General features: G+C 64.9%; 48 protein-coding genes, 1 tRNA gene and 1 pseudogene (1 of these 50 cut by a window edge). 27 read left to right on the top strand and 23 right to left on the bottom strand.

The features are described 5' to 3' along the window. The first annotated feature begins 18 nt into the window (after positions 1–18). From BMY68_RS24540 to peaD, 8 genes are all read left to right on the top strand, one after another. Positions 19–91: transfer RNA gene (locus BMY68_RS24540), tRNA-Lys, on the top strand. A gap of 107 nt (positions 92–198) precedes the next feature. Continuing rightward, positions 199–1581: an MATE family efflux transporter gene (locus tag BMY68_RS24535; protein WP_085533841.1), complete on the top strand. Its 1383-nt coding sequence runs from the start codon at positions 199–201 to the stop codon at positions 1579–1581. A gap of 90 nt (positions 1582–1671) precedes the next feature. Further along, a complete protein-coding gene (locus BMY68_RS24530; RefSeq protein ID WP_085533842.1) occupies positions 1672–3501 on the top strand; it encodes a hypothetical protein in 1830 nt (609 codons plus the stop codon). A 25-nt stretch (positions 3502–3526) separates the two neighbouring features. Continuing rightward, positions 3527–4699 carry a pyridoxal phosphate-dependent aminotransferase gene (locus tag BMY68_RS24525; protein ID WP_085533844.1) on the top strand — a complete coding sequence of 391 codons (1173 nt, stop codon included), beginning with the start codon at positions 3527–3529 and terminating at the stop codon, positions 4697–4699. Positions 4700–5267: 568 nt separating this feature from the next. Continuing rightward, complete coding sequence (gene peaA, locus BMY68_RS24520; RefSeq protein WP_085534398.1) at positions 5268–6848, top strand: quinohemoprotein amine dehydrogenase subunit alpha; 1581 nt, start codon at positions 5268–5270, stop codon at positions 6846–6848. A gap of 79 nt (positions 6849–6927) precedes the next feature. Beyond that, on the top strand, positions 6928–8361 hold the full coding sequence (gene peaB / locus BMY68_RS24515) for a quinohemoprotein amine dehydrogenase maturation protein (RefSeq protein ID WP_085533846.1): 1434 nt from the start codon (positions 6928–6930) through the stop codon (positions 8359–8361). A 1-nt stretch (position 8362) separates the two neighbouring features. Next, positions 8363–8686, top strand: a complete 324-nt coding sequence (qhpC, locus tag BMY68_RS24510) for a quinohemoprotein amine dehydrogenase subunit gamma (protein ID WP_007921889.1) — start codon at positions 8363–8365, stop codon at positions 8684–8686. A 38-nt stretch (positions 8687–8724) separates the two neighbouring features. Then, positions 8725–9849, top strand: coding sequence for a quinohemoprotein amine dehydrogenase subunit beta (gene peaD, locus BMY68_RS24505; RefSeq protein ID WP_085533848.1), 1125 nt, complete (start codon positions 8725–8727; stop codon positions 9847–9849). Positions 9850–9936: 87 nt separating this feature from the next. On the opposite strand, the gene BMY68_RS24500 is transcribed toward peaD, so the two are convergent. Together BMY68_RS24500 and BMY68_RS24495 are read right to left on the bottom strand one after the other, a co-directional pair. Beyond that, complete coding sequence (locus BMY68_RS24500; protein WP_085533850.1) at positions 9937–10338, bottom strand: lysozyme inhibitor LprI family protein; 402 nt, start codon at positions 10336–10338, stop codon at positions 9937–9939. Positions 10339–10416: 78 nt separating this feature from the next. Further along, positions 10417–11064 carry a hypothetical protein gene (locus BMY68_RS24495; RefSeq protein ID WP_085533851.1) on the bottom strand — a complete coding sequence of 216 codons (648 nt, stop codon included), beginning with the start codon at positions 11062–11064 and terminating at the stop codon, positions 10417–10419. A gap of 208 nt (positions 11065–11272) precedes the next feature. Here BMY68_RS24495 and BMY68_RS24490 point away from each other — a divergent pair, with 208 nt between their 5' ends. From BMY68_RS24490 to BMY68_RS24480, 3 genes are read left to right on the top strand one after another with little or no spacing between them, the layout of a single operon-like run. Then, complete coding sequence (locus BMY68_RS24490) at positions 11273–11728, top strand: SRPBCC family protein (protein ID WP_009044834.1); 456 nt, start codon at positions 11273–11275, stop codon at positions 11726–11728. Continuing rightward, positions 11718–12077 carry an ArsR/SmtB family transcription factor gene (locus tag BMY68_RS24485; protein WP_085533853.1) on the top strand — a complete coding sequence of 120 codons (360 nt, stop codon included), beginning with the start codon at positions 11718–11720 and terminating at the stop codon, positions 12075–12077. The genes BMY68_RS24490 and BMY68_RS24485 overlap by 11 nt, the downstream gene beginning before the upstream one ends. A 15-nt stretch (positions 12078–12092) precedes the next feature. Continuing rightward, on the top strand, positions 12093–12899 hold the full coding sequence (locus tag BMY68_RS24480; RefSeq protein ID WP_009044832.1) for an aminoglycoside phosphotransferase family protein: 807 nt from the start codon (positions 12093–12095) through the stop codon (positions 12897–12899). Positions 12900–13121: 222 nt separating this feature from the next. Here BMY68_RS24480 and BMY68_RS24475 read toward each other — a convergent pair whose 3' ends face one another. Then, on the bottom strand, positions 13122–13526 hold the full coding sequence (locus tag BMY68_RS24475) for a GFA family protein (protein WP_009044831.1): 405 nt from the start codon (positions 13524–13526) through the stop codon (positions 13122–13124). A 508-nt stretch (positions 13527–14034) separates the two neighbouring features. Here BMY68_RS24475 and darA point away from each other — a divergent pair. From darA to darC, 3 genes are all read left to right on the top strand, one after another. Next, complete coding sequence (gene darA, locus BMY68_RS24470) at positions 14035–14976, top strand: 2-hexyl, 5-propylresorcinol biosynthesis aromatase DarA (RefSeq protein ID WP_085533855.1); 942 nt, start codon at positions 14035–14037, stop codon at positions 14974–14976. Between the two features lie 7 nt (positions 14977–14983). Next, complete coding sequence (gene darB, locus BMY68_RS24465) at positions 14984–16135, top strand: beta-ketoacyl synthase DarB (RefSeq protein ID WP_085533857.1); 1152 nt, start codon at positions 14984–14986, stop codon at positions 16133–16135. Between the two features lie 80 nt (positions 16136–16215). Then, positions 16216–16473 (top strand): 2-hexyl-5-propylresorcinol biosynthesis acyl carrier protein DarC, encoded by a 258-nt coding sequence (darC, locus tag BMY68_RS24460; RefSeq protein ID WP_114762148.1) that lies wholly within the window; start codon positions 16216–16218, stop codon positions 16471–16473. Positions 16474–16562: 89 nt separating this feature from the next. Here darC and inhA read toward each other — a convergent pair whose 3' ends face one another. Beyond that, positions 16563–17249: an isonitrile hydratase gene (gene inhA / locus BMY68_RS24455; RefSeq protein ID WP_062825166.1), complete on the bottom strand. Its 687-nt coding sequence runs from the start codon at positions 17247–17249 to the stop codon at positions 16563–16565. Positions 17250–17363: 114 nt separating this feature from the next. On the opposite strand from inhA, the gene BMY68_RS24450 reads away from it, so the two are divergent. Beyond that, on the top strand, positions 17364–18356 hold the full coding sequence (locus BMY68_RS24450; RefSeq protein WP_085533861.1) for a GlxA family transcriptional regulator: 993 nt from the start codon (positions 17364–17366) through the stop codon (positions 18354–18356). Here BMY68_RS24450 and BMY68_RS24445 read toward each other — a convergent pair. The 6 genes and pseudogenes from BMY68_RS24445 to BMY68_RS24420 form a co-directional block, all read right to left on the bottom strand. Beyond that, positions 18342–19244, bottom strand: coding sequence for an alpha/beta fold hydrolase (locus BMY68_RS24445; protein ID WP_085533863.1), 903 nt, complete (start codon positions 19242–19244; stop codon positions 18342–18344). The genes BMY68_RS24450 and BMY68_RS24445 overlap by 15 nt on opposite strands. Before the next feature lie 37 nt (positions 19245–19281). Continuing rightward, entirely contained in the window at positions 19282–20046 is a 765-nt protein-coding gene (locus tag BMY68_RS24440; protein WP_085533865.1) for a hypothetical protein, read from the bottom strand. Between the two features lie 105 nt (positions 20047–20151). Beyond that, a pseudogene (locus BMY68_RS24435) lies at positions 20152–20430 on the bottom strand (cysteine hydrolase family protein); the annotation flags it as partial. Between the two features lie 110 nt (positions 20431–20540). Further along, entirely contained in the window at positions 20541–22361 is a 1821-nt protein-coding gene (locus BMY68_RS24430; protein ID WP_085533867.1) for a glycoside hydrolase family 15 protein, read from the bottom strand. Beyond that, positions 22354–23154, bottom strand: coding sequence for a glucose 1-dehydrogenase (locus tag BMY68_RS24425; protein ID WP_085533868.1), 801 nt, complete (start codon positions 23152–23154; stop codon positions 22354–22356). The genes BMY68_RS24430 and BMY68_RS24425 overlap by 8 nt, the downstream gene beginning before the upstream one ends. Positions 23155–23273: 119 nt before the next feature. Continuing rightward, positions 23274–23861, bottom strand: coding sequence for a TetR/AcrR family transcriptional regulator (locus tag BMY68_RS24420; RefSeq protein WP_009044820.1), 588 nt, complete (start codon positions 23859–23861; stop codon positions 23274–23276). A 131-nt stretch (positions 23862–23992) separates the two neighbouring features. Here BMY68_RS24420 and BMY68_RS24415 point away from each other — a divergent pair, with 131 nt between their 5' ends. Next, on the top strand, positions 23993–25186 hold the full coding sequence (locus tag BMY68_RS24415; protein WP_085533870.1) for an MFS transporter: 1194 nt from the start codon (positions 23993–23995) through the stop codon (positions 25184–25186). Positions 25187–25189: 3 nt separating this feature from the next. Here BMY68_RS24415 and BMY68_RS24410 read toward each other — a convergent pair whose 3' ends face one another. After that, on the bottom strand, positions 25190–26326 hold the full coding sequence (locus tag BMY68_RS24410; RefSeq protein WP_085533872.1) for a cupin-like domain-containing protein: 1137 nt from the start codon (positions 26324–26326) through the stop codon (positions 25190–25192). Positions 26327–26637: 311 nt separating this feature from the next. On the opposite strand from BMY68_RS24410, the gene BMY68_RS24405 reads away from it, so the two are divergent. After that, positions 26638–27378, top strand: a complete 741-nt coding sequence (locus tag BMY68_RS24405; protein ID WP_085533874.1) for a thioesterase II family protein — start codon at positions 26638–26640, stop codon at positions 27376–27378. Positions 27379–27855: 477 nt separating this feature from the next. On the opposite strand, the gene BMY68_RS24400 is transcribed toward BMY68_RS24405, so the two are convergent. Further along, on the bottom strand, positions 27856–28824 hold the full coding sequence (locus BMY68_RS24400; protein WP_085533876.1) for a siderophore-interacting protein: 969 nt from the start codon (positions 28822–28824) through the stop codon (positions 27856–27858). Between the two features lie 211 nt (positions 28825–29035). On the opposite strand from BMY68_RS24400, the gene BMY68_RS24395 reads away from it, so the two are divergent. Together BMY68_RS24395 and BMY68_RS24390 are read left to right on the top strand one after the other, a co-directional pair. Next, positions 29036–40195, top strand: a complete 11160-nt coding sequence (locus BMY68_RS24395) for a non-ribosomal peptide synthetase (protein WP_085533878.1) — start codon at positions 29036–29038, stop codon at positions 40193–40195. Then, positions 40195–56628, top strand: coding sequence for a non-ribosomal peptide synthase/polyketide synthase (locus BMY68_RS24390; RefSeq protein WP_345788662.1), 16434 nt, complete (start codon positions 40195–40197; stop codon positions 56626–56628). Before BMY68_RS24395 ends, BMY68_RS24390 begins: the two co-directional genes overlap by 1 nt. A 288-nt stretch (positions 56629–56916) precedes the next feature. Here the strand turns inward: BMY68_RS24390 and BMY68_RS24385 are convergent, their stop codons facing one another. Further along, a complete protein-coding gene (locus tag BMY68_RS24385; RefSeq protein WP_085533884.1) occupies positions 56917–59391 on the bottom strand; it encodes a TonB-dependent siderophore receptor in 2475 nt (824 codons plus the stop codon). A gap of 95 nt (positions 59392–59486) precedes the next feature. Next, positions 59487–61139 carry a cyclic peptide export ABC transporter gene (locus BMY68_RS24380; RefSeq protein WP_085533886.1) on the bottom strand — a complete coding sequence of 551 codons (1653 nt, stop codon included), beginning with the start codon at positions 61137–61139 and terminating at the stop codon, positions 59487–59489. 186 nt (positions 61140–61325) lie between these two features. On the opposite strand from BMY68_RS24380, the gene BMY68_RS24375 reads away from it, so the two are divergent. Then, positions 61326–62189 carry a formyltransferase family protein gene (locus BMY68_RS24375; RefSeq protein ID WP_085533888.1) on the top strand — a complete coding sequence of 288 codons (864 nt, stop codon included), beginning with the start codon at positions 61326–61328 and terminating at the stop codon, positions 62187–62189. A gap of 52 nt (positions 62190–62241) precedes the next feature. Here the strand turns inward: BMY68_RS24375 and BMY68_RS24370 are convergent, their stop codons facing one another. The 3 genes from BMY68_RS24370 to pvdM are packed head-to-tail and all read right to left on the bottom strand — an operon-like array spanning position 62242 to position 65940. Then, positions 62242–63135 (bottom strand): dihydropyoverdine dehydrogenase, encoded by an 894-nt coding sequence (locus tag BMY68_RS24370; protein ID WP_085533890.1) that lies wholly within the window; start codon positions 63133–63135, stop codon positions 62242–62244. Between the two features lie 45 nt (positions 63136–63180). Next, complete coding sequence (locus BMY68_RS24365; RefSeq protein ID WP_085534400.1) at positions 63181–64479, bottom strand: pyoverdine-tailoring periplasmic protein PvdN; 1299 nt, start codon at positions 64477–64479, stop codon at positions 63181–63183. Between the two features lie 36 nt (positions 64480–64515). Then, positions 64516–65940: a pyoverdine-tailoring dipeptidase-like protein PvdM gene (gene pvdM, locus BMY68_RS24360; RefSeq protein WP_085533891.1), complete on the bottom strand. Its 1425-nt coding sequence runs from the start codon at positions 65938–65940 to the stop codon at positions 64516–64518. 207 nt (positions 65941–66147) lie between these two features. On the opposite strand from pvdM, the gene BMY68_RS24355 reads away from it, so the two are divergent. Then, the gene (locus BMY68_RS24355; RefSeq protein ID WP_085533893.1) at positions 66148–67770 is read left to right on the top strand and encodes a pyoverdine maturation tyrosinase PvdP; all 1623 of its coding nucleotides are present in this window, start codon (positions 66148–66150) and stop codon (positions 67768–67770) included. A gap of 113 nt (positions 67771–67883) precedes the next feature. Here the strand turns inward: BMY68_RS24355 and BMY68_RS24350 are convergent, their stop codons facing one another. The 3 genes from BMY68_RS24350 to BMY68_RS24340 are packed head-to-tail and all read right to left on the bottom strand — an operon-like array spanning position 67884 to position 72447. Next, positions 67884–69293, bottom strand: a complete 1410-nt coding sequence (locus BMY68_RS24350) for an efflux transporter outer membrane subunit (protein WP_085533895.1) — start codon at positions 69291–69293, stop codon at positions 67884–67886. 7 nt (positions 69294–69300) lie between these two features. Then, on the bottom strand, positions 69301–71274 hold the full coding sequence (locus BMY68_RS24345) for a MacB family efflux pump subunit (RefSeq protein ID WP_085533896.1): 1974 nt from the start codon (positions 71272–71274) through the stop codon (positions 69301–69303). Then, entirely contained in the window at positions 71275–72447 is a 1173-nt protein-coding gene (locus tag BMY68_RS24340; protein ID WP_085533898.1) for an efflux RND transporter periplasmic adaptor subunit, read from the bottom strand. Between the two features lie 335 nt (positions 72448–72782). Here BMY68_RS24340 and BMY68_RS24335 point away from each other — a divergent pair, with 335 nt between their 5' ends. The 6 genes from BMY68_RS24335 (at position 72783) to BMY68_RS24310 (ending at position 80389) form a co-directional block, all read left to right on the top strand. Further along, positions 72783–73265, top strand: a complete 483-nt coding sequence (locus tag BMY68_RS24335) for a sigma-70 family RNA polymerase sigma factor (RefSeq protein WP_037004888.1) — start codon at positions 72783–72785, stop codon at positions 73263–73265. Between the two features lie 131 nt (positions 73266–73396). After that, positions 73397–74731: a lysine N(6)-hydroxylase/L-ornithine N(5)-oxygenase family protein gene (locus BMY68_RS24330; protein ID WP_062825188.1), complete on the top strand. Its 1335-nt coding sequence runs from the start codon at positions 73397–73399 to the stop codon at positions 74729–74731. Between the two features lie 591 nt (positions 74732–75322). Beyond that, positions 75323–78088 carry a magnesium-translocating P-type ATPase gene (gene mgtA, locus BMY68_RS24325; protein WP_085533900.1) on the top strand — a complete coding sequence of 922 codons (2766 nt, stop codon included), beginning with the start codon at positions 75323–75325 and terminating at the stop codon, positions 78086–78088. Positions 78089–78271: 183 nt separating this feature from the next. Beyond that, positions 78272–78988, top strand: coding sequence for an MgtC/SapB family protein (locus BMY68_RS24320; protein ID WP_007927856.1), 717 nt, complete (start codon positions 78272–78274; stop codon positions 78986–78988). A 133-nt stretch (positions 78989–79121) separates the two neighbouring features. Next, positions 79122–79541, top strand: a complete 420-nt coding sequence (locus tag BMY68_RS24315; protein WP_085533903.1) for a hypothetical protein — start codon at positions 79122–79124, stop codon at positions 79539–79541. 368 nt (positions 79542–79909) lie between these two features. After that, complete coding sequence (locus BMY68_RS24310; protein WP_009044794.1) at positions 79910–80389, top strand: hypothetical protein; 480 nt, start codon at positions 79910–79912, stop codon at positions 80387–80389. A 4-nt stretch (positions 80390–80393) separates the two neighbouring features. On the opposite strand, the gene dkgB is transcribed toward BMY68_RS24310, so the two are convergent. From dkgB to BMY68_RS24295, 3 genes are all read right to left on the bottom strand, one after another. Next, complete coding sequence (gene dkgB / locus BMY68_RS24305) at positions 80394–81197, bottom strand: 2,5-didehydrogluconate reductase DkgB (RefSeq protein ID WP_009044793.1); 804 nt, start codon at positions 81195–81197, stop codon at positions 80394–80396. A gap of 225 nt (positions 81198–81422) precedes the next feature. After that, positions 81423–81962 carry a PaaI family thioesterase gene (locus BMY68_RS24300; protein ID WP_062825192.1) on the bottom strand — a complete coding sequence of 180 codons (540 nt, stop codon included), beginning with the start codon at positions 81960–81962 and terminating at the stop codon, positions 81423–81425. 124 nt (positions 81963–82086) lie between these two features. After that, positions 82087–82434 carry the 3' end of a LysR family transcriptional regulator gene (locus BMY68_RS24295; RefSeq protein ID WP_009044791.1) on the bottom strand. It continues 561 nt past the right edge of the window, so only the last 348 of its 909 coding nucleotides appear in the window; its start codon lies beyond the right edge, outside the window — the gene reads right to left on this strand; it ends in the stop codon at positions 82087–82089.

Here is an 82434-nt window from a genome sequence, read left to right as displayed (position 1 = left end):
GAGCAGGACCGATACATGGGGGAGAATGCCCGGTGGCTTGGGCGCCAACTACTTAAGTTGGTAGTCGTGAGTTCGAGTCTCACTCTCTTCCACCAATTATCAGAAGGTCGGCTTGTTCATTTCGGCGAGAGATCGATCGAGCGGCTGGTGGCTACACTCTATTTGTTGTGTGTGCTGAATTAAATCAAGGATGCAGGTATGCAGTGGATTGCAGAAGGTCGGCGCATTATCAAAGTGGCGGTGCCGCTTTCGATCGTTTATTTGATCGAAAGCATGATGGCCTTCGTTGACTCCGTGTTCATGGGGCGTTTTCGTGCCGATGAAATCGCCGGTTATGGCCTGGGGGCACGTATCGTTTTCGATGCGACCAATGTCATCTGCCTGTGCGTCATCGGCATGGTCGCGGTTTTCTCCGCCAAGTACGACGCGCTCAAAGACAAGCGGGCGGTGGAAGCGCATGTGCAGCACGGCTTCTATATGTGCCTGCTGCTCAGCCTGCCGGTGGTCCTGGTGACCTTGAACCTTGGCAGTCTGCTGATGGCCTTCAACGTCGACGCGGCGGTGGCCCTGCAGGCCGATCAGTATGCGCAAGGCGCGGTGTACTCGATCTTGCCGCTGGCGTTGTTCTGCGTCTTGCGGGACCACTCGGCGGCGGTTTCCGACTTCTCGTCGATTTTCTACATCACGCTCTTCGCCAGCGTTTTCAAAGCGTTGATTTCCTACGTGCTGATCCTCGGCGAGTTTGGTTTTCCACGGCTGGGTGCGTACGGCGCGGGCCTTTCGACGTCCCTGGTCAGCTGGGGCATGCTGGGCGCGGAGATCCTGCTGTATTCCCTGAGCAATCGCCGGTCCGGCAAGACGTACGCGATCTTCACCGGCTGGGTCAGCCTGCGCTGGGCACTGGTCAAAAAGTACCTGGAGATGGGCCTGCCCCTCTCGGCGAACAGCCTGGTCATTTCGTTGATGTTCATCGTGCTGATGCTCTTTACCGAGAAAGTCGGGACCCTGGAGCTGGCCGCGGCGCAACTGGTGTTTTCCTATATCTACCCGGTCTTCATGCTGGTTGAAGGGGTGCGGGAAGCCATCGCCATTCGCGTGGCCCAGGAGCATGCGCTGGGCAACGTGCACAAGGTGCGCAAGCTGACGGTAGTGGCTTGCCTGGTGAGCATGCTGTTTCTGTTTCCTTTCGCCTTTGTGGTCTTTTTCGATTCCACGCTGGTCGCCTCGATGTTCTTCAACGTCAACGAGTTGGCGAACATTGGCCTGCTGACCCAGTTCAACCTGATCGTCGGCCTGGCCGCCCTGAGCATCGTCGTTGAGTGCGTGCAGGTCATCGTGCTCGGCGCGCTGAAGGGCCTGGAAGACACCAAGGTGCCGTTCCTGATCAATACCACCACCGCCTGGGTGATCGGCGTCGCCGGGGGCTATCACCTGACATTCAACCTGGACCAGGGGGTCGTCGGCCTCTGGGTGGCGCTGATTCTCAGCCACCTGGTGTCGCTGGTGATGTTGGCGGCCCGGCTGCTGCTGGTCACCAGGCCCAACAGCCCTCTGTTGTGCGCGACCTCGGTGCACGACTGACGGCTACTCATCGCCAGGCCGGTCGAACCCGGCCTGGACACCCACCATCAAGGTTTTCGGAAGATCGCCGGTCTGTACGGGGGAGTGCGTATGCGTGAAGTACTGGCTACTTACATTGAGGCTTATGACGTCGCGATCGATTGCCTGGAGCATTTGCATGGCACCGAGCTGGCGACGGCCGTCGATCAATTGTTGTCGCGGATCGCGGCCTGTGACGATGTGCTGGTCAACAACGTGCTCAAGCACCATTGTCATGTACTGGAGCTGAACAGCGAGGAATGGGCGTGGTTCCTGCCCGGTATTCTCGAGCTGGAGCGCAACAGCGCCTTTGTGGCGGCCTACCTGATCGAGAAGATCCCGCTGCTCAAGCAACAGCTGGATATGCGGGCCTTCGTCGAGTTCCTGCTCGCCATCAAGGATCATTCGGCGCGCGGCCTGTCCTACCTGATCGGCACTGCCGATTCGGCCCTGTGTGACGACCTGGAGTCGATCCTGGAGGCGGTAGGCACTGCCTATTATCAGGCCGCCATGGACTGTGTGCTGCGCCATAAGGATTCACTCGGCGCGTGCTGCGCGCCCTTGCTCATCCACATCAAGAACTACAGCCGGCACCTGCCCGCCACCGACCTGGACGCGCTGGCGGCCCTGGTCTGCGAAGTGCACGCCCGCTACGGCAGTTTCGGCGCGGTGGCCCTGCTGGAAAACGCCGATGGGGTATTTGCCCGGCACAGTGTCCAGGCGGTGCGTGAACGCCTGGACGAACTGGCCGAGGCCAGTGTCGATTATTTCCATTACCTGCTTGCCAATGGCCTGCCGCAGGTCGGCGCGGTGCGCGCCGACACGGCTACGGTCGAGCAACTGGACGGCGCGAGCCTGACCTCGCATATCGACGCCCCGGGGGTGTTCGATGGCGGGTTGGTCTCGGCGATCATTTCCAACATGAACTTCATGGACCCGAAGACCCTGGAGAACATGCGTCATCAGTTGTCGATCGATGATTTCAACCGCTGGTTCGAACAGCAGCCCGCGTTCGCCAATGCGCGCATGCAGATCGCCGATGCCTATGCCGGTGCCTGGTTCTCGCCGTTCGACTACTGGGGTGGCGAAATGGGCATCGCCCGCTTCAGGACGCTGATAGGCCAGGCGATCGAGGCGACCTACGACAAGCAGGCCCGGCAAACCCTGGTCTACCAGAACAAGGCGCTGTTCGACCGGCATGCCGAGTACAGCGAAAACCGCCTGCGACTGATGATCGATGCGGCGTTTCCCCTGGGCGGTGACGGATCGCCGGTGCCCGAGGATATCGCCAGTATCCGGACCTATCTGGACGACCACGATCGCCAGGCTTTGCGTGATCGGCAGTCCAGGCAGCGGGTGTTCATCAGCACCTGGAACAGGAACCCCTGGCAGGACTACAGCCGCTCCGACGAGTTTTACTCCTGCACCGGCATTGGCGATTACGCCGTCAACAATGCCCCGGGTTACCTGGTCGAACCGAACCTGTGCCGGCTGTATGTCTGGTACCAGGGGCGACGCATCGGCCGGCTCAACCTGATTGCGGTGGCGGATGTCGAGGGGACGCCGGGCCTGTTGCTCGATGGCGTCGAGGGTGGCGGTCGCCTGTTGCAGTCGGAAGAACGGGTGCTGGACATCCTCGGCAGTGTCGCCGGGTTCGCCAGGCGTTGTGGCCTGAGTGCCTATTACATCAACTGCAAGGCCACCTACAACAATGTGCCCAAACAGTTCATAGCCCAGGCGATTCGTCATGTCGGGCTACCGGTGACGCCTGCTTATCTACGTCGCTATTACCAAGGAATGGAAATCTATCAGGCGATGCCCCACGGACTCATACCGTTCTTCGAATCCTTCGGGAACAACCTGTCCGGGATCGTGAGCGGCCTGAAAATCACGTTGCCCTAGGGGTCAACGTTCACAAGGAGGTGTTATGTCGACTACATTGACCGATCACGAGTACCTGGCCCTGAACTCAGCCTGCAGCTTCGCTGACGGGCACGCCTATCACGAGTTGCCCTGCGGGCTGGAGGGGGTCGTCGAGCAACTGCCGAACATTTGGTATGACTGCAATCAAACCAAGGTTCGCGACATGGAGAAGTCTTTCAAGTGTGAGTGGGCCAACCTGCTCGATTCCAGCGAGTTGTTGCGCCACGAGCACTTCCGGGTTTCCCCGACCGCGTCGAACTCCATCGATATCGTCGCGACACTCCTGGCCGAGCGGGCCCCGCGGGTGCTGCTGATCGAACCGACGTTCGACAACCTGTACCTGATGCTCAAGCGCCGCGGCTGCGAAGTGTCACCGCTGAACGAGCAGGCGATGATTGACGCCATCGACGAGGATAACGTGGCCGAGCTGCTGGACGGGCATGCGTTCGATACCCTGTTCCTGGTCAACCCGAACAACCCCACCGGGTACCTGATCCGCGAGAAACAGTTCAAGGTCATCGCCGAATACTGCCAGCGGCGCAACAAGGTGCTGGTGGTGGACTCGACCTTTCGTTTCTATACCAGGCAACCCTTCAATGACTATGCCGCGCTGTTGAAGGCGGGCGGCTCGTTCGTGGTCATCGAGGACACCGGCAAGACCTGGCCGACCCAGGACATGAAGTCGAGCATGATCGTCTATTCCGAGGACCTGGCCGCGGGCCTGGAAAAGATCTACGAAGAGATCTACCTGTGCCATTCGCGTTTTGTCATGGGGGTGTTCGTCGATCTGTTCCGGCGCACGGCGGCGGTGGGCCTGGAACAGGCGCTGGTGCATGAGATCGGGCTGCGCAGCGCCAAGGTCAGGGCATTGCTGGCCGGTACCGATCTGCGCTGCATTACCGACAGCCGCGCGACGGCGATGCCGGTGGAGTGGATCGATGTCTCGCGCACCGGGAAGACCGACGCGGAGCTGATCAAGCAGTTTCTGCGCCACGGCTTCCATTGCCTGCCAGGCAGCCACTTTTTCTGGCACGCCTATTACGAACGCGGCATCCAGAGTTCGCGCTTCATCCGCATCTCGCTCGCCCGTCCCGCGCAGGTCTTCGAAAACGGCCTGACGCTGTTGCGCAACATCTGCCATGAATCGAACCTGGCCAGGCTGGCTGTGAACGGTTGAGTCATCCCCCTGCGTTCCTGCTGGTGGCGGCTCATTCATCCGCAGGGCCCAGCAGGCCTTTCTCATCTTTTTTGTGAGTCCCGATCGACGGCTTCACAAAAAAGATGATTTCTGGTGCCTCCTTGGCGAGCTCCAGAACCCTCCATTGCGCGGCACGGCACCCGCCGCCGGCGCCCCAAGCCCCATGCCCTGCGACCGCCGCCGGCGCCTGTACGCCACGGGTTCGGCCAGGCTCCCGTGGGCGTCCTTCCTGTGCTTAGCTTTCAGGATCCTGCTGTTCTCGCGGGGCGTGAACGGGTCTCGTCTCAGAGTGGAACAGTTGTCGCGAAATTAAACGCGGCCAGCCGGCGATTGCCTGGGAGATGCGTCCTGGATCTTCAGCAAGTCCTTGATAAAACACATCATTTGTAAGCTGGCACGCTCCGTGTATTGCTGACTTCAGACGTTTCTCTTGCCTCCATGCCCGGCGCGACGGGCATGGCAGAAACCCTGAAAACGACGCACGACAATAATAAAGCTCGCCAATAAAAAGCTCGCTAATAAAAAGCTCCGTGGAGGTCCGACCTTGATCAAGAGAACACTCCGAGCAGGCACGTCCAGCGGCCTGCTGGCGCTGGCGGTCTGCGCCGCCTTGCATGCCCCTCCCAGCCTTGCCGCGCGCGCGGCCCAGGCCATCCTCAAGGAAACCTGCCAGGGCTGCCATACCCCGGAAACGGCGGGCGGCCTGAGCCGCATCAGCCACCAGCGCAAGACCCCGGAAGGCTGGCTGATGAGCATCGCCCGCATGCAGGTCATGCATGGCCTGCAGATCAGCGACGACGACCGCCGTACCCTGGTCAAATACCTGGCCGACACCCAGGGCCTGGCGCCGAGCGAAACCGATGGCGTGCGCTACGCCCTGGAGCGGCGCCTGAACACCGTGGAGAAGTTCGACGAACAAACCAGCCAGATGTGCGGCCGTTGCCACTCCGGCGCGCGGGTCGCCCTGCAGCGGCGCCCGGCCCAGGAGTGGGAGCGCCTGGTGAACTTCCACCTCGGCCAATGGCCGTCCCTGGAATACCAGGCGCTTTCCCGCGATCGCGACTGGTTCGACCTGGCGCGCAAGGAGATGGTGCCGCTGCTGGCCAAGCGTTATCCGCTGGACAACCCGGCCTGGGCCAAATGGCTGGCCAGCGCGCCCAAGGCCGAGACCCTGGTGGGCGACTGGAGCTTCAGCGGCCACCTGCCGGGCAAGGGCGAACTGGCCGGGGTGATGAGCGTCGCTGCCGGTGGCAACGACACCTTCAAGGTCGGCATCAAGGGCCAGTACGCCGACGGCAGCCTGTTCAACGGCGAGGGCAGCGCGATCCTCTACAGCGGCTACGAATGGCGCGGCAATGTCAGCATCGACGGCGTGAGCATGCGCCAGGTATTCGCCGCCAAAGGCAATGCATTGCAGGGCCGGATGTTCGAGGCCGAGCACGACGAGCGCGGCCTGGACTTCGTCGCCGCCAGGCAGGGCAGCAGCCGTTTGCTGGCGGTGCAGCCGGGTTACCTGAAGGCTGGCGCCGAAGCTGAAGTCACCCTGATCGGCAGCGGCCTCACCGGCAAGCCGAACTTCGGTAAAGGCGTGGAAGTGCTCGAAGTCATCGAGCAGAGCGCGGAGCGGATCAAGGTCCGGCTCAAGGCAGCCGCCAATGCCCAACCGGGCCTGCGCAATGTCACCGTCGGCACGCTGAAAGGCCCGACGCTGTCGGTCTACAGCAGTATCTCCGAAGTCAAGGTGGTGCCGGAGTTCTCGGTGGCGCGGGTCGGCGACGGCGGCGGTTCGACGCCGAAAGTCCAGGGTCGCTTCGATGCCGAAGCCTGGGGCAAGGGCGCCGATGGCAAGCCGTACCGCATCGGCGTGTTCCCGGCGCAGTGGAAGGTCGAAGCCTTCGACGAGCGCGCCAGGGAAGACGAGGACGTCAAGTTCGCAGGCCAGATGCAGGCCGACAGCGGCGTGTTCATTCCGGGCGATGCCGGGCCGAACCCGCAGCGCAAGATGTCCACCAACAACGCCGGCAACCTCAAGGTGATCGCCGCCGTCGACGACGCAGGAAAATCCCTGACCGGCGAAGGCCACCTGATCGTCACCGTGCAACGCTGGAACAATCCACCCATCCCCTAAGGCGCGGTCCGTGACTGACGACACCCTTTCGGAATGACCGCGGGCCCCCGCCAAAAGGGGCCGGCACAGGAGGTTTGCAATGGGCGCTATCTTGAATCTGGTCGAACGCAACCTGCACGAAGTGCAGGTCGATGCCGACCGCATGCTGTTCCATATCCCCAGCAGTTCGCTGTTCGCCAGCGATGCCTTGACCGGCAGCATCATCGATGCCTTGCGCGGGCCGGGCTGTTCTTCCAGCGACCTGATCCAGCGGCTGGCCAGCCAGTACGACGGCGAGGAAATCAACGAGACCCTGCGCGAGCTGATCGCCCTGGAACTGGTCAGCGACGGCTCGCCGCTGACTGAGGAATGGACCGTCAAGCGGGTCGAGCGCACGGCGATCAACACCGTGGTGCTCAACGTCAACACCGGCTGCAACCTGAGTTGCACCTACTGCTACAAGGAGGACCTGGACAAGCCCTCGGCGGGCAAGAAGATGGACGTCGAGACGGCCATCGCCTCGGTGGAAATGCTGCTCAGGGAATCCCCCGACGAGGAGCGTTTCACCGTGGTGTTTTTTGGTGGCGAGCCGCTGAGCAACCGCAAGCTGATCGAGTACATGGTCGACTATTGCGAGCAGCGTTTTCGCGAGGCGGGCAAGTTCGTCGAGTTCGTCATGACCACCAACGCCACGCTGCTCACCGAAGAGACGGTGGACTACCTGAATGCCCACCGCTTTGGCTTGTCGGTGAGCATCGACGGGCCCAAGACCGTGCACGACCGCAACCGCATCACCGTGGGCGGGCAGGGCACCTATGACGTGGTGCGGCGCAAGGCGCAGATGCTGCTGGCGCGCTACGACAGCCGCCCGGTCGGCGCGCGGGTGACGTTGACCACCGGGGTCACCGATGTGGAAACCATCTGGGATCACCTGTTCAACGAACTGGGTTTCGCCGAGGTCGGGTTTGCCCCGGTGACCTCGGGCGATATCAGCAGCTTCAACCTCACAGGCGAGGAACTGATAGAAGTCTTCGCCAGCATGAAGCGCCTGGGCCGGCGCTACCTGGAGGCGGCCCTGGAGCATCGCAATATCGGTTTCTCCAACCTGCACCAGTTGATCACCGATATCCATGAAGGCCACAAGAAGGCGCTGCCCTGTGGCGCCGGGCTGAAGATGCTGGCGGTGGACCACAAGGGCGAGCTGAACCTGTGCCACCGCTTTACCGGCTCATCGCTGCCGACCTTCGGCAACGTGCGCGAGGGCGGGGTGAAGCAGATGGAGCTCAACGACTTCCTGTCCCAGCGCCTGGACCGCAGCAACACCGGCTGCGACAGCTGCCGCATCCGCAACCTGTGCTCCGGCGGCTGCTACCACGAGAGCTACGCCCGCTACGGCGACCCGGCGCACCCGACTTATCACTATTGCGAACTGATGCGTGATTGGGTGGATTTCGGCATCGAGGTCTACAGCCGGATCATGGCCCGCAACCCTGCGTTCATCAGCAGTTACATCACTCCGCGCAAGGCCCACTGACATGAAGCATCTCAAGCCGATCAATAACAAAGCCCAGAAACTGGAACAGGCCGCCGACGAGAACCGTATCGAAGAAGTGGTCGCCATGAGTTCGGTGGCCGGTTGTGCCTCGACCACCGACCCGGGCTGGGAAATCGATGCCTTCGGTGGCGTGTCGTCCTTGTGCCAGCCGATGGAGGCCGACCTCTACGGTTGCTCCGACCCTTGCTGGTGGCCGGCCCAGGTGCCGGACATGATGAGCACCTACCCCGACTGGAACAAGGACGCCCAGGCCTCCAACGAGAACTGGCGCAACCTCGGCACCGTCTTTCCCAAAGATAAATAGCCTAAAGACAAGTAATCGGTCAGTAGAAGGATTCCAGCATGCGCTTGATCAATGCCTGCGGCTTGGCCGCTTCCGCCGTCCTGGGGGCCTGTTCCCTCAGCGTCCTGGCCGATGACAACAGTGACAAGGCCCTCAACGCCGGCCATGAATACATGGTCACCATCAACTACCCGAACAACCTGCACGTGATCGACCTGGCCAGCGACACGCTGTACAAGACCTGCAAGATGCCCGACGCCTTCGGCCCCGGCACCGTGCAGCTGGCGCCGGACCGCAAGGTCGCCTACGTGCTGAACAACCATTACGCCGATGTCTATGGCGTCGAACTGGACAGCTGTAAGCAGGTGTTCCACGCCAGCATCACCCAGCAGCCGGGGGAAAAGGCGCGCTCGATGTTCGCCTTCACCGTCAGCCACGACGGCAAGGAGCTGTACACCGTGGCCAACCCGACGCTGATGCTCAACGACCGTTATGAGGTCAAGCCGCCGCGGCTGGATGTGTATGCCACCGACGCCGGGCTCAAGGCCAAGCCGGTGCGCAGCTTTCCGGCGCCACGGCAACTGACCATCATGCAGAGCGGTGACGACGGCTCGTTGTATGTGGCCGGGGCGGATGTGTACAAGGTCGACGTCAAGACCGGCAAGTTCGATGTGCTGATCCCCAGCCGCCACTGGAAACGCCCGAACTACAGCGCGCCGGACGTGCTCTACGTGTGGAACCAGCAGACCTGGCGCCATGATTTCTCGCTGCTCTACACCGCCGCCAGGTTCAAGGATAAGAAACAGGACCCGGCCACTGCCGAGTACCTGTACGGCCTGTTCAGCATCGACTTGAAAACCGGCAAGAGCGAAACCACCGACTTCGGCCCGCTGACGGAAATCTACTTCAGCGGCATGCGTTCGCCGAAGGACCCGAACCTGATGTTCGGCGTACTCAACCGCTTGGCCAAGTACGACATCCGGCAGAAAAAACTGCTCCAGGCCGCCACCCTGGACCATTCCTACTACTGCATTTCGTTCAACAAGGCGGGCAGCAAGATCTACCTGGCCGGGACCTTCAACGACGTGGCGATCTTCGATGCCGACAGCCTGAAGCAGATCGGCAATATCAAGCTGCCGGGCGGGGACATGGCGATCACCACGGCCCAGGTGTTCGAGCGCTAGCCATCGCGAGCAAGCTCGCTCCTACAGGAATGGCGACGCCCTGTAGGAGCGAGCTTGCTCGCGAAAAATCTAAAGATCGCCGCCGATTCAATTGCCCGGCACCGGGCAGCTCAGGTCGCCTTCCTGGCACTTGAGGTAGGTCTTGAATGCCTCGACCCGGGCCTTGGTCAGGTCGGTGGTGCAGTTGCTGTAGATCAACGGATAGACGCTGCCACCGGCCACCCCGGAGGCGGCGAACCCGCATTCCGCATCCCGAAAAGCCACCCAGGCGCGCTGGGCGCCGACCAGCAGCTTCTTGCCGTCCGGGTTGTCCTTCAGGCGCTGGGTGATGCGCTGGTAGAGCGTGTTCAGTTCCTTGTCCGCCGCCTGGTGCTGCTCGGCGGCGCACTGGTTCATGGCGGCCTGGGTGCTGGCATTGGCACAGTCGGCGGCCTGGGCCAGCGGGGTGAGCAGCAGCGGCATCAGGGCCAGGAAAATGCGTGGGTTCATGGTGATTCTCACAGTGAAGGGTGACACGCCGACAAGGGACATCGCCCGATGTTGGCGTCGCGCGGCAAGGGCCGCCGGTCAATCGTCGTCATAATCGCCGCCGGACAATTCGAAGGCCGCGGCCTCGACCGCGCGGACCGGTGTCAGGCTATAGGGCGCGATCTTCAGCCTGTCGAGGCGCCGGCTGTACGCCTGGTCGAAGTCCTCATGAAATGCGGCGAAACCGGGAGCCGCGATCAGGGTTCTGATGTCCTCGATGTAGGAACGGTAGTTTTCAACCTTGCTCATGTTGGTCGTGGCATCGATGGTTGCCCAGACTCGCGCGACCTTCGAATCCCAGATCGGATAGAGCTGCGGGCGCAGAAAGTGCAGGAGCTTGGAGGTGCCCACTACCGAGTGCAGGCTGTTGGCCAGATCCTGCATCTGCGCCGTGTCGATCAGAACGTTCGATTGCAGTGCGCAGGCGAGGGCGGCCGAGGCTTTATCGACATGTCTGGCATTCACCCGGGCCACCCTGGGCATCCAGCCGTAGCACATTGCCGATAACTGCAGCAGCAGGTCGCCACTGTCGTGGGAGCTGGCCAGGGTTCTGGAGGCGGCCAAGAGGGCGGGGTAGGAGCGCAGGTAGGTCAGCGACTGAGGCGTCAGTTCGATCAGCGGCTCGTCGATCAGCCTGATCGCCCGGCGCAGTTTTTCAAGGGTGATTCCGGGGGGCGTCTGGGTCATCGGAGGCATTCCATTTTGTTGTCCGGTGTCTTCTCCACCGTGCTGCGCAGTGGCGGGGCAGCCATTGGAGAGTGGCGAGCTTAGCCCTGTTTTTCGGCGGCAGGGTGAAGGATTTCAACCCATGCTTGGTCGGGCGACAAAAAAATACGCAACTATCAGGTTGCGTTTTTCACGAGAGCGTCTAGGGTTTGATCACTGGAGGTGACCCATGAACTCATCAGATCGCATCGAAAGAAAGATCCTGCTCAAGGCAACCCGTTCTCGCGTCTGGGCCGCGCTGGCGAATGCCGAGGCGTTCGGCAGCTGGTTCGGCGTGGCGCTCGCGGGCCAGCGTTTTGTCGTCGGGCAACGGACCCGTGGGCAGATTACCTATCCCGGGTATGAACACCTGGTCTGGGATGTGCTGGTGGAGCGGCTGGAGCCCGAACATCTGTTCGCCTTCAGCTGGCACCCGTACGCGGTGGAGCCTGGAGTCGACTATTCCGCCGAGCCCAGCACCCTGGTGCAATTCGAACTCGAAGACCTGGACGGCGGCACCTTGCTGCGGGTGGTCGAGTCGGGATTCGATGGCATTCCACCCGAGCGGCGGCTCAAGGCGTTTCGCATGAACAGCCGCGGCTGGGACGAGCAGATGAACAATATCGAGACCTATCTTGGCCCCTGATACTTCTTCCCCATCCCTGCTGCCGGTGGCGGCATCCCTGGACGGCTCGGCCATGATCTTCGCGGCACTGGGCGACGAGACCCGCCTGCGGCTCGTTGCCATTCTGTGTGGCGGCGGCGCTATGTCGATCACCCAGCTGACCCTCGGCACCGACATCAGCCGCCAGGCGGTGACCAAGCATTTGCAGGTGCTGGCGCAGGCCGGGCTGGTGCGCGACGCCAAGCTGGGGCGCGAGCGGCTGTGGGCATTAGAGCCGGGCCGACTGGCCGATGCCCGACGCTCGCTGGAGGTGATTAGCCAGCAATGGGATCAGGCCCTGGGTCAATTGCAGGCCTTTGTCGAGTCATAACGGAAAGAGTCACGGATGTTCGAGTTTTACCTGAAACGCTGGAACCTGCAGGTCGATGGCGCGCCCATCGTCACCCCTGGCAGCCACCTGTTGCCGGTGCGCCTGGACGATGCGCCGGCGATGCTGAAGATCGCCCTCGACGACGAGGAGAAATACGGCAACCGCCTGATGGTCTGGTGGGCCGGGGAGGGCGCCGCCCGGGTCTATGCGCACCACGGCGATGGCTTGTTGATGGAGCGGGCCATGGGTCGGCGCTCGCTGATGCAGATGGCCCTGGCCGGCGAAGACGACGAGGTCAGCCGGATCGTCTGCGCCAGCCTGGCACGCCTGCATGCGCCCCGCGCGACGCCCTTGCCGCCGCTGTTGAGCCTGCAGGAATGGTTCAAGGCCCTGCGCCCGGCCGCCCGGCGCGAGGGTGGAGTTTTCCTGCGCTGCCTGGCCACGGCCGATGAACTGCTGGCTACCCCTCGGGAACAGGTGGTGCTGCACGGCGATATCCATCACGACAATGTGCTGGATTTCGAGGAACGCGGCTGGCTGGTGATCGATCCCAAGCGGGTCATGGGCGAGCGCGGTTTCGATTTCGCCAACCTGATCTGCAACCCGGACCTGGCGACCAGCAGCGATCCGCGGCGCTTCACCCGCCAGGTCGAGGTCATCGCCCAGGCCGCCGGGCTGGAGCGCAAGCGCCTGCTGCAATGGGTGCTGGCCTATACCGGGCTGTCCGCCGCCTGGTTCCTGGAGGACGGCGACGTACCCAGCGCGGAACACCAACTGCAAGTGGCGGAATTGGCCATCCACGCTCTGGAAGACGCGGCCTAGGGGTTTTGGCAGGTCGATCTATGGCGAAAGGCTTACATGCGCTGGCTGCTATCTCGCCTATTGCCGATTGGGCGACAGGCTTAATCTTCACCCACCAACTGCAGCGCAGGACGCGCTCAGGGTCATGGATGACCGACCATGTGCAAGGATGCAGCGACAGGATGTCGTAATGGTCTTGAAGAAACCCCGCTTCGGCGGGGTTTTTTTTCGCCTGTGGAAAAGCTAGAGGTGACGGGTTTCCTCCGGCACGTTACCCCAGTTGTCATGGCGCCCGTCGGCATAGTGCACCGGGGCCGCAAGCAGTTCCTGCAGGTCGATGTCATCCAGGGTCATCACTTGCACCGCGACATAGTCACCGCCGATCTCCTGCACATGACCGCGCCCGAAGGGGCGCACGCCGCAATGCTTGCAGAACAGATGATGGGTATTGCCGCTGTTGAACCGATAGTCGCTCAGCGCCTGTTCGCCACTGAGCAGGCGAAAGGCTTTGGGGGCGATGATTGCGTTCCAGTTGCGGGTCTTGCTGCAGATCGAGCAATTGCACTTGTTGGTGCCCTGGCTCAAGTCGATCTCGGCTTCATAGCGCACGGCACCGCAATGACAACTGCCGGTGTAAGTCTTGTGCATGGCAAGGTTCCTGAGGGAAGGCTGGGCCAGAGTGTAGAAGCTGCCCGGACATTAGCGGGAAAACTTTTTGATTAAGGCCAGTAGCCAGTATTGAATGTGCCCTGCTTAAATAAAAAAAGTTCCGATAAGAGCATGTAAGTTCGTCCGTTGGGTAGCGCGAAGGGCCTACCAGAGTTGGTAGGTTTACAAGCGTCCGATTGCAGATACAGTTTCAACCAGAAGACGGGTTCTGTCCCACTACAGGTTCTTTCTGTCAAAAACAGGCAGAAAGTATTTGTCATGCGGGGTGGGCGATTTCCGGTTTCAGTTCGTCACCAGGCCACTGCTCCGGGTGCTGCTGTTTTTGTCGTACATCATGTTTTGTTTTTTAAGTTCGACCAGCCACGAATACAGTGCGCGTCTTTCTCGTCGTGCCCAACTTATAAAAACTGCCTTTTATGCTGAAGTTCACATTCAAGTGAATCTCTGGCGTGTCTGTGTGGTTGAAAAGCCAAAGGTCCCCGCACTTATGAAACATGTTCTTGTGGTTCGTTATTCGCAAAGCGGTCAGTTGAACGACGTGGTCGAAAGCCTGATCTCGCCCCTGCGTTCGACGCGGGAGGTCAAGGTGCATGAGATGGTGCTCAAGCCCCGGGTCGCCTATCCGTTTCCCTGGCCAGTGGGCCGGTTTTTCGACGTGTTTCCCGAGACCGTGCAGCTCAGCCCGCCGGCCATCGAACCGCTGCATACCGATCATCCCGGGCCCTTCGACCTGGTGATCCTGGCGTACCAGGTCTGGTATCTGTCGCCGTCGCCGCTGATCACCGCGTTTCTCCAGAGCGCGCAAGGCAAGCGCCTGCTGGCCGGGCGCCCGGTGGTCACGGTGATCGCCTGCCGCAACATGTGGCTGATGGCCCAGGAGGCGGTCAAGCGTTTGCTGCACGAGGCCGGCGCGCGGTTGCGCGACAACGTGGTGCTGACCGACCGGGCCAATACCTTCGCCACCCTGATTACCACGCCGCGCTGGATGTTCACCGGCAGCCGCGAGTCATTCCTCGGCCTGCCCAAGGCCGGGATCAGCGCCGAGGATGTCCAGGGCGCCGCACGTTTCGGGCGGGCATTGAAGGCCGCCCTGCAGGCCAATAAAGAGCAAGCCGACGGGCCGATGCTGGCAGGACTGGGGGCGGCGACCGTCAACCCCGGGCTGATACTCAGCGAGCGGGCGGCCTATAGAGGCTTCAAGTTCTGGTCGGGAATAATTTGCCGTTTCGGCAAGTATGGGCAATGGCTACGGCGACTCTTGCTGTGCCTGTTCATCGTTTATCTATTGTTGGTCATCTTGACTGTCCTGCCTGTTTCACTGGTGTTACGCCGTTTGCTTCATCCCTTTATCCGGGCGCGTCTCGATAAGTTACAGCGTTATTACGAACAGCCGTCCGGTTCGCAACTAAATCTTGAATCCGAAGGGTGAAATCATCATGAGTGAATTGTTTGTCTATATCACGAAAACATCCACTTATATGCCGGGAGAGGCAGTGGATAACGATACGATGGAGAGCATTCTCGGGTATGTGGGCGGGCGACCTTCACGGTCTCGGCAAGTAGTGCTGCGTAATAACGGGATCAAGCAGCGCTATTATGTGCTGGACCCGCAGACCGGTATTCCCCGTTTCACTAACGCGCAAATAACCGCCGAGGCAATCAAGGGCCTGGTGGGCGACGGCTTTACCCTGGACACCATGGAATGCCTGTCCACCGGCACCACCATGCCGGACCAGTTGATGCCCAACCATGGCGTGATGGTGCATGGCGAACTGGGCAACAAGCCTTGTGAGGTGGTGTCCACCGCCGGCATTTGCCTGGCGGGCCTCACCGCGCTGAAATACGCCTACCTGTCGGTGCTTGCGGGGGCCAGCCGCAATGCCGTGGCCACCGCCTCGGAGGTGCCTTCGCCGGTGCTGCATGCGCGCAATTTCGATGCGGAAAACGAGGCGCTGGTGGCACAGATGGCAGCCCGTCCGGAAATCGCCTTCGATAAGGATTTCCTGCGCTGGATGCTGTCCGACGGGGCCGGGGCCTTCCTGCTCGAGAACCAGCCACGGGCCGGCGGCCTGTCGCTGCGCATCGACTGGATCGACATCTTCTCCTACGCCAACGAATTGCCGACCTGCATGTACGCCGGCGCGGAAAAGGCCGAGGACGACAGCCTGGTCGGCTGGAAGCTGCTGACCCCGGAGGAGTGGGCCTCGCGCTCGATCTTCGCGATCAAGCAGGACGTGCGGCTGCTGAACGAGAACGTGGTGAAGTACACCCTCGGCAAGCCGCTCAAGGAGGTGATGATCAAGCGCAACCTGTCGCCCGAGGCCATCGACTGGTTCCTGCCGCACATGTCATCGGAATACTTCCGCAAGCCGATTGCCGAGTGCCTGGAAAACACCGAGCTGGCGATTCCCCAGGAGCGCTGGTTCACCAACCTGTCCGAGCGCGGCAACACGGGCTCGGCGTCGATCTACATCATGATCCATGAGCTGCTGGAGTCCGGACGCCTGCACAAGGGGCAGCGCGTGCTGTGTTTCGTCCCGGAAAGCGGGCGCTTCTCCGGCGGCTTCATGCACCTGACGGTGGTCTGACGCGCCTCGCCAAGGCGCAAGAACCCGGTGGCCGGCGTGGGTCGGCCACTGTTTCGTGGTACGCATCCAACTGCAAGGGAATGAACATGGAAAACCTCGAACAACGCGTGAAAAGAGTGGTGGCGACCGAACTGGCCGTCGACCTGGCGCAGATCGGCAACCAGGACTCGTTCGTCGAGAACCTGGGAGCAGACTCGCTGGCCCGGGTGGAACTGGTGTCGGCCCTGGAGGCCGAGTTCGACCTCACGATCCCGGACGACGCAGCCGATGGCCTGCAGACCGTGCAGCAGGCGATCGACTACCTCCGACAGGCCAGTGAGCAAGCAGTCCCGGCCTGACGCCGGTTCATCGAAGATGCGGCCAGGGCTCAGCTGGCCGATAAGGTTGCCCTGGTCCGCATCTTTCTTCAGCTTCTGTAAGCGCCGTCTCAGGCCTGCCGCCACTGCGCCACGACCCTGTCGACGATCTCGCCGCGCTGCTGGATGGCGTTCGCCGCGAGCCGCTGGGCTTGCTCCACCACCGCTTTGGGCGCTGTCTCTGGGCTACCGGCCGTGAAAGGTGGAGCCGGGGCGTATTCCAGTTGCAGCTGGACCCGCTGCGCCGTTGCATCGCCGAACAGTTCGCCGGCCAGGGTCAGGGCAAAATCGATCCCGGCGGTAATCCCGCCACCGCTCAACAGGTTGCCATCGCGCACCACGCGTTCCTGTACCGCGATCGCCCCCAGCGCCTCCAGCAAATGGTGGTAGGCCCAATGGGTGGTGGCGCGCCTGCCCCGCAGCAGCCCGGCGGCGCCAAGCACCAGGGAGCCGGTGCACACCGAGGTGACATAACGCGCCTGCTCCGCCTGCTGGCGGATGAAGTCGAGGGTCTGCGGGTCTTCCATCAACGGCCCGACACCGGCGCCACCGGGGATGCAGATCACGTCCAGCGGCGGGCAATCGGCGAAGCTGGTGGTCGCCTGCAGCACCAGGCCGGTGCTGGCGGTGACCGGCCCGCGCGCCTTCCAGACCAGATGCACCTGCACGTCCGGCAGCGACGCGAGCACATCGTAGGGGCCGGTCAGGTCGAGTTGCTGGACGTTGGGGAACAACAGGAAACCGATCTGCAGCGTCATGGGGTATCTCCCTGGAGAAGTTCGAAGGTGTCCGCTCTTATGTGGCTGGACGGTTCGACTCTAGCGCCCTAGGCTTTGGCGAATACGCCAACCTACCCACGATTTACGCCAATCATGTCCCAGACCGCCAGAACCGTTCATGTACTGACTTTCGCCAACGCCCAGGTACTCGACGTCACGGGCCCGCTGCAGGTGTTTGCTTCGGCCAACGACCTGGCGCGGCAGAAAGGCCTGCCGCTGCCCTACGCGGTGAATGTGATCGCCGCGGGCGACGGGCCGGTGACCACCTCGGCCGGGCTGGTGCTGCTGGCCGAGCCCTTGCCGGCGCCGGGCACGCCTTGCGACACCCTGGTCATCGCCGGCGGCTGGGGCGTGTACGCCGCGGCGGAAGATCCGGCGCTGGTGGCCTGGGTCCGCCAGCAGGCGGCGCTGGCGCGGCGGGTGGCGTCGGTGTGCACCGGGGCGTTCCTGCTGGCCGCCAGCGGCTGGCTCGACGGACGCCGGGTGGTCACCCACTGGACCCGCTGCGAGCAACTGGCGCGGCAATATCCGCAGCTGCGGGTGGAAGCCAACCCGATCTTCATCAACGAGGGGCCGGTGTGGACCTCGGCCGGCGTCACCGCCGGTATCGACCTGGCCCTGGCGCTGGTGGAGGCGGACCTGGGGCACGCCATGGCGCTGGACGTGGCCCGGCAACTGGTGGTGTTCCTCAAGCGCCCGGGCGGCCAGTCGCAGTTCAGCGCGACCCTGGCCCTGCAAAAACAGGGCAGCCGTTTCGACGACCTGCACGCCTGGATCGCCGAAAACCTCGGTCGCGAGCTGAACATCCCGGCCCTGGCCGAGCGGGCCGGCATGAGCGAGCGCAGCTTTGTCCGCCACTACCGCGCCGACACCGGCCAGACCCCGGCCCGGGCCATCGAACAGATCCGCGTGGAAAGCGCCCGACGCCTGCTCGGCGACAGCGGCGTGGCGATCAAGCGCATCGCCGTGCAGTGCGGCTTCGGCAGCGAAGAAACCCTGCGCCGCAGCTTCCTGCGGCTCGTCGGCGTGACGCCGCAGGCGTATCGGGAGCGCTTTTCGCCAGAGGGGGAGTCAGGCTTCCAGTAGTTCCAGCAGTGCCTGCAAGGTGGCCTGCGGCGCTTCCTGCGGTACGTTGTGGCCGACCCCGGGCAAGATCCGGCGCTGGTAAGGGCCGGTGAACAGGCCGATGTCTTCGTCCTCTTCGCTCGCCGGGCCGACCCCGTCATCGCCGCCGCACAACGAGAGGGTCGGCACGCGGATCGGCGGCTGCTGCGCCAGGGCCTGCTCGATGTGTTCCAGGCTCGGGTCGCCCGGCGCATACATGAAGCGATGCCGGTAGGAGTGGATCACCACCTCGACGAAGTCCGGGTTGTCGAACGACGGCGCGCTCCGGCCGTAGAGTTCCTGGCCGCGATCCCAGGTCGGCGACCATAGTTGCCACAGCAGTGCGCACAGTTCGCGGCGGTTGGCGGTCAGGCCGTCGACCCCGCGTTGGGTGTGGAAATAATACTGATACCAGAGCCGGTGCTCGGTCTCGGGCGGTCGCGGCTGGGTCGAGCGGGCAATGTCCTGGATGTTGTAGCCGTCGGCGCTCACCAGGCAGCGCACCCGCTCCGGCCACAGGGCCGCGACGATGCAGGCGGCGCGACCGCCCCAGTCGAAACCGGCGAGGGCGGCCCGGGGGATCTCCAGGGCGTCCATCAGGTCCAGCAGGTCCTGGGCCAGCGCCGCCTGTTGCCCGGAACGCGGGATGTCCGGGCCGGCGAAACGGGTCGGGCCGTAGCCGCGCAGGTACGGCACTATCACCCGATAGCCGCGCGCCGCCAGCTCGGGGGCGATCTCGTCGTAGCTGCGCGGGTCGTAGGGAAAACCATGCAACAGAATCACCGGCTCGCCGTCGGCGGGGCCGTGGTGTTCGTAGGCGACACGCAGGCGGGGCGTCAGGACGTGTTCGAGCGCGGGCGAGTTGTTCATTCCAGGCACCATCGTTGACCAAGATTCGAACTTTAGCTCATCGGTAGCGGCCTTCTACCCTGCAAACGGCCAACCGGTGTTTTTCAGAGCGCCAGAGGAAGTTCGTAGTGTCGTCGTACTGGCTGACGAGCGCGTCATACTCCTCCAGCATCGCGCGTCCCGGCCACCAATTGAACGCATCGGCATAGTCACCAGAGGCCCGCATGAGCATGGTCAGCGCGATGTCGAAGGCTTTCAGCGTGATGTAGCCCCCGTGCTTGGCAATCAGTTCGGCGATGGTGACGTCTTCGACTATCCGCACATGCGTGCCTTCATCCGACTGGACAATGAAGTAGTCGCCCAGGGGTGAGTAGGGCGCATCCTGCCGATAGTCCCTTTGCACCTTGTTGAAGTCGGACAGGGTGAAGCTGCCGTGGACAAAGTCCGAAAGGGGCGCGTAGGACTTCTGGTATTCGTCGCCCCAGCCGAGGTTCGCGGCGGACATCATTTTTTGCACGCCAGGGCACTGGCCCTGGGAAAACCTTTCGAGGCGATCATCGAAGTTTTCGGCAAGCCAGGAGAACCGGGCAGCCAGGTCAAGCGAGGTGCGAAGGGTGGCCAGGGCGGGCCTGATCAAACCCAGTTTCAGCACATGCTCGATGGTCTGGATCAACTCGATCTGAAATTCCGCGGTTCTTTTGAACACCAGGTTGGCGTGCTCGTGATACCCCAGCCGCTCCGCGGTTCCTTCCGTATGTGCCGCCAGGAACAGCATCTTGCGGGTCGCTGAGAAATAATGGGTGATGTCGATTTTCGGGACCACGTTTAACGTTCCTGTCGTGTGTTCATGGGGGGACGGACGTTAACCGTCCGCGCCGGAAAAGGAGATGAATGATTCCAGGGCAAGGCCTGTCTTACGCTGGGTCTTTCAGCGCCCGGTCGCGCCCTGCACAAGCTCGCTGCTCGTCACCCGGTGCGTGAAATGTTGCTGCCACAACCGCATGCCCAACTGCCCGCTGCGGTCCAGTGACGAGCCCAGGGTCAGGTCGGTGATCAGCGTCGGTTGCAGGCCGGCGTCGAACAGGGCGCAGCCGGCGGCGAGCACGCAGGTGTCGGTCTGGATACCGCAGACCAGCACGCGCTCCGGGGCCAGGCTGCGCAGCTAGGCGATGGTGTCCGGCGTGGGGGCGTAGCCGTGCTTGATGAAGAACGCATGGGAATCCTTGAGCGGGCCGGGCGGCCTATTCTGCCCGCAAACCGCCGTTGCCGCGAACGGCTTGTCTTCTGTAGGCGCGAGGCGATGGGGCGTATTGCGGGTCAAGGCTGCCAGAGGATCTTCTCTCCACTGAGCCGGCGATCGAGAAAACTCGCGGCGCTGATCAGGGCCAGGTGGGTCAGTGCCTGGGGGGTGTTGCCCAGGTGCCGGGCATGGCTGTCGAACTCTTCGGCGTACAGCCCCAGCGGGTTGGCGTAGCGCAGCAGTTGCTCGAATTCCAGGTGGGCCTGGTCCAGCCGGCCGGCGCGGGCCAGGCATTCGACGTACCAGAACGAGCAGGCGGCGAACGCGCCTTCGGTGCCGGCCAGGCCGTCGATCTGGCTGTCTTCGTTGCGGTAGCGGTAGACCATGCCGTCGCGCACCAGGGTCCTCTCGATGGCTTCCAGGGTCGCCAGCCAGCGCGGGTCGCGGGCGCCGACGAAGCGCACCAGCGGCATCAGCAGCATCGAACCGTCCAGCGCGGTGCCGCCCCGGCACTGGACGAAATGCCCGCCTTCGGCGTTCCAGAAGTTGCTCCAGATATCGTCGTAGATCGCCTGGCGGGTCTGGTCCCAGCGGGCGAACGGCGCCGGCAGCGAGCGCTTGGAGGCGAGGCGGATGGCCCGGTCCAGGGCGACCCAGCACATCAGCCGCGAATGCAGGAAGTGATGCTGCTCGCCGCGCATTTCCCAGATGCCCACATCCTCGCCGTCCCAGCTGCTGCAGACCTGATCCACCACGTCCACCACGTGTTTCCAGCCCTCGTGGGAAATCGCCTCGCCGTATTTGTTGACCAGGTACACCGCGTCCAGCAGCTCGCCGAAGATGTCCAGCTGGACCTGTTCATAGGCCTGGTTGCCGATGCGCACCGGCGTCGCGCCGCCATGCCCGGACAGGTGCGTCAGTCGGGTTTCCGGCAGCTGCTGGCGGCCGTCGATGGCGTACAGGATATTCAGCTTGGCCGGCTGGCCACAGCAGTCGCTGACCCGCCCGCGCAGCCAGCGCATGTAGGCGTTGGCCTCCTCGACGAAGCCCAGGCGCATGAAGGCATAGACGGTGAACGACGCGTCGCGGATCCAGGTGTAGCGGTAATCCCAGTTGCGTTCGCCACCCGGGGTTTCCGGCAGGCCGAAGGTGGCGGCGGCGAGGATCGCCCCATGCTTGCGCGAGGTCAGCAGCTTCAGCGCCAGGGCCGAGCGGTTGACCATTTCGCGCCAGCGGCCGCGGTAGTTGGACTGGCCGATCCAGTCGCGCCAGAACTTCAGGGTGCGTTCCAGGCACAGGTCGCTGCCGCCTGTGACCAGCCGCGGATCGTCGAGCCCGCCCAGCATGAATTCGGCGCTCTGCCCCTGTTCCAGCTTGAACTCGGCCACCGCCGCCTGCCGGTCGATGCGCAGGGGCTGGCTGGCCACCAGGCGCAGCCCCGGCTGCCGCTCGGCCTCGAAGCACACCGCGTCGCCGTCCAGCCGTGCCCGGGTGGGGGCGCGGGCATAGTCATGGCGCACCGCGCAGCGCAGGCGCAGGGTAGCGCGGCCGCTGACCACCCGCACCCGGCGGATCAACAGCGGCAGGTCGTCCTCGCTGTCGCCAATGGCCAGCAGGTCGGTGGCTTCGACCACCGCCCGCTCGCTCAGCCAGCGGGTCTGCAGCACGTTGCTGTCGGGCAGGTAGATCTGTTCGCGGCGGGCGTCGGGCAGGTCCGGCGCCAGCTGGAAGATGCCGGCGTCCGGGGTGTCGAGCAGCGAGCAGAAGATCGACGGGCTGTCGAACTCCGGCCAGCAGAAAAAATCCACGCTGCCCTTGTCGTTGACCAGCGCGGCGCTGCGCAGGTCGCCGATGATGCCGTGGGCATCGATCGGCGCCTGTCGTTCCGTGTCAGCCATGGTCGCGAAACTCCGGGTACAGGCTCATGCCGCCATCGATCACCAGGGTGCTGCCGAGCACGTAGTCGGAGGCATCGCTGGCCAGCCAGACCACGGCGTTGGCCACGTCCTTGACGTCGCCGATGCGCCCGTAGGGAATCAGCTCGAGCAACTTGCGCTCGGCCGCGCCCTCGGTGGCCTTGCGGTTGAGCGGCGTGGCGATCGCGCCCGGGGCAATGGCATTGACGCGGATGCGCTGGTGGCTGACCTCCTGGGCCAGGCTGCGCATCAGCATGTCCACGCCGCCCTTGGATGCCGCGTAGTTGACGTGCCCGGCCCAGGGAATCCGCTGGTGCACCGAGCTCATGTGAATGATCTTGCCGGCGGCGCGCGACACGCCGCTGCGGATGCCCTGGCGGTTGAAAATGCGCAGGGCGGCGCGGGCGCAGAGGAACTGGCCGGTGAGGTTGACGCTGATCACCTGGTTCCAGTCCTCCAGGGTCATGTCTACCGTGGCGGCGTCTTTTTGCAGGCCCGAGTTGGCCACCAGGATGTCGAGGAAACCGAAGGCTTCCAGGGCCCTGTCGAACAGGTGCTGGACCTGGTCTTCCTGGGAGATGTCGGCGCCCACGGCAATGGCCCGGCCGCCGCAGGCGTTGATATCGGCGGCGAGTTTTTCCGCGGGCGCCGCCTGCCGATGGTAATTGAGCACCACCGAGGCCCCGGCCGCGGCCAGGGCGGTGGCCGCCGCGGCGCCGATGCCGGAACTGGCGCCGGTGACCAGGGCGACTTGTTGGTTCAGGGAGATATTCATGAGCACGCACCTTAACCGGAGAGCCTGTTCAGCTGACTGGCTAGAGCGGGCAGGAGTTCACCGCAGTTACGAAGTCCCGGAGGAGGGCGGGGCCGGTGCCAAGCATCCGGCGCCAGGGCTCAGCGCACCCGCAAGCCCTGCAGCAGCGCCTCCAGCCCGGCTAGTGCCTGCTGCAATCGTTGCCCCGGATGCTCGTCCCGGGCGATCCACAGCGAAGCGTCGAGCAGGCTGCCGTTGATCAGGCGCGCCAGGGCTTCGCTGGGGGCGTTGACCACCAGGCCGGCCTGCATCAGCTCATCCAGCAGCGCGCTCAAGGACGCCACGCACTGCTCCTCGCTGGCCTCGGTCAGGTCGCCGAGTACCGCGCGCGCATCCTGCAGGACGATGCGCTGGATCTCCGCTTCCTGGGCCATTTCCAGGTAGGTGCGGCAGCGCTGGACGAAGGCGGCCCAGAGGTCGTCGGTGCCGCGCGAGATTGCCTCCAGGCGCTGGTCCATTTCCGCGTCGAGCTGTTCCACCACCGCTGCCAGCAGGCCTTTCTTGTCGCCGAAATGGTGATACAAGGCACCTCGGGTCAGGCCCGCCTCGGCCGTCAGCTCGTCCATCGAGGTGTTGGCATAACCCAGGCTGCCAAAGGCCTGGCGGGCACTGGCGATGAGTTTGCTGCGGGTTTCTTCGATCATCTCGGCGCGTTGACGCGGGCTCATGGCGGGCACTCACACAGCTGATACATGGATTGACATACGCTGCGTATGTTCTCATGCTTTCTCACATACGCACCGTATGTATTTTGCCTTGCGGTGCATTTCTGGCAAGCCTCAAACAAGGTGTGATGACGATGGCAAACCCTTACCGCGAACTGTTCAACGCCCCCGGCAGCCGCGCTTTCGTGGTGGCGGGGATGATTGCGCGGATGCCGATGTCGATGACCGGCATCGGCCTGATCACCATGCTGGCCCAGCTCAAGGGCGGTTATGCGCTGGCCGGTGCGGTGGCGGCGACCTTCGCCCTGGCCACGGCCTTCTGCGCGCCCCAGGTGTCGCGCATGGTCGACCGTTTCGGCCAGGGCCGGGTACTGCCGATCGCCGCCGGTGTGGGCGGCGGGGCACTGCTGGCGTTGCTGCTGTGCACCCGCTTGCAGACGCCGCACTGGACGCTGTTCCTGTTCGCCGCCCTGGCCGGCTGCATGCCGAGCATGCCGGCCATGGTTCGCGCCCGCTGGACCGAGCTGTACCGCGGCCAGCCACAGTTGCAGACCGCCTATGCCCTGGAGTCGGTGCTCGATGAGGTGTGCTTTATCGTCGGCCCGCCGTTGTCGGTGGGGCTGTGCGTGGCGGCCTTCCCCGAGGCCGGGCCGCTGGCGGCGTTGCTGATGCTGGCGATCGGCGTCACCGCGCTGGTGGCGCAACGGGCGACCGAGCCGCCGGTGCATCCCCATGAGGCCCGGCACGACGTGTCGATCATCCGTTCGCTGGAGTTGCAGTTGCTGGTGCTGCTGATGATCGCCATGGGCATGATCGTCGGCGTGGTGGATGTGGTCAGCGTGGCGTTCGCCCAGCAGCAGGGGCAACCCGCGGCGGCGAGCATCGTGCTGTCGGTGTACGCCATCGGTTCCTGCCTGGCGGGCATCGCCTTCGGCGCGCTGAAACTGAATATCCCGCTGCCGCGGCTGTTCATGTACGGCGGCATCGCCACCGCCGTGACCACCCTGCCATTGCTGCTGGCGAGCAATATCTTCGGCCTGTCCCTGGCGGTGTTCGTCTCCGGCCTGTTCTTCGCCCCGACCCTGATTGTCGCCATGGCCCTGGTGGAAAACATCGTGCCGCCGGCCAAGCTCACCGAAGGCCTGACCTGGCTGGTCACCGGGGTCAGTATCGGCGTGGCCATCGGTGCGGCCAGTTCCGGCTGGCTGGTGGATGCCTTTGGCGCGCGCAGCGGCTTCTGGGTAGCGCAGGCGGCAGGAGTGGTGGTGCTGGGGGCGGCGGTGCAGAGCTGGTGCCGGCTGACCCGGGGCCAGCCGGCGGTCGCCTGAGCCTTACCAGCCGCGCCCGGAGTTGACCCAGAAATTCACCGACAGCGAGGTGGATACCGACTGCACCTGGTGGAACCAGCCCTCGGGCAGGAACAGCAGGTCGCCGGCTTCCAGGATGACCCGTAGGAAGGTCACGTCCCGCGAGGCCGGAAAACGCTCGTAGTCCGGTGCGTCCGGGTTGACCTCGCAACCGTCGAGCCCGCCCTGGGGCGCGGTCGACCAGGTGCCCAGCGCCTCGCGGTGATGGGGCGCGGCGAGGATGAAGGACTTCTGGCCCCAGACCTGGGCGAACAGGTTGTCGGTGTCGTCGCGGTGCAGCGGGGTCAGGGTGCCCTTGGGGCCGATCCAGATCCGTGGCGGGATGAACAGCGAGCGGTCGAAGTAGGACGGGTACTGGATCTGCTCCAGCAACTGCGCCGGCAGGATGTTGTTGCCCATATAGGCGGGCGGTTCGCCGTCGGCGTTTTTCGGCGCCGGGTTGTCCAGCGAGGCGATGAACTCGGCCATGGAGGTCGAGCGAAAGTCGCGCTCGGTGGAAAAGGTCTTCTTCACGTAGTCGCCGTGGCGGGTGATGCCTTGCAGTTCGGCGAAGTGCACCAGCGATTCTTCGCGGCTGAGCTGGAACAGCGGCCAGTCCTGCAGGGCATCGCTGATCACCACGGGAATGCCCTGGGGCAGGTAACGCGTCCTGAACTCCTCCACCGACAGCCCGCTGCGCGGACGCCGTTCCACCGTGCGCTGGGTCGGCAGGCCGGCCGAGACTTGTTCGCTGTAGCGCGGCGGGGTGGGGTAGCGGGTGTTCATCTCGACTTTCTTTTCCAGCGCGCCACCGCCATGCCGCGCATGGTCGATGATCTGCGGCAGCAGCGTGGCCAGGCCCATGTTGCCGCTGATTTTCAGGCGGCCGCTGGCGAACAGTTCCTCGACGTTGGCGCTGCCGCCCATGATCCCGAGAAAGTCGGCCTGGCCGACCTCGATGGTGACGTCGGGCGCCGGATGCCGGCCGGCTTCGGTGCGGCTGTGCGCCTGGACCTCTGACCAGAATGCCAGCTGTGGACCGAACACGAATTGAAAGGTGCCTTCGATTCCCACGGCACCGGCATTGGCGAACAGTTTTGACAGAATGGTCTGCAAGTCCACGGCGATCTCTCTTGTTTGCGGTTTGATCTGCAGCAGAGAACGAAGGCTGTATCGGGAAATTTATGGGGACGACTGACTCAATGACGACCGGTCAAGCGAAGGGGATCTATTGTAGGAGCGAAGCTTGCTCGCGATGAACCTGAGAACACTGCGTTTACCCAATGCAAGACGCGGTGTCGTTAACGACCATCGCGAGCAATCGAGTGTCGACCGGCTGCTCCTACAGATGGGCGTCAGGCGGGCTGCCGCACTAATTTGCCGGCCAGGTGGCACGTCCAGTCTTTACCATCATTTTTCTCAAGGGGAACACCGTGACCCAGCTGACGTTGCTGTGCCTGCCGTATTCCGGAGCCAGCGCCATGGTCTACAGCCGCTGGCGGCGCAAGCTGCCCGAATGGCTGAAGTTGCAGCCGGTGGAACTGCCTGGGCGGGGCGCCCGTTACGCCGAGCCGCTGGCCACCGACATGCGCGAGCTGGCGCGGCAACTGGCGCTGGAAGTTCGCGCGGGCCTGCGTGCGCCCTATGCCTTGTTCGGCCATAGCCTGGGGGCGCTGCTGGCCTGCGAGCTGGCCCACGCCCTGCGGGCCCTGGGTGGTCCGGAACCGGTGGCTCTGTTCGCTTCGGGAACCGCGGCGCCGACCCTGCGTACCGACTACGACCGGGGTTTTGCCGACCCCAAGACGGACGAACAATTGATCGAACAGCTGCGCACCCTCAATGGCACCAGTGAAGAGGTATTGGCCAACCAGGAGTTGATGAGCCTGACCCTGCCGATCCTGCGCGCCGACTTTCTTTTGTGCGGTCGTTTTCGCCCGCTGCAGCGACCGTTGCTGAACTGCCCGGTGCATGTCCTGGGAGGCAAGGCCGACCGGGCCACCACCGAACAGTTGATTGGCTGGAGGAAGGAGACCCAGGGCAGCTTCTCCGTGGACATGCTGGCGGGCGGGCACTTCTTCATCCACGAACACGAAGCCAGGGTCCTGAGCCTGATCAAGGGCCACCTTGAGGTGCATCGTCGACGTCACCTGCAACGCGAAACCGCGGTTTCCTGAGCCAGGCAATGTAGCCGCTGCCGCAGGCTGCGAACGGCCGGTACGGCCACGGCGCTCTCGGTGGCCCCATCGCAAGATCGTCAAGCAAGGCCCTGCGGGCCTTATCGCAGCCTCGCGGGCTCGGCAGCGGCTACAGGAATGGGTGTAGCCGCTGCCGCAGGCTGCGAACGGCCGGCACGGCCGCGGCGCTCTCGGTGGCCCCATCGCCAGATCGTCAAGCAAGGCCCCGCAGGCCTTATCGCAGCCTCGCGGGCTCGACAGCGGCCAGGAGTGGGTGTAGCCGCTGCCGCAGGCTGCGAACGGCCGGCATGGCCGCGGCGCTCTCGGTGGCCCCATCGCCAGATCGTCAAGCAAGGCCCTGCGGACCTTATCGCAGCCTCGCGGGCTCGACAGCGGCTACAGGAATGGGTGTAGCCGCTGCCGCAGGCTGCGATCGGCCGGCACGGCCGCGGCGTTCTCAAGGCCCAGGCAGATCTGTCAGCCCAACGACGTGCCCAGGCGCCAGTAGCCCATCAGGGTCAGGTTGCGGCGTTCCTGGCCGCGTTCGTTGATCAGGTGGCGGCGGATGCTCATCACCGTGGCGGACTCGCCGGCCACCCAGGCATAGAAGCTGTTGTCGGCGGGCGTGGCGGTCTCCCAGGGGCGTTGTTCCTCGTCGCCCTCGCGGACCTTGATCGGCCGGTGCGCGGTGTGGGGCGGCGGCAGCTCGGCCAGCTCCCGGGCGGCATGGATCAGGGTTTCCCCGTGCTGGGCGCCCAACAGGTCCCGCGGCAGCCAGTTGAGCCGGGTCTGGGGGTTGCAGCGCAAGTCGATGCAGTCGCTTTCGTGGGGCACTTCGATAAACGCCTGCACGTCCGGGTAATCCGGATACTCCTGCAGCTCCTCGAGAATCCCGGCAATGGCCGGCAGGGCGGTTTCATCGCCCATCAGCAGCACTTTGCGGATATCTGCCGGCGGCATCCATTCATAACCGCCGGGATCGCCGCTGTAGGCCTTGTTCGGCACCACCATCTGCAGGCGGTCGCCGGGCCGGGCGTGGGTGGCCCAGCTGGACGCGGGGCCGTTGACCCCGTGCAGCACGAAGTCCACATCCAGCTCCGCCGGCAGCAGGCGCAGGGCGCGGATGGTGTAGGTGCGCATCGGCGGCTGTTGCTCGGCCGGCAGCTTGCGCCGGGCGGCGTGCCAGTCACCTTCCACCGGCAGTTGCGGGACGCTGCCGTCGGCGCCGGGGAACAGCAGCTTGATGCGCTGGTCCGGGGCCAGGGTGCGGGCCTGGGCGATGTCCTCGCCGGCGAACACCAGGCGCACCAGGGACGGACTGAGGACGATGCGCCGCTTGAGCTCGACGTTGATCACCCGGTAGCCCTTGGGTCTGGGCCGGTCGATGCCCGTCAGTTTGCGCAAGCCTTGGGTGAGGATGTCGGTCAGCGATTGAGCGGAGGACATGGGCGGGTACCTGTTGCAAGGGGGGATAAGCAAGGAACGAAGGGGGGTGGGTCCGATTTACCGTCGGCGCCGCTGGTCGGCCTGTCCTGCGCGGCCCTGGGGTTGGCGGCCGGCGTGGCGCGCGGGGTTAATTTTCCCGGGCCTTCATCCGTTCCGTAGGGATGACCGAGCCAATGCTCGATACCCCACACGCAAGTACGGATGACCCCCGATGAATGCCGAAGACTCCTTGAAGCTCGCCCGTAGATTCATTGAACTGCCGCTGGAAAAGCGCCGGCTGTTCTTGAAGGCTCTGGACAAGGAAGGCGTCGACTTCTCTCTGCTGCCTATTCCCGCGGGGGTCGCAGTGCCTGGCCGCCAGGCGTTGTCCTACGCGCAGCAGCGCATGTGGTTTCTCTGGCAGCTGGACCCGCAGAGCGCGGCCTACAACCTGCCCAACGCGGTACGCCTGAGCGGGCCGCTGGATCGGGCGGTGCTGGCCCGGGCCTTCGACTGGCTGCTGGAGCGCCATGAAAGCCTGCGCACGGTGTTCCGCCTGGAGCAGGACGAGCCGCGGCAGGTCATCCTGACGACCCAGGTGAACATCGATTACCAGGACCTGAGCGACCTTGACCCTGCGCTGCGCGAAGCCAGCGTACGGCAGCGGGCCGACGCCGAGGCGCGCCGACCCTTCGATCTGCAGCAGGGGCCGCTGTTGCGGGTCTGTGTGCTGGGATTGGGGGAGCAGGAGCACGTCATGCTGCTGACCTTGCACCATATCGTCGCCGACGGCTGGTCCATGGGCGTGCTGATCGAGGAGTTCCTGCAAGCCTACGACGCGCTGCTCCAGGGCGCGGTGCCGAATGCGCCGGCCCTGCCGATCCAGTACCGCGACTACGCCCTGTGGCAGCGCAGCTGGCTGGAGGCAGGGGAGCAGGAGCGGCAGCTGGCGTACTGGCGGGCCAAGCTCGGGGACGAGCATCCGGTGCTCAGGCTGCCCACCGATCATCCGCGCCAGGCCCATTCCAGCCGCCAGGGGCGGCGCCTGGATGTCGAGCTGGCGCCGGACCTGGCCCAGCAACTGGGCGCCCTGGCGCGACAGCAGGGGGTGACCCTGTTCGCCGTGCTGCTGGCAGGTTTCAAGCTGCTGCTGGCGCGCTACAGCGGCCAGCAGGACATCCGCGTGGGCGTGCCTATCGCCAACCGCACGCGCCAGGAAGCCGAAGGGCTGATCGGCTTCTTCGTCAACACCCAGGTGCTGCGCAGCGAGTTGAGCCCGCACTTGACGGTGGAGCAATTGCTGGCGGATATCCGCGAGACCACCCTGGGCGCGCAGGCCCACCAGGAGCTGCCTTTCGAGCGGCTGGTGGAGGCCCTGCAACTCGAGCGCAGCCTGAGCCACAGCCCGCTGTTCCAGGTGCTCTACAACCACCAGCCGCAGGTCACCGAGCTGACCACCCTGCGCAGCCGCTCCGGTCTTGAGGTGCAGGCCCTGGCGCGCAACGAGCGCACGGTGCAGTTCGACCTGACCCTGGACACCTTCGAGCGCGGTGGCCGGCTGCAGGCCGCCTTCACCTACGACTGCCAGCTGTTCGAGGAACAGACCGTCGAGCGCATGGCCGGCCACTGGCAGAACCTGCTGTGGGCGATGGTGCGTGAGCCGCGTTCGGCGATCGCCGAGCTGCCGCTGCTCAGCCCCGAACAACGCCAGGCCACCCTGGCCCAGGGCGTCGGTGCGCATGAGGCGTTCGCCGCCGTTTCGGTGCTCGAGCTGTTCGCCGAGCAGGTGCGCGTACGGCCCGAGGCCCCGGCCCTGGTGTTCGGCGAGCAGTGCCTGAGTTACCGCCAGCTGGATCAGCGCGCCGCGCGCCTGGCGGCGGCCCTGGTACTGCGTGGCGTGGGCCCCGAGGTGCTGGTGGGCATCGCCGTGGAGCGCTCCCTGGAGATGGTGGTGGGCCTGCTGGCGGTGCTCAAGGCGGGCGGTGCCTATGTGCCGCTGGATGCCCAGTACCCCGAGCAACGCTTGCGCTACATGCTGCAAGACAGCGGCGTTGCCCTGCTGCTGAGCGAGACCGCGGTGCAGGCGCGGCTGCCGCTGGCGGCCCAGGTCAGCGTGCTGTTGCTGGACCAGCCGGACAGCTGGGCGCCGGCCACCGACCCGCAGGCGCCATTGCCGCGGGTCGAGGCCGGGCACCTGGCCTATTCGATCTACACCTCCGGTTCCACCGGGGCCGCCAAGGGCGTCACCATCACCCACGCAGCCCTGGCCAACTACGTGCAGGCGATCCTGGCGCGCCTGCCGCTGGGGGCCGCGCGCAACATGGCGGTGGTCTCCACCATTGCCGCCGACCTGGGGCATACCACGCTGTTTGGCACCCTGTGCTCCGGCAGTTGCCTGCATGTGATCGACCTGGATACCGGCCTGGACGCCGAGGCCTTTTCGTCCTACCTGGACGCCCGGCAAATCGATGTGCTGAAGATCGTCCCTTCGCATTTGCAGGCGCTGATGAGCGGCGCGGAGCCGGCCCGTGCCCTGCCAAGGCAGTGCCTGGTGCTGGGTGGCGAAGCCTGCCCGGCGGCGCTGGTCAGAAAGATCGCGGCGCTGGCGCCGCAGTGCGCGGTGTTCAACCACTACGGCCCGACGGAAACCACGGTCGGCGCCCTGACCCTGGCCGCCGCTGCCGTGGATCAGTCCCTGGCGGTGGTGCCCCTGGGCCAGCCGCTGGCCAACGTTCGCGCCCGGGTGCTGGACGCCTCGTTGCAGCCCGTGGCGCCCGGCACCCCGGCCGAGCTGTACCTGGGGGGCGCCGGCCTGGCGCGGGGCTACCACCGCCGGCCGGCCTTGACCGCTGAGCGTTTCGTTCCCGACCCTTTCAGCGCCGACGGGCAGCGGCTGTACCGCACCGGTGACTTGGCGCGCTACCTCGATGGCGGGGTCATCGATTACCTGGGGCGCATCGATCACCAGGTGAAGATTCGCGGCTACCGCATCGAGCTGGGGGAAATCACCGCGGCGCTCAAGCAGTTGCCGCAGGTCGAAGACGCGGTGGCGCAGGTGGTCAGCGTGGCGGATGAGCCGCAAGTGGCGGCTTATGTGGTGCTGGCCAAGGCCAGCGCTCAGGAACCGGAAGCGGCCTGGCAGGAGATTCGCCGGCAGCTGGCGGTGGCGTTGCCCGACTACATGCTGCCGATGCATTTCATGGCCCTGGAAGGCATGCCGTTGACCGCCAACGGCAAGCTCGACCTGCGGGCCTTGCCGCCGTTGCAGCAACAGGCGCCGGTGGCGGCGTATGTCGCGCCGGTCAGCGAGTTGCAGCGGGGCATTGCGGCGATCTGGCAGGACGTGCTCAAGGTCGAGCGGGTGGGCCTGAGCGACAACTTCTTCGCCCTGGGCGGGCATTCGTTGCTGGCTACCCAGATCATTTCCCGGGTCCGCCGGCTGCTGGCGGCGGAGGTGCCGCTGCGGGTGCTGTTCGAGACCGCGCGCCTGGATGAGTTCGTCGAGCAAGTGCAGGCTTGCGCCGGCGCGGGTTCGCTGTCGCTGATCGAGGCTCTAGGGCGCGACGAGCCATTGCCGGCTTCCCATGCCCAGCAGCGGCAGTGGCTGTTCTGGCAGATGCATCCACAGAGCACCGCCTACCACACGCCGATCGTGGTCCGGCTCCAGGGGGCGCTGGACCGGCAGGCGCTGCAGCACAGCTTCGACGCCCTGGCCCGACGCCATGAAGCCTTCCGCACCACCTTTACCCAGCACCAGGACAGCCTGTGCCAGGTGGTGCACCCCCAGGGTGAAATTACCCTGGCCTGGGAACGCCTGGCCCCGGGCCTGTCCCGCGAGGCGGTCGAGGCCAGGGCCCTGGAAGAAACCCAGGTGCTGTTCGACCTGGAGCACGGCCCCCTGTGCCGGGCCCGGGTGCTGCAGATCGCCGAGCAGGACTGCCTGCTGGTGGTGACCCTGCACCACATCATTTCCGATGGCGCCTCCATGAGTGTGCTGGCCCGGGAATTCGTCGCCCTCTACCAGGGGTTCATCCAGGGCCAGGCGCCGCGGTTCGATGAACTGAGCGTGCAGTACGCCGACTACGCCAGCTGGCACCGGGCCTGGCTCGAGCAGGGCGAACAGCAGCGGCAACTGGATTACTGGCGCGAGCAGCTGGGGCTGGAGCACCCGGTGCTGGAACTGCCGGTGGACCATCCGCGCCAGGCCCTGGTGAGCCATCGCCAGGAGCGCCTGGGTTTGCGCCTGCCGCTGGACCTGGAGCAGGGCCTGCGGCGCCTGGCGCGCGAGCATGACATGACCCTGTTCCAGCTGTTCCTTGGTTCGTTCGCCCTGTTGCTGCACCGCTATTGCGATCAGCCCGATATCCGTATCGGCGTGCCGGTCAGCAACCGTCGCCACCAGGAAATGGAAGGCGTGATGGGCTTCTTCGTCAACACCCTGGTGATGCGCGTCGACCTGGCGCCGAACCTTGCGGTGGGGCAGTTGCTGCGTCAGGTCAAGGCCACGGCCCTGGCTGCCCAGGCCCATCAGGACCTGCCGTTCGACCGCCTGGTGGATGCGCTCAAGCCCCAGCGCGCGCTGGACCAGAACCCGCTGTTCCAGGTGATGTACAACCACCTGAGCATTGCCGGGGAAAGCGCCGACGGCGCCAGCCTGCCGGGCCTGCAGGCCGAGGAGATGGTCCTGCAGGGCGGTACCGCGCAATTCGACCTGACCCTGGAAACCCTGGAGACCGACGCCGGGATCAACGCGTCGTTCATCTATGCCGCTGAGTTGTTCGAGGTGTCGACCATCGAGGGTTTCGCCGATCACTGGCGCAACCTGCTGCAAGGCATGCTCGAACCGCGACAGGCGATTGGCGAGCTGCCGATGCTGGGCCGGGAGGAGCAGGGGCGGATTCGCCAGGACTGGGATCACACGCATGTGGTCTATCCGACCCAGCGTTTTGTCCACCAACTGTTCGCCGACCAGGCGGCCAGGGCACCGGAGGCGCCGGCGGTGTTGTTCGCCGAGCAGCGCCTGAGCTATCGCGAGCTGGACATTCAGGCCAACCAGCTGGCGCACAAGCTGATCGAGCTGGGCATCGGCCCGGAAGTGCGGGTGGCCATCGCCATGCCGCGTTGCGCGGAAATCATGGTGGCCTTCCTGGCGGTGCTCAAGGCGGGTGGAGTTTATGTGCCGCTGGACATCGAGTATCCCCAGGATCGCCTGCGCTACATGATGCAGGACAGCGGCGCGTGGTTGTTGCTGACCCAGAGTCACTTGCTGGAGCGCCTGCCGATCCCGGACGGTTTGCCGACCCTCAGCGTCGAAGGCACGGCCGATTTTGCGGCCTATCCGGTGACCAGCCCAGAGGTAGACCTGGCCGAGGAAAACCTCGCCTATGTGATCTACACCTCCGGTTCCACCGGCTTACCCAAAGGCGTGGCGGTGTCCCATGGCCCGCTGGCCATGCACAGCCTGGCCACCGGCGAGCGCTATGAAATGAGCCCGGCGGACTGCGAGCTGCATTTCATGTCCTTCGCTTTCGACGGCTCCCATGAAGGCTGGATGCATCCACTGATCTATGGCGCCAGCGTGCTGATCCGCGACGACAGCCTGTGGTCGCCGGAATTCACCTACGAACAGATGCACCGTTATGGCGTCACCGTCGGCGTGTTCCCGCCGGTGTACCTGCAACAGCTGGCGGTGCACGCCGAACGCGACGGCAACCCGCCGGCGGTGCGGGTCTATTGCTTCGGCGGCGATGCGGTGCCGCAGGCCAGCTATGAGCTGGCCTGGCGCGTGCTGCGGCCGAAGTACATTTTCAATGGTTATGGCCCGACCGAGACGGTGGTCACCCCACTGATCTGGAAGGCCAAGGCCGGCGATCTGTGTGATGCGGCCTATGCGCCGATCGGCAATATCGTCGGCAATCGCAGCGCCTACGTGGCCGATGCCAACCTCAACCTATTGCCGGTTGGGGTGGCGGGCGAGCTGTACCTGGGTGGCCTCGGTGTAGCCCGGGGTTACCTGGACCGGCCGGGGCTGACGGCCGAGCGTTTTATCCCCGACCCTTACAGCACCAGCGGGGCGCGGCTGTACCGCAGCGGCGACCTGACCCGTTACCGCACTGACGGTCTGGTGGAATACGTCGGCCGTGTCGACCATCAGGTGAAGGTGCGCGGCTTCCGTATCGAACTGGGCGAGATCGAGGCACGCTTGCTAGAGCAGGACCCGGTGCTGGAAGTGGCGGTGATTGCCCAGCCCGGGCCGAGCGGCCAGCAGTTGGTGGGCTACATCGTGCCGGTGGATGCCGAGGTGGCGTTGAGCAACGAGCGTCAGGCGCAGTTACGCGAGAGCATCAAGGCGCGGCTGCGGGAGAGTCTGCCGGACTACATGGTGCCGACCTACCTGCTTTTCCTCGAAGCGCTGCCGCTGACACCGAACGGCAAGCTGGACCGCAAGTCACTGCCGAAGGTCGATGCGCAACTGATGCAGCAGACCTACGTGGCGCCGCAAAACGACCTGGAGCAACAGATCGCGGCGATCTGGGCCGATGTGCTGAAGCTGGAGCAGGTCGGCGTCACCGACAACTTCTTCGAGCTGGGCGGTGATTCGATCATCTCGATCCAGGTGGTCAGCCGCGCCCGTCAGGCCGGCATCCGCTTCACTCCCAAGGACCTGTTCCAGCACCAGACGGTGCAGGGGCTGGCCACGGTGGCGGAGCAGGGCGAGGGCGGGTTGCAGATCGACCAGGGCCCGGTGCGTGGCAGCACCGCGCTGTTGCCGATCCAGCAGTGGTTCTTCGACACCCCGGTGCCGGAGCGTCATCACTGGAACCAGTCAGTGCTGCTCAAGCCGTTGAAAGCCCTGAGTGCCAAGGCGCTGGAGCACGCCTTGCACGCCTTGCTCGAACACCACGACGGCCTGCGCCTGAATTTCGTCGAAGCAGGCGCAGCCTGGAGCGCGACTTATGCGCCGTCGGCGCCGGTGACTTCGGCACCGTTGGCCGCGATGCAAGCCGATGCGCTGCTGTGGCTGGTGGACGATGCCACTGAAGATTCGCTGCAAACGCTGTGCGACGCGGCGCAACGCAGCCTCAATCTGCAACAGGGGCCTTTGCTGCGTGCCGTGCTCTGCACCTTGCAGGACGGCACCCAGCGTCTGTTGTTGGCGATCCATCACCTGGTGGTGGACGGCGTGTCCTGGCGGGTGCTGCTGGAAGACCTGCATCGGGCCCTGGTGCAGCAAGCGGCCGGGCAAGCCATCCGGCTTCCGGCCAAGACCAGCTCGACCCAGGCCTGGGCCGGGCAACTGCAAGCCTATGCCAGCAGCACGGCACTGCAGCAGGAGCTGGGTTACTGGCAGGCGCAGTTGCAGGGCGTCGAGTCGGGCCTGCCCTGCGACCGGGTAACGGATCGGGTGGCGATCAAGGATGCCCTGAGCGTCAGCACCGAGCTGGATCAGGCCTATACCCAGCGCTTGCTGCAGGATGCCCCGGCGGCCTACCGCACCCAGATCAACGACCTGCTGTTGACCGCGCTGGCCCGAGTCATCACCCGCTGGACCGGTAGCGACAGCGCCCTGGTGCAACTGGAAGGCCATGGCCGCGAGGAGCTGTTCGACAGCATCGACCTGAGCCGCACCGTGGGTTGGTTCACCAGCGTGTTCCCGGTCAAGTTGACACCGCAGGCGGCCCTGGCCGACTCGATCAAGCAGATCAAGGAACAACTGCGCGCGGTGCCGAACAAGGGCATCGGCTTTGGCGCCCTGCGTTACCTGGGGGGCGAGGCTGCCCAGCAGACTCTGGCGGCGCTGGCGGTGCCGCGTATCACCTTCAACTACCTGGGCCAGTTCGACGCCAGCTTCGACGAGCCGGATGCCTGGTTTGCCCCAAGCGCCGAAGCCAAGGGCGCAGACCAGAGTGCCGAGGCCCCGCTGGGCAACTGGCTAAGCATCAATGGCCAGGTCTATGGCGGTCAGTTGAAGCTGGGCTGGAGCTTCAGCCAGACAATGTTCGAGCGCTCGACCATCCAGCGCCTGGCGGATGACTACGCCGAGGAACTCAAGGCGCTGATCGAGCATTGCAGCCAGCCACAGCATCGTGGCGTGACGCCGTCGGACTTCCCGCTGGCGGGCCTGAGCCAGCAGCAACTGGATCGCTTGCCCGTGCCGGTAGCGCAGATCGAGGACCTCTACCCGCTGTCGCCGATGCAGCAGGGCATGCTGTTCCACACCCTGTACGAGCAGCAGGGCGGCGACTACATCAACCAGTTGCGGGTGGATGTGGACGGGCTCGATCCCGAGCGCTTCCAGCAAGCTTGGCAAGAGGCCATCGACCGTCACGATATCCTGCGCAGCGGTTTCCTCTGGCAGGGCGAGTTGCCGGCGCCGATCCAGGTGGTGCACAAGCGCATCGCCCTGGATTGTGTCGAGCATGACTGGCGTGCCGTGGCATCGGCGGCCGAGGACCTGGACGCCCTGGCCGAGCAGGAGCGCCAGCGCGGTTTCGACCTGGCGGCGGCGCCGTTGCTGCGCCTGACCCTGGTGCGTCTCGACGACCAGCGTTATCACCTGATCTACACCAACCACCACATCCTCATGGACGGCTGGAGCAACTCGCGGTTGTTGGGCGAAGTGCTGCAACGTTACTCGGGGCAATCGGCGGGGGCGGCGCCAGGCCGCTATCGCGACTACATCGCCTGGTTGCAGCGCCAGGATGCGCAGGTCGGCGAGGCCTTCTGGAAAGAGCAACTGGCGGCCCTGGACGAGCCGACCCGCCTGGCCCAGGCCATCGGCCGCAGCGGGCCGAGCACCGTGGACAAAGGCCATGGGGCTTACCAGCAGCAGTTGGACGAGCAGCAAACCCAGCGCTTGAGCGAGTTCGCCCGCCAGCAGAAGGTCACGGTCAATACCCTGGTGCAAGCCGCCTGGCTGTTGTTGCTGCAACGCTACACCGGGCAGGACACGGTGGTGTTTGGCGCCACGGTGTCCGGGCGTCCCGCGGAACTCAAAGGCGTGGAGCAGCAGATCGGCCTGTTTATCAACACCCTGCCGGTGGTGGCCTCGCCGCGGCCGGACATGGCCGCCAGCGCCTGGCTACAGCTGGTGCAGGAACGCAACCTGGCCCTGCGCGATTTCGAACACACGCCGTTGTATGACGTGCAGCGCTGGGCCGGCCTGGGTGGCGAAGCCCTGTTCGACAACATCCTGGTGTTCGAGAACTACCCGGTGTCCGAAGCCCTGGCACAAGGCGCTCCGGCGCAGTTGAGCTTCGGCGTGGCGGCCAACCACGAGCAGACCAACTACCCGTTGACCCTGTCGGTCTACCTGGGGCAGACCCTGGCCTTCGACTACAGCTATGCCCGCGAGCATTTTGCCCAGGCGGACATCCAGCAACTGGCCGGCTACCTGGAGCAACTGCTCATGGGCATGCTGGCGAGCCCGCAGGGCAGCATCGGCGAGCTGTCGTTGCTTGGCGCCACCGAGCGTCGGCTGATCGACGAGCAGCTCGGCCGGACCCCGGCGCGGGACCTGGCGCCGCAGTCTGTCCATCAGTTGATCGAGGCCCAGGCCCAGCGCACCCCGGATGCCGTGGCACTGCTGTGTGGCGACCGGCAACTGAGCTACGGCCAGTTCAACCAGCGGGCCAACCAACTGGCCCACAAGCTGATCGAGCAGGGCATCGGTCCGGATGTCCGGGTCGGTATCGCCGTGGAGCGCGGGCTGGACATGATTGTCGGCCTGCTGGCGGTGCTCAAGGCCGGTGGCGCCTACGTGCCGCTGGACCCTGAATACCCCCAGGACCGCCTGCACTACATGATGCAGGACAGCGGCATCCAGCTCTTGCTGACCCAGGCGCCACTGCTTGAACGCTTGAAGGATGGCGTAGCGGTGCCGCACCTGTGCCTGGACCTGCATGAGCACAGCCTGCACGGCTACCCCCTGGACAATCCGCGCTCGCGGGCCCAGGCCGGCAACCTGGCGTACGTGATGTACACCTCCGGTTCCACCGGGCGGCCCAAGGGCGTGGATATCAGCCACGCTGCCTTGAGCCGGCACGCCCAGGTTTCCCGGGATTATTTCAAGATGACCGCTGAGGATCGCGGGCTGCAGTTCTCCACCTTCAACTTCGACGCCTTCGTCGAGCAGCTGTACCCGGCGCTGATCTGCGGCGCCTCGGTGGTGATCCGTGGCAAGGACCTGTGGGACAGCGAGACCTTCTACCGTGAGCTGATCGGGCAGGGCATCAGCATCGTCGACTTGAGCACCGCCTACTGGTTCATGCTCGGCAAGGATTACGCCAGCCGCGAACCCCGGGACTTCGGGCGCCTGCGCCAGCTCAACCTGGGCGGCGAAGCCATGGCGGCCGAAGGCGTGGCCGCGTGGAAAAAGGCCGGGTTGAAGGACGTTTGCCTGCTCAATACCTACGGGCCCACCGAGGCCACGGTGAGTGTCACCGCCCATGACTGCAGCCGCTACCTGCGGGACGACGCAACCCTGCCGAGCCAGATCCCCCTGGGCAAGGGCCTGCCGGGCCGTTCCATCTACCTGCTGGACAACAGCGGCAACCTGACCCTCAAGGGCGCCACCGGCGAGCTGATGATCGGCGGCGAGCTGTTGGCCCGGGGTTACCACGATCGCCCAGGTCTCACGGCGGAGCGTTTCATCCCCGACCCGTTCAGCCAGGACGGCGGGCGCCTGTATCGCTCCGGTGACCTGGCGCGCTACGACGCCGAGGGTGTGATCGATTACGCCGGGCGTATCGACCACCAAGTGAAGATCCGTGGGTTCCGGATCGAGATGGGCGAGATCGAAGCCCGTCTGCTGGAGCTACCGCAAGTGCGCGAAGCCGTGGTGCTGGCCCAGGAAGGGGCGGGAGGTCCGCAGTTGGTGGCTTATCTGGTCGCCGCAGAAGGCGTCGCGGCGCAGAGCCAGGACGACCAGGCCCGGTTGCGCGACGAGTTGAAAGCGGCGCTCAAGGCGGTGCTGCCGGACTACATGCTGCCGGCGCACCTGCTGTTCCTGGAAGCGCTGCCGCTGAGCCCCAACGGCAAGCTGGACCGCAAGGCCCTGCCCAAGGCCGACGCCAGCCTGTTGCAGCAGGCCTATGTCGCGCCGCAGAGCGAGCTGGAACAACAGGTCGCGGCGATCTGGGCCGAGGTGCTCGAAGTCGAGCGAGTGGGCATGAACGATAACTTCTTTGAATCAGGTGGGCATTCCTTGTTGGTAACCGCGATGGTCTCTCGAGTCCAGCTCAAGCTTGGGCGTCAAGTCAGTGTGCAGATGGCGTTCGAATTTCCAACCCTGGGGCTGTTCGTCAGCCAGTTGCAGCAGGCCCCGGGCCAGGCGCAGGGCACCGACCTGAGTGCGCTGGCGCTGTTGCTCGACGAAATGGAGGCCGTGTAATGGATAACGCCACCGCGTTGAAGATTGTCAAAGGCTTCATCCTGCTGCCGCTGGAGAAGCGCAAGGTCTACCTGCAGAAGATGCTGGAGCAGGGCATTTCCCCGGCCAACCTGCCGATTCCGCAGGTGCGCCTGAGCCAGGCGCGCCTGCCGCTTTCCTATGCCCAGCAACGCCAGTGGTTTCTCTGGCAACTGGCGCCGGACAGCACCGCCTATCACATCCCCAAGGCCCTGCGCCTGCGTGGCCGGCTGGACGTGGAGGCCTTGCAGCGCAGCTTCGACACATTGATTGCCCGCCATGAAAGCCTGCGCACGCATTTCGTCGAGGACGCCGACGCGGCGGTGCAAGTGGTGCTGCCCGAGGTGCGCCTGGAAATCGCCCGCCAGTCGCTGCCGGCCATGGCCGATGAACGCGAGATCGACAGCGCGGTGCAGGGCTTCGTGCAGGCCCAGACCCGGCAGTTGTTCGATCTGCTGCAAGGGCCTTTGCTCAGGGTCGGCCTGTTGCGAGTGGCCGAGGACGACCATGTGCTGGTCCTGACCCAGCACCATATCGTTTCCGATGGCTGGTCGATGCAGGTCATGGTGGATGAGTTGATGAGCCTCTACATCGGCTACAGCCAGGGGCAACAGCCCCAGCTGCCGCCGCTGCCGATCCACTACGCCGACTACGCCATCTGGCAGCGCAACTGGATGGAAGCCGGTGAGAAGGAGCGGCAACTGGCCTACTGGACCGCCCAGCTGGGGGGCGAGCAGCCCCTGCTGGAACTGCCGCTGGATCGTCCGCGTCCGGCCGTCCAGAGCCATCGCGGCGCGCGCCTGGAGCTGATCCTGGAGCAGCCGTTGAGTGAAGCCCTGGGCAGCCTGGCCCAGCGTGAGGGGGTGACCCTGTTCATGCTGTTGCTGGCCTCGTTCCAGGTTCTACTGCACCGCTACAGCGGCCAGGCGGATATCCGCGTCGGGGTGCCCATCGCCAACCGCAACCGGGTCGAGACCGAGCGCCTGATCGGCTTCTTCGTCAATACCCAGGTGCTCAAGGCCGAGATCGACGGGCAGATGTCCTTCAGCCAACTTTTGCAGCAGGTGCGGCAAACCGCCCTGGCGGCCCAGGCGCATCAGGACCTGCCTTTCGAGCAATTGGTGGAGGCGCTGCAACCGGAGCGCAGCCTGAGCCACAACCCGCTGTTCCAGGTGATGTTCAACCATCAGGTCGAGGCCGCGGCTCCAGCCGGCGCCTTCAGCCTGCCGGGCCTGGGCATCGAAGCCCTGGACTCGGCGGGGCAGTCGGCGCAGTTCGACCTGACCCTGGACACCGTGGAGACCCAGGGCCGGATCGCCGCCGCGCTGATCTATGCGACCGACGTATTCGATGCCGCGACCATCGAGCAGATGGCCAGCCACTGGCGCCAGTTGCTGCAGGGCATGGTCCGCCAGCCAGAGCAGCGCATTGGCCTGTTGCCGATGCTCGACGCCGGGGAGCAGGCGCGGATCGTGGCCCAGTGGAATCCGCAGCCGCAGGCATTCCCCTCGACGGCCTGCGTGCACCAGCTGATCGAGGCGCAGGCGGCGCAGGCGCCCGAGGCCATCGCCCTGACGTTCCAGGGGCAGCACCTGGACTACCGGCAGCTCAATGAACGGGCCAACCGCCTGGCGCACAAACTCATCGAGCAGGGCGTGGGGCCCAATGTGCTGGTGGGGCTGGCGGCGGAGCGTGGCCTGGAGATGCTGATCGGCCTGCTGGCGATCCTCAAGGCCGGCGGTGCCTATGTGCCGCTGGACCCGGCCTATCCTCAGGACCGTCTGCAACACATGATGCAGGACAGCGGCATCAGGCTGCTGCTGACCCAGGCGCCTCTGCGCCAGGGGCTGCCGGCATTTGCCGGCAGCACCCTGTTGCTCGAGCAGCCGCTCGAGGACTACGGGGTGCACAACCCCGAGGTCGGGGTGACCCCGCAGGACCTGGCCTATGTGATCTATACCTCAGGCTCCACCGGCAAGCCCAAGGGCACCTTGCAGCCCCATCACAACGTGCTGCGGCTGTTCGCGGCGACCGCCGACTGGTTCCGCTTCGGCCCGCGGGATGTCTGGAGCCTGTTCCATTCCTATGCCTTCGACTTCTCCGTGTGGGAGATCTTTGGTGCCCTGATGCATGGCGGGCGCCTGTTGATCGTGCCCCAGGAGGTGGCGCGCTCGGCCCAGGACTTCTACCCGCTGCTCTGCGCCGAAGGGGTCACGGTGCTCAACCAGACGCCGTCGGCCTTCCGCCAGTTGATGCACGTGGCCTGCGCCGCCGAACAGGGGCATGCGCTGCGCTACATCGTGTTCGGCGGCGAGGCCCTGGAGGTCAATACCCTGCAACCCTGGTTCCAGCGTTTTGGCGACCGCCAGCCGCAGCTGGTGAACATGTACGGCATCACCGAAACCACGGTGCATGTCACCTACCGCCCGCTGTCCCGGGCTGACGTGACGCTGGCGGGGGCCAGTCCGATCGGCGAGCTGATTCCCGACATGTCCTGGTACCTGCTGGACGGCAATCTGCAACCGGTGCCCAAGGGTTGCATCGGTGAGCTGTATGTCGGGCGCGCCGGGCTGGCCTGGGGCTACCTCAACCGCGGCGACCTGAGCGCCGCGCGGTTTGTCCCGGACCCCTTCGGCGAACCTGGCGCGCGCCTGTACCGTACCGGCGACCTGGCGCGTTACCAGGCCGATGGTTCGATCGGCTACATCGGTCGCATCGACCATCAGGTGAAGATCCGCGGTTTTCGCATCGAACTGGGCGAGATCGAAGCACGCCTGCTGGAACTGCCGGCGGTGCGCGAGGCGGTGGTCCTGGCCCAGGAGGGGCCGGACGGTCCGCAACTGGTGGCCTATGTGGTGCCGGCTGGCCCGGCCTGGAATGACCTGGCCTGGAACGACCCGGCCCTGGCCGACGCGCAACTGACCCTGCGCGAACACCTCAAGGCCGGGTTGCGTGAGCATCTGCCGGCGTACATGGTGCCGGCCCACGTGCTGTTCCTGCCGGCCTTGCCGCTGACCGCCAACGGCAAGCTCAATCGCGGTGCCTTGCCCGCTGTCGACAGCGGCTTGCGGCAGCGCGCCCATGTGGCCCCGCGCACGGAACTTGAGGCACAGGTGGCCGGGATCTGGGCCGATGTGCTGAAACTGGACCGGGTGGGCCTGAGCGACAATTTCTTCGAACTGGGCGGCCACTCGCTGCTCGCCACCCAGGTGATGTCGCGGCTGCGCCAGGAACTGGGCATCGAGGCGCCTCTCAAACGGCTCTTCGAAGGCGAGTCGCTGGAACACTTCGTGGGTCTGCTGGCAGCTGAAACCCCGGCCGCGCTGGAAGCGATTCCCCTAGTGGATCGCCAGCAGCCCCTGGCGGTCTCCTATGCCCAGGAACGCCAGTGGTTCCTCTGGCAACTGGATGCCGACAGCAGCGCCTATCACATCCCCATGGCCCTGCGCCTGCGCGGCGCCCTGGATGACGCGGCGCTGCAGAGCAGCTTCGATGCCCTGATCGCTCGCCATGAAACCCTGCGTACGCGCTTTGTCGAGGGCCCCCAGGGCCTGACTCAGGTGATCGAGGCCCAGACCCGCTTGCGGATCGACCGGCAGGACCTGTCCCTGCTGGTGGAACCCGGCAACGCCGAGCAATTGATCCAGCAGGTGATCGAGGCCCAGGTACGCCAGGCCTTCGACCTGCGCCAGGGGCCTTTGCTGCGGGCCACCCTGGTGCGCCTGGCGGCGGACGAGCATGTGCTGGTGCTGGTGCAGCACCATATCGTCTCCGATGGCTGGTCGATGCAACTGATGGTCGAGGAGCTGATCCAGCTGTATGGCGCCCATGCCCAGGGGCAGTCGGCCGAGTTGCCGGCGCTGGCGGTGCAGTACGCGGACTACGCGGCCTGGCAACGGCAATGGATGGACGCCGGCGAGCGTGAACGTCAATTGGGCTACTGGCTGCGGCAACTGGAAGGCGGCACCCAGGTGCTGGACCTGCCACTGGACCATCCCCGTCCGTTGCAGCAAAGCCACCGCGGCGCGCGCCTGGGCATCAGCCTGGACGGCGCGTTGCCGGGCGCCTTGAAGCAACAGGCGCAGCGCGAAGGGGTGACCCTGTTCATGCTGTTGCTGGCCTCGTTCCAGGTGCTGCTGCACCGCTACAGCGGCCAAGCGGATATCCGCGTTGGCGTACCCACCGCCAACCGCAACCGGGTCGAGACCGAGCGCCTGATCGGCTTCTTCGTCAATACCCAGGTGCTCAAGGCCGAGGTCGACGGGCAATCGAGCTTCAGCGACTTCCTTGGTCAGGTCAAAGGCCGTGCCCTGGAAGCCCAGGAGCACCAGGACCTGCCTTTCGAACAGTTGGTGGAGGCCCTGAACCCGGAGCGCAGCCTGAGCTACAGCCCGTTGTTCCAGGTGCTGTTCAACCACCAGGCCGCCGCCCGCCAGGGCGCCCGGGGGCTGGTGGTGCCCGGCTTGCAGGTGGAGATGCTCAGCGGCGAGGAGAGCAGTACCCAGTTCGACCTGACCCTGGACACCTTCGAGTCCGACGATGGCCTGTGGGCGTCCATGACCTATGCCACCGACCTGTTCGAGGCGTCGACCATCGAGCGCCTGGCCCTGTCCTGGGTGCAGTTGCTGCAGGGCATTGTCCAGCAGCCGCGCCAACGCCTGGGGGATCTGCCGCTGCTGGCGGCCTCCGAGCAGAATAAGTTGCTGCACGAGTGGACCCCGGCCACGGGTGAATTCCCCTGCGATGGCTGCGTGCAGCAACTGGTGGAAGCGCAAGCACTGAAAACCCCCGAGGCCGAAGCCCTGCTGTTCGCCGGGCAAAGCCTGAGCTACCGGGAACTCAATGCCCGGGCCAACCGTCTGGCGCACAAGTTGATCGAGTTGGGTGTGGGGCCTGAAGTGCGGGTTGGCGTGGCCTTGCAGCGCACCCCAGAGATGGTCGTGGCCCTGTTGGCGGTGCTCAAGGCCGGGGGCGCCTATGTGCCGCTGGACCCGGATTATCCACAGGACCGCCTGGCCCATATGCTGCGCGACAGCCAGGCGCAGATCCTCCTGACCGAGAGCGCATTGCTGTCTCTGCTGCCTTCCGTGGAGTCCTTGCAGACCCTGCAACTGGATGCGCAGCCGGGCTGGCTGGACGCTTATTCGCTCGACAATCCGGCGCCGCGAGTGACCGCGGACAACCTGGCCTATGTGATCTACACCTCCGGTTCCACCGGCTTGCCCAAGGGCGTGGCGATTGCCCATCGCAACGTGCTGGCGCTGATCGACTGGTCCAGCCGGGTGTACTGGGCCGATGACCTGCAAGGGGTGTTGGCTTCGACCTCGATCTGCTTCGACCTGTCGGTGTGGGAGCTGTTCGTGACCCTGTCCAGCGGTGGCTCCATCGTCCTGGCGCGTAACGCCCTGGAGTTGCCGGAACTGGCGGACCGCGACCGGGTACGGCTGATCAACACCGTGCCTTCGGCGATCGCTGCGCTGCAACGCAGCGGGCAGATTCCGCCCAGCGTGCGGATCATCAACCTGGCGGGCGAGCCGCTGAAGCAGGCGCTGGTGGATAGCCTCTACCAGCAGCCGGGGCTGGTGCATGTCTACGACCTGTATGGTCCTTCGGAAGACACCACCTACTCGACCTACACCCGGCGCGAGGCCGGCGGCCAGGCCAATATCGGCCGGGCCATCAGCAATACCCAGAGCTATATCTTGAGCCCGGATTTGCAACCGGTACCGGTGGGCAGCGCCGGCGAGTTGTACCTGGCCGGTGCCGGGGTGACCCGTGGTTACCTGGCGCGCCCGGGGCTGACCGCCGAGAAGTTCGTGCCCAATCCGTTCTCCAGCGACGGTGGCCGGCTGTACCGTACCGGCGACCTGACCCGTTACCGCGCCGATGGGGTGATCGAATACATCGGGCGTATCGACCATCAGGTGAAGATCCGCGGCTTCCGTATCGAGCTGGGGGAAATCGAGGCACGGCTGGTGCAGCAGGCGGCGGTGCGCGAAGCCTTCGTCCTGGCCCATGACGGTGAAAACGGCCAGCAACTGGTGGCCTATATCGTGCCGAGCGATGCCGGGGCGGCGGTTGCCGGTGACGCGCAACTGGCCCTGCGCGAAAGCATCAAGACTGCCCTGAAAGAACATCTGCCGGACTACATGGTGCCGGCGTACCTGTTGTTCCTCGAGGCGCTGCCGCTGACGCCGAACGGCAAGCTGGACCGCAAGGCCCTGCCCAAGGTCGATGCGCAGCAGCTGCAACAGGTCTATGTGGCGCCGCAGAGCCAGCTTGAGCAACGGATCGCCGCCATCTGGGCCGATGTGCTGAAGCTGGAACAGGTGGGGGTCACCGATAACTTCTTCGAACTGGGCGGCGACTCGATCATCTCGATCCAGGTGGTCAGCCGCGCGCGCCAGGCCGGTATTCGCTTTACCCCGCGGGACCTGTTCCAGTACCAGACGGTGCAAGGTCTGGCGGCGGTGGCCGAGCAGGGCGAGGGCGGGGTGCGGATCGACCAGGGTCCGGTGCGCGGCAGCACGGCGCTGTTGCCGGTGCAGCAGTGGTTCTTCGAGGCGTCCATGAGCGAGCGCCATCACTGGAACCAGTCGGTGCTGCTCAAGCCGGCCCAGCCGTTGCGCGCCGAAGTGGTGGAAAACGCCTTGCAGGCGCTATGGGTGCAGCATGACGCCCTGCGCTTGCAGTTCAACCAGCAGGCCGATGGCTGGTCGGCGCGGTTCGCCGATGCCGGCCAGCGGCCGAGCCTGCTCTGGCAGGTCACGGCGCAGAGCACCCAGGCCATGGAGCAATCGGCGATCGAGGCCCAGCGCAGCCTGAACCTGCAGGACGGACCGCTGTTGCGGGCCGTGCTGTTCAGCCTGGCGGACGGCAGCCAGCGCCTGTTGCTGGTGATCCACCACCTGGTGGTGGACGGGGTGTCCTGGCGGATCCTGCTGGAGGACTTGCAACTGGCCCACGCGCAATTGAGCGCCGATCAGCCCCTGGCATTGCCGGCCAAGACCAGCTCGACCCAGGCCTGGGCCGAGCAGATGCAGGCCTATGCCCAAAGCGCGGCGCTGCAAGAGGAACTCAAGTACTGGCAGGCCCAGTTGCAAGGCGTCGAGTCGAGCCTGCCGCTGGATCGCCCCGTGACCGCGTTGCAGAACCAGCATGCCAGCAGCCTGAGTTCGCGTCTGGACAAGGCCCATACCCAGCGCCTGTTGCAGGACGCCCCGGCGGCCTACCGCACGCAGATCAACGACCTGCTGCTCACGGCCCTGGCCCGGGTCATCACCCGCTGGACCGGCGAGGCCAGCGCCCTGGTGCAACTGGAAGGCCATGGTCGCGAAGAGCTGTTCGATGACCTGGACCTGACCCGCACCGTGGGTTGGTTCACCAGCATGTTCCCGGTCAAGCTGACGCCGCAGGCGGCCCTGGCCGACTCGATCAAGCAGATCAAGGAACAGCTGCGCGCCGTGCCGAACAAGGGCATCGGCTTTGGCGCCCTGCGTTACCTGGGGGACGAGGCGGCCCGGCAGGCCCTGGCGGCCCTGGCCGTACCGCGCATCACCTTCAACTACCTGGGGCAGTTCGACGGCAGCTTCGACGAGCAGGATTCCCTGTTCAAACCTACCGGTGAAGCCAAGGGCGAAGACCAGAGCCCGCTGGCTCCGCTGAGCAACTGGCTGAGCCTGGATGGCCAGGTCTATGGTGGCGAGCTGAGCCTGAGCTGGACCTTCAGCGCGCAGATGTTCGACGCCGCGACCATCCAGCGCCTGGCGGACGACTATGCCGAGGAACTCAAGGCCCTGGTGGAGCATTGCTGCGAGCCGGGCCAGGGCGGGGCGACGCCGTCGGACTTCCCGCTGGCTGGCCTGAACCAGCAGCAGCTGGACCGCCTGCCGGTGGCGCTGGCCCAGGTCGAAGACCTCTACCCCCTGTCGCCGATGCAGCAGGGCATGCTGTTCCACACCCTGTACGAGCAGGCCGCGGGCGACTACATCAACCAGCTGCGAGTGGACGTGGACGGGCTCGATCCGCTGCGCTTCCAGCAGGCCTGGCAGGCGGCCATCGATCGGCACGACATCCTGCGTACCGGCTTTATCTGGCAGGGCGAGCTATCGACACCGCTGCAGGTGGTGCACAAGCACATCGCCCTGGAGTGCAGCGAGCACGACTGGCGTGGCCAGCCACAGCCGCAGGAAGCCCTGGACGCCCTGGCCGCCGCCGAGCGCCAGCGTGGCTTCGAGCTGGATGCGGTGCCGTTGCTGCGCCTGACCCTGGTGCGTATCGACGACCAGCGTCATCACCTGATCTACACCAACCATCACATCCTGATGGACGGCTGGAGCAACTCGCAGTTGCTCGGCGAAGTGCTGCAGCGTTATGCCGGCCAGGCGCCGAACCATGCGCCCGGTCGCTACCGCGATTACATCGCTTGGCTGCAACGCCAGGATGCCCAGGCCTGCGAACGTTTCTGGAAAGAACAATTGCAGGCGCTGGACGAACCGACCCGCCTGACCCAGGCCCTGTCCCGGGTCGCGCAGATGCCGGCCGGCGCCGGCCATGGCCAGCACCATCGCGAGCTGGACCTGGCGCAGACGGCACGCCTTGGCGAATTTGCCCGGCAGCAGAAGGTCACCATCAATACCCTGGTGCAAGCGGCCTGGCTGCTGTTGCTGCAGCGTTGCACCGGCCAGGAAAGCGTGGTGTTCGGCGCCACGGTGGCGGGGCGTCCGGCGGAGCTCAAGGGCATCGAGCAGCAAGTGGGCCTGTTCATCAACACCTTGCCGGTGGTGGCCACGCCACGTCCGGACATGACCGTGAGCCAATGGCTGCAGGCGGTGCAGAGCCGCAACCTGGCGCTGCGCGACTATGAATACACGCCGCTGTACGAAGTGCAGCGTTGGGCCGGGATGGGTGGCGATGCGCTGTTCGACAACATCCTGGTGTTCGAGAACTACCCGGTGTCCGAGGCGCTGGAAAAAGGCGCGCCGGCACAACTGCAGTTCGGCGCGGTGGGCAACTTTGAGCAGACCAACTACCCGCTGACGGTCGCGGTCAATCTGGGCCAGAGCCTGTCGTTCGAATTCATCTACGCCCGCGAGTCGTTCTCCGAGGCGTCGATGGTGCAGTTGGGCGGGCACTTGCAGAGCCTGTTGCTGAGCCTGATGGCGCATCCGCAGACGGGCCTGGGCGAATTGCCATTGTTAACCCTGGAAGAGCAGCGCGGCATCCGCCAGGACTGGGATCACACGCATGCGGTCTATCCGACCCAGCGTTTTGTCCACCAGCTGTTCGCCGATCAGGCGGCCAGGGCGCCGGAGGCGCCGGCGGTGTTCTTCGCCGAACAGTGCCTGAGCTATCGCGAGCTGGACATTCAGGCCAACCAACTGGCGCACAAGCTGATCGAGCTGGGCGTCGGCCCGGAAGTGCGGGTGGCCATCGCCATGCCGCGTTGCGCGGAAATCATGGTGGCCTTCCTGGCGGTGCTCAAGGCCGGTGGGGTCTATGTACCGCTGGATATCGAATACCCCCAGGACCGTCTGCGCTACATGATGCAGGACAGCGGTGCGTGGTTGTTGCTGACCCAGAGCCATCTGCTGGAGCGCCTGCCGATCCCGGACGGTTTGCCGACCCTCAGCGTCGAAGGCGCGGCCGATTTTGCGGCCTATCCGGTGACCAGCCCAGAGGTAGACCTGGCCGAGGAAAACCTCGCCTATGTGATCTACACCTCCGGCTCCACCGGCTTGCCCAAGGGCGTGGCGGTGTCCCATGGCCCGCTGGCCATGCACAGCCTGGCCACCGGCGAGCGCTATGAAATGAGCCCGGCGGACTGCGAGCTGCATTTCATGTCCTTCGCTTTCGACGGTTCCCATGAAGGCTGGATGCACCCGCTGATCTACGGTGCCAGTGTATTGATCCGCGACGACAGCCTGTGGTCGCCGGAATACACCTACGAACAGATGCACCGTTATGGCGTCACCGTGGGGGTGTTCCCGCCGGTGTACCTGCAACAACTGGCGGTGCACGCCGAGCGCGACGGCAACCCGCCGGCGGTGCGGGTCTACTGCTTCGGCGGCGACGCAGTGCCCCAGGCCAGCTATGACCTGGCCTGGCGCGTGCTGCGGCCGAAGTACATCTTCAACGGCTACGGCCCGACCGAAACCGTGGTCACTCCGCTGATCTGGAAGGCCCGTGCCGGCGATCCGTGTGACGCGGCCTATGCGCCGATCGGCAATATCGTCGGCAATCGCAGCGCCTACGTGGCCGATGCCAACCTCAACCTGTTGCCGGTGGGCGTGGCGGGCGAACTGTACCTGGGCGGACTGGGCGTGGCCCGGGGTTACCTGGACCGGCCGGGGCTGACAGCCGAGCGTTTTATCCCCGACCCTTACAGCACCAGCGGTGCGCGCTTGTACCGCAGCGGCGACCTGACCCGCTACCGCACCGACGGTCTGGTGGAATACGTCGGCCGTGTCGACCATCAGGTCAAGGTGCGCGGCTTCCGTATCGAACTGGGTGAAATCGAAGCGCGCTTGCTGGAACAGGACCCGGTACTGGAAGTGGCGGTGATCGCACAGCCAGGGCCGAGCGGCCAGCAACTGGTGGGCTATATCGTGCCGGTGGACGCCGAGGTGGCGTTGAGCAACGAGCGTCAGGCGCAGCTGCGGGAAAGCATCAAGGCCCGCCTGCGGGAAAACCTGCCGGACTACATGGTGCCGACCTACCTGCTGTTCCTCGAAGCACTGCCGCTGACGCCGAACGGCAAGCTGGACCGCAAGTCGTTGCCCAAGGTCGATGCGCAGTTGATGCAGCAGACCTACGTAGCGCCGCAAAACGACTTGGAGCAACAGATCGCGGCGATCTGGGCCGATGTGCTGAAGCTGGAACAGGTGGGCGTCACCGACAACTTCTTCGAGCTGGGCGGCGATTCGATCATCTCGATCCAGGTGGTCAGCCGCGCCCGTCAGGCCGGCATCCGCTTCACTCCCAAGGACTTGTTCCAGCACCAGACGGTGCAGGGGCTGGCCACGGTGGCGGAGCAGGGCGAGGGCGGGTTGCAGATCGACCAGGGCCCGGTGCGTGGCCAGATGGCGTTGCTGCCGATCCAGCAATGGTTCTTCGACACCCCGGTGCCGGAGCGCCATCACTGGAACCAGTCGGTGTTGCTCAAACCGGCCCAGCCTGTGCAAGCGGCTGTCCTGGAGACGGCCTTGCAGGCGCTGACGGTGCAGCACGACGCCTTGCGCCTGCGGTTTGTCGAGGGCGAGGGGGGCTGGAGCGCAGCGTTCGCCGAGTTCGACGAGCAGACGCAACTGCTGTGGCAGGCCAGCGTGGCCAACGACCAGGCGTTGCAGCAATTCAGTGAGCGCGCCCAGCGCAGCCTGAACCTGCAGGACGGCCCGCTGCTGCGTGCCGTGCTCTTTACCCTGGCTGACCAGAGTCAGCGCTTGCTGCTGATCTTCCATCACCTGGTGGTGGATGGGGTGTCCTGGCGGATCCTCCTGGAAGACCTGCAGGCGTTGCTGGGCAACCGGCCGCTGCCGGCCAAGTCCAGTTCGACCCAGGCCTGGGCCGGGCAGTTGCAGGCTTATGCCAGCAGCGCGGCCCTGCAACAGGAACTGGGTTACTGGCAGGCACAGCTGCAAGGCGTCGACTCGAGCCTGCCCTGGGATCACGCCAGCGACGGGCTGCAGAACCAGCACGCGTGCAGTGTCGATACCCGGCTGAGCAAGCGCGATACCCAGCGCCTGCTGCAGGATGCCCCGGCGGCCTACCGCACCCAGATCAACGACCTGCTGCTGACGGCATTGGCGCGGGTTATCACCCGCTGGACCGGCGAGGCCAATGCCCTGGTGCAACTGGAAGGCCATGGCCGCGAAGAGCTGTTCGACAACATCGACCTGAGCCGCACCGTGGGTTGGTTCACCAGCGTGTTCCCGGTCAAGCTGACACCGCAGGCGGCCCTGGCCGACTCGATCAAGCAGATCAAGGAGCAGCTGCGTGCCGTGCCGAACAAGGGCATCGGCTTTGGCGCCCTGCGTTACCTGGGGGGCGAGGCTGCCCAGCAGACCCTGGCCGCTCTTGCGGTGCCGCGTATCACCTTCAACTACCTGGGCCAGTTCGATGCCAGTTTCGATGAAGAGCAGGCGCTGTTCACGCCGGCCCGTGAAGCCAAGGGTGAAGACCAGAGTGCCGAGGCCCCGCTGGGCAACTGGCTAAGCATCAATGGCCAGGTCTATGGCGGCGAGCTGAGCCTGGGCTGGAGCTTCAGCCAGGCGATGTTCGAGCCGGCGACCATCCAGCGCCTGGCGGATGAGTACGCCGAGGAGCTCAGGGCGCTGATCGAGCATTGCAGCCAGCCGCAGCACCGTGGCGTGACGCCGTCGGACTTCCCGCTGGCGGGCCTGAGCCAGCAGCAACTGGATCGCTTGCCCGTGCCGGTGGCGCAGATCGAGGACCTCTACCCACTGTCGCCGATGCAGCAGGGTATGCTGTTCCACACCCTGTACGAGCAGGCCGCGGGCGACTACATCAACCAGCTGCGGGTCGACGTGGACGGGCTCGACCCGCGGCGCTTCCAGCAGGCCTGGCAGGACGCCATCGATCGCCACGACATTTTGCGCAGCGGCTTTATCTGGCAAGGCGAGCTATCGACGCCGGTTCAAGTCGTGCACAAGCAGATCGTGCTGGACTGTGTCGAGCATGACTGGCGTGGCCAGCCTCAACAGCAAGAGGCCCTGGATACTCTGGCCGATGCCGAGCGTCAGCGCGGTTTCGAGCTCAGCGCTGCGCCGTTGCTGCGCCTGACCCTGGTACGGATCGACGACCAGCGTTATCACCTGATCTACACCAACCATCACATCCTGATGGATGGCTGGAGCAACTCGCAGCTGCTCGGCGAGGTGTTGCAACGTTATGCCGGTCAGTTGCCGGGCCATGTGCCCGGTCGCTACCGCGATTACATCGCTTGGTTGCAGCGTCAGGACGCCCAGGCCAGCGAGCGTTTCTGGAAAGAGCAACTGGTGGCCCTGGACGAGCCGACCCGCCTGGCCCAGTCCATGGTGGCGGCTGCGCAGGGGTTGAGCGCCAGCGGCCATGCCACCCATCTGCACAGCCTGGATGCGCAGCAGACCCGACGCCTGGGCGAGTTCGCCCGCCAGCAGAAGGTCACGGTCAACACCCTGGTGCAAGCCGCCTGGCTGTTGTTGCTGCAACGCTGCACCGGACAGGACACGGTGGCGTTTGGCGCCACGGTGTCCGGGCGTCCCGCGGAACTCAAAGGCGTGGAGCAGCAGATCGGTCTGTTTATCAACACCCTGCCCGTGCTGGCCACGCCACGTCCGGACATGACGGCGCGCGACTGGCTGCAAGCGGTGCAACGCCACAACCTGGCCTTGCGTGACTACGAACATACGCCGCTGTATGAAGTGCAGCGCTGGGCCGGCCTGGGTGGCGAAGCCCTGTTCGACAATATCCTGGTGTTCGAGAACTACCCCGTCTCGCAAGCCCTGGAGCAGGGCGCGCCAGGACAATTGCGCTTCGGTAGCGTGGGCAACTTTGAGCAGACCAACTACCCGCTGACCTTGCTGGTGGGCGTGGGCGAAAGCCTGTCCCTGGAGTTCAAATACGCCCTGGCGTCGTTCTCCCCGGCAGCCATGACCCGGTTGGGCGAGTACCTGGAAAACCTGCTGCTGGGCATCATGCTCGACGCGCAGCAGTCCCTGGGCGAGTTGCCGTTGCTGGGGGCCGCCGAGCAGTCGCGGATCCTCCATGAATGGAATCCGCCGGCCAGCCATTTCCCGAGCGAGCGCTGTGTGCATGAGCTGATCCAGGCTCAAGCGGTTAAAACCCCGGATGCCCAGGCTCTGATCTTCGGTGAGCAACGTGTCAGCTACCAGGCATTGAATGCTCGGGCCAACCGCCTGGCGCACAAGCTGATCGAACTCGGTGTCGGGCCTGAGGTGCGCGTCGGCGTGGCCTTGCAACGCTCGACGCAAATGGTCGTGGCCTTGCTGGCGGTGCTGAAAGCCGGCGCGGCCTATGTGCCGCTGGACCCGGATTATCCGCAGGATCGCCTGGCCCATATGCTGCAAGACAGTCAGGCGCAGATTCTGTTGACCGAGCGCGCATTGTTGGAAGTCCTGCCAACCCTTGAGTCCGTGCGAACCCTGCAACTGGATGCCGACGCTGGCTGGCTCGATGGGTACTCCGCGGAAAATCCACAGGCGGTGGCGACCCCGGATAACCTGGCCTATGTGATCTACACCTCGGGTTCGACCGGCCTGCCCAAGGGCGTGGCCATCGCTCACCGCAACGTGTTGGCGCTGATCGACTGGTCGCTGCAGGTTTACAGCCCGGCGGATCTGCAAGGGGTCTTGGCTTCGACCTCGATCTGTTTCGACCTGTCGGTGTGGGAGCTGTTCGTTACCCTGTCCGCTGGCGGTTATATCGTCCTGGCCCGTAATGCCCTGGAGTTGCCCGAGCTGCCGGCGCGCGATCAGGTGCGCCTGATCAATAGCGTGCCGTCGGCCATTGCCGCTCTGCAGCGTGGCGGGCAGATCCCGGATGGCGTACGCATCATCAACCTGGCCGGCGAACCGCTGAAGCAGAGCCTGGTCGACAAGCTTTATGAGAACCCGGGGTTGCAGCACGTCTATGACCTGTATGGGCCGTCGGAAGACACCACTTACTCGACCTATACCCGTCGGGAAAAAGGCGGTCGGGCCAATATCGGCCGGGCGATCAGCAACACCCAGGGCTACATCCTCGGCGCGGACCTGCAAGCGGTGCCGGCGGGTAGCGCGGCGGAGCTGTACCTGGCCGGTGCCGGGGTCACCCGGGGTTACCTGGCCCGCCCGGCGCTGACCGCCGAGAAGTACGTGCCCAATCCATTCGCCACGGACGGCGGTCGCCTGTATCGCACGGGCGACCTGACGCGTTATCGCGACGACGGGGTGATCGAGTACATCGGCCGTATCGACCATCAGGTCAAGGTGCGCGGTTTCCGCATCGAGCTGGGCGAGATCGAAGCGCGACTGGTGCAACAGGAGGCGGTACGCGAAGCCTTTGTCCTGGCGCAGGACGGCGATGGTGGCCAGCAACTGGTGGCGTACATCGTGCCGGCCGATACCGACGTAGCGCTCGATGTGGCGCGCCAGGCCAATCTGCGTGAGGCCATCAAGGCGCGGCTCAAGGACAACCTGCCGGACTACATGGTGCCGGCTTATCTGTTGTTCCTTGAGGCCTTGCCACTGACGCCGAACGGCAAGCTGGACCGCAAGGCCCTGCCCAAAGCCGATGCCAGCCAGGTGCAACAGGCCTATGTCGCGCCGCAAACCGAGCTGGAACAACAACTCGCGGCGATCTGGGCCGATGTACTGAAACTGGACCGGGTCGGCCTGACCGACAACTTCTTCGAACTGGGCGGCCATTCGCTGGATGCCTTGCGACTGGTCAGTGAGATCAGGCAGGCCTTGGGGCTGGAGTTGAGCCTCAACACCGTCTTCACTTCGCCCGATGTGCAGCAAATGGCCCGGTTCGCGACCACGCGCCAGGCGTCCAAGGCTGACAACATCGTCGCGCTGGGCGGAACCGGGCAGCCGGTTTTCTGTTTCCACCCGGCGGGCGGGACCGTCTATTGCTACCTCTCGCTGGCGGCGCGGCTCAAGGACCGTTATGCGGTCTACGGGGTGCTGAACGAGGCCTATATGCAGGAGGACTGGAGCGAAACCTCATGGCAGGCCATGGTGCAGCGTTATGTCGGCAATATCAGGCAGGTCCAGCCGCACGGCCCTTATCGTTTGCTGGGTTGGTCCCTGGGCGGCTCCATCGCCATGGACGCCGCCAGCGAACTGGAGGCCATGGGCGAAGAGGTCAGCTTCCTCGGACTGTTCGACCCAACCCCGCCCGAGGATGCCGCGCATCAGCAGGTCGAGTTGCAGGTTCCTGCCGCAAAAGTGGCCGCCGAGTCCGAATGGCGGGCCGTGATCGACAAGCTGAGCCTGCTCTATCCGGCACAGGCCGGGCTGATTGGCAGCCGCTTGAGAGACGAGGCGCAACTGTCCTGGGACAGCATCTTTGCCTGGATGGTCGCCCATACCGACCTGCCGCGCGCGGAGCTGGACCGGGCGGTGACGCTGTTCAAGGCCGAGTTCGACAGCGCGCTGGTGAACACGGTGTTCAACGACCTGCGTCGTCTGTTTGCCGCCTATAGCTACCGACCGCTGCGGGTCAGCCCGCATCTGTGGTGGTCCGCGGACTACAGCGAGGCCCGGGTCATGCGGCTGGAGGAGGCCATCAGTGCCCTGGCGGGAGGTCAGCGTCCAGGCAGTTCGCTCAGGGTCGAGTCTTGCCATGAAGACATGATCGTTTCGCCTGCCTTGCTCGACAGCCTCAGGGAGCGCTTTCTGGCTCAGCGTTAAGTGCCACGCCAAAGGCCCGGATCAGCGATGATCCGGGCCTTTTTCATTGAGTTCTGCTGAGTTTGCGGCAGCCCCGCGGGTGCAGATGACTTCCGGCACCCGGGGTGGGCTCGGCGATAGGCGCACAGGCATTCGGCGGCCGCTGCAACAACGGATGAGGTGTGGCTCGGTCGAGCTGGAAGGGGAGCGAGGCGGGGAGGGAAGCCCAGGATGAGCGCGGTCATCCTGGGGGGAGCCCTGGGTCAGCCGCTGGGCCGGGCAGGGCGGGCAGCGGGGTTCAAGCGGGGCTCAAAGCGACCAGCGTACCGTCACCATGGCATTGCGCGGATCGCCATACTGGTTGATGCCATAGACCGTGTTGGTGCCGATGCTCTGATAGTACTTCTTGTCGAAAACGTTATTGATGTTCAGGCGGATATCGACATGCTCCGAGGCTTTGTAGCTGGTCATCAGGTCGACCAGGGTGTAGGCCTCTTGTTCGATGCGGAATTTGCTCGTCGTGTCATAGAAGTTGGTGCCCTGGTTGTAGATGGTGTTCTGCCGATACACGCCGCCACCGATGGTCCAGCGATTGAGATCGCCGGGCAGCTGGTAGGTGGTGAAGGCCTTGAACACATGGCGCGGGATATCGGTGTCGTACAGGCGACCCTTGTTGTCCGGGTTGGAGTCCTTGGTGTATTTGACTGAGGCGTAGGTGTAGCCGGCCCCCAGTTCCCAGCCCGGGGCCAGGGATCCGTTGATTTCCAGCTCGATACCTTGGCTGCGGACTTCGCCGGCGGCTTCATAGCAGGTGGTGCCTGCCGGGGTGCACTGGTTGGGGCTCACTTCCTTGGCGCGGTTTTCCTGGTCGATGCGGAAGATCGCCGCGCTGGCATTCAGGCTGCCGTCGAAGTACTCGCCCTTGATACCCAGTTCGTAGTTCTTGCCTTCGATGGGCTTGAGGGCGTTGTTGGAGGTGTCGAGTTCGGTCTGCGGCTTGAAGATGTCGGTGTAGCTGACATAGACCGAGTGATGTTCGTCCAGGTCATAGATCGCCCCGGCGTAGCGGGTCAGGTGCCGCGTTACCTTGTTGGGCAGGCTGGAGGCGGAAGGCTTGCCGTTCCAGGTGGTGGTGACGTCGTATTTGTACCAGTCCAGGCGGCCGCCGAGGATCAGCTTGAGGTCGTCGGTGAGGTTCAGGCGCGTGGTGACATAGGTGCCTTCCAGCTCGCTGGTGCGGTGCTGCGTCCAGGGGTTGGCGCTCATGTCCGGCTTGGGAATGCCGCTGGGGTTGTTCAGGTCGGTATGGGTCTCCAGGTCGATGGGCAAGCCCTTGCCGTTGAACGTCAGTTCGCGCTTGCTGGCGCCCACCACCAGTTCATGGGTACGGCCGAACAGCGAGAACGGCCCGGTGACATAACCGTCGTAGCTGCTTTGCTTGTCCTTGTAGTCGTACCGGCCGATGTTCTGGCCGAACTCATCGTAGTCGGGGCCCATGCGCTCCGGGATGGAGCCGAGCATGCTCAGGTCGGACCAGCTCCTGCTGGCGGCCAGGAGCATTTTCCAGTTGTTGGCGAAGCGGTACTCCAGGCGGGTGAACGCCGTGGTGTTGTCCTGGTCCCAGTATTCCCAGTCGCTGCCCAGGTAAGTGGAGCGCTTGAGGTGCAGGTCGCTGCCGTCCTTGGCCACGGGCAGGCCGCCCCAGGCAGTATTGTTATTGGCGTTCTGGTTGGAGATGCCGAAGGTGAAGGTGGTGTCTTCGTTCAGGTCGGCCTCGGTGATGCCATAGAACACCGAGCGCTCGGAGCTGGTGAAATCCTGGAAGCTGTCCTTGGTCTGGTAGGCGGTGACTATCCGGCCACGCAGGGTGCCACTGTCGTTCAAGGCATTGGAGGCGTCGAATTCGGTGCGGTAGTTGTCCCAGCTGCCGGCGCTGCCGGTGACGGTGACCCGCGGGGTGGCGGTCGGGCGCTTGCGCACCATGTTGACCGCCGCCGAAGGGCTGCCGGCCCCCTGCATCATGCCGGTGGCGCCACGCACCACTTCCACCCGGTCGAAGATCGCCATGTCGGGGGTGGAGTTCATATCCCGGCTGAGGTAGTGGCTCAGGTCATTGGGCAAGCCATCGGTCATCAGGTTTTCGATGGTAAAGCCGCGGGAGTAGAAGGTCGGCCGCTGCGGACCGTCCTTGGTCACGGAAATCCCCGGGGTGCTCTTGAGCACGTCCTCCAGGGTTTTCATGTTCTGGTCATCCATGCGCTGGCGGGTGATGACCGTGACCGATTGCGGTGTTTCCCGGGCCGTCAGGGCCAGCTTGCTGGCGGTCTGCATGGCCCCGGTGGTGTAGGAGCCGGTGTCCTCGGTGGTCATGCCCAGGCCCTGGGCGGTGATGGTGCTGGCCCCCAGTTCCAGCGAGCCTGTGGAAGCACGGTTGAGAATGGTCACCGAGTTGCCCTTGAGGGAATAGGCGACCCCCGTGCCATTGAGCAGCACCGCGATGGCCCGCTCCGCCGAATAGCTGCCGGTCAGCGCGTTGCTGCGCTTGCCTTGCACATCGTCAGGGCTGTACAGCACTTGCAGGTTGGCCTGGCGTCCGAACTCCTGCAGGGCCGACGCCATGGATTGCGATGCGATGTTGAAATGGACTTCCTGGGCCTGGACCTGCGCCATCAAGGGCAGGGTCAGGGCCAGGCCCAGGGTGCGCGAAGCCATTCTCGGCGAGAACGCCTGGCAAAGGAGGGCTTTGGCCAGAGGAGTCAGTCGATGTTGTGCGGGCATGCTCATGTGCTCTTAGAAGTCCGGCAGATGTAATGATTGTTAATGCTAGTAATTCTCAGTTCTGTCTGTATGACGCACCAGTGGCCATAAACCGGAAACAATCACGCCGGTTGCAGATCAGTCATGACTTTGCCGGCCTTCATGCGCACCAGTTGGTCGGCGATATCGAAGTAACGATCGTCGTGGCTGATGACGATGATGGTCTTGCCCAGGCGCTTGAGGTCCGGCAGCAGCTCGGTGTAGAAAATCCGCCGGAAGGCCGGGTCCTGGTCCGCCGCCCATTCGTCGAACACCAGCACCGGGCGCCCTTCGAGCCAGGCATTGACCAGGGCCAGGCGCTTGCGCTGGCCGGTGGAGAGGTCGGTGGTGGTGAAGGCGCCATCCTTGACGCTGACCTTGTGCGCGATCTCCAGGCGGTCCAGGTACTGGCTGGCGCTGTCCAGCGACTGCTGGCCGCCGCCCTGGACCAGGTCGTCGAACAGGTAGTAGTCGGCGAACACGGTGGTGAACAGCTGGCGGTAGTCGTCCCGGGCCAGGTCGGTCACGGCCTCGCCGTTCAGGCGTATTTCCCCGGCCTGGGGCTGGTACAGCCCCAGCAGCAGCTTGATCAGGGTGGTCTTGCCACAGCCGTTCTCGCCGACGATGAACACGATGTCGCCCTGCTTGATGTCCAGGTCGATCGGCCCCAGGTGGAACGGCTCGCTGCCTTCCACCGCGGGCGGGCTGTAGCTCACGCCACGCAGTTCGAGGCTGTGCACCACGGGTTTCGGCGCCTCGGTAGCGTCCAGCAGCAGGTGGGGTTCGGGGGAAGAGAAACGCTCGGACAGCTCGCTGATGCGGCCGAAGGCGATCTTCGCCTTGCCCACCACCGGCAGGTAGGACACCAGGTTTTCCAGCGGGCCCTTCATGTACAGCAGCACCAGCACGAAGCCGGTGATCACGGTCGGGTCCGGGTTAGGGTTGTAGGCCTGCATGGCCAGGGCCAGGCCGATGACCACGAAGAACAGCATCGAGCCGAAGGTCTTGGCCAGGATATAGATGTTCACCGAACGCACCTGGATCGAGGCGATGCGGTCCGCGGTCTCCTGGATGCGGTGGGTGTTCATCCGGTAGCGGCGCGGGCGGTGCATGCGCAGTTCCTTGGCGCCGGAGGCAATGGCGTTGTAGTAGCGCTGCAGTTCGTCTTCCTGGTCGCGGGCCAGGTCGAAGCCGCGGATCCCCTTGCCGCCGGCCACGTACTGCACGCTGATGCCGATGATGATGGCGACCACCATCATCAGGAACATCGGCACCGACAGGTACGCCAGGTAGCCCAGGCAGCCCAGGGTGACGGTGGCGGCGATGGCCAGCGGGGTGAAGGCGAAGGAGAAGTCGCTGATGGTGTCGACGTCGTGGGTCAGCACCGGGATCAGGCGGTGGGAGCGGTAGCGTTCGATCTGGGTGATGGGCGCCGAGAGCACTTTTTCCCCCAGGTCCTTGCGCAGGGCGGCGATGATCCGCTGGCCCACATAGTTGGTGCCGATATCCGAGACGATCGAGCTGGTCAGTGCCAGCAGGCACAGGGCGGCGAAGGTCAGTACCACGCCCTGGGTCATGCCGGTCGCCGAGTGCAGGGCGTTGTTGATAGTGGCCAGCAGCAAGGTGATGGCCAGGCCGCCTACCATGCCCAGGGCCACGGAAATCACCACAGTGGTACGAAAGGGTCTGAGCAGGGCGAGCAGTCCGTGAAAGGCTCCGCGCTTGGGGTCGGTCATAAGGGGTTCCCGGCAGTGAATGAAGGGTCGAGGCACAAAGACCCGTACTCATGACAGACGAACCGTTGGCGGGAGTATTTAGCGCGGCCGCGGGCGTGGATAAATTGCCCGGCGCCTGATTCGTTCTTGTTTTGCAGGTGCACGCGTAACGACGTCGTGCCAGGCCCATTCAGCGAGAGCGAGCAAATGACGAAAAAGAATCTGGTGTATGTCTGGTCCCTGAGGAACGCGGCGGCCGACAAGGCCGGGCAGCCGGTGGCCTACAAGGATCACGAGCGCTACATGAAGTCGGTGCTGGAGTTCCTGGTGGAGACGCTGAACCAGACGCCCCTGGGCGACGCTTATAACCTGGTCGGGGTGGTGTATGACGACGACGAGCAATCGCCACGGGACCGGCAACTGGTGAGCGACTACGGCTTCGCCTATCAGCCCGGCCGGCAATGGCTGTACCCGGCGGACCTGCGCGTGCAGGGGCGCCTGGTCAATGACCTGCTGCTCAGCGTGCCATCCACCTATCGCCGCCATCCGCGCGGTTCGGCCGAGCACATCGCCGGCAAGCAGGATTTCGAGCGTCGCCTGCACGACACCCTGGTGGAACTGAAAGCCGACATCGTGGTGCTCGACGGCCTGCTGGTGATCCTCGACGAGCTGGTGCGTCCGGGCGCGCCTTTCGCGCGGCGGATCATGAACATCCATCCGGGCATCACCCGCCTCGAATCGCCTTACGAGCGCCGCGGTGCCTATGCCACCTGGAATGCGCTGTACGGTGCCCGGGGGCAGAAGGTGGTGGACTGGACCACCCGGGAAACCGAGCCGGTCGAGCCGCTGTACATGACCGGTGCTTCGTTCCACTACGTGGACAACGGCATCGATTCCGGCGAGGTGTTCCACGACGTGCTCAACACCGAGATCGCGCCCGAGGACACCATCCTCGAACTGCGCTGGAACAACTTCAACAACAGCCTGTTCCCGGCCTTGCAGGAAGGCCTGGTGCTGCTGGCCGAGACGCTGCGCGAGCAGCCGGTTGGCGAATCCCGCGCCGGCGCCTGAGGCTCGCGGCGGTCAAGCGCGGCATCGCGCTTGACCGCCGTCGATCGGCCTCTTACTGGTGGCCGGTGCCAGGTTGTTCCAGCTCACGGGCTACGCGAAAGCCCAGGAAGTCGCCGCGAACCTCGCGCTTGCGGCTGTTGCGGTTGCCCGAGCGGGAGAACACCGGGGCCTCGCCCCAGTCGTTGCCGCGAATCTGCGCGTCGAGGCACACGCCGCCCGAGTCTTCCATCCAGGCACTGCCATCGGTGGGCGCACCGACATAGTCGGGGTGCCAGCAGTCGGCGACCCACTCATAGACATTGCCGTGCATGTCATACATGCCGAAGGCGTTGGGCGGATAGCTGCCCACCGGGGAGCTGTAGCTGTAGCCGTCCTTGGGGCCGTAGGTGTTGGCGTGCTTGCTGATCTGGTACTGGCCTTCTTCATCGAACGGGAAGGGGAACGAGCCGGTGCTGCCGGCGCGTGCGGCGTACTCGCGTTCGGCCTCGCTGATCATCCGGTAGTGCTGGCCGGTCTTCTTCGACAGCCACTGGGCATAGGCCTGGACCTCGGCATAGTCGACGCAGACCGCGGGCTGGCGCGGGCCTTGTTGATAACGCGGCTTGCTGGCCTGGCACAGGCGGCCGGGCCGGTCGTCGCCGTCCTTGATCACCGTGCCGGTCTCGCGGATGTAGGCATCCAGCTCGCCGGCGGTCACGTGGAAACGGCTGATGGCGAAGGGCTTGCTGAAGGTCACCTTGTGCAGCGGGCCTTCGTCGGGTTCCCTGCCGACCTCGCCTTCGGGGGAGCCCATGACGAAGCTGCCGGCGGGCAGCACCACCATTTCCGGGCAGTTCTTGCAGTCCTTGAACACGCTGCCGGGCTTGGCGGGTTCGGCGGCCTGGGCAGTGAGGCTGACCAGGCAGCCGAGCAGCGCGGCGAGTGAGGAGCAGGCGATAGGTTTCATCATCAATAACCTTGTGCGATGTAGAGAAAAGAGGTGGACGAGGGCTCAGGCGGTCTTGCCGCCACGCAGTCGCTTGCCCAGCAGGTCCATGGCGCGGTCGATATCCGCCTCGCTGTTGAGCAGGCCAGGCGCCATGCGCACTACGGGTCCCGCGTCGCGGTCCACTGCATCCACCAGGACGCGGTTCTCGATCAGCCAGGCGGCGGTGGCGTCGGTGTCCAGGTTCGGGCCACGGAAGAAGGTGAAGCCGGCGGACAGCTGCGGGCTCAGGGGCGTCACCAGCTCGATGCCTGGCAGTTCCTGCAGGCGCTGCTTGAGGTAGCTGTTGAGTTGGTGGATGCGCGCCTGGACGTTGGCCTTGCCCAGTTGCATGTGCAGTTCGAACGCCTGGTCCACGGCCCAGCGGTGTTCGAAGCTGTGGTAGCCGCCAGGGGTCATGGTGGTGGCGAAGTCCTGGTTCTCGGAGAAGGTCGCCACCATCGGCGTCAGGTGCTCGAGCTTTGCCGAACGCGAGCAGAAGATCCCGGTGCCCCGCGGGCCGAACATCCATTTGTGGGTGCCGGCGACGAAGAAGTCGCAATTGAGGTCGGCAAACGTGACGTCCTCCACCCCCAGGCCGTGGACGCCGTCGACGCAGTAGAGAATCCGCTCGCCCTCGTCGCGATTGCGGTTGTGCTGGTCCACCAGCTTGCCGATCTCGCCGATCGGCAGCTTCACGCTGCTGCCCGATTGCACCCAGGTCATCCCCAGGACGCGGGTGTTGGGGCGGATGCTGCGGTCGATATTGCCCAGCACCTCGTCGATGGAGACCTGGTGGGGCGACTTGAACAGCTCGATGGTGCGCACCTGGGTGCCATCGCGCTGGGTGCGGTACTTGAGTGCGTTACGGGTCGAGTAGTGTTCATGCACGGTGGTCAGTATTTCCTGCCCGGGGCGCACGTGGATGCCGCCATACATCATGGCCAGGCCTTCGGTGGTGCTGCCGGTCAGGGCCACCTGGGCGGGCTTGATCTGCAGGTAGCGGCCGACGCTCTCGCGCACCTGGGCCTCGTGCTTCCAGGTGTACTGGGTGTCGTAGTCCATGGCCATGGCCGGGTTGCGATCCAGCACCGCGCGGTACTGTTCGATGGCCTCGCGCACGGGCCTGGGGTGCGAGGTGATGAGGAAGTTGGCCAGGTGCACATAGTCCGGGTCGAGGTCGAACAGCTGGCGCAGTTGGGCCCATTGCTGGGGGCTGGTGGCGGGCGTGGCGGCGGCCCGGGCCTGGCCGATGGCGAAGCTGCCCAGGGGTAGGGCGGCGGCCAGCAGGCCCGCGTGCTTGAGGAAGGTCCGGCGATTGGTCACGGGAGGGTTCTCGTTCAGGGTTCGGTCGGTCATGGTTCAGTCGGCGACGACGGCGTGTTCGGTTAAGGCATGTTCGACGGCACGATCGATGGCGTGTGCGGCAGGTTGCGCGGTGGGTTGCGCCGGCTTGGCGAGTTTGTGCACCTGTTCCCAGACGCGCAGGTAGTTCTCGCCCCAGAGCTTGGCGATCTCGATGTCGGTGTAGCCGCGCTGGATCAGCTCGGCGGTGACGTTGCGGTTGTCCGCCACGCTCATCCAGCCGTTGACGCCGCCGCCCTCGTTGAAGTCCGAGCTGATGCCGACGTGATCGATGCCGATCTTTTTCACCGTGTAGTCGATGGCGTCGACATAGTCCTTGAGGCTGGCCTTGGGCTCTTCTTCGAGGATGCCGTACAGGGCGCTGGCGTACTCGCCGAAGCGTTGTTCCGGCCAGATGGTGATGACCGAGTCGCCCGGCATCAGGGCGTTCTCCAGGCCTGGCAGCGGGGCCAGGTCGAAGCGCTTGCGCAGGGCGTTGAGCTTGTCCAGGGTCGGCTGGCTGAGGGGCCGCAGGTAGGTGGAGAAGCCCACGACCTGGACCACCCCGCCGGTGGCCTTGATGACCTGCAGTTCCTTGTCGCTGAGGTTGCGCGGGATGTCCACCAGGGCCCGGGGCGCGGAGTGCGAGGCCACCAGCGGCGCGCGGGTCAGGGCCGCGACATCGTCCAGGGCCTTGCTGGACATCTGCGAGACGTCGATCACCACCCCCAGGTCATTGAGCCGGTGCACGGCCTGCTTGCCGATCGGCGAGAGGCCGCCGAGGGCGTCCCGGGTGTCGTTGAAGAACGGCAGCGGGCGCGAGGAGTCGGCCCAGTCGTTGTTGCCCACATAGCTGAAGCCGAACAGGCGCATGCCGCGGGCGGCCCACTTGTCCAGCTGGTCGAGGTCGTCGCCCATGGCATAGGCATTGAGCAGGCTGACCACCACCGCCAGCTTGCCTTCGGAGGCGATGCGGCGCAGGTCGGCGGGGGTATAGGCGATGGCTACCTGGTTGGGGAAGTCGCGCACCAGGCCCTGGATGATCCGGTAGCGGGTCTCGCGCTGGTGCCGGGCTTCTTCGACGAAACCGGCGGTGGGGCGGTGCGGGGCGTTGGGGCCGTTCCACATTTCCGGCCAGGCGAGAATGCTCAGGGCCACGCCGGACATCCTGCCGCGACCGGCCTTGACCAGGTCGAACTGGCGATGGGTGTCCTTGTCCGCTTCGGTGCCTTCGGTGCCGAAATCCAGGGGCACGGTGACATGGCTGTCGAAGGAGATGATGCGCTCCTGCAGGTCGTTGGCACGCTTGACGATGTCGCTGGGGTAAGACACCCGGCCTTTCCAGTAGTAGTGCCAGGCGGCCCCGGTACCGACACCGAGTACGGCGACAATAAGTACCAGCAGGCTCAGGTAGAGGGTTTTCTTACCAGGTAATTTGATCATTGCTATCCCAGTCGCAGGCGGGCTGATGACGGGGTCGGGGCTGCAAACGCAGTGCTTCCAGGTCCGACCTTTTGTGTACATCTATCCGCGATAAACGAGCTGGCCGGCGGCAAATTTAGCGGCCCGGGAGTGGCTCGCCGGTAAATTTCCGAGCAAATCCAACGTTCTAGCTAGATGCGTGACGCGCCACTGGATATAGGTAGAGCGATGAGGTTTTCGAGACGAGGATTTTTGACCGGTCTGGCGGTGACGGGGGCGGCTATTCCTGTGGCGCTCTACACCCGCAAGGAGTTGCAGCGCCAGGACGTGCGCCGTCAGGAAGAGCTGGAAATCACCCCGGGGGAAGCCAAGCTGGAAGTCGCTCTCGATCCGGGCGTGCGTCTCGCCGATCACCTGCGGGGCATCTGGGACATCGAGTTTCTGGACGCCCAGGCACCGCTACCGCGTCGCGGCTGTGAGCTGGTGCTCGATGTCGGTCCGACCGGGCGCGGCCTGCGCGGCTTTCTGGGGCGTCCGCAAAGCCTGCGCGGTGACGGTCCGGTGGAGTTTCGGGTGCAGGGCGAGCTGGCGGCGGTGGGCGCCGCGAAATTGTGCTGGCGGCTGTTCGCCGCAGGCCAGATCGGCGGCGCGCCCAGCCATGAGTGCCAGGTGGTGCTCGACGAGGTCTGGGCGAGCTGGGGCAATGCCGGCAGCGGCACCCTCAGTGGCAGCCTGCAATCGTTGCAGGCTTCGCCCTTGGCGCCGGTCTCCGCGGTGCGCTTCGTGGCGCGCAAGCGGGCCTTTCCCGCGGCCCGGGAGCAGAACGGCCTGAGCCCCGAGTTGCTGGCCTGGCTGGTGTCCCCGCAGCATCGCCTGTTCCACCAGCTCTGGCATGCCTCGCGGGATCGCTGGCATTCCTTGCCCAAGGACAAGCGCAACAGCCTGCGGGGGCTTGGCTGGCAGCCGGGACCGCTCAAGCACGAGCGCGATGCCCGTGGACGGCGCAAGCATCGCAACGCCTCGGGAGTCGACTTCCTCTTCATGCACCGGCACATGCTGTTGCAGGCCCGTTCGTTACAGCCGGACCTGGTGTCCTGGCAACAGTTGCCCTTGCCGTCGCCGCGCCTGGAGCAGGACCGCCAGGGCTTTATCCGCTACTACGAAAACCACGACGGCTGCTCGGTGCCGCCAGCCTGGATCGCCGACGACGATGAAGAGTTCACCCGCTGGCTGCATGGCTTGAAGAGCGATGCGGCCTTCTATGGCAATTTCCAGGTCTGGGAGTCGCAGTACCAGGACCCCGAATACCTCAGCCGCCTGACCCTGGGGCAGTTCGGTTCGGAGGTCGAGCTGGGCCTGCATGACTGGTTGCACATGCGCTGGGCCGATGTCGCCCGGGACCCTGCCAACGGCATGCCGGTCATGGAGGCCCGGGTTTCCTCGGACTTCGCCGGACGCTGGTACCTGGCGCAGAACGACTTTCTCGGCGACCCGTTCTCGTCCCATGTGCATCCGATGTTCTGGAAGTTTCATGGCTGGATCGACGACCGCATCGACGATTGGTTCCGCGCCCATGAGCGCTTCCATCCCGGCGAAGTGCTGCGTCGCGAGGTCAACGGTGTGCCGTGGTTCGCGCCCGGGCGCTGGGTCGAGATCGACGACCCCTGGCTGGGGGCCTCGACCCATGGCTGCGGCCCGCTGGGCAACGCGCCTGGCGAGATGTCGCTGGAGATGGACCAGGAGGTCATGAAGCTGGCCCTGCGTATCGCCCTGAGCCGTGACGAGGAGGTGCCACAGCTGCTCAAGCGGGCACCGCGGCGTCCCTGGTACGCCCAGCACCTGAAGTTGTGAACCGGTAAGGCCGCGGCGCGGGTCCTGTCGCAGGGCCCGCGCCGTTGTGTTTTCTGGAGTGTTTTATTGAGAGACTCTGTTATTGAGAGGCTCTTTATTTACAGGCTCTGCGTTCAGAGGCTCTTGGTTTCGAGCGTCTTCCAGCCACCGCCCAGGGCTTTGTACAGGGCAATGCTCGACTGCACCCGGGACAGTCGCAGTTGCACGTTCTGGTCCTGGGCGGCGTACAGGGTGCGCTGGGTTTCCAGCACGGTGAGCAGGTCTTCGGCGCCAGCCTGGTAACGGCTCTGGGCGATTTCGAAGGCCCGCTGCGCCTGATTCAGCTCTTCGCCTTGCCATTGCCGCTGCTGGTCCAGGCCGCGAATGCTGTTGAGGGCCTTTTCCACATCGGCGAAGCCATTGATGATCGCCCCGCGGTAGCTTTCCAGCAGTTCCTGCTGGCGTGCCGTGGCCCTGTCGCGCTCGGCGCCCAGGCGGCCGTTGTTGAAGATCGGCGCCACCAGCGCGGCGGTCAGGTTGTAGAAGGGGCTGCGTAGCACGTCATCGAATGTGTTGGCGCCGGAGCCGAGGTTGGCGGTCAGGGTCACGTTGGGCAGCATCGCCGCCCGTGCCACCCTGACATCCGCCCGGGCCGCCGCCAGCCGGGCTTCGGCGCTGGCGATATCGGGGCGGCGGGCCAGCAGGTCGCTGGGCACTCCGGCGTCGATGTCCGGCCAGTTCAGTTGGGCGAAAGGCTGGTCGCTCAGGGTCAGGCTCTGCACTGGCCGGCCGAGGAGGGCGGCGAGGGCGATCAGGGCTTCTTCGGCCTGTTGCCGGACCTGCGGCACCTGGCGCTGCTGGGCCGCCACCAGGCTTTTCTGCTGGGCCAGCTCGAGGGCGGTGGCCGAGCCCGCGTCGTAGCGGGTCTGCACCAGCCTGAGCACGCTCTGCGCATTGGCCAGGTTGAGCTCGGCAATCCGGCTCTGTTCCCGCAGCGACAGCACCTGGGCGTAACTGTTGGCCACGCCGCTGAGCAGGGTCAATTCCACGGTGGCCCGGTCGAACTCGCTGGCCTGTACGTCCAGCAGAGCGCTGTCCCGGGCGGCGCGCTTGCCGCCCCAGAAATCGATTTCATAGGTGGCGCTCAGGCCGGCATTGAAATAGTCCACGGCCTTGTTGTTGCTGTCGGTATCCAGCTGGCTGTAGCCGCTGCCCCGCAGGAGCTTCTGCCGGTTGGCGTTGAAGGTGCCGTTGACGGCGGGCAGCAAGGGCGCGCCGGCAATGACGGCGCTGGCCTGGGCCTGTTGGACCCGGGCCATGGCCGCCGCCAGGTCGTGGCTGCCGGCGCGGGCTTCGGCGATCAGGCGGTCGAGTTCCGGGCTGCCGAATTGCAGCCACCAGCGTGGATCTTGCTGGCGCGGCGCGTGGCTGGCGGCGGAGTGCCAGGCGGCGGGGGCTTGCAGGCCGCTGTCCGGGCGCGGCGCCGGGCTGCTGCAGGCGGCCAGCGCCAGGCTGGCGGCCAGGAGGGTCAGGTGCACTTTCATAGGTCGATCATTCACTGGTAAGGGCCTTGACCGGATCGAGCCGGGCAGCTTTGCGGGCTGGCATGAAGCCAAAGGTGACGCCGGTGATCAGGGCGCAACCGAAGGCCCCCAGTATCGCGGCCAGAGAGAAGGCCACGGCCACCTCGCTGAGGATCAGCACGCCGCCGATGATCAGCGCCACGCCGATCCCGGCCAGGCCGCCGACCACCGAGAGCATCACCGCCTCGGTGAGGAACTGGCGCAGGATGTCGCGCTGGCGGGCGCCGGTGGCCATGCGGATGCCGATCTCCCGGGTGCGCTCGCGCACGGTCATGAGCATGATGTTCATCACCCCGATGCCACCCACCAGCAGCGAGATCGCGGCGATGGCGCCGAGCATCAGCGACAGGGTGTTCTGGGTTCGCGCCTCGGCCTGGATCATCGCGGCGTTGTTGGTCAGTTCGAAGTCGCGTTTGCCGCCGTGCATGCGCAGCATCAGTTCGTCGATTTCGCGTTCGGTCTGCTTGACCCGGCTGGCATCGGCGGCAGCAATCGCCACGTACTGCGGGTTGTGGTCGCCGAACAGGCGGATGCTGGCGGCGGAGTAGGGCACGGCGATGCGGTCGTCGCTGTCGCTGTCGCCGGAACTGGCGCCCTTTTCCGAGAGCACGCCGACCACCTGGAACGGCACGTTCTCGATCAGGATGTATTGGCCGATGGGGTTGGCCACGTCCTTGAGGAGTTTTTCCCGGACCTTGTGGCCGATCACCGCCACCGCCGCCGCCGAGCGTTCGTCGGCGTCGCTGAAGTAGCTGCCCTGGGCCACGGGCCAGTTGAAGATCTCCGGGAAGTTGGTGTCGTTGCCACCCACATAGCTCATGTAGTCGGCGTTGCCGAAGCGGACCCCGGCCTTCGCGCCATTGACCGGCATGATGCGTTTTACCTGGGGCAGGTTGGCCAGGGCCGCGACGTCGTCCAGGGTGACGATGCCCTCGGGCGTGCGCGGGTTGGGCGAGTAGCCGCTCAAGTAGATGATGTTCGAGCCGAAGGCGCCCATCTGCGCCATGACCTGGCGCTTGCTGCCTTCGCCCACCGCCAGCATCACCACCACCGAGGCCACGCCGATGACGATCCCCAACAGGGTCAGGGCGGTACGGAAGCGGTTGATCCACATCACCCGCCAGGCTGCTTGCACGGCGTCCACCAGCTCGCCTTTCCAGGCGCCGTTGTGTTCGCTGCCGTCGGCCAGGCGCTGGCGCAGGTCCACTGCCTGCAGGGCGCCGCTGTTGGCGCTGGCCTGGACCTCGGGGTGCTCGTCGGCGGTGTCGCTGACGATCTCGCCGTCGCGGATTTCGATGATGCGCTTGGCCCGCGTCGCGACTTCGCGGTCGTGGGTGATGAGGATCACCACATGGCCCTGGCTGGCCAGTTCGTCGAGCAGGCTCATGACCTCGGCGCCGCTGTGGCTGTCGAGGGCACCGGTGGGTTCGTCGGCGAGGATGATATGGCCGCCGTTCATCAGCGCACGGGCGATCGACACCCGCTGCTGCTGGCCGCCGGACAACTGGTGCGGGCGGTTGCCGGTGCGGCTGGCCAGGCCCAGGCGGTCGAGCAGGGCGGCGGCGCGGGCGTGGCGCTCGGCCGCCGGGGTGCCGGCATAGATCGCCGGCATCTCGACGTTTTCCTGGGCCGAGCCAGAGGGAATCAGGTGGTAGCCCTGGAACACGAAGCCGAAGGCCTGGCGACGTAGCCAGGCCAGTTCGTCGCTGTCCAGCCGGGCGACGTTTTCCCCGGCGAACAGGTACTCGCCCGAGGTCGGGCGGTCGAGGCAGCCGAGAATGTTCATCAGCGTCGATTTGCCGGAGCCGGAGGCACCGACGATGGCGACGAACTCGCCGGCGTGGATCGACAGGTCGATGCCACGCAGCACGTCCACTTGCGGCGTGTCGCCGCCGCCATAGGATTTGCGGATGCCCTTGAGGTCGATCAGCGGGGTTTGCATTCAGCCTCCGCTGCTTTGCGCGGGACAGATCAGCAAGTGATCGCCTTCGGCGAGGCCGTCCAGGATCTGGATGCGCAAGCGGTCGCTGATGCCGACCCGTACCTTGCGCTCCTCGATCGAGCCGTTTTTTGCCACCACCCGGGCCAGCTGGACGCCGCTCTCGGTGCTGCCCTGCAGGGCGGCGATCGGCGCGGTGAGAACGTCCTGCGCGCGCTCGGCGACAAAAAACACCTGGGTGGTCATCTCGGCCATCAGCGCGTTGTCGGCGTTATCCACATCCAGCAGCACGGTGTAGAGCACCACCCGGCCGCTGCCGCTCTTGCTCGAACTGTTGGGGCTGCCGCTGCCCTGGCTGCTTTCATTCAGCGGCTTGGGCGGGATCGGCAGGATCTGCCGCACGGTACTGGTCCAGCGCCGGGCGCCGCCGCTCAAGGTGGTGAAGTAGGCGGTCATGCCCGGCTTGACGTGGCCGATATCGGCTTCGGAGACCTCGGCCCAGACGGTCATCGGCGACAGCCGGGCGATGCGCAGGATCAACGGCGTCTGTTGCTGGGCGTTGAGGGTCTGGCCTTCGCGGGCGTCCACCGCGACCACGGTGCCGGACATCGGCGCGTAGATCCGCGTATAGCCCAGCTCGGCCTGGTCGCTGCGCAGGCTGGCCTGGGCCTGGCGGATCTGTGCCTGGATCATGTCGATCCGCGCCTGGGTGGCCTTGAGTTCGGCGCGGGCGGTCTGCACGTCTTCGTCGCGGGTCGCGCCGCCGGCGGCGAGGTTCTGCTGGCGCTGGTATTTCTGCCGGGCCAGCTCGTTCTGCGCCCGCTGCTCTTGCAGCTGGGCCTGCAGGTTCTCGATGGAGAAACGGCTGGCGTCGAGTTTGGCCTGCTGGGTGGCGGGGTCGATCTCCACCAGCAGCTGGCCTTCCTTGACCGGGTCGCCGGCCTCGACGTGGATCTTGCGGATCTGCCCGGACGCCTGGGCGCCGACATCCACGTAACGCCGCGGTTGCAGGGTGCCCAGGGCGGTCACGCTGCTTTCGATGGTGCCGCGGCTGACTTGGATGGTGGCGAGCTGGTCGCGCCCCGGCGGCAGGAACTGCCAGGCGGCAAAGGCAACGACAGGAATCAGACACAGGGTGACAAGCAGGGCGCGTCGGGTATGACGGGGACGTTTCATGCAGGGTTCCGGCCAATGGAAGTCGGCCCGTCGTCCGGCCTGCTCCAGGGGGTGGGGCAGGGCTGGAGGCTGTCGCCAGAGCGACAGATACGGGGAGCTGTCAGGTAGACGAGAAGCGCCGGAGGGAATTTAAGTCATGACACATGGCGTTACAGGTGCGGGGGTTACAGGTTAGGCGACGAAAATAAAACTGGCGAATCGACACAGCACTTTAAATCTATATGAGAATTACTATAAATTACGCCACTTCTAAACTGCCATCATCGAATCGCCTGCCCAGGGGCGGAGTGCCAGTCGTGCTCAAGGACAAAAGCCGCGTATCGCGGTCGGGAGTCATGTTGGAAAACTACTATCGCGAGCTGGTGTGTTTCCTCAACGCCAAGCTGGGCAACCTGCAGGTGGCCGAAGATGTGGTGCATGACGCTTATGTGCGGGTGCTGGAGCGTTCCAGCGATACGCCGATCGAGCAACCGCGGGCCTTCCTCTACCGCACGGCGCTGAACCTGGTGATCGACGGCCACCGGCGCAACGCCTTGCGCCAGGTCGAATCCCTGGATGTGCTCGACAACGAAGAGCGCTTCTTCAGCCCCTCGCCCCACACCAGCATCGACCACGGCCAGCGCCTGGACATGCTGCAACGGGCGCTGGCGGAGCTGCCGGCGCTGTGCCGGGAAAGTTTCCTGCTGCGCAAGCTCGAAGGCCTGTCCCACCCCGAGATCGCCGAGCGCCTGGGGATTTCCCGCAGCCTGGTGGAGAAACACATCGTCAATGCGATGAAACATTGCCGGGTGCGGGTCCGGCAGTGGGACGCCCATTGATCCTTCTTTGTTAAATTTTTTTTCACTGTCCTCGTTCCTACTCAACAGACGACCTGCTGCCTCGCCATGGGCCGATCAGGTCACCGTCGATTTCTCCCCGCGTTGAGGGATTTATCCAGAGGACACTGGAAATGACACAGGCAATTGCATCGACCATCGTTCACGACCTGATCGGTATCGGTTTCGGCCCCTCGAACCTGGCGCTGGCTATCGCGCTGGAAGAACGTGGCCAGATTCAGGGTCCGCTGGACGCGCTGTTTCTCGACAAGCAGGCCGACTACCGCTGGCACGGCAACACGCTGGTGGCCCAGAGCGACCTGCAGATTTCCTTTCTCAAGGACCTGGTGACCCTGCGCAACCCGACCAGCCCGTACTCCTTCGTCAACTACCTCAAGCACCACGGCCGCCTGGTGGACTTCATCAACCTGGGCACCTTCTATCCGTGCCGCATGGAGTTCAACGATTACCTGCGCTGGGTCGCCGGGCACTTCCAGGAACAGAGCCGCTACGGTGAAGAAGTGCTGGCCATCGAGCCGGTGCTGCACAACCAGCAGGTCGAGGCGCTGCGGGTGATTTCCCGCGACAGCCAGGGCCAGGAGTTTGTCCGTACCAGCCGTTCGGTGGTGGTCAGCCCTGGCGGCACGCCACTGATCCCGGACACCTTCAAGGCGCTCAAGGACGACGGCCGGGTGTTCCACCACGCGCACTACCTGGAACGCATGGCCAGCCAGCCGTGCGCCAGCGGCCAGCCGATGAACGTGGCGATCATCGGTGGCGGGCAGAGCGCCGCCGAGGCCTTTATCGACCTCAACGACAGCTTCCCTTCGGTGCAGGTGGACATGCTGGTCCGCGGTTCGGCGCTGAAGCCGGCGGACGACAGCCCGTTCGTCAACGAAGTCTTCTCGCCGGCCTTCACCGACCTGGTGTTCCAACAGCCGAGTGGTGAGCGCGAACGCCTGGTCCACGAGTACCAGAACACCAACTACTCGGTGGTGGATGTCGACCTGATCGAACGCATCTACGGGATTCTCTACCGGCAGAAAGTCTCCGGCATCGCGCGCCATGCCTTCCGCACCCTGACTACCGTGGAGAAAGCCACCGCCACCGCCCAGGGCGTCGAACTGGTGCTGCGCAACACCTCCACCGGCGAGCTGAGCACCCGCCACTACGACGCCGTGATCCTGGCCACCGGCTACGAGCGCCAGACTCACCGTGCGTTGCTGGCGCCGCTGGAAGCCTACCTGGGCGACTTCGAAGTGGACCGCAACTACCGGGTCATCACCGACGAGCGCTGCAAGGCCGGCATCTACACCCAGGGCTTCAGCCAGGCCAGCCACGGCCTGAGCGACACCTTGCTGTCGGTATTGCCAATCCGCGCCGAGGAGATCGCCGCCTCGTTGTACGAGCACGACAAAGGACGCCACAGCCGTTCGGTGCGCGACCTGCTGCTGGCCACCGCCAGCTGATTGCCCGGGTAACGTTGTAGGAGCGAGCGTGCTCGCGAAACAATGGCATGGCCGGTCTCTGTCGTGGGTTGACCGGACGCCTCGCGAGCAAGCTCGCTCCTACAGGATCGCCTTATCGTTGTAGGCGCGAGCTTGCCCACGACAGGGGGCAGACGTCCCCGCATTTCCTGCCTTTGGGGCCTGTCCGTAGCCCCTTCCTGAACCTTCGCTGAAGAACTTTTCGATTCCCCCGTCCGGGCCTTTGCCGCCGATTTACTCCGCAAAAACCGCGGCGTAAGCTTCGCGCGTTTTCCATCAAGCGGAGACCCACAGTGGGTACTTGTTCGAGTGACAGTAGTCGGCCGGTTTCGCTAACCGGCGCCTTCCCGGCAAGATAACGCGCCCGCTTTTTTGTGCCGTTGTCTCGCCATGACCGCGAGCGGCGGCTTCCCGAGCGTGGCCTTCAGGGCCCGTTCCCGATGTCTCTCTCATCGACACTGCAACAGTGGGTGATGCCTGGCGCATCGCCGCGCTACGGCTGCGCCTGTTTGCGCGGCCGGCGAACCAGACCTGGCTGTGAGTCCTGCGGCGCCGACCGTTAGGGGACACACCATGAACCTCACCCTGCTCAAAGAGTTTTTTGCCGGCTTCCTGCGGACCCGGCACTTCGCCCGGCACTTTCGCCGCCTGGCCTTGCTGGAGAGCTTCAGCGACGCCAGCGTCAGCCGCGACCTGCCGCCCAGCCTCGCGCAGACCCTGGTGGCTGCGGCCAACGACGATGCCACGGACCTGCTGCAACGCCTCGGCAGCCACACCGATGGCCTGAGCGAGGCCGAGGCCCAGGCCCTGCGCGAGCAGCATGGCCTCAACGAGGTCGAGCACGAGCAGCCGCTGCCGTGGTGGACGCACCTGTGGCATTGCTACAAGAACCCCTTCAACCTGCTGCTGACCCTGCTGGCGGTGATCTCCTGGCTGACCGAAGACATGAAGGCGGCCACGGTGATTTTTTCCATGGTGGTGCTCTCCACGCTGCTGCGCTTCTGGCAGGAGGCCAAGTCGAACAAGGCCGCCGATGCCCTCAAGGCAATGGTCAGCAACACCGCCACGGTGCTGCGGCGCAACGTGGTCGATGCCGCGCCGTCGGTGTTCGCCCGGCTGCATGGCGCGGCGGTTGCCAGCCAGGGCCAGCAACGCCTGGAGCTGCCGATCCGGCAACTGGTGCCGGGCGATCTGATCCAGCTCTCGGCCGGCGACATGATCCCCGCCGATTGCCGGGTGCTCAGCGCCAAGGACCTGTTCGTCAGCCAGGCGGCGATGACCGGCGAATCGATGCCGGTGGAGAAATTCCCGCGCCAGCAGGACGCCGCCACCCTCAATCCGCTGGAGCTGGACAACATCCTGTTCATGGGCACCAACGTGGTGTCCGGTGCGGCCACCGCGCTGGTCCTGAGCACTGGCAACGCCACCTATTTCGGCGCCCTGGCGCAGCGGGTCGGGGCTACCGACCGGGCGCCGACTTCGTTCCAGAACGGGGTGAACAAGGTCAGCTGGCTGCTGATTCGCTTCATGTTCGTCATGGCGCCGCTGGTGCTGTTCATCAACGGTTTCACCAAGGGCGACTGGATGGAGGCGCTGCTGTTCGCGCTGTCGATCGCCGTGGGCCTGACCCCGGAGATGCTGCCGATGATCGTCACCTCGACCCTGGCCAAGGGCGCGGTGTTCCTGTCGCGCAAGAAAGTCATCGTCAAGCGCCTGGACGCGATCCAGAACTTCGGCGCCATGGACGTGCTGTGCACCGACAAGACCGGCACCCTGACCCAGGACAAGATCTTCCTCGCCCGGCATGTGGATGTCTGGGGCGAGGAGTCTGACGACGTGCTGGAAATGGCCTACCTGAACAGCTATTACCAGACCGGCCTGAAGAACCTGTTGGACGTGGCGGTGCTGGAGCACGTCGAAGTGCACCGCGAGCTGAGGGTCGGCACGGCGTTCCAGAAAGTCGACGAGATTCCCTTCGACTTCAACCGGCGGCGCATGTCGGTGGTGGTGGCCGAGAAGGAGCGGGCGCACCTGTTGATCTGCAAGGGCGCGGTGGAGGAGGTGTTGGCGGTGTGCACCCGGGTGCGCCATGGCGCCGCCGAGGAAATGCTCAGCGACGAGCTGCTGGCGCGGATTCGCCAGGTCACCGCCCAATTCAATGGCGAAGGCCTGCGGGTGGTGGCCGTGGCCGCCCGGCCGATGCCGCGGGGCCGCGACAGCTACAGCCTGGCGGACGAGCAGGGGCTGACCCTGATCGGTTATGTGGCCTTCCTCGACCCGCCCAAGGAAAGCACCGCGCCGGCCCTTGAGGCCCTGGCCGCCCATGGCGTGGCGGTGAAGGTGTTGACCGGCGACAACGAGCTGGTGACGGCGAAGATCTGCCGCGAAGTCGGCCTGGAACAACAGGGCCTGCTGCTGGGCAACGACATCGAGCGCATGAGCGACACCCAGCTGGCCAAGGCCGTGGAAACCACCAATGTCTTCGCCCGGCTCACGCCCTCGCACAAGGAACGCATCGTCCGCCTGCTCAAGGGCAACGGCCATGTGGTCGGCTTCATGGGCGACGGCATCAACGACGCGCCGGCGCTGCGCACCGCGGACATCGGCATTTCGGTGGACAGCGCCGTGGACATCGCCAAGGAGGCGGCGGACATCATCCTCCTGGAGAAAAGCCTGATGGTGCTGGAGGAGGGCGTGCTGGAAGGCCGGCGGACCTTCGCCAACATGCTCAAGTACATCAAGATGACCGCCAGCTCGAACTTCGGCAACGTGTTCTCGGTGCTGGTGGCCAGTGCCTTCATTCCGTTCCTGCCGATGCTGCCGATGCACCTGCTGGTGCAGAACCTGCTGTACGACATTTCCCAGATCGCCATTCCGTTCGATAACGTCGACGAGGAAATGCTGGCCCGTCCGCAGCGCTGGCAGCCGGCGGACGTCGGGCGCTTCATGCTGTTTTTCGGGCCGATCAGTTCGATCTTCGACATCAGTACCTTTGCCCTGATGTGGTACGTGTTCGATGCCAATACCCCGGACCACCAGACGCTGTTCCAGTCCGGCTGGTTCGTGGTCGGGCTGCTGACCCAGACCCTGATCGTGCACATGATCCGCACGCCGAAGATCCCCTTCCTGCAAAGCCGCGCGGCCATGCCGCTGCTGGTGATGACCGGGTTGATCATGGCCATCGGCATCTTCCTGCCCATGGGCCCGCTGGCGCACTACTTCAAGCTGCAGGCGCTGCCGTCGCTGTACTTCGTGTTCCTGCCGGTGATCCTGCTGGCGTACATGGCGCTGACCCAGGCGGTGAAGGGCTTTTATATCCGCCGGTTCGGCTGGCAATAAGCTGCGGCAGCGGCTACAGGGTTAACCGGCAATCGCCATCTGCTCGTAATGCCAGTCGGTGCAAGATACCCGGCACCCTGGTCGGCCTCATCGAGGCCTCGTCGGATCGCCGCCCGCTCGCACCGGCGAAGTGCACCTATCCTTTAACGGCAGCCGACCGCCGCGTACTCAAGGACTCCCTTCATGCAAGCACTCCAGAACATCAACCTGACCTCCCTGGTGGACACCCTGGTCAGCCTCAGCGCGGCCTTTATCCTCGGTGGCCTGATCGGCTTCGAGCGCCAGTACCGGCAACGCACCGCCGGCCTGCGCACTAACGTGCTGGTGGCGGTGGGCGCGGCGATTTTCGTCGACATGGCCAACCGCCTCGGCGGCGCCGAGGGCGCGGTGCGGGTGGTGGCCTATGTGGTGTCCGGCATCGGTTTTCTCGGCGCCGGGGTGATCATGCGCGAGGAGGGCAACGTGCGTGGCCTGAACACCGCGGCCACCCTCTGGGCCTCGGCGGCGGTGGGCGCCTGCGCCGGCGCCGACCTGATTCTCGAGGCCTTTCTCGGCACGCTGTTCGTGCTGGCGGCCAACACCCTGCTGCGGCCGATCGTCAACAACATCAACCGCCAGCCGCTGGATGTGATCTCCGCCGAGGTCACCAACATCGTCTATGTCATCGCCCATCGCTCCAAGCAGAAGGCCGTGTTCGCCCTGCTCGAAGCGGAACTGGAACGCAGCAACTACCCGGCCAGCGATATCGATGTCCATGCCTTCGGCAACGACGACGTGGAGATCGAAGCCACCCTGGCCACCACTTCGGTGGACGGCGACGAACTCGACGCCCTGGTGGCGCGGCTGTCCACCTCGGCCCTGGTGGAGCAGGCGTTCTGGAGCCCCAGCACCACCGAGTAAAGCGCCCGTGCGGGGGCTTTCCTGGGAGAAACTTCTCGTGCGCGGCAATTTTTGGGAATTGTCTTAAAGAGTTGGCCAGGGGCCATCGGATAGTCTGTCGGGCCTCTGTGTTCAACCGATAGTTGCCACGCCGATGCCCAACAAACGCTTGAGAATACTGATTGCCGATGCGTCCCGGGAGCAGTGTGGGCGCATCCAGCGTTTGTTGAATGGCCTGGGGTATTTCCGCATCGCGGCGGTGGAGTCTTTCCGCGAACTGGTGACCCTGACTCACTATTCCTGCGACCCCTTCGAGAACTTCGACCTGTTGCTGCTCAGCGGCGAGCTGGCGTTCGCCGCCGGGGTGGACGCCGGCGCGTTCTGCCAGGGCAACCCGCAGATCCGCCATGCCCTGATCTATGGCGGTCGTACCGAACAGGCATTGCCGGTGGTCCTCGGCGCCTCTGCGCTACAGGAGATTCTCTGGGTGCAGGGCGCCACGCAGGAGATCCTCCAGCGCTTCATTGCCCATATCAATCCTCCCGCCTCCTCGGGCAAAGACCGAACCTTGTGAATACTGAATAGCCCCGCCGTTGATGGGAACAGGGCTTGCGTCATGCTGCTGGAGGTGGAAACCGCCACTTGGCCAGCGGTTTGCTGATGGCCGCTGCCGGGGCCGGACAGGTCTTTTGGCGCCATCCGGAGCGGGCAAAAAAACAGGGGCCAAGGCCGCCCATCGATACCCGATGTGTGCCGCCGATGCGGGCGGATATCCCAGGGAAACGAGCATTTCGGGCTCGAAAAGTAGGGGAAAGCCGCATTTTAGTAATGTGGAGTAGGGCTTTTCAGAAAACCCTTAGAGAAAACTATCGGCTGCTCCCCTAGCCTTTATTCATAGGCTTGGAGCCTGTCATCTCAGACTTTTTTCATGGTCGCGAAAAAATGCCGAATAAAACGTTACGAATCCTGATCGCCGATGAACAGCATTTTCATCGAATGAAGATCGAGCGGGTGCTGAACCAATTGGGCTATTACCGGATTGCACCGATGTATCGACTCATCGAGGTATTGAACGTCGTGGAATATGGCAGTGAGCCAATGGACCTGCTGATCATCAGCGCTTCGCTGGGGTTGCAGGCCCGGCTCGATATCGTGGCGTTCTGCATGGATAACCCGCAGGTCCGTCATGTGCTGGTCTATGACTCCGAGCTTCTCGGCGTGCCTTCGATTCCATTCGGTCCGCAGCGCAAGATGTATATCAGCAGCCTGTCGCTGCCGGACCACGAGACCCTCAGCCGTTTGATGGCGGCCATCGACACCGGCCGCCGGAGCAAGACCCTGGCGGCTGGAAAGTTTCCCGGCAGTTCCAATGAGGAAGAGATCGCGTCCGACGGCATTCGGTTGAATGCCGTGGTGCGTTAAGACCTCAGTCCCACGCCGGCGCAATGCCGGCGGGGCTGGTCAGACGATGACCGCGCTCCAGGCCGGCGATGCGTTGCATCTCTGCCTCGCTCAGGGTCAGGGCACAGGCCTTGAGGTTGCTTTCCAGGTTCGCGCGCCTGGTCGAGGAGGGAATCACCGCATGACCCGATTGCATGGCCCAGGCCAGGGTCACTTGGGCCGGTGTCGCCCGATGCTGCTGGGCGATCTGCTGGATGACCGGGTCCTCGAGCACTTCACCGTAGGCCAGCGTCATGTACGAGGTGATGTGAATCCCCTGGCTTTGCGCGAACTCCACGACCTTGCGGTTCTGCAGGTAAGGATGCAATTCGATCTGGTTAGTGGCGATGTGCTCGGCACCGACCGCGGCGATGGCCTGCCGCATCAGGTCGATGGTGAAGTTGGAAACACCGATCTGCCGGGTCAACCCCAGTTGCCTGGCCTCCAGCAGCGTCGCCATGAACTCTTCGACCGGCACCTGGTTGTCCGGTGACGGCCAGTGGATCAGGGTCAGGTCCAGGTAGTCGGTCCGCAGCTTGCGCAGGCTGTCCTTGAGACTGGGGATCAGCTTGTCGCGGGCGAAATTGGCAACCCAGATCTTGCTGGTGACGAACAGCTCGTCGCGGGGGATGCCGCTGTCGGCGATGGCCTGGCCGACCTCGGCTTCGTTCTCGTAGATCTGTGCGGTGTCGATCGCCCGGTAGCCCAGCTCGAGCGCGGTGCTGACCGAGTCGATGACCACCTGGCCTTGCAGGCGAAAGGTGCCGAGGCCGAAAGCAGGTACAGACATGGATGACTCCAGATGGCAGTGGAAAGGCCACGAGTATCCCGGTCCGCATCCTTGAGAAAAACCGCCGGACAGGCAAAGCAATCTTTACCGCGAATCACGAATGCGCGAGCAGGCACGATCCCTGGTAGGAGCGAACTTGCTCGCGAGACGTCCTCCCGGCCACCGGTGAGCGCAAGCCGCAGTTTTTTCGCGAACGAGCCCGCTTCTAAAGACGCAGAGGCGGGTTCAGCCACGCGCTTCAAGAATCATGCAGGTGGTGGAGCCGGTGGCGTACAGGCGGCCATCGACGTCGTAGATCCGACCTTCGGCCAGGGCGGTGGAGCGGCCCAGGTGGACGATCTTGCCTTCGGCGCGGATCGGCCCGCTGCTGCCGGTCAGGGCCCGCACATAGCTGATGCGCAGGTCCAGGGTGGTGTAGCCCTGGCCCTTGTTCAGGCGGGTGTGGATCGCGCAGCCCATGCAGGAGTCCAGCAAGGTCGCGGCATAACCGCCGTGCACGCTGCCCAACGGGTTGTAATGGCGGGCATCCGGGGTGCCCTGGAACACGAAATGTCCGGCGGACCATTCGATGGGGATGAAGTCCAGCAACGTGCCGATGGGCGGCGAGGGCAATTCGCCGTTGCCGATGCCGTCGAAGAACTCGGCGGGGGAGAGGGCGCTGACCTCGGCCAGGGACAGGCTGCCCGGAGCGGCCAGGCGCGCGCGCATGGCCTGTTCCTGGGCAATCCACTGGGCCAGGGTGGCCTCGCGGGATGGGCTTTGCATGGGCGTTTCCTCATTGGGCGGAACAAGATGACGAGCAAAATATTATGTTCGAAATATTATTTCGGCCAGTGTCAAAAACGCCACAGGTCGGAAGATTCGGCCAGGCTTCACCTTGAGCGCATCCTCAGGTCATATCGCTGCGGCTGAACTCCTCGCCGAGAAAGTCGATCAGGGTGCGCACCGACGGCAGCAGGCCACGGCGCGACGGGAAGATCGCATGGACGATCCCGCACTTGGGCGCCCAGTCCGGTACCAGTTGCACCAGGCGCCCGGCGGCCACATCGTCGCGCACCACCACGCTGGGCAGGTGGACGATGCCGATTCCCGCCAGTGCCGCCTGGCGCAGGGCAATCAGGTCGTCGGTGACCATCCGCGGCTTGTGGCGAATCTGCGCGAGCGTCTCGTCCGGGCCGAACAGCTCCCACTGGTATTCGCGTTGCGCCGCGCCCCAATGCAGGCTCGGCAGGCCGCT

The sequence above is a fragment of the Pseudomonas sp. NFACC41-3 genome, assembly GCF_900109505.1.
Taxonomy (GTDB): Bacteria; Pseudomonadota; Gammaproteobacteria; order Pseudomonadales; family Pseudomonadaceae; genus Aquipseudomonas; species Aquipseudomonas chlororaphis.
This window is presented reverse-complemented; position numbering and strand designations above follow the sequence as displayed.

Bases quoted from the DNA above. Each gene is read 5' to 3' on its own strand.
- BMY68_RS24340 (WP_085533898.1), bottom strand. From the start codon at position 72,447: ATGAAACGTCCCCGTCATACCCGACGCGCCCTGCTTGTCACCCTGTGT.
- BMY68_RS24475 (WP_009044831.1), bottom strand. From the start codon at position 13,526: ATGCACAAGACTTACACCGGCAGTTGTCATTGCGGTGCCGTGCGCTAT.
- pvdM (WP_085533891.1), bottom strand. From the start codon at position 65,940: ATGATCAAATTACCTGGTAAGAAAACCCTCTACCTGAGCCTGCTGGTA.
- peaD (WP_085533848.1), top strand. From the start codon at position 8,725: ATGCGCTTGATCAATGCCTGCGGCTTGGCCGCTTCCGCCGTCCTGGGG.
- dkgB (WP_009044793.1), bottom strand. From the start codon at position 81,197: ATGTCTGTACCTGCTTTCGGCCTCGGCACCTTTCGCCTGCAAGGCCAG.
- BMY68_RS24445 (WP_085533863.1), bottom strand. From the start codon at position 19,244: ATGAACAACTCGCCCGCGCTCGAACACGTCCTGACGCCCCGCCTGCGT.
- BMY68_RS24500 (WP_085533850.1), bottom strand. From the start codon at position 10,338: ATGAACCCACGCATTTTCCTGGCCCTGATGCCGCTGCTGCTCACCCCG.
- BMY68_RS24335 (WP_037004888.1), top strand. From the start codon at position 72,783: ATGTTGGAAAACTACTATCGCGAGCTGGTGTGTTTCCTCAACGCCAAG.
- BMY68_RS24490 (WP_009044834.1), top strand. From the start codon at position 11,273: ATGAACTCATCAGATCGCATCGAAAGAAAGATCCTGCTCAAGGCAACC.
- darA (WP_085533855.1), top strand. From the start codon at position 14,035: ATGAAACATGTTCTTGTGGTTCGTTATTCGCAAAGCGGTCAGTTGAAC.
- BMY68_RS24415 (WP_085533870.1), top strand. From the start codon at position 23,993: ATGGCAAACCCTTACCGCGAACTGTTCAACGCCCCCGGCAGCCGCGCT.
- BMY68_RS24390 (WP_345788662.1), top strand. From the start codon at position 40,195: ATGGATAACGCCACCGCGTTGAAGATTGTCAAAGGCTTCATCCTGCTG.
- BMY68_RS24315 (WP_085533903.1), top strand. From the start codon at position 79,122: ATGCCCAACAAACGCTTGAGAATACTGATTGCCGATGCGTCCCGGGAG.
- BMY68_RS24345 (WP_085533896.1), bottom strand. From the start codon at position 71,274: ATGCAAACCCCGCTGATCGACCTCAAGGGCATCCGCAAATCCTATGGC.
- BMY68_RS24300 (WP_062825192.1), bottom strand. From the start codon at position 81,962: ATGCAAAGCCCATCCCGCGAGGCCACCCTGGCCCAGTGGATTGCCCAG.
- darB (WP_085533857.1), top strand. From the start codon at position 14,984: ATGAGTGAATTGTTTGTCTATATCACGAAAACATCCACTTATATGCCG.
- BMY68_RS24375 (WP_085533888.1), top strand. From the start codon at position 61,326: ATGACGAAAAAGAATCTGGTGTATGTCTGGTCCCTGAGGAACGCGGCG.
- qhpC (WP_007921889.1), top strand. From the start codon at position 8,363: ATGAAGCATCTCAAGCCGATCAATAACAAAGCCCAGAAACTGGAACAG.
- BMY68_RS24535 (WP_085533841.1), top strand. From the start codon at position 199: ATGCAGTGGATTGCAGAAGGTCGGCGCATTATCAAAGTGGCGGTGCCG.
- BMY68_RS24370 (WP_085533890.1), bottom strand. From the start codon at position 63,135: ATGAAACCTATCGCCTGCTCCTCACTCGCCGCGCTGCTCGGCTGCCTG.
- BMY68_RS24525 (WP_085533844.1), top strand. From the start codon at position 3,527: ATGTCGACTACATTGACCGATCACGAGTACCTGGCCCTGAACTCAGCC.
- BMY68_RS24320 (WP_007927856.1), top strand. From the start codon at position 78,272: ATGCAAGCACTCCAGAACATCAACCTGACCTCCCTGGTGGACACCCTG.
- BMY68_RS24395 (WP_085533878.1), top strand. From the start codon at position 29,036: ATGAATGCCGAAGACTCCTTGAAGCTCGCCCGTAGATTCATTGAACTG.
- BMY68_RS24430 (WP_085533867.1), bottom strand. From the start codon at position 22,361: ATGGCTGACACGGAACGACAGGCGCCGATCGATGCCCACGGCATCATC.
- peaB (WP_085533846.1), top strand. From the start codon at position 6,928: ATGGGCGCTATCTTGAATCTGGTCGAACGCAACCTGCACGAAGTGCAG.
- BMY68_RS24330 (WP_062825188.1), top strand. From the start codon at position 73,397: ATGACACAGGCAATTGCATCGACCATCGTTCACGACCTGATCGGTATC.
- BMY68_RS24420 (WP_009044820.1), bottom strand. From the start codon at position 23,861: ATGAGCCCGCGTCAACGCGCCGAGATGATCGAAGAAACCCGCAGCAAA.
- BMY68_RS24350 (WP_085533895.1), bottom strand. From the start codon at position 69,293: ATGAAAGTGCACCTGACCCTCCTGGCCGCCAGCCTGGCGCTGGCCGCC.
- inhA (WP_062825166.1), bottom strand. From the start codon at position 17,249: ATGACGCTGCAGATCGGTTTCCTGTTGTTCCCCAACGTCCAGCAACTC.
- darC (WP_114762148.1), top strand. From the start codon at position 16,216: ATGAACATGGAAAACCTCGAACAACGCGTGAAAAGAGTGGTGGCGACC.
- BMY68_RS24480 (WP_009044832.1), top strand. From the start codon at position 12,093: ATGTTCGAGTTTTACCTGAAACGCTGGAACCTGCAGGTCGATGGCGCG.
- BMY68_RS24450 (WP_085533861.1), top strand. From the start codon at position 17,364: ATGTCCCAGACCGCCAGAACCGTTCATGTACTGACTTTCGCCAACGCC.
- BMY68_RS24495 (WP_085533851.1), bottom strand. From the start codon at position 11,064: ATGACCCAGACGCCCCCCGGAATCACCCTTGAAAAACTGCGCCGGGCG.
- BMY68_RS24380 (WP_085533886.1), bottom strand. From the start codon at position 61,139: ATGACCGACCCCAAGCGCGGAGCCTTTCACGGACTGCTCGCCCTGCTC.
- BMY68_RS24355 (WP_085533893.1), top strand. From the start codon at position 66,148: ATGAGGTTTTCGAGACGAGGATTTTTGACCGGTCTGGCGGTGACGGGG.
- BMY68_RS24425 (WP_085533868.1), bottom strand. From the start codon at position 23,154: ATGAATATCTCCCTGAACCAACAAGTCGCCCTGGTCACCGGCGCCAGT.
- mgtA (WP_085533900.1), top strand. From the start codon at position 75,323: ATGAACCTCACCCTGCTCAAAGAGTTTTTTGCCGGCTTCCTGCGGACC.
- BMY68_RS24530 (WP_085533842.1), top strand. From the start codon at position 1,672: ATGCGTGAAGTACTGGCTACTTACATTGAGGCTTATGACGTCGCGATC.
- BMY68_RS24400 (WP_085533876.1), bottom strand. From the start codon at position 28,824: ATGTCCTCCGCTCAATCGCTGACCGACATCCTCACCCAAGGCTTGCGC.
- BMY68_RS24310 (WP_009044794.1), top strand. From the start codon at position 79,910: ATGCCGAATAAAACGTTACGAATCCTGATCGCCGATGAACAGCATTTT.
- BMY68_RS24385 (WP_085533884.1), bottom strand. From the start codon at position 59,391: ATGAGCATGCCCGCACAACATCGACTGACTCCTCTGGCCAAAGCCCTC.